Here is a 114,284-nt window from a genome sequence, read left to right on the forward strand (position 1 = left end):
GCGTCCATGGTGTCTCAGGTGTCCTTCCTGGGGCAATCGACATTACTCCCCGGACACCACACATGATCCCGCGACGGGGAAGCTCAGGTCCTCGCGTGTCAACGCTCGTCGTCGAGATGGGCGATGACTCCATCCATATGAATTGATGTGCACAGGAGATTGGGAACATGAGTCAATTGACGAAGTTCGCATCGCTCGTCGCCCTCGCGACGGCCCTCTCCGCGGCCGGATGCGTGGCCGAGGCGATGGCGTCGGAAACGACGACGAAGGACACGACGGTCCAGACCGATGAGGCGAAGCAGGCATCTCAGGCCGAGGAGATGGACTCTGCAGATCAGGAGTCGAGCGTGGCGCCGGCGACGGGCGTGAGCCCGGAGGACCCGAGCGCAGCAGACCCCGGCTTGGCGGACCTCGGCTCGACGAGCTCCGGTGAGGAGGAGAGCGTCGGCGAGAACCCGGACGCGGCTTCACGCTTCTGGGGCTTCGGCGGCTGGGGGGGCTTCCGGCCCTGGGGCTTCGGCGGCTGGGGCTTCCGGCCCTGGGGCTTCGGCGGCTGGGGGGGCTTCCGGCCCTGGGGCTTCGGCGGCTGGGGCTTCCGGCCCTGGGGCTTCGGCGGCTGGGGCGGCTGGGGCGGCTGGGGCGGCGGCGGCTGCGGCTTCTGCGGCATCTAGCGAGGAGCGCGGCCGGCCGCGGCCTCTGCTCCAGGGGCGCGGCCGGGGGCCGATGAACGCGGCGCCGTGGCTCGGTCCTCGTCACGGCGCCGCGCCCAGGCCCTCACGACCGCGCGACAAGACCCTCGCGATGTCCGGATTCACCGAGGCTTCCTCGTCCCTCCGCGAGGGAGCCTCGGGCTCCAGGGGGCGCCCAGCAGCCGCGGAGGCGCCCGCGTGCCCCTCGCGCCCCCCCGGGACACGCCTGGATCAGGCGTCGGCCTCGGCGAGGCTCGGGATGCGGTTCACGAGGAAGCGGGTCCTCATGTAGCACCACCACGTGAGCCCCATGCAGGTGAGATAGAATACGAAGAAATACATGAGCGCCGTCGAGGCCCCGCCCGTCGCCTTGATCGAGGCGCCGAAGCTCCGCGGGATGAAGAAGCCGCCGAGCGCCCCGAGCGCCGAGGTGAACCCGAGGACGGCAGCGCTCTGGCGGCGCGCGGTGATCAGCGCCTCCTCGCGCGCCGCCTCGCCCCTGCCCTGCGCCGCGCGGAGGTGGTCGCGCCGGAAGAGGACGGGGACCATCCGGAAGGTCGAGCCGTTGCCGATGCCGGTCGTTATGAACATGACCATGAACATCGTGACGACCCCGGCGTAGCTGTTCTCGTCGAGGAAGTGGATGATCCCGAGCGACGCGAGGCCCATCACCACGAAGTTGCAGAACGTGATGCGCGCTCCGCCGATCTTGTCCGCGAGGTAGCCGCCCAGCGGGCGGGCCACCGAGCCGATGAGCGCGCCCAGGAACGTGAGCTCGAGCGTCACGGTGGGGAACTGCATCTTGAGCAGGAGCGGGAGGGCCGCCGAGTAGCCGATGAACGAGCCGAACGTCCCGATGTACAGCCAGGCGATGATCCAGGTGTGCTTGTTCTTTGTGGCGGCCAGCTGATCTTTGAAATTCGACTTCGCCGACGCCAGGTTGTTCATGAAGAAATACGCGCCGGCCGCCGAGATGAGGATGAACGGGATCCACATCAATCCGGCGTTCTGCAGGTAAATCCCCGACTCGGTGTGATACCCGCCGATCGCCGTCGCGACCGCGCCGGGCCCGATGATGAGGGGCACGATGAGCTGCACGTTGCTGACGCCGACGTTGCCGCCGGCGGCGTTGAGCCCGAGCGCCAGCCCCTTCTTCTTGTCAGGATAGAAGAACGAGATGTTCGTCATGCTGGAGGCGAAGTTGCCCCCGCCGAGCCCCGCGGTCCCCGCCGCGATCGCCATCAGCCAGAACGGCGTGTCGGGCCTCGTCACGAGCACCGAGAGCGAGATCGCGGGAATCAGCAGCAAGAGCGCGCTGACGACCGTCCAGTTGCGCCCGCCGAACCTCGGGACGGCGAACGTGTAAGGGAACCGGATCAGCGCGCCGACGAGGCCCGGGATCGCGACCAGCAGGAAGAGCTGGTCCATCGTGTAGTTGAAGCCGACCTTGGGGAGCCGGGTGGCCGTCACGCTCCAGAGCAGCCAGACGGAAAAGCCGATGTTCTCGGCGATAATCGACCAGATGAGGTTCCGACGGGCGATCCGCTTCCCTGTCTTCTCCCAGAACGCATCATCATCGGGATTCCACTCGGTAATCAAAGTCGACATCTGTCCTCCTCACCGAGACCGGGGCGCGCCGCCTTGAAACAGGGCGAGTCGAAGCAGCCGCTCTCCGATCAATTCCTGCTCTGCATCGGCCCTCGCGTCATACCGCTGGAGATCAAAAATCGGAGTTTCTCGTGTGTTTCTGAACCGTTTCGACGCATTTTTTCCGCGCGGCGTCGACTTCGTGGACGGCCGGCGGCGCAGCGAGGACAGGGCACGACGCCGCGCGGCGCCCCGGCTCTATCGAGCTGAGGCGGTGTGCGTCGAGCCGCCCCGCGTCGGGGCGACGCGCTCGGGCGGCGCCTCGATCTGGCCGAGCTTCTCCGCTCGATCGGCCACCCAGAAGCGCTCTGCGTCTGCCGCGCTCCAGGCGGACTCGTCCAGCAGCGGGAGGAGCGCGTCGAACAGCGCGCGCGCGCTCTGGAAGCGGTGGCGCGGGTCCTTGGCGAGGCACCGCAGGACGAGGCGATCGATCGCGCGGGGGACGGCCGGGCCGCGGCGCACCGACGGCGCGAGGGGCGCCTTCGTCATGTGCGCGACGAAGAGCTGCCCGGACGACGAGCCCTCGAACGGCAGCTCGCCGGTGAGGAGGAAATAGAGCGTGCCGCCGAGCGAGTAGACGTCGCTGCGCACGTCCGCGCGCTCGCCGCGGCACACCTCGGGCGCCATGTAGGCGGGCGTCCCGCAGAGCATGCCGCTGTTGGTCAGCTCGGCGTCCCGGTCGCCCTCCACCATCCGCGCGACGCCGAAGTCGAGCAGCTTGACGAAGTCGTGATCGTCGCCGACGCGGGTGACGAAGAGGTTCTGCGGCTTGATGTCCCGGTGGATGATCCCGGCCTCGTGCGCCTCGATGAGCGAGCGGCAGGCCTGCAGGGCGAAGCGCACTGCGCGCGCCACGGGCATGGGGCCATAGCTGCGCACGATCGCGGCGAGATCCGCCCCGCGCAGGTGCTCCATCGCGATGTAGTAGATGCCGTCGTCGCTCGCGCCGAAGTCGAAGATCCGGATGGTGTGCGGATCGCTGAGCTTGCTGGCCGCGTGCGCCTCCTGCTCGAAGCGCTTCAGCAACCCCGGGTCCGGCGCGTCACGGGTCCTCAGGAGCTTGAGCGCGACGCCGCGCTGGAGCGTCTCGTCCCAGGCGAGCCAGACCTCGCTCATCCCCCCCTTGCCGATCGGCGCCTCGAGCCGATACCTGCCCAGCTTGCGCGCCTGATACACCTGCTGCCGCGCGGCCCAGACGACGTGGCTCGACAGGGCCCCGATCACCCCCGAGGAGGGGACGAAGATGTAATGGCTCGCGGCCGTGAGCAGCGTCGTCGGGTCGAGCCACGCCGCCAGGATCGACGGGGAGAAGATCGCGGCGATGCCCATGACGGCCGGGAAGGCGAGGAACATCGGCGCGGAGGCGACGAGCGCCTTGCCGAACGGCGCCGGCACGAGCGCCGTGCGCAGCAGCACGACGATGGAGAGCCCGTGCATGTACGTGCTGGTCAAGCCGCCGAAATCGAGCGCCATGAGCGAGATGAAGAGCGCGGCGACGAGGAACGCCGCGTCGTACCCGAGCAGCACGACGCGCCCCGAGAGCGTCGGTCGACCCGTGAGCCGGTACACGGCGATGGCGATCGCCTGCTCGATCATGCGCATGACGATGCAGCGCCACACCGGCGCCGCGGGGTACAGCACGGTCGCCATGAACACGTCGACGAGCGTGAACGCGGGCCAGATCCAGAGCGCGACCCGGAAAGCGCGGCGGACCGCGCGACGGACGCTCTCGGTGTCGTGGGCGGACAGAGCGCTCCGCGGCGCGCCGATCGGGCGGGTCTCGCGCTCCCTGAGCATGCGTGACGAGGCCGAGCGCTCAGCGCGGAGAGCCTCTCTGGTCAGCGCACGCTTCATGGCGACACTCGAGGGTCGCCAGAGCCGCGCCGAACGTCAAGCCAGCGTTGCTGGCTTCGGCGCGGCTGGTTTCCTCGGTCACTATGGCGGGCTGCCCCGCTCGCCGTCTCCCACCCAGGATGTCATACCAACAAGGTCGCTCGCCGTCCGACCTGCCGTGTTCGTGCGCTGATCGCATACACGCCCCGAGGTCCGAGGTGATGAATGCCGGCCGCGCCTCCGCGTCGCGGCGCGGGACCGAGCTCGGCGGGCCCGGCGCCCGGCGCGCCGGAGGTCGCGGCGTCGCCCTGGTCAACCGGCCGGATCCATGCTTGAAAGCTCGCCACCGTGCCGCTCTCGCCTGAAAGCTTTCGCCGGCTGTTCGAAAGCCGCCCCGTCGTCCTCGCGCCCATGGAGGACGTGACGGACGCCGTCTTCCGCCGCATCTGCCGGGAGCTCGGCGCCGAGCTGTGCGTGACGGAGTTCGTCAACGTCGAGGGGCTGCTGCGCGGGTGCAAGACCGCGCGGCGCAAGCTCGCCCTGTCCGCCGACGATCAGCCGACGGCGATCCAGATCTACGGCGCCAACCCGGAGCGCCTCGCCGAGGCCGCGCAGGTCGCCGAGCAGGCAGGGCCGGCGTTCCTCGACGTCAACTGCGGCTGCTGGGTGCCGAAGATCGCCGGCCGCGGCGCGGGCGCGGGCTGGCTGCGCGATCCGGAGGCGATGGTGGCGATGGCCCGGCTCGTGACGCGCACGGTCGCGCTCCCGGTCACCGTGAAGACGCGCATCGGCTGGGGACCCGAGTCCCACATGCCGATCGTCGACCTGGCGCGCCGCCTCGAGGACGCCGGCGTCGCCGCGCTCACGATCCACTGCCGCACGGCCCAGATGGGGCACAGCGGCGCGGCCGACTGGAGCTGGGCCGCCCGCGCGCGCGAGGCCGTGTCCATCCCCGTGGTGGTGAACGGCGACATCAAGACCGCCGACGACGCGGCCCGCGCGTTCCGGGAGACGGGCTGCGCCGGCGTGATGGTCGGCCGCGCCGCGATCGACCACCCCTGGGTCTTCCGCGAGGCCCGGGCCCTGCTCGACCACGGCGCGCGGCTGCCGGCGCCGACGGCCGAGGAGCGCCTCGCCCTGTGCCGGGCGCACCTCCTCGCGAACACCGAGGCGCGCGGCGAGCCGCACGGCGTGCGCGTGACGCGGCGCCACCTGACCGGCTACCTCCGCGGCCTCCCCGGCGCGTCCGCCCTCCGGCGCGAGCTGCTCTTCTGCGACAGCCTGGCGGGGTGCCTGGACATCCTCGACAGCGCCGCGCAGCGGCTCGCGGCCTGAGGCGGCCGCCTACATCCCCACCGGGCTCGGGTCGTCGACCGGGGCGGGCTCGCCGTTCTGCGGCTCGGCGCCCGGCGGCGCGCCCATGGGGTCGTGCGGCAGGCTCCCGCGGTGCGAGCGGAGCAGCACGTGGGGTGTCGCCAGGAGAAAGTTGGAGACGCGGGACGTGTAGATGTCCGCCGAGCGCTCGATCTGCCGGGCCAGGTGGCTCTTGTCGTTCCCCGCGCGGAGGAGCAGCCCCCACCGCGGGTTCAGCGTCTCGGCCGACGCCTTCGCGAGCGGAGCGATCCGCGCGTCGAGCGCCGCGAGGCTCACCTTGAGCTCGTTCATCTTCGCCTGGACCTCGGCCTCCGTCGCCCCGACGACCGGCCCGTAGCCGGCGCGCATCCGCTGGAGCTCCAGGCGCAGCCTGGCGTAGATGCGCTCCGCGTCCTCCTTCTCCCGCATCCAGAGATCGAGGCGCGCCTCGGCCCCCCGCGCCTCCTCGATGGCGAGGATCTCGTCCTCGAGCTCCCGGATGATGAGCGCCGTGCGCCACCGCAGGGCGCTCTTCGACACGTGCACATCTCCATAGATGTGATCGCCGATATAGAGGATCTCGTCGCCGGACAGCCTGAGGTGATGCTCGACGAGCCCGGCGTTGCCGCCGAGGTAGTGCCCGCCCTCGCGCAGCCGGCCGGCCGGGCGCAGGAGGCCGTCCTCCGTGACCACCTCGAAGAGCGGGCTGCGGCTCGAGAAGAACTCCGGCTTTCGCGCGGACACGATGACCACGTCGAACAGGTCGCGCCACGTCATGCCGTCCGGCAGGAAGCGATCGAAGGCGTAGCTCATCATCGCGTGCGTGTAGACCCACTCGGAGTTCGTGATCAGGACGAGCTTCTTGCCCGCCTCCTTCTGGTCGAGCACGGTGAGCGGGGTCTCCGGATCGAGCAGCACGAACCGCTCCGGATCCGCGATGATCTCGGCCTTCAGCTGCCCCTCCATGTGCGTCGCGTCGAGGCGATCCTTCACGCGGCGGTAGATGTCGCTGTAGCCGAGCACCTCGGGAAGCCGGCGCTGATCGAGCAGGTCGACGAGCTTCGCGTACATGCACCCTTCCGAGAGCGAGAAGAGCGTGTTCAGGAAGACGTAGCGCCCGTCCGCGAGGTCGACGATCGTCCGCGCGTAGGTGGCGCGCTGGGTCTCGAAGTCGATCGGTTGGGTGCCGTGATAGGCCCGCTTCACGTACCCGAACCGGTTTACCTTGAGCAGGTTGCCGAGCTCGGTGTCCAGGATGAGCCCCCGGATCACGAGGTCCGGCTCGAAGGTCAGGTCCCCGACCGGCCAGCCCTCGCTCTCCAGCAGGTGGCGGAGGTGCTCATACGCCCGACGCTCCCACGCCTCCACCCGGTAGTGGATCAGCGTGTAATCCATGTCGTACCCGATCGCCTTGATCGAGCGGAGGTTCAGCGTCCGGTTGCAGAAGATCCCCCGCTGCTTGGGCGGCGGAGCGGAGAGGCAATCCAAATTGTCCATGGTGATCGCCCGGAGAGCGGTCGTGAGGCATACCAGGGACCCACGGCGTTGCCCACCCGGACCATCGCCGTCACGCGGCCGTCAGATCAGCGGCGCCTGAGCCGGCTCTTGCCGTTTTCCCGCCGATCGGTGCTCGCGCTGGACCGCGGCGTCCGCCCGGCCGCCGGCGCGCGCCTCGAGTCGCTGCGGTCGTCCGCCTCCCATCCGTCGTCGTCGTCCTCGTCGTCGTCCTCGTCGTCGAAGAGATCGTCGTCGTCGTCGTCGTCGTCCTCGTCGCGCGCCTCGGCCCGGCGCACCTCGAGCCCGAGCATGGTGAGCGCCTGCTCGAGCGTCAGCGCCGTCTTCACGGCCTCGAGCTCGACCCCCATGGCCTGCAACGTCATCGCGATCTCCGGGCTCAGCCCGGACAGGATCGTGGGCGTGCCCATGAGCCGCGCGGCGGAGGCCAGGTTCGAGAGCACCGCGCACAGGTGGCTATCCATGATCCATACGGCCGTGAGATCGATGACCAGCCCCTTCGCCCCGCTCTCGTGGATGGCCCGCAGCACCTCGGTGTTCAGCTGCTCCGCGAGGTCGTCGGTCACGTCCCCCTGGATGGGCACCAGGATCCGGTCCCAGAGGTTGATGATCGGAAGGCGCTTGAGCTCCATGGTCATCCTAAGGTTCGATGTCGGCGATCAAGACCGTTGAGTCGTCGTGCGAGCGCCGGTGTCGGCTCATGAGGACGCGGCACGCCTCCGCGGCCTTCATCCCACGCAACAGCGAGAGGTCGAAGCGGGGGGAGACCCCGTCGGAGAAGACGGCGAGTCGGTCGCCCGGCGCGAGCTGCGCGTCGAAGATCCGGACCTTTCCGAGCGACGCGCCGAGGATGCCCGGGCTCTGGAGCCACTGCACGCGCGTGCCGTGAGACATCAGCTCGACGTTGCCGACGCTGCAGCCCTGGAGCCGCCCCTCCTGGAAGCGGCAGATCATCCCGGCGGCGCCGCGGGTCCCGCGGAGCCGCGCGTGGAGGCGGTCGACGAGGGCACGGACGTCCTCGCCGCTCGGCGCGTCGCCGAGCGCCTTGAGCGCGACGTCCGCCGCGGCCGCCGCGTGCTCGCCGTGGCCCAGCGCGTCGATGACCGCGAAGACGACGCCATCCTTGCCGGCCCGCACGAAGACAGCGTCGCCGCTGACGCGCTCTCCGTCCTTGGGGAGGATGGTGTGCTCGACGGCGAGCTTCACAGGTGGACCTCGATCTCCACCCGCGTGCCTTTCGGTCCCGAGTCGATCTGAAAGCGATCGGCCAGCCGCTTGACGCCGATGAGGCCGCGACCCATGCCGGTCTTGCTCCTGTAGCGGCCGGCGAGGATCTCCTGCAGGTTCTGGATACCGCTGCCCTCGTCCGCCGCGACGATGAGGAAGCGGACCGGGCTGTCGCGCTGCACGGCGATCTCGATCGTCCCGCCCGGGGTATAATGAACGATGTTCCGGGCGAGCTCGCTGACGATGGTCGCGACCTTGTGCGAGGTGAAGCTCTTTGCGCCGGCCGCGTCGCAAATGGCCTTCGCGCTCAGGCGCGCCTCGCTGATGTCGGCCTCCACGTTGATGGGCATGACCCTGGAGCGCCGCGAAGGTCGATCGCCGCCGATTGCAGAAATTTCCGACTTGAGCCGCCCGAGCCGCGCCGGATCGACATAAAGGCGAGCCCGGCGCTCGATGCTGGGAATGATGTCCGGGAGGTCGTCGAGCGAGAACCTCTCCGGCTGGATCTCCGCCTCCCGCATGGCCCGGAGCAGGACTCCCTCTGCATTCATCGCCGAGAGATAGCCGAGCAGGACGTTGAGAATCTGTTCGTGCGCGGGAGTCATCCGGGAAGAGCCTGGAAGGGCAGGTTACCGGGGCCCCGTGTCCGCGTCGAGTGCGCGGCGACGGCCTCGCAGTGTACGTCAGCCAACGCACACACATGTGTGGCCGAACGAGTCCGCAGGGCTCGCTCGGCGAGTCGCCTGCGGCCCGCGGCCCGGTGGCTTGTCCGGTAACGCCGCACCGGCGCCGGCCCGTGTCGGCCGCTCGTCAATCTGTCCGGCTCCCGGCAACGCTCATGCCCGGATGGCAGGCGCATCGACGTCGCTCAGGTCGGGTAGTACGACGTCTGCCCCTGGCTCAGCTCCTCGGTGATCTTGTTTTCCTCGAGAAGCCTCTTGATCGGCTCCTGGAGCTCGGCTGCGGGGGTGCCCATCGCCAGCGCAAGGTCGTCGATGCCCTGGCCCGGCTCAATTTCCACATGGGCGAGCAGCGCCTCGGCGATCTCGTCCCCGGGGATCCCGGACGGCGGGTTCTCCGGGCTCACCGGACGGGCTTGCTCGGCCCCTCTCCCGGCGGCCGCCGCCAGGGCGCCGGCGCTCGCGGCGCGCGCCCTGGCCGGTGCGGCGGCCGGACGCGCGGCGCCCCCGGTGGTCCGCGGTGCGGCGGCCGGACGCGCGGCGCCCCCGGTGGTCCGCAGTGCGGCGGCCGGACGCGCGGCGCCCCCGGTGGTCCGCGGCGCCGCCGCTTTCTTGTGCGGCGCAGCGCGCTTGGGGGTGGGGGCCTTGCGCGACGGCGCGCTGCGGGCCGGCGCGGCCGGGCGGCTCGGCACCGGGCGGCTCGGCGCCGGGCGGCTCGGCGCCGGAGCGCGCTCGGCCTTGCGGGCCGGCGTCATGGGAGTCGCGGCGGGCCCGGTCGATATCCCTGCGGCCTTGATGTCGACTTCCAGGTACCGCGCCGCGTTCTGGACAACGTCCTTACGGGCCAGCGCTCTCATGCCCTCCAGGAACTTGGCCACCAAAGAACGAATCTCATTCTCGATCTCGACATCGGATATCACGCAGCCGCCGTCTCACGAATCCCCCGGAATGTCAACGTCTTCCGCGCGGAGTGGCCCGCAGAGACCGGAGAAACCCGGACGATCACGCGCCGGCCGGCGCCCGCGACCCGGCGCCCGATCGCTGGCCGCGGCGCGTGTCCGGTGTGAATTTGCCGCTCTATCAAATGAAATGCGGGCAAGATCTGAAACCCATCGACAATCCATGTCGGGCCCCTCCGTCCGCGGCGTGGGTCGCGGGGCGGGCCACGTCGATGAGCAGAGGTCGACTCGCCGCTCGTCGCTCGCCGCTCGCCGCTCGCGGCCGCGCCGGCGGGGGCGGTCCTTCGGGAGCGGCTGCGAGGGGGCGGGTGATCAAGCCGCCTTGACGGCGTGGAGCGACGGGCGGCGCAGCGGGCGGAGCGGCGCCGCCGCGAACGCCGCGCCGAGCGCGAGCCCGCGGAACGTCAACCGCATCCGGAGGGCATCGAGGTACCCCTCGCGGTGCAGGGCGTTGATCACCCGGCGGACGTCGGTCCGGCGCACCGCGAGGGCCGTGGTCAATGTTTCGAGGGTCACCGTCTTGCCCTCGCTCTGGAGGGCAACCAGCGTCCGGAGAAGATGAGGAACGAGGTCGTTGTCCGTCATGGCGCCGAAGCTAGTTCAGTAGCTGAACGGTCGTACAGTTTGTGACGACGATTTCTTCGTGCCGCCGGCTCGAGCGCCCGAGGCGCGCCGGAGGCGGCCGTCGTCTATGGTACGTCCCGCTGGTGCGCCCCGACGCCTCCTCCCCTCAAGCCGTGATCCTCGCCGGCGGGCTCGGTACCCGGATGCGCCCGTGGACGGAGCGCACGCCGAAATTCCTTCTGCCGGTGCTCGGCAGACCGTTCGGGGCGTGGCTCCTCGATCGGCTCGCCGCCGCGGGCTTCGGCGAGGTGGTCCTCTGCGTGGGTCACCTCGGCGACGCCATCCGAGCGGCGATGGGCGACCGGTTCGCGGGGCTGCCGCTCCGTTATGCCGACGACGGCCCCGAGCTCCTGGGAACGGCCGGCGCGCTGCGTCGCGCGCTGCCCCACCTGGCCCCTGTCTTCCTCATGACCTACGGCGACTCCTATCTCCCCTTCGACTACCTCGCGCCGCTCCGGGACCTCTCCGCGCACCCGGGCGCCCTCGGTACGATGGCCGTGTTCCGGAACGAGGGTCGGTTCGACGCGTCGAACGCGGCGCTCTCGGGCGACCTCGTGGTGCGCTACGAGAAGCTCCGCGCCGGCACCCCACCCGACCCTGCCCTCGATCATATCGACTACGGCGCGACCGCGCTCCGCCGCGGGGTCGTCGAGGCGCTGCCGGCGGACACGCCGCTCGGCTTCGATGCGGTGCAGCGCGATCTCGCGTCGCGAGGCCGCCTGCGGGCCCTCGCGGTCGCGGCGCGCTTCCACGAGATCGGCTCCGAGCGGGGCCTCCGCGATCTCGAGGCCGCGCTGGCGGCATCGACAACGGCGGAGGAGCGGGGATGATCGTCTCCCGCGCCCCGGTCCGCTTCTCCCTCGGCGGCGGCGGGACCGATCTGCCCGCCTACTCCGATCGCTTCGGCGGCTACCTCGTTTCGGCCTCCATCGACAAGTACATCTACGTCACGGCCAACAAGCGCTTCCACCGCGACATCCGCCTCGCCTACTCCAAGACCGAGATCGTGCCCTCGGTCGACAGGATCGAGCACCCGATCTTCCGGGAGGCGCTCCGGATGATGGGAATCGAGCACTCGATCGAGCTCACGAGCGTCGCGGATCTCCCCGCGAACTCGGGCCTCGGCTCGTCGAGCTCGTTCACGGTCGCGCTCCTCAACGCGCTGCACGCGTACAAGCGCGACTTCGTGTCGTCCGAGCAGCTCGCGCGCGAGGCGTGCGCCATCGAGATCGATCGCCTCGGGGAGCCGATCGGCAAGCAGGATCAGTACATCGCCGCTTACGGCAACGTCACCGCGTTCACGTTCTCGCCGGACGGCTCGGTGCACGTCGAGCCCGTGCCGGTCCGCGACGAGGTGCTGGACGAGCTCGAGAGCAACCTGCTCATCGTGTGGAGCGGCATCGAGCGACCGGCCAGGATCGTGCTCTCGGAGCAGGGGCGACGGCTGCACGACCTCGAGCCCGCGGTGGTCGAGCGGATGCATCGCATCAAGGAGATCGGCCGCGACGTGCACCGCATCCTCGTCTCGGGCAGGCTCGACGACTACGGCGAGCTCCTGCACGCCCACTGGACCCAGAAGCGTAAGCTCGCCTCCAAGATGACCGACGAGGTCCTCGACGAGATCTACGAGGTGGCCCGGGGCGCCGGGGCGCTCGGCGGCAAGCTGATGGGGGCCGGCGGGGGCGGGTTCTTCATGTTCTACGTCCGCCCGGCGGAGAAGCGCCGGGTGCTGGAGGCGCTCGCCGCGAAGGGCCTGCGCGTGCTGCGCTTCCGCTTCGATCTCGACGGCGCCCGCATCGTCGCGAACCTGCACCGATCGTGAGCGGGCGCGCCGGCGCATCGGCGCGCCTCCCGCTGGGCATTTCCGCGGGACTCTGGCTATAAATCGCTCATGCCTCAGCGCACGCACGACTTCGTTGAAAAATACCTTCGCGAGACGTCCGAGATCGCCCTCGCGACGAGCCCGGACGACATGACGCGGGTCATCGAGCTCCTCTTCGAGGCGTACCGGAACGACCGCACCATCTACACGTGCGGCAACGGCGGCTCGGCGGCCAACGCGAGCCACCTCGCGTGCGACATCGCCAAGTTCACGTGGGTCGAAGGCAAGCCGCGCTTCAAGTGCACATCGCTCTGCGACAACGCGGCCCTCCTCAGCGCCCTGACCAACGACGTCGGCTTCAACCGGATCTTCCTCGAGCAGCTCGACGGCCGCGTCGTCGCGGGCGACGTGCTCGTGTGCCTCAGCGTGCACGGCGGATCGGGCGCCGATCGGGCCGGCCCGTGGTCGCAGAACCTGGTGGCCGCCGCAGATTTCGCGAAGAAGTCGGGGGCCAAGGTGGTCGCGCTCGTCGGCTACGACGGCGGCGCCCTGCGCCAGATGGCCGACGCCAGCGTGATCGTGCCGAGGACGCGGGCCGGCTACACGTCGACGCCGCACGTCGAGGGCTTCCACGAGGTCTACCACCACCTGATCTGCGAGCGGCTCCTGCAGCTCGTGGCCGAGAGCTGAGCGCCGCGTGGCGAGGCGCGGGGTCGTGCTCGACCGCGACGGCACCCTCATCGACGTGGTGCGCGATCCCGAGCTCGGGGTCGTCGTGACGGCGTTCCACCCGGACCAGATCCGCCTCCTCCCCGGCGCGCTCGAGGGCCTGCGGCGCCTCGCGGACGCGGGGTTCTTGCTGGCGATCGCGACCAACCAGCCGGGGGCGGCGAAGGGCCAGGTCCCGTGGGGGGCGATCGAGCGCACGAACCGCGCGCTCGTCGACGGCCTGCGCGCGGCGGGCGTCGCGATCGCGGCGCTCGCGGTGTGCCCGCACCACCCCGAGGGCGGGCCGGGCGGCGATCCGGCGCTGATCGGCCCCTGCGACTGCAGGAAGCCGAAGCCGGGCATGCTCACGGGGCTCGCGCGCGATCTCGATCTCGACGTCGCCGCGAGCTGGATGGTCGGCGACGCGCCGAGCGACGTGGCGGCCGCGCGCGCCGCGGGCATGCGGGCGGGCCTGATCCTGGATCGACGCCGCTGCGAGCTGTGCCCGCTCCGGGGCGAGGCCGACCTCCCCTGCCCCGATCACGCGGCGCCGCGGCTCGATCTCCTGGCCGCGGAGATCCTCGCCGAGCCGCGCGGCTAGCTCGGTGCGGCCGTCGGCGGCTACCTGGGCGCGAGCGGGCCCACGAGCGCGGCGACGCGCGGCGCGTCCTCCCCCACGTGGCGCATCACGACGGCGTGCTACCGTCCCGCCGTGACGCCCCCCCCGGATCACGACGGCGGCGCGCCCGGCGATCGGAGCGCTCGCGACGACACCACGGCCACCGCGGACGAGCTCGACGCGCGCCTCTCGGCGGCCCGCTACATCTCCGATCCGGCGACCTCGCTCGCGCTCTGGCTCGCCCTCCGGATGGAGCGGCCGCTGCTGCTCGAAGGACCGGCGGGCGTCGGCAAGACCGATCTCGCCCGCGCCGCGGCCGAGGCGCTCGGCCGCGGGCTCATCCGGCTCCAGTGCTACGAGGGCCTCGACGAGGCGAAGGCGCTGTACGAGTGGGACTACGCGAAGCAGATGCTCTACACGCAGCTCCTGCGCGACGCGGTCGCGAAGGAGATCGCCGGCGCGACGAGCCTCGCCGCCGCCGCGCGCGCGATCGCGGGGAGCGAGGCGTCGTTCTTCAGCGAGCACTTCCTGATCGCGCGCCCGCTCCTCGCGGCGCTGCGGAGCGCCGCCCCCGTCGTCCTCCTCATCGACGAGGTCGACCGCGCGGACCCGGAGTTCGAGGCGTTCATGCTGGAGGTGCTCTCCGACATGCAGATCACGATCCCCGAGCTCGGCACGATCCGCGCCGCGCGCCCGCCGCTCGTCCTGCTCACGACGAACGCGACGCGCGAGATGACCGAGGCCCTGCGCCGCCGCTGCCTGCACGCGTTCCTGGACTACCCGCCGCCGTCGCGCGAGGTCGCCATCCTGAAGGTCGCCATCCCGGGGATCGAATCCCGCCTCGCCGCGCAGATCGTCGCGTTCGTCGGCGCCTTGCGGGCCATGGATCTGCGGAAGTCCCCCGCCATCAGCGAGACGATCGACTGGACCCGCGCGCTGCTCCTGCTCGGCAAGCGCGCGATCACCCAGGAGGTCGCCCGCGACACGCTCGGCGTCCTGCTCAAGCACCAGGGCGACCGCGGCGACGCCGAGGCGAAGCTCGGCGCCCTCGTGAGGGCGGCCGAGCACGCGGGCGCGGGCGAGCCGCCTACCTGAGCTCGGCCACCTTCTCGCCGAACAGCTTCTCGAGCCGCCCGAGCATGGCGTCGTTCGGCTCGACGCGGAGATCGCGCCCCAGCGACAGCACCGCCTCCGCCCCGTCGTCGAGCTGGATCACGAGCTGCACCGGGCACACGCCCGGGCTCGCCCGCAGGAGCGCGCCGAGCCGATCGATGTGCTCGCGCCTCGCGCTGCGCGACTTCAGCGTGATCGCCACGCTCCGCGTCTGCGCGAGGATCGCGTCGGAGAGCGGCTGCACCTCGTCGAGCAGGAGGGTCGGCTCGCGCGGCGCGGACTCGGTCTCCTCGGCGCCCTCCTCCACCATGGGGAAGCTGACCTTCCCCGAGATCAAGACCGGCTCTCCCCGGTTCAGGAGCTCGCCGAAGGCCTCGATCTGCTTCTCGCGCACCTTGACCTCGACCCGGCCCGCCGTGTCCTCGAGCACGAAGAACGCGATCTTGCCGCCGCCCCCCTTGAAGATGCGCTCGCGGTAGCCCTCGACCATCCCGCCGACGCGCACCCTGGACCAGGGATCCATGCCGGCCAGCGCGCTCACCGCGGTCACGTCGAAGCGGTTCAGATCCACGCCGTATCGATCGAGCGGGTGCCCCGAGACGTAGAAGCCGAGCGACTGCTTCTCGCGCGAGAGCGTCTCGCGCAGATCCCAGTCCTCGGCCATCGGGTAGTCGTCCAGCCTCACGTCGTTCTTGGACGCGACCGCCGCGAACAGGCCGATCTGCGCGCTGTTCCGCTCCTTGCTCGCGGAGCGCGAGCGCTCCAGCGCCCTGTCGATGCCGGCGAACGCCCGCGCCCGTGAGATGCCCCGCGCCTGGAGGCTCGCGTCGAACGCGCCGCACTGCACGAGCGCCTCGAACACCCCCTTGTTGACCCGCCGCGGATCGACGCGCTCGGCAAAGTCGAACAGATCCGAGAACGCGCCGCCCGCCTCTCGCGCCTCGAGGATCGCCTCGAGCGCCGACTCGCCGACGCCGCGGATCGCCCCCATTCCGAAGCGGATCTTCGGGTCGTACGGATCCTTCACCCGCGAGCCTCCGCGCCGGGTGCCGGTCACGCGCTTGCCGTTCGTCCCCGGCGTTGCGCTGTAGACGACGGTGAAGTCCATCTTCGACTCGTTGATCTCGGGCGGCAGGATATCGACCCCCCACGCGCGCCCCTCCGCGATGATCCGCACGACCTTCTCGATCTTGTCGCGGTCGGCGGTCATCAGCGCGCAGAGGAACTCGACCGGGTAGTGCGCCTTCAGGTAGGCCGTCTGGTAGGTGAGCAGCGCGTACGCGGCCGAGTGGCTCTTGTTGAAGCCGTAGCCCGCGAAGTACTCGAGGAGCCCGAAGATGCGCTCGGCGTCCTCCGCCTTCACCCCGTTGTTGAGCGCGCCGTCGACGAACGTCGCCTTCTGCTTCGCCATCTCCTCGGGCTTCTTCTTGCCCATGGCGCGCCGGAGCAGATCGGCGCCGCCGAGCGTGTAGCCCGCGAGCTGCTGCGCGATCTGCATGACCTGCTCCTGATAGACGATGACGCCGTACGTCGGCTTGAGGAGCTCGTCGACGAGCGCGTGCATCTTCTCGATCGGCTTGCGGCCGTGCTTGCAGTCGACGAAGTCCTTCACCATGCCGGTGCCGAGCGGCCCGGGCCGGTAGAGCGCCACGGCGGCGACGATGTCCTCGAAGGCGTCCGGCTTCAGGTCCTTGAAGAGCTGCTGCATGCCGCTCGACTCGAGCTGGAACACCCCGGTGGTCTCGCCCGACTGGAGGAGCGCGTAGGTGGCGGTGTCGTCGAGCGGCACCGCGCTCACGTCGAACCGCGCGCCCTCCCTCGCGGCGACGTCCGGCCGCGCGTTCACGAGCCGCACGGCGATGTCGATGACGGTGAGCGTCTTCAGCCCGAGGAAGTCGAACTTGACGAGCCCGGCCAGCTCGGCGTCGTCCTTGTAGTACTGGGTGACGAGCTGCTCGCCGTTCTTGAAGCACGGGACGTGGTCCCAGAGCGGCCCCTCGCTGATCACGACGCCGGCGGCGTGCATGCCCGCGTGCCGCGTCAGGCCCTCGAGCTTCTGCGCCTGCTTCAGGAGCTCCGCGACCGTGGGGTCGCTCTCCCTGAGCGCCTTGAGCTTCGGCTCGATCTCGAGCGCCTCGGGGATCGTGTACATGATCCCCGGCGACTTCTGCGGGATGAGGCTCGCGATCTTCTGCGCCTCGATCGCCGGGAACGCCATCGCCCGGGCGACGTCCTTGATCACGCTCCGCGCCTTGAGCTCGTGGAACGTCGCGATCTGCCCGACGGACGGCTTGTCGGCCTCCTTGCTGTACTTCTTCGTGACGTACGAGATGACCTCGTCGCGCCGGTCCATGCAGAAGTCGACGTCGAAGTCGGGCATGCTGACGCGCTCCGGGTTCAGGAAGCGCTCGAACAGCAGGTTGTACGGGAGCGGATCGAGATCGGTGATCTCCATGGCATAGGCCACGAGCGAGCCCGCGCCCGACCCGCGGCCCGGCCCGACCGGGATGCCGTGGTCCTTGGCGTACTTGATGAAGTCCCAGACGATGAGGAAGTAGCCCGGGAAATCCATCTGCACGATGACGCCGAGCTCGATGTCGAGCCGCGTCCGGTAGACGGCCTCGTCCACCTTCCGGCCCGAGCGCGCGATCTGGGCGAGCCGCTTCGTGAGCCCCTCGTGCGCCACGTGCCGGAAGTACGATCCCGTGTCGGCGAACCCGCTCGGCAGCGGGAACGTCGGCAGCATCGGCTTGCCGAGCTTGAGCTTGAGCGCCGAGCACCGCTCGGCGATCTCGAGCGTCGAGCGGATCGCCTCCGGGTAGTCGCGGAAGAGGTGCGACATCTCGCCGGCGGGCTTCAGGAACATCTCGAAGCTGCCGTGGTGCGCGTCGCTCGCCTCGGCGAACGTGCGGTTCGCCGCGATGCACGACAGGTAGAGCTGCCCCTCGCCGTCCTCGCGCGCGCCGAAGTGGGCGTCGTTCGTCGCGACGATCGGCAGTCCCAGGTTGCCCGCCGCGCGCGCCAGGATGCCGTTGAGCACCGACTGCTCGACGAGCCCGTGGTCCTGCAGCTCGACGTACAGGCTCCCCGGCTCGAAGCAGTCCCGGAGCCGGCTGAGCGCCTCGCGCCCCTCCTCCTCGCCCTGCTCCAGGATCCGCTGGGCGACCACGCCGCCCATGCAGCCGGTCAGGCCGATGAGCCCCGCGCTGTGCTGCGCCACCATGTCGAGCCGCACGCTCGGCGCGAGCCCGCTCGCGGGATCGACGTGCCCCTTGGACACGATGCGGACGAGGTTCTTGTAGCCCTCCTCGGACGCCGCGAGCAGCACGAGGTGATCGACGGGCGTCTCGTCCACGCCCGAGCGCGACACCTGCCCTGCGGCCGCGCCCCAGCTGCGCGCCACGTTCACCTCGCAGCCGATGATCGCGCCGATGCCCTGCTCCTTGCAGGCCTTGTAGTGCTGAATCGCCCCGAACATGTTCCCGTGGTCCGTCAGGGCGACGGCGCGCATTCCCAGCGACTTGGCGCGCGTGGCCAGGTCCTTGACGCGCAGCGCGCCGTCGAGGAGCGAATACTGCGAATGCACGTGGAGGTGGATGAACTCAGCGGTCACAGCGGGCTTCCAGGTGGCTTCTCATCGTCGTGTGAATCGGGAAAGACAAGGAATCAGGGAGAACGGAATCCGTAGGCAATTGGACGACCGACCGTCGCTTGCCGGCGAGCTCACATATAGCGCATTGCGCAGCGGGGATCGTCCTTGATGAGGCGCGCGAGCCGGCGCTAGCATATGCGCCCGTTTGAGAGCACTTGCCTGATTTGGGGTGGGGTTTCCAGAAAGTGAGGTCGATGATGCGTCATTCCCGTATCGCCGTCGCGGTCTATTTGACGACGGCGCTCCTGTCCGTGGCCGGTTGTGGCTCCGATCCTGCGGCGCCGCCTGCCGAACAAGACCAGGACGTCGACCGCGGCCAGCCCCCGGCGCCGGGCCCGGCGCAGGCCGGCGACGGCGCGGGGGTCGCGTACGCGATCGACCGCCTCTTCCTCGGCGACACCGATCGCGACGGGAAGAAGACGGCTGGCAGCTGGAAGCAGTACGGCTTCAACATCGACGGCAAGGTGTCCAACACCATCTCGGAGGACCTGTGCAGGCCGGTCGACGACGCCCCCCCCTCCGATGTCTATCCGGACGGGCTCGACGGGATCGACAACGCCTTCGGAAGCAAGCTCGTCGGCCTCATTGGGACTCTCCTGAGCGACCCCTCGACGAGGGTCACCGACGCGATCGCCAACGGCGATTTCACGGTGATCCTGAAGGTCGACGGGCTCGGCGCGCAGTCGTCCTACAACCCGCTCACCGCGAAGCTCTACGGCGGCGCCACGCTGGGCGCGGCGCCCGCCTGGGATGGCAGCGATGCGTGGCCCATCGTTCCGGAGCTGCTCGATGACGCTCAGGACGTCGAGAGCGCCAAGATCGCGTTCCCGAAGAGCTACGTCGTCGACGACACGTGGGTTTCGGGCCCGGAGTCGCAGGTCGCCTTCAAGCTCAACCTGACGATCTCGGGGACCACCATCGGCCTCACGATCCGCAACCTGAGGATCGCGATGGACCTCGCGCCAGATCACAATTCGGTGCTCAAAGGCACCCTCGCGGGCGTGCTCGAGACGGCTGTCCTCGTCGAGGAGCTGCGCAGCGTCATCGGCGCTGTCCAGCCGGGCGTCTGCGAGGGCACCGCGCTGGAGTCGATCCTCGACTCGGTCCGTCGCGCCTCGGACATCATGAAGGATGGTAGCCAGGACCCGAGCCAGGACTGCGATGCCATCTCCATCGGCATCGGGTTCACGGCGAAGGAGGTCCAGCTGGGCGAGATCGCCCCCCCGGCCGAGACGACCGGCGTGCCGTGCGGGACCGCTCCCCCGGACGAAGGCTGAGCGCCGCGCGACTCCCGTCCGTCTGCGGCCATCGCGGCGAGCCCTCGTTCAGGGCTCCGCGGGCGCCTCCCGGGTGCCCTCTGGCCAGAGCACCACACAGCCTGCGACGTGCAGCCAGCTCAGCCTGACCGCGCCCTGCGCGAAGATCGTGCGCGCCGTTGAGCCGTCGCGCGCCCCGCGAGCGTCTCTAGAAGCGACCCCGCCCGTCCAGGGTACGCGCTCAGGCGAGGGAGACCTCGGCGGCGTGCTCTCTCGGTCCGCCCGCTTGTGGGGGTCCGAGAGGCGCCCTCTTCCTGGTTTCGTTTGTCCCGACTTTTCGCTAGAAGTCGGCATCGTTTCGAGCGTCCACCACGCAAATACCCGATGGCAGTGAAGATTCATGGCGAGCTGCCGTCCCAGGGCGTCAGCCCGGCGGGTTGCCGACGCGAGCTCTGGCTCGTGCCCCTCAGAGGAGAACAACGTCCCATGCGTAGATACGTCGCTTCCGTTCTGTGCGCCGTGATGATGGTTGGCACTGCCGCCGCGACGGCGGGTTGCACGGCCAGCGCCTCGTTCAACACCGGCAAGGAGCCGGTGGCCGAGCCCCCGCCCCCGCCCCCGCCGGAGCCGGCGCCCGAGCCGAAGGAGGAGAAGAAGCCCCGCCCGCGCTTCAAGATGACCTTCAAGCTCAAGGGCAACCAGGTCGAGCTGCCCGGCCCGGTGGTCTTCGAGACGAACAGCGACAAGCTCCTGCCCGAGAGCGACGAGGTCCTCAACATCGTCGACGACTTCCTGAAGCAGCGGAAGGACGTCACCCTGCTCCGCGTCGAGGGCCACACCGACTCCGACGGCGAGGACGCCGCGAACCAGACGCTGTCCGAGAAGCGCTCGATGTCGGTCGCCCGCTGGCTCGTCGCGAAGGGCCACGACTGCAAGCGCTTCATCGCCGTCGGCTTCGGCGAGAGCAAGCCGGTCGCCGACAACAGCACGCCCGACGGCAAGGCCCAGAACCGCCGCACCGGGTTCTTCATCGCGGCCATCGAGGGCAAGGCGGTCGACAAGCAGCCCGTGGACGGCGGCGGCAAGGTCGCCGGCGACGCCTGCAAGTGACGGCGCTCCGCCCGGGCGCGCTCCGGATGGCGCGCCGCGCTCGTCGCGGCGCGCGTCCGAGGCGCGCTCGGCGGGCTGACAGCTGACGGCGGAGCCCCGCTCGCCGCCGCGCCGCGTCCCTCCGGGCGCGCCGGCGGCGGACGTCGTCTTGTTGTCCTTCTTTGCTTGCCTCCCCCACCATCTTCACTATCCGTACTCCTCCACGACATGCGGAGACGCCACGACAAGCCCCTGGGCCGCCTCCTCTTCACGGCCGTCCTTTCGCTCGGCCTCTTCGGCTGCGACCCCGGGACGGGCGACGTCCGCGAGTGGACGCCGGCCGATCACGATCCGCCGAGCCCCAACGCGGGGCAGGGCGGCAAGGTGGCCGCGCGGCCGATCGCCTCGAACGAGACCGACCCGGGGCTGATCGAGCTCGCCTGGCAGCGGAACTGCTCCAGCTGTCACGGCAGGGCCGGCCGCGGCGATGGCCCGCAAGGTCCGATGGTCCGCGCCCCGGACCTCACCGACCCGGCGTGGCAGGAGCGGGTGACCGACGCCCAGGTGGCCGAGGCGATCCGGAAGGGCAAGAACAAGATGCCCGCCTTCGACCTGCCGCAGCAGGTGATCGACGGCCTGGTGAAGCGGATCCGCACCGGCAAAGCGCGCTGAACCCCGATGAGCTCGACCTCGCAGGAGGATCTCGATCAGGCGCCGGAAGAACGGCCGGCCGCACCCGAAGAACGGCCGGCCGCGCCGGTGGGGCGCCCGCGCTGGGTCCGGCGGCTCGCTCCGGCGATCCTTGTCCTGGGCGCGCTGTTCGCGGGGAGCGTCCTTTTCAAGAACCTACCCGAGGAACGCGAGGTCGAGCTGCGGCTGGACGACGCGGCGACGGTCGTGCGGCTCGACGTGACCTGGACGGATCCATCTTCGGGTCAGCCTGCGACCGACGCCGCGCCGGTCATCGACAGCTCGTGGCAGTTCACCGAGGGGACGGCGCCGAGGACGGTCCTCACCAAGGTGTCGCTTCCGGACGGCCTCTACCATGTCGAGATCGCCGTCGGCCGGAAGCGCGGGTACGACGTCGTGAGCCGGACCGTCACGTTGGCGGACACCTCCCGGATCACGCTCTTCGTGCACTGAACAGCGCCCTCCTGAAGCGCGCGACAGCCTCCGGAGGACCGGCGATCCACCCCCTCGCCGGCCGCTGTCGACGGGGGCACGAGACCGTTGACTCCCGGAAACTGACAAGCAAGGCACTGCCGTGAGTTGGAAGCGTGTCCCTGAGGCATCACTTCGCGTCCAGCGGACCGCGCGCAGCCTTGATGCAAAAGCTTCAACTTCTGCGACAAGCATTTGTTTTTGTTCTGTTTTTAGCGCAAGCCGTGGCGGCGGTTCGGATGGGAATGGAATATGAGAACGAATTCCCTTGATGCGTTCACCCCGGAACCGCTACTTCTTGGCCCGCAGCAGCAGGGCGTGGCACCTTATCCTACAACAACTTACACGCTCTGACCGGGACAACCGTGAAGCATCGTGGTGCCCCCCCGGAGGGAGCGACCATGCGGCCTTTACAGTGCCGCTGGAGGCGGAGAAGGAGAACCGATGAGGATCACCCCGTGGTATCTGGCTGCGCTCGCCCCGTTCGCTGCCATTGGTTGCAGTGGCGCGTACCTCGGCCACGCGGCCGTCGTGGCATTGACGATCGGCATCTTCCTCGGGACCCTTTCGCTCGGCCGTGCTCCGAGCTCTCGCCCTGCCCCGCCGAACGCCCCTGTCTCCTGATTTTCTCGCCCAACTGCCACCTGCCGCACGTCGACGCGACGCTTTCCCGAGCGCTCGACCGCGCCGGCGCTTACGCTCGGGGGGCGTGAGGTCATGACGCACGACGCCTCCGTCGGCCGGCTCAAGCGGCTTGAAGAGTTCACGCTCATGGACCTGGAGTCCGTGCACCTCATCCTGCGCGGCGAATCGGTCATCGACTGGCGGAGGCTCAACCTTCAGAGCGAGCAGGACGCGCGCGAGCTCCTGCTCGCGCAGGAGTTCCGCCCCGACGAGCCGGGGGATCGCGCCCACCTCGAGAGCGTCAAGAACGAGGCGATCGCGTACCTGCGCCGCCACTTCGAGTTCCCGATCCCGAGCCCTGTCGCGCGCGCGTCGGTGGAGGAGATCCTGATGCTCGCCTCGGGCAAGGGCCACCGCCAGCTCTGCGCCTGCACGATCCTCAAGGCGATGCACATCATCCATCACCTGGCCGGGCGCGAGCTCCTGTTCTCGATCCCGATGTCGGACCAGGACGTCTTCCACCTCGTCGAGGAGAAGGTGTACCGGGTGATCGGCGGCATGCTCGCGGCGGGCTTCCCCATCACCGAGTTCATCGGCGGGCGGAAGAACAAGGACTCGCTCTACACGAAGCTGCTGTCAAAGACGGACACGACCGCGGCGGCCATCTACGACAAGCTCCGCTTCCGCATCGTCTGCCGCACCGTGGACGATCTGCTGCCCGTCCTCCTCTATCTCTCCGAGCGCCTGTTCCCGTTCAACTACGTCGTGCCCGGCGAGAGCACGAACACGATCCTGCGGTTCCGGAGCTACTGCGAGGCGCGGCCGTTCCTCGAGCCGATGCTCGAGGCGCTGCAGACGGACGTCGACGACGGGCTGACGGCGGGCGACAACAGCTTCAGCGATCGGAGCTACCGCGTGATCCACTTCGTCGTCGATCTGCCGGTGCGCCTCCCCGCCGAGATCCTCGACATGGCGCCGCCCGCGGCCTGGGCGCTCGGCCCGATCATCTTCGTCCTCTGCGAGTTCCAGCTGATCGACCGCGAGACCGAGGCGGCGAACGAGATCGGCGAGGCGAGCCACGCCAGGTACAAAGAGCGGCAGAAGTACGCGGTCATGCGCAGGCTCAAGCTCGGCGTGCGCTCCACCCGCGACCCGGTGAGCGGCGGACCCAAGCGCGACCGCTAGGCGCGCCGCAGCGCGGGCGCGGCGCACGCTCCCGATCGACAGGGCCATCGGCGCGCGCGGGGCGCAACCGCGCGCCGATCGCGCGAGGCGCGAGGCGCGAGGCGCGAGGCGCGAGGCGCGAGGCGCGAGGCGCGAGGCGCGAGGCGCGAGGCGCGAGCATACGCGGAGCCGATCGCGCGAGGCACTACCCGCAGGCGTGGCCGCGACGTCGTCACGGCACGCGGCGCGGGATGGAGCTGCGAGAGCCCAGCGGGCAGCTGGAGAGGCCCGCAGGATCCCTGGATGGGGGGTCCCTGGAGGAAGCAACGCTTGGAGCAGGGAGGCGGACGCCGCTGCGAGGCCGGGAGCAGTCGGGCTATCGACGCAGGGGCCGCCGAGCGAGCAGCCAGGGCAGTGACGGGCGTGCGTGGAGGAGGAGACGCGCGGTCCCTCAGCGACGCCGCCGTGCGAGCGAGCTCAGATGCGACTCTTCAGCGCATCGCGATCGAGGACGACGATCCGGCGGCGATCGATCTCGATCACCCCCTTGCGGCGGAGATCGCCGAGGGTGAGCGTGACGGTCTCGCGCGTGGAGCCGATCATGCTCGCCATCTCCTGATGGGTGAACGGCGCGGAGATGAGCACCCCGCGCGGATCGGGGATGCCCCAGCGCGTCGCGGCCTTGAGCAGGAATTCACAGAGGCGGGCCTCCACGTTGCGGAAGAGCATCGAGGCCAGGCGCTCCTCGGTGTCCGTGTGGCGCTCGACCAGCGTGGTCACGATCGCCGCGGCGAAGTTGGCGTCGCTCGCCATCAGGTTGCGCACCGTCGTCAGGGGGACGATGAGCGCCTCGACGTCCTCGGTGGCGATCGCGCTCTCCCGGTGGGCGGTGACGCCCCCGAGCGCGGCCTCGCCGAGCACGTCGCCGGCCCCTCTGTAACCGAGGGACAGGCTGCGCCCGTCGCTCATCCCTCGTACCAGCCGGACCCGGCCGAGGCTGAGCATCGCGAGGGCGGTCGCCGCGTCGCCCTGCGTCACGAGGTGACGCCCTTTCGCGACGCGTTGAATCGTCCCCCCGTCGGCCAGCGCCGCCTGCGTGGCCGGGGATGCCGCATTGCCGATCGCCCCACGCCGGACAACCCGTCGCTTGCGCGAGTCCAGGTCGAGTCCACCGTCGTTCCCGAGTGCGCCAGGCTGGACCCTGACGCTCCGTGCCATCGCATCCTTACCCATCATCATCGCGGCTGCTCCTGCGGTTTGCGGTGTCGCGGTCCTGCTGTTCCCTGAGGGCCCCGCCGGCCGGGGGGCACCGACTTGTGTGCCGGAACCTCCCACTTGCGTTGACATCTCGGAGACGCGGCCCGTACCTTTCGGTTTGAGCCGGGCATGCCCCGTGAATGAACCCCTGCACGGGGGAGCCAGTTCGACCGCTCCTCCAGCTACGGACGTTGGATGCGCCTCTTTAGCGGCAAAATTACTCCTCTCACAGAAGAAATCGTCCGCGCGCTCGTGGACAACCGTGACATCGAAGTCGAGTCGAAAAAAGAGGTCGCGCTCGACGTCGAGTCGGTGTTCACGAGCTACCTGCACGCCGAGCGGGAAGCGACCGAGCGGGCGAAAGAGATCCTCCAGGCACGCGGGCTGCCCCAGGGCGAGTTCAACCGGGTCAAGCGCCTGGCCGCGGAGCAGAAGGGGATCAAGACCGGCGAGGAAACGATGGATTATCTCCTCGACCAGCTGCTCGAGATGCTGATGCACTCGAACAACGTCGGGGAGGTGTTCGTCGAGGACCACGACCTGCGGCGCCGGATGAGGCCCATCCTGCGGAAGTACCTCGAGATGGACGAGGCGCTCGACACCGAGGTGCGCGGCAAGCTCCGCCACGTGCAGGAAGGCTCCCGCACCTGGGAGGTCGAGTACCAGCGGGTCATGGGCGAGATCCAGCGCCGCAAGGGGCTGCTGTAGTCGCCGGCGTCAGGCGGACGAGCTCGCCGCAGGGCGAGCAGGCCGCCCCTGACGTCCGTCGATCCAGCGAGACCTCGCCCGAACCGCGCCGCGGCGCCCGTTCCACAGGAATGCTTCTGTAGGATAGGAGCGCACCGTCTGCGACCATTCCCCGTGTGGAACGTTCGGCCTGCCAGATCGGGCGCCGCCGTGGTACCGGAGGACATCATGAGCTGGATTCCCAAGGTCGAGGCGAAGCGGCACTTCTGTCATAAATGCAAGAACGAGCTCATCTTCGAGGTGAAGCTCCAGCGCGCGGACACCTGCCCCCATTGCGGTGTCGACCTCCACTGCTGCAAGAACTGCGAGAACTGGGACCCGGCTGCGCATAACCAGTGCAAAGAGCACATCGCCGAGTACATCCCGGATCGGGAAAGCGCGAACTATTGTACTTTCTTCACGTTCAAGAACGGCGTACCGGAAGATAACTCGAAGCGCATCGCGGATTCGCGCTCCAAGCTCGACAACCTTTTCAAGAAGAAGTAGGCGCCCGCTGGGGAGCACGCACATGTCCACGCCTCGCTACTTGGTCACCGGCGGTGCCGGGTTCATCGGAAGCAACCTCGCCGCGGCGCTGACCGCCGCCGGGGAGCGGGTCCGCGTCCTCGATAACCTCGCGACGGGCCGCTGGGAGAACCTAGACGGGCTCCCGCACCAGTCGCTGATCGAGCGCATCACCGGGGACATCCGGGATGCGGCGGCGGTCGCGGCGGCGGCGAAGGGGGTCGAGGTCATCCTCCACCAGGCCGCGCTCGGGTCGGTCCCGCGCAGCGTGGAGACGCCGGTCGAGTCGAACGCCGTCAACGTCGGCGGCACGGTCACGGTGCTCGACGTCGCGCGCCGGCAGGGCGTGCGCCGCGTGATCTTCGCCGCGTCCTCCAGCGCGTACGGCGAGACGCCCGTCCTCCCGAAGCACGAGGGCATGGAGCCGATGCCGCTGTCGCCGTACGCGGTCACGAAGCTCGCCTGCGAGCACTACATGAAGGTCTTCGCGGGCATCTACGGCCTGGAGACCCTGAGCCTGCGCTACTTCAACGTCTTCGGGCCGAACCAGACGCCGGACGGCGCCTACGCCGCGGCGATCCCGCGGTTCATCGACGCCGCGTTGCAGAACCGGCCGATCCCGATCTTCGGCGACGGGGAGCAGACGCGCGACTTCTGCTTCATCGAGAACACCGTCTCCGCGAACCTGCTCGGCGCGACGTCGCCGAAGAAGTTCAGGGGCGAGATCATCAACATCGCCGGCGGCCGCAGGATCGGGCTGAACGAGCTCTGCAAGGAGATCTCGCGGGTCCTCGGGCGAGACGTCGCGATCGAGCACCTTCCGGCCCGCGCGGGGGACATCCGCCACTCGCTCGCCGACATCTCGCGCGCGTCCGAGCTCATCGGGTACGAGCCCCGCGTGCGCTGGGAGGACGGCATCGCCCCCACCGTCACGTACCTGCAGACGCTCCGTGAGAAGGGCCCCGCGGCCGCGTCGACCACGGTCACCTGTGGCAAGGTTCCGCTGCCGAAGGCCCAGGCGGCCTCGGACACCGGGCCCCAGGCGAGCTAGGTAGAGAGGGGCGGCGCGTGCGGAGCATGACCGGCTTCGGGCTCGGTGACGCTTCGCTCACCGAGGGGCGCGTCGTCGCCGAGATCCGCTCGGTGAACCAGCGCTTCCTGGATGTGCGCGCGCGGCTCCCGCGCGAGCTCGTCGATCTGACGATGTTCGCCGAGCAGGTGGCGCGCGAGCGCCTGCGCCGGGGCCGCATCGAGATCATCGTGCGCACCGAGGGGGCGGTGCTGGCCCCGAGCACGCTCGATAAGTCGAAGGCGCGCGCGGCGTTCCACGCGCTCGCCGAGCTCCGCGACGAGCTCGCGCCGGGCGCCGACGTGCCGCTCTCGCTGCTCTGCGCCGTGCCGGACCTCTTCGCGCCCGCCGGCGGCCACGAGATCGCCGCCGTCCGCGCCGCCCTCAAGGTCGCGATCGAGCGCGCGATCGACGCGATGGAGGGCATGTGTCACCGCGAGGGCGAGGCGCTCGCCTGCGACATGCGCGGGCGCGTGGCGACGCTCCGCGCGCTCGCCTCGGAGGTCGTAGCGCGCGCCGACGACGCGCGCGAGGCGCTCCGGCGGCGCCTGCGCGAGCGCGTCGAGCGCCTGCTCCACGGGGTGGAGGCTGGCTTCGAGGCGACGCGGATCGAGGCGGAGGTGATGTTGCTCGCCGAGCGCAGCGACATCACCGAGGAGGTCACCCGCCTCCGGAGCCACCTCGACCAGTTCGGCGGCGCGCTCGCGGCGCCGGGCGGCGAGCCCTGCGGAAGGAGGCTCGACTTCCTGCTTCAGGAGATGGTACGCGAGGCGAATACGCTGGGCTCCAAGGCGCAGGACGCCGCCATCTCCCATCACGTCGTGGCGATGAAGGTGGAGCTCGAACGCCTGCGGGAGCAGGTCCAGAACATCGAGTGACAGGAGAGCATGTCGACCGAAGCACTGAGTGACGACTTCCTCCTCCTCATCGTGTCGTCCCCGTCCGGCGCCGGGAAGACGACGCTCTGCGGGAGGTTGCGCAGCGAGTTCCCCGACCTGCGCTTCTCGGTCTCTCACACGACGCGGCGCCCGCGCCCGAACGAGGTCGACGGCCGCGAGTACCATTTCGTCGACCCGAACACGTTCGAGCAGATGATCCGCATCGGCGCGTTCGCCGAGTGGGCCCGCGTGCACGATCACCTCTACGGGACGAGCCTGAAGGAGATCGAGATCGCCCGCGCCACGGCGCGCGGCGTCCTCTTCGACATCGATCACCAGGGCGCGAGGCAGATCAAGGCGAGCCTGCCCGAGGCGGTCGCGGTGTTCATCCTGCCCCCGTCGCTCGCCGAGCTCGAGCGGCGCCTGCGCGGCCGCGGCACCGAGGACGAGCCGACGACGCTCCGGCGCCTCCGCAACGCGAAGGGGGAGATCGAGCACTACGGCTTCTTCGACTACGTGATCGTGAACGACGAGATCAACCGCGCGTACGAGCAGCTGAGGTCGCTCGTCTTCGCCGAGCGGTGCCGCCGCCAGCGGCGCGCGGCGCTCTGCGAGCGGCTGCTCGCAGAGCGGAGGTTCGAGCGATGAGCACCAGCGCGACGCACGACGTGCTCGCCGTCATCGGCGGCAGCGGACTCTACGAGATGGGATGGCTGGAGGACGTCGAGGAGGTCTCGGTGTCCACGCCCTTCGGTCTGCCGAGCGACGTCGTGCTCCGCGGCCAGGTCACGGGCGGCGACGCGACCGTCCTGTTCCTGCCGCGCCACGGGCGCGGACACCGCTTCTCCCCTTCGACGATCAACTACCGCGCGAACATCTGCGCGCTGAAGATGCTCGGCGCAACGCACGTGCTCAGCGTGAGCGCCGTCGGCTCGCTGCGCGAGGAGATCGAGCCCGGCGACCTCGTCGTCGTCGACCAGTTCATCGACTTCACGAAGCGCCGGGCCTCGACGTTCTTCGACGACGGCGTGGTCGCCCACGTGCCGTTCGCCGATCCGGTGTGCCCGTTCTTGGCGAGCGCCGTCCACGACGCCGCGCGCTCCACCGCCGCGCGCGTCCACCGCGGCGGCACCTACGTCTGCATCGAGGGCCCGCAGTTCTCGACGCGGGCCGAGAGCCACATGTTCCGGTCCTTCGGCGCGCACGTCATCGGGATGACCAACCTGCCCGAGGCGAAGCTCGCTCGCGAGGCCGAGCTCCCCTACGCCACGCTCGCGCTCACGACCGACTTCGACTGCTGGCACGTGACCGAGGAGGCGGTGAGCGTCGAGGCGGTCATCGCCGTGTTGAACCGCAACATCGTGCATGCGCGGAACGTCGCGAAGACCCTCGCCCACAGCCTCCCCGACGTGTCGCAGAGCCCGGCCCGCCACGTGCTGCAGAAATCCATCATGACCTCGGCCGGCGCGACCTCGCCCGACGCGCAGGCACGGCTCGAGTGGCTCATCGGCCCTCGGCAGAAGGCGGAGTGAGCGTGCTCCGCGGCGAAGGCTGTCGCCGCGCCCGCTCCGCGGCAGCGAGCAGCGGGCCGGCATCGTCTCGCCCGGCCACACGGGCGCGGCGACGGTGTCGCTGAAACGAACCGCGCAGCCAGCCGCTGCGCGCCAACCTGACTGAGAGGCTTCTGTGACGACCTCCTCCGCGATCCTCATCATTGGCTCGATGGCCTTCGACGATCTCGAGCTGCCCTCCGGCAGCGCCAGGAACGTCGTGGGTGGCTCGGCGACCTACTCGTCGTTCGCCGCGTCGTGCTTCGCTCCGGTGCGCACGGTCGCCGTGGTCGGCGACGACTTCCCCGAGGGGCCCCTCGCGGCGATGCGCGCCCGGGGCATCGCCGTCGAGGGCGTCGAGCGCGCTGCGGGGAAGACGTTCCGCTGGGCCGGGCGCTACGACGCCGATCTCATCCATCGCACGACGCTCGACACGCAGCTCAACGTGTTCGCGTCGTTCGCGCCGAAGCTGCCGGAGGCGTACCGCGACACGCCCTTCGTCCTGCTCGGCAACATCCACCCCGCGCTCCAGCTCGACGTGCTCGAGCAGGTCCGCTCGCCGCGCTTCGTCCTCGCTGACACCATGAACTTCTGGATCGAGGGGGAGCCGAAGGCGGTCGCGGCGATGCTGCGCCGCATCGACACGCTCGTGGTCAACGACGAGGAAGCGCGCCAGCTCTCGGGCAAGTACAATATCCGGCGCGCCGCGAAGGAGATCCTGTCCCGCGGTCCGCGCCGGCTGATCATCAAGCGCGGCGAGCATGGCGCGCTGCTCTTCGACGAGGACGGCGTGTTCGCGGCGCCCGGCTTCCCGCTGGAAGACGTTGTCGATCCGACGGGGGCCGGCGACGCCTTCGCAGGCGGGCTCATCGGTTACCTCGCTTGCCAGCCGGAGCTCACGCCGCTCGCGCTCCGACGCGGCATGCTCCACGCGACGGCGACCGCCTCGTTCTGTGTCGAGGCGGTGGGCACGCAGCGGATCGCGACGGTGACGCGCGCCGACATCATGGCGCGCCTGATCGAGATCCGGGCGCTCTACGAGTTCGGCGCGAGCACCATGTGAACCCGCCCGGGGGTGGACCCGCGCGAGGGCCTTCCGTGTGCGGTCGCTGTTCACCTTCCGGCGCATAGCCGTGCTAGATGACCGTCAAAGTGAACATGAACCTCACCACCCGTACATTCGCAGGCATCGTCTTGCTCGCCCCCCTCGTCTTCGGCTGCGCGGCCCGCTCGGCGCCGTTCGACGATATGGACAAGGCGCAGATCACGGTGCTCCGCCTCCAGGGGCAGGAGCTGGCCCCCGCGCCCATGACGACCCAGGCCCCCACCCTCATTCCGGGGATCCCGCCCGAGCTCCAGCAGATGGGCCAGGCCGCTCTCCAGGGGCTGCAGCAGGCGCTCCCCGGCCTGATCCCGCCCAACCTCATCCCTGGTCAGACGGCGAGCACGCCGGTGCTGCCCGCTCAGCCCCGCTTCAAGAACTTCGTCATCCTCCAGCAGCGTCAGCTCACGACCGGCGACAGCGATGAGGAGCTCAAGGACCAGATCCTCGACATCTTCGGCGATGAGGACAGCTTCACCGCGGACCGCGGCAACTGCTTCTACCCGGGCCTGGGCATCTCCATGATCCGGCCGAACAACCCCACGCCGGTCGACCTGCTCATCTCCTTCTCGTGCAATCAGGCCATGGGCGACGGCTTCGCTTGGCCCCACCAGGGGGTCAACGGCTTCACGGCCCAGACCCACCAGAAGCTCAGCGAGATCTACCAGCAGCTTTGGGGACAGTCGGTCCCGCCCGGCGCCTGATCTCCCGGCGCGGCGAGGACACCTCCCGAGCCGCACTCATGTAAGCAATACCACATAACGCGCCTGCGGGGCCCGGATGCTAGACTTGATCGAGCTTTCCGATGTCCCTGCATTTCGTCCAGGAGCGCGCCGCGACGTCATGATCCCCCAGCCCCAGCTGTTGCCGGGAAAGGAGCTCGGGCATTACGAGCTCCTCCTGCCCATCGCGCAGGGGGGAATGGCCACGGTGTGGGCCGCACGCCGCAAGGGCCTCCGCGGCTTCCAGAAGACGGTCGCCATCAAGACGATGCTGCCGTCGCTCTCGGACGATGCCCAGTTCGAGTCGATGTTCCTCGAAGAAGCGAGGCTCGCCTCGGGGATCCATCACCCGAACGTCGCCGAGATCCTCGACCTCGGGGAGCAGGGCGACGTCCTCTATATCGCGATGGAGTGGGTCGACGGCGAGGCGCTGTCGGTCATCGCGCGGGCGGCGAACAAGAGCGGCGTGGCGATCCCGTTGCGCATCGCGCTCCGCATCCTCAGCCGCGCGTGCCTCGGTCTGCACGCCGCGCACGAGCTCCGCGACCCGCAGAGCGACGATCAGCTGCTCGGGCTCGTGCACCGCGACGTGTCACCCCAGAACATCCTCGTGACGTACGACGGCCACGTGAAGCTCGTGGACTTCGGCGTCGCCAAGGCGACAAACCGGTCCCACAACGATACGACCGCGGGACAGATCAAGGGCAAGGTGCCGTACATGTCCCCGGAGCAGGCGCGGGGCGAGCGGATCGATCGGCGCACCGACATCTTCGCGATGGGGAGTGTGCTCTACAAGCTCACGACGGGAGATCACCCCTTCACCGCAGAGAACGATCTCCTCACGCTGAAGCACATCACCTCGCGGCCAGCGCTGTCGCCTCTCCTGAAGAACCCGGATTTCCCCCCCGACCTGGATCACGTCCTGATGACGTGCCTCCAGAAGGACCCCGACAGGCGGTATCAGACGATGCTCGAGCTCGAGGGCGCGCTGGAGGCCGTGCTGGCGAAGGAGCCGACGGTGACGGACCACGACGTCGGGGCGTTCGTGCGGGGGCTGCTGGGAGAGCGCAACCAGCGCCGGCGCACCGCGCTGCGCGACACGATCCGCATGCTCGACGAGCGCGTGTCGAACCCGCCCGAGGTGATGCTCGTTCGCGACAGCATCAGCGAGCTCTTCTTCACGCAGCTCCCCCCTGGCCACCCGGACGCCCAGCTCCCCACGGTTCGCTCGAGCGTTCCCTCGCTCCCGCAGCCGGTGCTGCTGCCCGAGGCGCTCCAGCAGAGCTCGCCCGGCCAGGAGACGCCGCTCGGCCCGATCGAGGCCCCCGCGACGCGGCGTCGCTCGGGGACGCTGGCGGCAGCCGTGGCGCTCGCGCTCCTGACGATGCTCGGCGCAGGCATCTTGTGGCTCCGGCGGCAGCCCGCGCCGCAGCCAGCCTCGTCCGAGCAGGCCATGAGGCTCGGCCGCAGCGCGGGCAGCGTGGCGGCAGCCGCGGCGCCGAGCGCGACGGCCGCTGGATCGGCCGCCGCGAGCGCGCGCAAACCAACCCCGGGCAAGCCTCCCTCGACGCAGTGGGTGCCGACCGTGACCACGCCCGGGTTTTGAGCGGCCGCAGGGCGCGGCAGCTCCGCGACGCGCTCCTCCTGGCAGCGAGCCTGGGCGTCATGGGCAGCGTCCTGCTGTTGCGCCGGAGCCGGGAGCCCAGCGCCTCGCCTGTCCCGGCGCCGTCGAGCGCGTCCGCGGAGCCGTCGCCGCTGCCCAGGGGTGGAGAGCCCGAGCGCATCGCGCTCGACGAGCACGAAGCGCAGGCTGGGTGCGACTTCGCCGACCACGGCTTCGGCGGCTACGAGCGCTGGCGCCCCCTCCCGGTGGGCAGGCTCCTCGTCCCGCCGGCGCGCGCGATCTCGACGGACGGCGGCTACGATCTGCTCGTCCATTTTCACGGCGCCGAGGCGATCCGAAAGGTGCTGGCTCCCAGAGACATGGAGCTTGTCATCGCCGGGGTCGATCTGGGGACCCGCTCGAGCGCCTACGCGCGCGCCCTCGAAGGCGGCGGCTGGGACGCGCTGCTCCAGGCGATCGACCGCGAGGTCGGAGCTGCGGCCGGGATCACGGGCGCGCGCGCACGCCGCCTGGTGCTGTCGTCCTGGAGCGCCGGGTCGGGCGCGATCGGCAGGGTCGTCGAGCGCGGGAGCCGCCACGTCGACGCCTTGATCCTGCTCGACTCCCTCTATGGCTCCTACATGCCTGGGCAGACGTCGCTCGTGCAGGGCCAGCTTGCCCCTTACGTGGCCCTAGCGAACGCCGCCGCGCGCGGCGCGCCCGTCTTCTACCTGACGCACACCGAGACCCCGACGAGCGGCTACGCGTCCACGAAAGAGGTGGCCACCTTCCTGCTGCGCGAGCTCGGAGCGAGCCCCATCGCGGTGACCTCCAGCGGCGACGGCGCGCCGCCCGGGGCGCCGGGCCTCGGCGCCGAGGAAGCGGGAGACGCGCTGCGGCTCACCCGGATGTACGACGGCGGCAGCCTCTACGTGCGCGGTTACGCCGGAGCGGGCCCCGGCGGACACTGCGCGCAGCTGCGGCTGCTCCCCGCGATCCTGGCGGAGCACGTGCTCCCCGCGCTCGGCCGTTGAGGCGCCGCTGCTGCGAGGGGACGCGCGGCGTCCTCTCCGGCGAAGCGCCGGGCGCGCCGGCGACGCCGAGCGCGCCCGGTGAACCGGCGGGCGCCCGGTGAACCGGCGGGCGCCTCTGCTCAGTAAGATTTCGCGAACACCACGCGCCGCGGGCTGGGCTTGCCGGTGAAGATGCACGTCCCTTCGCCGGTCACCGCGTCGGCCCACGGCGCGCCTTCGAACCCGCCGGTCGGGATGCAGCGGATGGTCACCTTGTGCGCGTCCTTCACCGCCGTCTCGATCTCCGGATCGCCGGACCAGTGCGCAAGCGCGAACCCACCCTGCGACTCCTTGCCCTCCTTCGACGCGAAGAACGCATCGAAATCGGCGCGGCTGTTGATCACATGCGTGTTCGCGTCGCGCATCGCGAGTGCGCGCCCGTAGAGCGTCGCCTGGATGTCAGCGAGGATCTCGGTGATGCGCCCCGCGAGCTCCGCGCGCGCCATGCTCGACTTCTCCTTCGGCGAGCGGTCCCTGCGCATGACCATGGCCACGCCGCCGTCGACGTCGCGCGGCCCGACCTCGATCCGGACGGGGACGCCCTTCTTCACCCACTCCCACTGCTTGTCGCCGCCGCGGATGTCGCGCCGATCGATCTCGACCTCGACGCGCCGCTCGCCGAAGCGCTGCGCCCGGAGCTCCTTCGCGAGCCCATCGATGTACTCGTCGACCTTGGCGCGCGTGTCGTCGCCGCGGTAAACTGGCAGGATCACGACGTGCGCGGGCGCGAGGTGCGGCGGGAGCACCAGGCCGTCGTCGTCGCTGTGGGTCATGATCAGGCCGCCGACGAGGCGCGTCGACACGCCCCAGGACGTCGTCCACGCGTACTCTTCGGTCTCCGCCTTGGTCTGGAACTTGATGCCGCTCGCCCTGGCGAAGTTCTGCCCCAGGAAGTGGCTCGTCCCGGCCTGCAGGGCCTTGCGATCCTGCATCATCGCCTCGATCGCGTAGGTGTCGACCGCGCCGGGGAAGCGCTCGCTCGCCGTCTTCGGGCCCTCGAGGACGGGCATCGCCATGAAGTCGCGCGCGAACGTCGCGTAGACGCCGAGCATGCGCAGCGTCTCCTCGCGCGCCTCGGCCTCGCTCGCGTGCGCGGTGTGCCCCTCCTGCCAGAGGAACTCCGACGTCCGCAGGAACAGGCGCGTCCGCAGCTCCCACCGCACGACGTTCGCCCACTGGTTGATGAGCAGCGGCAGATCCCGGTAGCTCTGGACCCAGCTCGCGAACGCGGCGCCGATGATCGTCTCGGACGTGGGGCGCACGATGAGCGGCTCCTCCAGCCGGGCCTGGGGGTCGGGGATGAGCCCGCCGCCGGGGCCGGGCACCAGCCGGTGGTGGGTGACCACCGCGCACTCCTTCGCGAACCCCTCGACGTGCTCCGCTTCCTTCTCGAGGAACGACTTCGGGATGAACAGCGGGAAGTAGGCGTTCTTGTGCCCGGTCGCCTTGAACATGCTGTCGAGCTCGCGCTGGATGTTCTCCCAGATCGCGTAGCCCCACGGCTTGATGACCATGCAGCCGCGGACGGGGGAGCTCTCGGCGAGGTCGGCCGCGCGCACGACCTGCTGGTACCACTCCGGGTAGTCCTCGTTGCGCGTGGGCGTGATGGCGGTCTTCGGCGCTTCGTTCTTGGCCACGGTCTCTGCTCTCCTCGCTGGGCGGCTTCGCAGGCGGCCTTCGACCTGGCCGCGCTCTTCCCGCGGCGGGCGGTCAGCTGGCGCCGGCCCCGCTCCTGGCTGAGCGCGCGACGTATCAGGAGCGCGGCAGGGTGTCGAGCGCAGCGGCCCTGCCCGGGCGCCGCGCGGCCTCCCCGCTCGACGGACCCGCGCTCCCCGCTCGACGGACCCGCGCTCCCCGCGCGACGGACCCCCGTCCTGGCCGCCGCGCGCCCGGCCGGCTTCGCGGCGGCGCGTGGCCATGGTACGCGCAGGAGAACGACGTGAAATACGTCATCCTCACGCACGGCGGGGTGACCGCGCCGCAGAACGGCGCGGACAGCTGCGCCAGGGCCGCCGATGAGGCGCTCGGCGCCCTGGACGCGGGCGGAGAGGCGCTCGCGGCGGCGATCGCGGCGACCGCCCGCCTGGAAGACGACCCGCGCTTCAACGCCGGGACAGGCTCGAACCTCCGCCTCGACGGGCAGACGATCGAGATGGATGCGGCCGTGATGACCAGCGATGGACGGTTCGGCGCCGTCGCGTGCGTCGAGCGGGTGAAGAACCCCGTCCTGGTCGCGGCGAAGGTGATGGAGACGCCCCACCTGATCATCGCCGGCGCCGGCGCGACCGCGTTCGCGCGCCGGCTCGGGTTCGCCGACCACGAGCCGGTCACCGAGACGGCGCGCGAGAGGCACGGCCGCGCCCTCGCCGCGCTGCGCGGCGGCGGGGGAGACAGCGACTACACGAACGACGCGGCGCGGTTCCACGCGCTCACGGCGACGCGGTTCTGGAACTTCGACGCCGAGCCGGTCGAGTGCGACACGGTCGGGGCCGTCGTGCGCGACACGCACGGCCGCTTCGCCGCGGCGGCGTCGACGGGCGGGTCGACCTACTCGCTCCGCGGCCGCGTCGGGGACGTGCCGCTGATGGGCGCGGGGATCTACGCCGGCCCGCACGGGGCGGTGGCGGCGACCGGGGTCGGCGAGGAGATCGCGCGACGCCTCCTCGCGCGAACGGTCTATGACTGGCTCGCCGACGGCGTCGCGCCCGCCCGCGCCGCGCAGCGCGGCGTCGCGATGTTCCCGGACGTGATCGCCGTCGGCGTGCTCGTCGTGGGGCGCAACGGCCAGGCGATCGCCTCGAACCGCAACATGCCGAGCGCGCAGCTCGCGGGCTGAGGAGCCACAGACGACGATGCAGAGAGACCCCGATGCGATCGTGGTGGGCGCGGGACCGAACGGCCTCACCGCGGCGGCGTACCTCGCCCGCGCGGGCTTCTCGGTGCTCGTGCTCGAGGCCGAGCAGGAGCCGGGCGGCGCCGTGCGGACGCGCGAGGTGACGCTCCCGGGGTTCCACCACGATCTCGGCGCGGCGTTCTTCCCCTTCGGGCAGACGAGCCCCGCGCTGCTGCCGCTCGACCTGCCGGGGGCCGGCCTCGTCTGGCGGCACGCGCCGATCGACAGCGCTCACCCGGCGCCCGATGGGACCTGCGCCTCGATCGCGCGGGACGTCGACGCGACGGCGAGGTCGCTCGGCGAGGACGGCCCCGCGTGGCGCCGGATCGCCGGCTGGCACGCGGCCACACGCGAGCGGCTGCTGAACGCGCTCCTGGCCACGCCGCCCGCCCTCGGGGCGCTGCTCCGCTTCGGGCCCCTCAACCTGCTCCGCCTCGCGCAGGTGGCCCTCTCGAGCGGCCGCGGCTTCTCGACGCGCACCTTCCGGACCGAGGCGGCCCGGCGGGTGATCCCCGGCCTCGCCCTCCACACCGACGTCGGCCCGGAGGATCCCTGCGGCGCGATCGTCGGCTTCATGCTCACCCTGCTCGCCTCGAGCGGCGGCTTCGCGGTGCCCGAGGGCGGCGCCGGCGCGATCACGCGCGCCCTGCTCCGGCGCGTCGAGGAGCGCGGCGGCAGCCTCCGCTGCGGCGCCCGGGTCGAGCAGATCATCGCCAGGCAGGGACGGGCGGCCGCGGTCCGGCTCGCGGACGGCGAGGAGATCAGCGCGCGCCGCGCGATCGTCGCCGACGTCGCGGCGCCGACGCTCTACCTCCGCCTGCTCGCGGCAGAGCTCGTCCCTGCCCGGGTCCAGCGCGCCATGCGCCGGTTCCGCCAGGGGTTCGGCACCTTCAAGATGGACTGGGCGCTCGACGGCCCGGCGCCGTGGTCCCACGAGGACGCCGCGCGCGCCGCGGTCGTGCACGCGGGCGACAGCCTCGACGATCTCGCCGAGTTCACGCGGCAGGTGCGCGCCGGCGCGCTCCCCGAGCACCCGTACCTCGTGATCGGGCAGCAGTCGCTGGCCGATCCGACCCGCGCGCCGGCCGGGCGCCACACCCTGTGGGCCTACTCGCGCGTCCCCTCCTCCATCGACGGCGGCTGGGCGTCCTCGCGCGAGCGCTTCGCCGACCGCATCGAGGCGCGGATCGAGGAGCTCGCCCCCGGCTTCCGGCAGCGGATCCTCGCCCGGAAGATCTGGGCGCCGGACGACCTGGAGGCGATGGACGCAAACCTCATCGGCGGCGATCTCGGCGGCGGCTCGGCCGACATCCGGCATCAGCTCTTCTTCCGGCCGGTGTTCCCCTACTTCCGCTACCGAACGCCGGTCCGCGGCCTCTACCTGGGCTCGTCCTATGCGCACCCCGGCGCCGGGGTCCACGGCGCCTGCGGGCGCAACGCCGCCCTGGCGGTGCTGGAGGACGAAGGCTGAGCCGCCGGCGCTCCGCCCGTTCGAGGCCTACTTCGACCGCGAGGGCGGGCCGTCCCGGTAATCGGAGCGCTTCAAGCCCTGGCTGGCGATCTTCTCCTGGAGCGTGCGCAGCGGCATCCTGAGCCGCCGCGCCGCCATCGCCAGGTTGCCGTTGGTCGCGCGGAGGGCCTCGAGGATGATCTCGGCCTCCAGGCGGTCCATCTGCGCCTTGAGCCCGATCGTCGGCGCGGAGCTGGGCGGCGCGATCTCGACGAAAGGCCGGTCCGGCGGCGGCGGCGTGGAGCGCTTGCGCGTCGCGAGGGCGTTGATGCTCTCCGGCAGGTCGAGCGGGGTGATGACGTTTCCCCTCGCGATGACGACGGCGCGCTCGATGGCGCTGCGCAGCTCGCGCACGTTGCCGGGCCAGGGATACTGCTCCAGCAGCGCGAGCGTCTCCGGATCGAGCGAGCGCACGTTGCGCCGGTGCGCTTCGTTCGCCTGCCGGAGGAAGCGCTGCGCCAGCGGCCCGATGTCCTCGCGCCGCTCGCAGAGCGGAGGGATGCGCAGCGGCACCCCGTTGAGCCGGTAGAGCAGGTCCGAGCGGAACGTGCCCGCCTCGCACATCGCCTCGAGATCGCGGTACGTGGTCGCGACGATCCGCACGTCCACCTCGATCTCTCTGGTCGATCCGATGCGGCCCATGCGCCCGGTGTCGAGGAGGCGCAGCAGCGCGGCCTGGGAGGAAGGCGGGAGATCGCCGACCTCGTCGAGCACCACGGTGCCGCCCGCGCACGTCTCGAAGACGCCCTCCTGCGCCTGGGTGGCGCCCGGGAAGGCGTCGGCCTCGTGGCCGAAGAGCGTGCTCTCCAGGAGCTGCGCGGGCACGCCGCTGCACCCGACGCGGATCATGTGCTTCCTGTGGCGCGGGCCGGCCTCGTGGATCAGGCGCGCGAGCACGTCCTTGCCGGTCCCCGACTCGCCCTGGAGCAGCACGGGCGCGGACGAGCGCGCGAGGCGCATGGCGGTCTCGAGCACCGGCCGCATCGCGGGGCTGCGCATCACGAGCCCCTCGTCGTTGACCGCGCGCACGCCGCCGGCCGGCGTCGGCCCGCCCATCAGGTTGTCGACGTTCGGCAGCTCTCTCCGCTCCAAGGCGCCGCGGCGCGCGTCCAGCGCGTCGAGGTTGAGCACCGGCAGCTCGGCGCTCGCGATGACGCGCAACGACGCCGTGATCTCCCCGAGCACCACCTCGTCGCCGGGCTTCAGGGTGCCCTGCTCCACGCGCTGCCCGCTCAGGAAGGTGCCGTTCGTCGAGCCGAGATCCTCGATGAGCACGTCGCCGCGCTGGAACGTGAAGCGCGCGTGGCGCCGCGACAGGCTGCGCTCGGGGATCGCGACGTCGGCGCTCGGATCGCGACCCACGACGACCCCGACCCCGTCGGTCAGCTGCACCGTCTCGGCGCCGTGCCGATGGTAGATGATGAGCAGCACGTGCGGCTCGGTCCCGCGCTCGCGGCTCAGCTGCTTCAGCGCGTCACGGACCTGCGACATGGCGATCGGATCCGTCACGCCCAGCTGCGAATCTGGCTGGGCCTCCTGTGCGTCAGGATCCTCGGCCGGCGCGAAGGGCTGTGCGACCGCGGCCTCCGCCGGCGACGCGTCGCCGCGGTGCCCCTCCTCGGGCGCGCCCGGCTCGCGGACGTCCGGCGAAGGTAGACTCCTCGGAGCGGCCGGACGCGAGTGATTCATGCGTTCTCTCTCAGTGCGTGCCCGAGGAACCCCCGGCACCGGATGCTGGCCCGCGAACCCTGCTCGCGCTCATCCTTTATCCTGTGACCATAAGCCGCAGGTAGGCCAGCGCGCAAGGCGCGAGCAGTCGTTCGTCGGCGCGTCCGCTGCCAGCGCGGCCAGCGCGGCCAGCGGCTCACCCAGCCACACCGCTCTCCACCTCTATCTCGCCCCGCGCTCTCCCCTCTCCCACTCTCCCCACTCCCGTGTCCCGTCGCTCGCGCCTCGCGCCTCGCTCCCCTTTACCGCCGCCTTCTTTCTCGTTCGTTTCAGCAGCGTGCAGCATCGGGCAGCACCCCTGTGCAGGCCGCGTCGATGCTCTGCTCAGGCGCCGCGCGCGGCATGCTCGCCAGAGCCGGGCGGTCGCGCGGAGGGCGTGGCCGGATCTTCGGCGCGGCAGTGCGCGTCGAAGCGTGAGCACGGGATGTCCTCGACCGGCGGGAGCTCCGCGTAGCCGCGGGGGCCGGCGATCTCGTTGAAGCAGCGACCGAGCCAACCTGGGATCACGAGCGCGTAGGTTCGCGCGAGCCTCCCTCGATCGTCCAGGGTGCGCAGCATCGCGTGGTAGGTGACCTCGCCATAGGTCGCCTTGAAGGCGGCCGCCTGCTCAGGGCGCGCGAGCCAGCTCATGACGCCGGCGCGATCCGCCTCCGGATGGAACTGGACCGCCTCGAGCCCCGGCGCGACCTGCAGCCCGAGAATCGCCCGGCCCTTGGAGATCCCGTCACGGCTCTCGCGGGCGAGGAGCTGGCCACCGAGGGAGCCCAGGCGGCGCTCGTCGAGGTTCACCGCTTCCCAGTTGCGGTGCTCGAAGGCGAAGAGACGATCGCCGAACGGAGACAGCAACGGGTGCTGCTGGCCGAGCGGGGTCGTGTAGATAGGCATGACCCCGAACTTGCGATCAGCACGCGGCACGACGTCGGCCAGCCGGTAGTGATGGACGACGAGCTCGAACGAATAGCAGATCGCGAAGAGCGCTCGCCGCTCCGCGCCCCCCTGGACCGCCGACTCGACCACGCCGTCCAGCAGGCGCGCGAAGTCGAGCGTCCACGGCTCGCCCTCTCCATCGAACGGAGAGCCGGGGCCCCCCGAAGAGAGGTACAGATCACAGTCTGTAGGGATGGGTGTGTTTGTGTCCCGGGGAGACGCCTCGATAACCTCGCAAAATACGCCAGGATTGTGCTTCTGAACACGTTCAAAGAACGTTGCGGCAAGCCCGCGCAGGCAGCGCATCGCCTGGTTCACGTGGCCATTGTTCATGTCCACGATGCAGAGCCGGAGCGGTCTCAGCGGCCTCATCGACCGGCCGTTCTCGACGGCATCAATCCCGGCGGGCGTAGATGGGAGCGGATTCGAGCTCATCGGAAGTGGACAGAGTGCAAACGTCGGCCCCCGCGTCTTCTACCCATATCACCGCGCTGACCTCGCGAAAAGAAAGGTTTTCTTGGTTACGTGGGCAGTCGCGCGGGTGTGCGCGGAGGGTCACGTGGATCACGCTGCGGTTGCTCGGCGGTTACCCAGGGTACACGCGGGACATTGTCGAATCGAGGGCAGACCAAAAGTCCTTCCTCGGCCCTGCGTTCCTGGGGATCCTGTGTGTGATGAAAAAACAGAATGTACCGCCGGGTGATCCCCTGACCCGACGCCATGTGCTGACAGGGCTCGGCGCTGCGGTCGGCGCCGCGACCTTCGGATGCACCGCCACGGAGAGCGCGACGATGTTCGGGAACGTCGGTTCGAGCACCGATGGCTCGGGCGGGAGCGACGGTTCCGGCGGAGCGGGCAGCGCCGGCGGCGCAGGGGGAGCGGGCGGCTCGGGACAGGCGGGAGCGGGCGGCGCCGGCGGCGCTCCTGCGAATCGCTGCGCCGACACGGGAGGCCTGAGCCCCGCAGAGCTGCTCGCGCCCATCAGCACCATCGTCGTCCTCTGTATGGAGAACCGCTCGTTCGACCACTACCTCGGCTCGCTGCGGCTGAAGGAGGGCAGGCCGATCGACGGCCTGACAGGGAACGAGTCGAACCGAGCGCCGGACGGCGCGCGGATCTCGCCCTTCCAGCTCGACAACTTCACGCCCGCCGACCCGCCGCATAGCTGGGACGCAGCCCACGCGCAGTGGAATCAAGGGATGAACGACGGGTTCGTCGCCGCCCACGCCGGGCCGGATGAGCGCGACGTGATGGGCTATCACGTGCGGGAGCACCTGCCGATCCTCTACGCGCTCGCCGACGCATCGGCGATCTGCGAGCGCTGGTTCTGCTCGGTGCTCGGACCGACCTGGCCCAACCGCTTCTTCCTGCACGGCGCCACGTCGAGGGGCGTCTCCAGGAACGTGCCGGTCACCGGCTTCACGAGCGTGTTCGAGCTGCTGAGCGACGCGGGGATCTCGAGCAGGAACTACTACCATGACGTGCCGTGGTGCTCGGGGGCGTACTTCAAGTTCAAGGGCGTCTCCGGGATCGAGCGCTTCTTCGAGGACGCGGCCGCTGGGCTCCTCCCCGCGTTCTCCGTCATCGATCCCCAGTTCTTCGGCGCCACCGCGAACGACGATCACCCCGACCACGACGTGCAGCTCGGGCAGGTGCTCATCGCCAGCATCTACAACGCGCTCGCGAGGAGCCCGCAGTGGGGTCAGTGCCTCTTCGTGATCACCTACGACGAGCACGGAGGCTTCTTCGACCACGTCGCGCCGCCCACTGCGACGGACGACGATCCGCTGTTCTCCCAGCTCGGGTTCCGGGTGCCGTCGATCGTCGCGGGCCCGTTCGTCCGGAGAGGCTGCGCGGTGAGCACCGTGCTCGACCACGCGTCGGTGATCCGCACGCTGGAGGCGCGCTTCGACATCCCCACGCTGAACGCGCGCTCCGGCGGGGCGAACGATCTGTCGTGCTGCATCGACCCGGCGCTCCTCCACGATCCTCAGCGCCCGATCCTCCTGCCCACGGTCGAGATCTCCCTGTCGCAGCTGCGCTCGCGGACCGAGACCGGGATCTCCCAGCCGGAGCTGTGGGAGGCCGCGGAGCGCGGGCTCATCCCGCGGCACCTGGATCGCCGGAGCGAGGGGCCGGACATCGCGCGGCGGGTGCTGACGCACGCGGAGCGGATCGGCGCCGCGAGGCTCAGGGACTGAGCCGCCGGCCAGCCGGCGCCGAGGTCGCACAGGGGCGGGAGGTCTGATAGAAGCGGCGCCGTGCCGCCCGACCTCGATCCGCCCGCCGCCACGCAGGCAGGGACCGCGCCGGCGAGCGCAGCGCCGGGCGCTCCCGCGGCGACCGGCGCGCGCCGGCCGGCCGCTGGACAGGAGGCGGCGCCCAGCGCGGCGCGGTCGTCGGCGATGGTCACCGCGGGGATCATCCTCTCGCGGCTCGTGGGGCTGATCCGCCAGCGGGTGACAGCGCACTTCTTCGGCACATCCGAGCTCGCCGACGTGCTCGCCGCGGCGTTCCGCGCGGGGAACATCACCCAGAACCTCCTCGGCGAGGGGACGCTCTCGGCGACGTTCATCCCGGTCTATGCGCGCCTCCGCGCGGCCAACGACGCGCGCCGCGCGGCGCACTTCGCGCTCTCCGCGCTCGGGCTCCTGCTCGTCGCCGCCGCGGCCGCGTCGATCGTCGGCGTGATCGCCGCGCCGTGGCTGTCCTTCCTGGTCGCGGCTGGCTTCGACGAGGACAAGCTCGCGAGCACGACGCGGATCGTCCGAATCATCTTCCCGATGACAGGCCTGCTCGTGCTGTCGGCGTGGGGGCTCGGGGTGCTGAACGCGCACCGCCGGTTCTTCCTCCCCTACGCCGCGCCCGTCGCGTGGAGCGCCGCCCAGATCGCGGGGCTGCTCGTGTGCGGGGCGTGGCTCGGGATGCGCGGGGAGCCGCTCGCCGAGGCGCTCGCGTGGAGCGCGCTCGCCGGCGCCGCGCTGCAGCTCGCGCTGCTGCTCCCCGCGGCGCGCTCGCTGCTCGGCGGGCTGAAGCCGCGCCTCGACGCGCGCGACCCGAGCGTCCGGGAGGCGGGCGAGAAGCTACCCGCCGCGCTGCTCGGCCGCGGGATCATCCAGGTCTCCGGGCTCGTCGACACGCTCCTCGTGAGCTTCCTCGGCGCCGGCGCGAACGCGGCCTTCAACTACGCGCAGACGATCTACCTGTTGCCGATGAGCATCCTCGGCACAGGGGAGGCCGCGGTGGCGCTGCCCGAGATGGCGCGCGACACGGCCGAGGCGGACGTCGCGCGGCGCAACGAGGCGCTGGCGCGCCGCCTCGGAGCGTCGCTCGCGCGGATCACCGTGCTGACCGTGCCGGCGACGGCCGTGTTCATGGTGCTCGGGCGGGAGCTCATCACGCTGCTGCTGCAGACCGGGACGTTCGATCGGGCGTCGACCGCGCGGGTCGAGCCGCTCGTGTGCGCCTACGGGCTCGCGCTGCTCGGGAACGCCGCGGGGCGCGTGCTGATCACCACCTCGTTCGCGCTGGGGGACACGAGGACGCCGGCGCGCTACGCGCTCTATCGCGTGATCGTCAGCACCGGCGTCGCGCTCCTCCTGATGCAGCGGCTCGACGTGCTCGGCGTGGTGCTCGGCGCCGTCATCGCCGGGTGGGTCGAGGCGATCGCCCTCGCGCTCCGCGTGCGGCGCGAGATCGGCGGGCTCGGGCTGGACCAGGTCCGGATCGGCCGCGTCGCCGCGCTCACGGCGGTCTCGGTCGGCTGCGGCGTGGCGCTGAGGGCCGCGCTGCCGGAGGCGATCGTCGCCACGCCGTGGGGCGCCGCGCTCGTCCTCGCGGGATGCGGCGGGGCCTTCGCGCTCGCGGCGCCCGCGCTCGGGCTCTTCAGCCTGAGGTCCCTGCTGCGCAGGAGGTGATCGCGGGCGGCGACGCGCGCTCGCTGGCCTCCGCTTGCGCGCGGTGCCAGGCGACGTACCGCTCGACGAACTCGCGCTGCACCCGGCGCAGCGCGACGCGCGGGCGCTGCCGCTCGAGCAGGGCGATCGCCTCGCCGATCTCGAGGCCGCCGCGGGTGGTGAGGTAGCAGAGCGCGAGCGTGACGCTCCGCCCGACGCCGCTCGCGCAGTGGACGTGGACGCGATGGCCAGCGCCGAGATGGCGCTCGAGGAACGCCACGCCGCGCGCGGCCTCCTCGAGCGTGGGGGCGCACATGTCCCAGCAGGGGATGCGCAGGTACTCGACCCCCGCCGCGCGCAGGGCGAGCACCGGATCGTAGAGCTCGCGCGACACGTTGATCACCGCGCGGACCTCGAGGCGGCGGAGCTCGGCGACGTCGCCAGGGAGGAGAAACCCGCCGATCAGGAGGTTCGGGCTCACCCACGTGCGCCACGGGTGCCGCGGTCGGAACGACGCGGTGGCGCGGCGCAGCGCCAGGAATGCATAGAAAACCACGGCGTAGGGCGCGAGCAGGAGGACCACCAGCGCGGGGCGGAGGCGCACGCGCATCTCATGGCGTCGTCGCGCGCACGGCGCCAGCGGCCGGGCGGGACGCGCGCGGGCGATGCGCACGTCGCGCACGCACGCAGGCGGCGCCCTGGAACTTGGCCCAGGGCGCGCAAGTCGGGCATGCGTCGGCCGATGCCGCTCGCTTCCCTGCCGACGGAGCTCTCCCGGCCGGTCTCGCCTCCGGACCTCCGGGCGCCGCTGCTCCGCGCGCCACGACGCTCCGGAGGCGGCGCCCGGCCGCGTCTTCTCGACGGGCTGGCAGGCCTGATCGTCGCGCTGGCCATGTCCGGTTGCAAGGCGGCAGGCGCATCGGTGGAGCTGTCGAAGGACGAAGCGGGCGACGGCGGCGAGCTCCAGGTCGCCGCGCTGCCCGCGGACGGGCCCAAGCTGATCGCGCTGCGCGCGGGGACGCCCGTGCTCGCGCGCCCGCAGTCAGGCGCGCGCAGGCTCGGAGAGCTCTATCCCGGCGCCGCCGTCGTGCGATCCGCGGAGCCATACGGACGCGCGGGGTGCAGCGGAGAGTGGTACGCGATCCGCCCCCGCGGCTTCGTCTGCGTGGGCGACGGCGCGACGCTGCACACCGACGCGGTCGCGGTGCTGCCGGCGCCGCCCGATCTGTCGCGGCCCCTCCCCTACCGCTACGGGCGCGCGCGGACCCAGGGAACCCCGGCGTACTTCGGGGTGCCGAGCAGCGAGGAGCTGCGGCACGCCGAGCCGGATCTCGAGCGCCATCTCGAGCGCGTGCAGCGCAGCGACGCGCAGCTCGGCGCGTCGGCCAACGACGTCCCGCTGGATGAGCGCGGCATCGCCACCGGACCGCCGGTGCTGCTGCCGCAGCGAGAGGGCGTGGGCGAGGACGGGCGGAGGACCGAGGCCGGATATTTCCTCTTTCCGCTCGCCGACGCGATCGCGCCGCTCCCACCCCTCGCCGCGCTCGGCATCGAGCTCGGCGCGAAGGATGGCGCGCCCGTCGATCTGCGCTCCGCGATGAAGACGGTGGCGCTGCGCAAGGGCAGCGGGGTCGCGATCACCCGCACCTTCACGGCGGGAGAGACGGACGGCCGCAGGCTCGGCGTGACGCCGGACGGACGGCTCATCCCGGCCGATCGGCTGCGGGCCGCGCTCGGCTCGCCGTGGCACGGCCTCGACGTCGAGAAGGTCGGGCTGCCCGTGGCGTTCGTGCATCGCCACGACGTCAACACGTGGTCGATAGGCCACGGCAAGGCCACTCTCAACGAGGAGGAGCTCGAGCGGCACACGGGCGTGCCGCTCACGGGCAAGTTCAGGACGGTGGCCGGCGTCCGCTTCGAGGAGGCACGCGACGGCTTCTGGCTGCGCTCTCAGGATCTCGTCGTCATCGTGCGGCGCGCCAAGCTCCCCGAGTTCGCCAAGGGCTCGCAGCGCTGGCTCGACGTCAGCCTGGCCAACCAGACCCTGACGGCCTACGAGGGGCAGAAGCCGATCTACGCCACGCTGATCTCGTCCGGACGCGATCAGCTCCGCGATCCCGCATCGAGCGCGTCCACGGCGCGCGGCACCTTCCGCGTGCGGAGCAAGCACGTGACGCGCAACATCGACCCGCGCGAGGTGGCCGACAGCTTCGACGTCGCCGACGCCCCGTGGGTGATGGACTTCGCGCCAGGCCACGCGATCACCGGCATGTACTGGGGCGCCGGGGTCGGCGAAGCGCAAGGCTTTCACGACATCGCGCTGACGCCCGTCGATGCGCGGCGCATCTTCCTGTGGGCCGAACCGGCGCTCCCCGATGGCTGGCACGCCGTGCACAGCAGCGGCGAGGAAGGATCCCTCGTCCACGTCCGGCCTTGAGGAGCTCGCCGCAAACGCTGGCCCTGAGTTCAGGGAGGCCAGCGGCCGACTGTCACCATTGCTGGTGCCGAAGGAGGGACTCGAACCCCCGACCCGGCGCGTATGAAACGCCTGCTCTGGCCAGCTGAGCTACTTCGGCAAAAGTGAGGGCGGACTAGTACCGCCCCGTTCCCAGCCTGTCAAGCGATGTCTTGCCCTTGCGACCCCGCCGTCGACACGCGTCGATCGGGGCGTCGGGCTCATCGACCTCGTCGATTCATCGATTCATCGGTCGCCGGCGGGGTGCTTCGGCAGGACGGCGGGGTTCCTCGCCTCGAACGGCATCGACCACCGAAAGCTCTCACCGAGCTCGGGGGGCACCGGCGGGTACGGCGCGCCGCGCAGCACCGCGCGCCGGCAGTTCTCGTCGAACTCGGGGATGCCGCTCGGCCGCGTCACCGACGCGCTCTCGACCGTCCCGTCCGCGCGGATCACGAACGTCACGATCACGGTCCCCTGGAGCCCCTCGCCCGCAGCCCACTTGGGGAACGCGTCAGCCCAGAGCGGGTGCAGCTTGGCCATGACCTGCCGCATGTAGAGGTTGCGCCGGCGATCGAGGGGATCGTTGTCGAGCAGCCGGCCGCGCCCCGAGCCGAGCGCGCTGGAGCGCGCGCCGCGGCCCGCCACGCCGCCCGATCCGATCGCGCCCGGCCCCGCCTCTCCGCCCGGACCGAGCCCGCGCGCGCCACCGGCCGAGCTGGCATGAACGAGCGACTGGATCGCCGTCGCCACCTCCTGTTCGCTGTCGACCGTGTCGCTCGGGCGCCCCGCGACGTCGGCGGGGACCGAGGGCGTACCCACGGCGACCCTCGGCCGCGCCAGCGGGACCGCCGCGCTGTCGCGATGATCCGCGCCGGGCCGCCCGTCGCGCACGCCCAGCCCCGCGGACGAGCGCTCGCCGCCCTCCACGGCTCCGCCGACCGCGCGCGGACTCGCGCCGAGGGACAGCGTCGCGCCGGGTGCGCCGGACACGTCGACCTCGCGCTCGACGCCCGCGGGCCGGGCAGCTGCGCCGAGCGCGCTGCCCCGACGCTCGGGCGCCCCGCTGTCGCGCGCCCCGACCGACGGATCGCGCTCGGACGCGGCACGTCGCTCGGCCCGGCTGCCGACGCGGCCGCCCGCGAGGAACGTGAGCTCCATGGGCTCCCGGCTGGCTCGCCAGTCCTCGCGCGACGCGCGATGGGACGACGAGCGGATGCGCTGGATCTGGCTCCTGTCGAGGCGTGAGCGGACCTCGGGAGACAGAAACGTCGCGTCGTCCCTGTCGGCGAGGTTCAGCGCCGGCAGCTCGGCCGCCTCGGTGCCGCCGCGGCCGCTCGTGCCCGTGTCCGGCCGCGCCGCGGCTTCCCCTCCGCCACGCGCCCGGCTCGCGGGCAGCTCGGGCGCGATCGCGGCGGCGCTGTCGAGCGTGCCGTCCGAGACCACGGGGAGGTCGATCTCGATCGGCGCGCTCATCGCCGCCGGCGCTCCGACCGTGCGCGCGAGCGTCACCTCCCGCGCCGAGAGCGAGCTCGCGACGACCACCGCGCCTGCCCCGAGAAGCCCGGCGTGGGCAGCGACGGAGAGCGCCCACGCGGATGCGATCCGGCGGCCGTCGCGTGACCTCTGCGCCATCGTCCTGTCACTATGCCTTGAAACTCGCACGAGGCGAGCCCGGCGGCGCCGCTGGCGCGGGCTCGTCTCAGACGGTGAGCGAGGCGAGCGCGTCGGCCTTCGGGAGCCGCAGCCGCCGGCGGGTGTTCTCCGCGGTGCGCGCGGCCAGCGCCTCGAAGGGCTCGCCCCGGAGCTCCGCGACGAAGCGGGCCGTGTGCAGCACGTGCCCTGGCTCGCACCGCTTTCCGCGGAACGGCACGGGCGCGAGGTAGGGGCTGTCGGTCTCGACCAGGATCCGGTCCCCGGGAGCCCACGCGGCGACCTCCTGGATCGCACGCGCGCTCTTGAAGGTGACGATGCCGGAGAACGAGATGTCGAAGTCGAGCGCGAGCGCCCGCTCGGCGAACGCGCGATCCTCGGAGAAGCAGTGGATGATGCCGCCCACGTCGCTCGCCCCTGCCCGCTCCAGGATCGCGAGCGTGTCCTCCGGCGCCTCGCGCGTGTGGATGACGATCGGCTTCTCGACCCTCCGCGCGAGGGCGACGAGGTCGGCGAAGACGCGCTGCTGCGTGTCCCTGGGCGAGTGCATGTAGTGGTAGTCGAGGCCGATCTCGCCGACGGCCACGACCTCGGGGCGGCGCGCGAGCACCTCGATCTCCGCGAGCATCCTGTCGTCCATGGCGGAGGCGTCGTGCGGATGGACGCCGACCGCGGCGTGCACGTCGGCGCGCCGCGCCGCGAGATCCGCGGCGAAGCGCGCCGCCGAGAGATCGGCGTCGACGCCGACGACCACGAACGCGTCGACGCCGGCGGCCCGCGCGCGGTCGAGGACGGCGTCCGCGCCCTCGCGGAAATGCTGCGGATCGACGTGGCAGTGCGAGTCGATGAGCATGCTTCGGCTCAGGTGACGAGCTCCGCGAAGCGCGCGCGGAGCAGCGCGCTCGCGGCGTCGAGCGCGCAGCGGTCGCAGTAGCCCATCCCGCGCAGCCGCTCCAGCGCGCGCGTCGCGTTCCTGCGCTCCTCCTCGCGCAGCTCGCCCCAGCCCTTGTCGGACTTGCCGTCGCTCTGCGCGTCGCGGAGGAGCGCGACCAGGTCGCGGACGAGCAGCGCTACGCCCTTGCGCCGCTCCGTGAACACCGCCTCCCGCACCTTGCGGATCTGCTGCGGGAACACGACCGCGTTCACGATCCTCTGGCCCGGGTGATCGATGGCCCACGCGGCGATCGCCGAGATCAAGCCGCGCCGGTGATCGTCGTGCTTCGTGCGGACGCCGAGCAGCGCCTCCACCTCGCGCATCATGCGCTCGTCCGGGTTCTCGAAGTCGCCGGTGTGCGGGTTCCGGATCTTCTCCCCCTTCACCCAGACGCCGACGTGGGAGATGTACCGATCGAACAGCTCGGCGTAGCGGGTCTCGTCGACGAGGCCGCTGGCCGTCCGCATCTCCTCCTCGAGCGTGTCGAGCAGGCGCGTGCGCACGACCTCGCGGAAGAGCCGGTGGTCGTGGTAGCCGCCCGCGAGCTGCTTCTCCTTGAGCCAGTCGTACTCCGCCTGCCGCTTGCAGAGCGCGTCGAGCTCCGACAGCACGGCGAACGGCGAGAGGCACGTGTGGTCCGCGCTCTGCGCCGCGTCGAGCAGGAGCGACCGCACCTCGCGCGGCGAGACGCCGAGCCGCCCCTCGAAGTCCACGGACGCATCGCTCTCGTGGTAGATGGCCTCGATGCCCGCGCGCAGGACCTTCTGCGCCTCGACGTCAAACCGCTCCGGCGCCGTTCCCGTCGCGAACAGCTCCATCTTCTCGACGGCCGTGAGGCTCGAGACGAGCGGCGCGAGCGCGTCGGGGTACCGCTTCGCCTCCGGCTGACGCATGCGGGTGAGCACGGCGAACTGCGCGGCGACGCGCGTCGCGTGCGGGGCGACGTGGCGGGTCACGAACGGGACGATCTGCGCGTCGTAGATCGTCTGCTCGTCGAGGTAGCTCCGGAGATAGGGCGCGCGCAGGAACTCGAAGCGCCCGCGGAAGCTCGGGAACTCCGGGTGCTCCCGGAAGGCGTTGAGGTGCACGTCGTTGGCGCTGCCGATCATGACGACGTTCGTCTGCACCGTCTGCTGCGGAAGGCTGACCTCGCCCGTCTCCAGCGTGAGCTGGAGGTAGCGGAAGGCGTCGAGCGGGCGCTTCAGGAGATCGCTGAACTCGAGCATGCCCCCGGCGGCCTCGATGAGCTCGCCGTGCGCCTCGAAGAGCGTCGTGGCCTGAAGCGAGGTCGGGAGCGAGGCGAGCGAGCGATCCGCCGTGATCTGCCGCTCGCCGGCGTCGACCGAGAGCTCCGGGCCGATCGTGACGGCGCCGATGCGGTAGTGGCGCGAGATGAAGTACCGCTCGACCTGGACGTGCCGCAGCGTCTCGACGAGCGAGCCGCCGCTCGCCACGAGGAGCGCCTCGAAGACCTGCTGGTTCTTGTGGGACAGCTTGCCGCTCATCAGCCACTCGGGCGGCGGCTCGGCCGCGCCGGCGTCCTCGTAGAGCTTCAGGATGAGCGCCCGCCGCTCGCGCACCGGGAGCAGGAAGAGCGGGTGGTCCCTGAGCTCGATCACGAGCCGGGCGTCGATCTGATCGTCCTCGAGGTGGGCGTAGCTCGTGCCGTCCGCGGCGCTCGCCTTCACGTCGCCGCCGAAGCCGATCGAGCCGCGCATCGTCTTGCGGCTCGGGAACACCCAGTGGAAGCGGTACACGGCGCCCTCGTCGAGCGTCGAGTAGTGCTCCAGGGCGCGCAGCATGCAGGCGGCGAGCGTGCTCTTCGCCGATCCGTTCGGCCCGTGCATCAGGACGAGCCGGTTGGCCCTGCCCTCGCGCACGAAGTTGCAGAGCACCCGGTAGACCTCGGCCTGGAGCTCCTCGTGGCCGATCAGCGCGAAATCCCGCCCGTGGTAGGCGGCCGACGCCGTCGCGCCCTGCTGCTCCGGCCCGGTCGGAGGGAGCTCCCACGGGAGATCGAACAGCTGGAAGCGCGTCAGCTCACCCCAGGGCTTCTTGATCGTCCGCGTGCCGAAGTGATCGAACATGTCGCGGACGTAGCGAGCCGCGTCGCGCCCGAAGCGGACCGGGTTGGATGCGAACAGCTCGAGGTACTGCTGGAAAGAGAGGACCCGCTGCTCCTCGCTGAAGCGCCGGGCCATCGACGAGGCGATGGTGTCGAGCTCGGAGAGGGCCTTTCGGGCCCGCTCAGCTGCGCTGCCTTGAACTGTCTGGCTGGGGCCGACCTCGCTGGGCTGGCCCCCCCGGCTACCTGAGGTGTCGTTATTCACGTGGGGCCGAGTTTACCGTTGTGCCTACTGCACGTCGATGACCGCCTCGAGCTCCTGCTTCTGCATCAGACAGTTCGCGGCGCTGCAGATGCTGAAGGAGAGCACGCCCGCCACCTTGGTCTTACCCTTCTTGGCCGCGACGAACGGGACCTTGAGCGTGCCCTTGTTCTCCTCGAACGCGCCGTCTTCTCGCTTGAGCAGGGGCTTCGGGTACGTGACGCCCTCGGCGGCCGCCTCAGCGACCTTGAACTTGATGGGGTACTTGTCGTTGATGTGGTAGTCGCCCTTCGACAGGAGCGAGACCTCGACGACCCCCTCCTGGCCGGCCTTGTACGTCCCCGCCGGCTTCATCTCGAGGGTGTAGACCGCATCCTCGACCTTCGACTTTCCGCCCTGGGGTGATGCCGCAGGCACATCGGCGGCGCCGCGGGAGGTCGCCGCTTCGCTCTGGCTACAGCCCGAGCCGAGGACGGCGAGCCCGGAGAGTGCGATCACGCACATCGCGGCGGAACGGGGCTTGCGGGTCCGAGTTGAAGGATGGGTGCTCATGGTCAACACAAATAACACAGCGGCGGCGTCCGCGCGAACCGGGGGCTCCCGGCGCCCGTGAGGACGGGCGCACCGCGCCGCGGCGCTGGCGGGGCTCACGCGCTGCGGCGATGGACGTCTTCACGCGCTGCGGCGCCGGGCGGGCGCGTCCCCAGCGCGACAGTTCAGCGCGCGATCAGCAGGGCAACGAGCGCGCAGAGCAGCACGGCCGCGCTGGCCACCGCGGGGACGACCCACCGCGGCAAGCGCTGGGGCACCCCCATCACGATATCCTCGGCGAACGCGTCGGCGGCTCCCGGCGACGGTGCGGCGACCGCGGCGACGGGCGGTCGCCCTGCGCGGGCGACGGCCGCGCCCGCGGAGCCTGGGTCGTGGCGGGCCAGGATGGCGGGCATCGCGGCGCGGATCTGCGCCGCGAGCTCCTTCTGCGGCATGCACGCCCAGTCACGGTGAGACCCCGCGAGGCCGTACGCCTGACCGACGCGATCGGCCAGCAGACCGACGGACGGGAGGCGCGCCTCCGGGCTCTTCATGAACGCCGCCTCCATCACCGGATCGAGCGAGGCCGGCACCCCGTACGCCTTGCCCGCCTCGCTCGGGGGCATCGGGTTGCTGCCCATGATGCTGACGAGGATCATCGGGCCGGTCGACGCCTGGAACGGGACACGCCCCGTGACGCACTCGAACACGATCGCCGCGACCGACCAGACGTCGGCGCGATGATCGAGCGCGAGCAGCCCCTGCGCCTGCTCCGGCGACATGTAGAAGGGCGAGCCGATCGTCGTGCCGACGACGGTCAGCTTCTTCGCGCCCTCGCTGTTGTCGCGCACGCTGCCGAAGTCGAGGATCTTCACCCGGTCGCCGTCGTGCGTGCCGACGAGGAAGATGTTGTCCGGCTTGAGATCGCGGTGCACGACCTTGCGCTCGTGGGCCTCGACGAGGCCGAGCGCGACCTGCGACAGCATCCGCACCAGGCGCTCGGGGGGGAGCACCTTGTCGCGCTTCAGGACCGTCCGCAGCTCCTCCCCCTCGAGGTACTCCATGACCAGCGCGAAGCTGTGGTCCTCGGTCCGCTCGAAGGCGAGCACCTCGACGATGTGCTCGTGGGGCAGCGACGCGCTGACCTGGAACTCGCGGTGGAAGCGCTCGACGCTCACCTCGTCGAGCGCGACCTCGGGGTGGAGGATCTTCAGGGCGACGCTGCGGCCGACCTGGAGATCGAGCGCCTGGTAGACGCGCCCCATGCCCCCGTCCGCGACGATGCGCCAGACCTGGTAGCGCCCGCCGCAGAGGGTCGCGCCGACGCGCCGGTCCTCCCGGTGCCTCGGCGGCGAGGCCTGGGCGACGGGGATGAGGCGCTGCCCATCGACCGGGCAGAAGCCGCTGTCATGCGAAAAGAGCCGGAAGCAGGCGGAGCAGGTCTTCAATCCGCACCCGGGATCAGGCGCGGGAAGGGTCCGCGGGCGGCGAGCTGCCCGGCGCGGATTCTGGCGGCATGTAGTAGAGGATCCGGTTGCAGTTAGGGCACCGCTCGAACTCGTCCTGGCGACGCATCTTCTGGAATATCATCGGCGGCACGGACAGGTGGCAGCCGAGGCACGTGCCGTCGTAGGTGCGGGCGATCGCGACGGGCCTGCGTGTGCGGATCGACTCGTAGCGACGGTACAGGACGACCGGCAGCTGGCTGACCACCTGCTGGCGCGCCTCGGCGCGCTGCGCGCGCTCTGCCTCGAGCGCGGCCAGAGACGCCTGCGTCCCCGGCGCGCTGCCGTCGATCGCCCCCGAGAGCTCGACGCGCTTCGCCTCCGCCTGCTCGATCGCCACGCGCGCGCCCTCGGAGGCCGAGTTCAGGCGCTCGATCTCCTCCTCGCGATCGCGGTGCAGCTTGCGCAGCTCCTCGATCTCGCGCTGCGCGGCGTTCGACTCGCGCTCGTTGCGGGAGCGTTGCAGCTTCTCCCGCGAGCGCTCGATCTGGTTCGACATCTGGCGGAACTCGATGACGAGCTCGGAGCGCGTCTTCTCCATGGTCGCCAGGGCTTCCCGATCGGCCTTCAACCGCTCCTCTAGCCGCTTCAGCTCGGACCGCATCCCTTCCAGGCTGCCGCGCTGTTTGTCGAGCTGCTCATCGATGCGGCGGATCTCGCTGTCGATGGCCGACAGCTCTTCGAGGAATGCGATCTGCTCGCGGATGCTCACGTGCTTCCTTGTCTCCTTGTGTTTCGTGGCTTTCGTGGGCCCACCTGGACTCGAACCAGGAACAGCCCGGTTATGAGCCGGGGGCTCTGACCGATTGAGCTATAGGCCCTGGTGCACGAGCGAAGCCCCGATCGGGTCCGCGCACTTTCGCACCGGCCGACAACGTAGTCCAACCCGCGCGCAGTTGGAAGGGGAGCGGTTCGGGCGCCACCGGTTCTCAGCTTCTCAGCGGCGCCATGGCGCTCCGGGGTGGATCGCCCTCCCGACAGCGCCGGCCGCGGGCGGCGCGCGCAGCCGCCCGCGCCAGGCCCGCCCGGGCGGCGATCCCCTCACGGCCCCTGCCGCCCGCCCGGATCGACCATCGGGCTGCGGTGCGGGATGCGGGCCGTCTTGGCGGCGGGGGCCACGGCCTTGCCCCCGTCGAGCGCGTCGGCGCAGCACCGGAACCCGACCTGATAGAAGCGGAACCACCGGTTGTGCGTCGAGGTGACCGGGCGGCACCGCGAGCGGATCGGCCCCCAGTAGCCACCTTTCAGCGTCGATCGAAATGGCTTCTCGTCCAGCTTGCCCAGCTCGTTGTTGATCCACTCGTCGACGTTACCGGTCATGTCGCGCACGCCGAACGGGCTCACGCACCGGTGCATCTCGCCGGACGCGACCCGGCGGTCGAGCCGCTCGACCTCCGCCGAGATCTTCCAGGGGTCGGAGAACGTCTCGAGCACGGGCATCGCGATCTTCCTGTCGATGTTGCAGGCCTCGGGATCGCGAGCGATTCCATAGGGATAGGGCCACATTTGCGGGCCCTCGCACGCGAACTCCCACTCCTCGCCCGAGCAGAGCCGCTTGCCCTCGGTCTCGCAGGCGCGCTTCGCGTCGAGCCAGTTGACCATCACCGCCGGGTGGACGCCCTCGATGTTCGGGTACTCGAACACGTCGATGCAGAAGCGCCGGTGCTGGAGGCGCCCCTCGCAGAGGACCTCGGGCTCGAACCGCGCGCAGATATCCTTCGCCTCGTCCATGTACGCCGCGCAGCGGTGCCCGACGTAGGGGCAGTAGATGCCGTCGACGAGCACCATCCCCTCGAGGCACGCCGCGGCGCTCGCGGGGTTGACGCGCACGTACGCAGGGAGCGGCGGGGGCGGAGGAGGCGCGAGCGCGGGCGGCGCCGGCTCCGGCGCGGGGACGCTCGCCGGCGGCGCCGCGCTCGCGAGGTCGAGCGGCTCCGGCCGCCGCTGCAAGCGCGGGGCGAAGAGGAGCGCGCTCACCAGGGCGGCGACGACGAGAGCGGCGACGAAAGCGAGGCGCTCGCGCATGTCAGTCGTACACGCCGTCCTTCTCGCGGTCGCGCTCGATGAACGGCCGCGGCGGCGGCGTGACGACGCCGTCCACCGTGTCCGCGCAGCAACGGAAGCCGGCCTGGTAGAAGCTGAAGGTCGGCCCGTGCCCCCCCGTCGTGAGGCGGCACGTGTTCCGCACCGGGCCCCAGTAGCCGCCGTTGAGCGTGGCCGGGCGCGGCGTGCCCGGATCATCGGCGAGGTTGTCGGTCCACTCGTCGACGTTGCCGGACAGGTCGTACGCCCCGTAGGCGCTGATGCAGCTCGGGTGCGACCCGATCGGATCGGCCTGCCACAGCCGGGTGATCTCGCCCTCGCGGGTCGCCTCGTCCAGCATCGCGTCGATGTCGAACGCGATCGCCGCGCGATCGATGTTGCAGGGGCTGGGCGTGCGCACGAATCCCCAAGGATAAGGCAGCCGCTTCGGTCCTTCGCAAGCGAGGATCCACTCGGAGCGCCGGCAGAGCCGCTTGCCGATCGAGGCGCAGAGCGACTTCGCCTCGTACCAGTCGACATAGACGCGCGGGAGCTCGCCGACCCGGTTCGGCCACTCGTGGCGGTCGATGCAGAAGCGCCGGTGGTCCACGGCAGCCCGGCAGCGCGCGCCGCGCGCGTACTCGGCGCAGCCGTGGCCGATCCCGTCGCCAGCGCGAGCGCAGACATACGGGAGAGACGGGCAAAAATCGCCGTCTACGAGCGTCATGTCGGCCGGACACGCGGCGCGCGCCACCGGATCGTCCGCGAAGGGATCGACGAGCGGGGCCGCGGAGGCCGGCGGGCTCGCGCCCCGCGGGAGCGGGGCCGGCCCGGGGGGCGAGCCCGGAGCGGACGAGGCCGGCTCCTCCGGGCGAGCGGGCGCGCCGGGCGAGGGGAAAGCCAGCGCCGCAGGCCCCGTGGAACGCGGCGCGGCAGGAAGGGCTGCGGAGCGCCCGGGCGGAGCGGGCGGCATGAGCAGCAGCGCGTCCAGCTCGGGGGCGTACCGCGCCAGGAGCGCGACCGCGCCGAGCGCAGCACCGGCGCCGACCGCCATCAAGAGACTCCTTGGTTGCGCTTCCACGTCACCCCGCGCGCCCCCTCATAATCCAGCTCGCGGCACAGCGACGTGAGAAGAATTGCAAGACATCCGGAAGACCATGTCCGGCGCGGTGCGTCTCGACGCGCTGCACGCCGGAAGAGCGGGAAGATGGGCCGCGCGCGTCGGGCGAGCGGGAAACGTGACGCGCCCTCCGGGAAAGCGGGGAGACGCGCCAGGGGAGCGGGGCGCGACGAGCAGGAGCGCGCCACGCCCGCTTCCGTGTGTGATAGCTCTCCGGTTCCCCCTATGGATCGACTGGTCGTTCGAGGCGCTCGGCAGCACAACCTCAAGAACGTCAGCGTGTCGCTTCCGCGCGACCGCCTGGTGGTGATCACCGGTCCGAGCGGCTCGGGCAAGTCGTCCCTGGCGTTCGACACCATCTACGCGGAGGGGCAGCGACGCTACGTCGAGTCGCTCTCCGCCTACGCGCGGCAGTTCCTCGAGCAGCTGTCCAAGCCCGACGTGGAGTCGATCGAGGGCCTCTCGCCCGCGATCGCGATCGAGCAGCGCGCGCTGGCCAAGAGCCCGCGCTCGACCGTCGGCACGGTGACCGAGATCTCGGACTACCTCCGCCTGCTCTTCGCGCGGGTCGGCACCCCGCACTGTCCCGCGTGCGGCAAGCGCATCGAGGCCCAGACCGTGCAGCAGATCGTCGACCGCATCCTCGATTTCGGGGACAAGACGCGGGTCACGATCATGGCGCCGATCGCGCGGGGCCGGCGCGGCGAGCTGAAGCTCGACATCGAGCGGCTGCGCCGCGAGGGGTTCGTGCGCGCGCGCATCGACGGCGAGATCGTCGACCTCGGCGACGAGATCGTCCTCGACCGAACGCGCGCCCACGACCTCGACGTGGTCGTGGACCGGATCGTGGTCAAGGAGGGCATCAAGGGTCGGCTCACCGACTCGGTCGAGCTCGCCCTCAAGCTGGGCGAAGGCAGGCTGCTCGTCGACATCTCCAGCGACGGCATGAAGATCGAGCCGCTCTGGATGAGCGAGCGCTTCGCGTGCATCGACTGCGGCATCTCCCTGCCGCCGATCGAGCCGCGGATGTTCTCGTTCAACGGCCCGCACGGCGCCTGCCCCGCCTGCGACGGCATCGGGGCGCGGACCCGCATCGATCCCGAGCGCGTGGTCCCCGATCCGCGGCGAACGCTCCGCGAGGGCGCCGTTGTGGCGTGGGGGCGCCGCGGCTCGCTCTCGCTCGCCACGGAGACCGAGCGCGCCGTCAGCACGCTCGGCTGCGATCCGGACGTCCCCTGGGCGAAGCTGCCGGCGGGCGTGCGGCAAGCGATCCTCGACGGGAGCGACGCCCAGGGCGCCGGCGGCCGGGGGAAGAAGAAGGCGGCCTACGAGGGGATCATCCCGCGGCTCGAGCGCCTGCTGAGCAACGGCGAGCCCACCATCGCCGACGAGGAGGAGGCCGAGCTCGACGAGGACAGCGCCGCGCTCTCCGACGAGATCGGCCGCTTCGTCATCACGCGGGTGTGCGATGCCTGCGACGGCAGGCGCCTGCGCCCGGAGGCGCTCGCCGTGCGCCTCGGCGAGCGCAACATCGCGGACGTCGGCACCCTGCCGCTGCGCACGCTGCGGGTCTTCCTCGAGGGGCTCATGCCGCCCAAGGAGGGGGCGCCGCGGCCCTCCGGCGACCGAGCCGCCGCGGGCGAGGCCCCGGCCGACAGCGGGCTCGCTCCGCGCGAGCGCGCGATCGCCGAGCCGCTGCTGCGGGCGGTGATCGCGCGCCTCGGGTTCCTCATCGACGTCGGGCTCGACTACCTCACGCTGGACCGCTCCGCGCAGACGCTCTCCGGCGGTGAGGGGCAGCGCATCCGCCTGGCGACGCAGATCGGGGCCGCGCTCGTCGGCGTGCTCTACGTGCTCGACGAGCCCTCGGTGGGCCTGCACGCGCGCGACAACACGCGCCTGCTCGAGGCGCTCCGGCGGCTCGTGGACCTCGGCAACACCGTGATCGTCGTCGAGCACGATCGCGACGCCATCCTCGCGGCCGACCACGTCGTGGACATGGGCCCGGGCGCGGGGGTGCACGGCGGCAACGTGGTAGCGCAGGGCACGCCGGAGGAGCTGAGCGCCGATCCCGCGTCGATCACGGGCCCGTACCTCAGCGGCAAGAAGCAGCTGGCGATCCCCACGAAGCGCCTGCGCCCCGACGGGCGCTTCATCCGCGTGGCCGGCGCGCGGGCGCACAACCTCCGCAACGTGACGGCCGAGATCCCGGTCGGCCTCTTCTGCACGGTCACCGGCGTGTCGGGCTCGGGCAAGTCGAGCCTCATCGTCGACACGCTCCTGCCGGCCGCGAAGAACGAGCTGTACCGGAGCTCCGCCCCGATCGGCGCGTGCGACGGCATCGAGGGCCTCTCGCACATCGACAAGGTGATCTCGATCGACCAGGCCCCCATCGGCCGCACGCCGCGGTCCAACCCGGCGACGTACACGGGCGTCTTCGGGCTCCTCCGCGAGCTCTACGCGGGCCTCCCGGAGGCGAGGACGCGCGGGTACAAGGCGGGCCGCTTCTCGTTCAACGTGAAGGGCGGCCGCTGCGAGGCGTGCCAGGGCGACGGCGTGCTCCGGATCGAGATGCACTTCCTGCCCGACATCTTCGTCACGTGCGAGACGTGCGGGGGGCGCAGGTACAACCGCGAGACGCTCGAGGTGCTCTATCGCGGGATGTCGATCGCGGACGCGCTCGACCTCACGGTCGAGCAGGCGATCGAGCAGTTCGAGGCGCTCCCCCGCGTCCGGGAGCGGCTCGCGGCGCTCGCGCGGGTCGGCCTCGGCTACATCACGCTGGGTCAGCCCGCGACGACGCTCTCGGGCGGCGAGGCGCAGCGCGTGAAGCTCGCGCGCGAGCTCGCGCGCAAGGCCACCGGCCGCACGCTCTACGTGCTCGACGAGCCGACGACGGGCCTGCACTTCTCGGACATCGAGGTGCTCACCGCGAGCCTCACGAGCCTGCGCGACGCCGGGAACACCGTCCTCGTGATCGAGCACAACCTCGACGTGATCGCCTGCAGCGACTGGGTGATCGACCTCGGCCCCGAGGGCGGCGAGCGCGGCGGGACGGTCGTCGCGGCGGGCACCCCGGAGGAGATCGCCCAGGAGGAGGCGTCGTACACCGGCGCGTACCTGCGCGAGGTGCTCACGGCGGCCAAGCGCCGCGGCCCGCAGCCCCCGCGCAGCCGCGCCGCGGCCCGCAAATAACAGAACGGGCGTGGCCCCGCCCGGTCCGCACGACGTGGACCGGGGGCGGAGCGCACGCCCGACGGCGCGGAGGCACAACCGCGCGTGAAGACCGCCGACCCGGGGGCCTTCACGCGCAGCGCGGCGTCAGCCGTAGTCCTTCTCGACCCTCTCCTGGTCCTCTTTGCAGCGGATGCAGAGGGTCGTCTCGGGGCGCGCCTCGAGGCGCTTCGCCGAGATCTCCTCCTCGCACTCCTCGCACTTGCCGAACGAGCCGTCCTCGATCTTCAAGAGCGCCTTCTGGATCTTGTCGAGGAACGACTTCTCGCGACCGCGGAGCCGGAAGGTGAACGACTGCAGGTACTCGCTCGACGCGAGATCCATCTCGTCAGGGAGATCGTTCGCGTCGAGCATCATGTCCTCGGTCAGCGTTTGCTTGGCCTTCTTGACGATCTCGTCGCGCTTCGTCTCAAGCAGGGTCTTGAACTTTTTCAGCTGGGCCTTGTTCATAGGTCCTCTCGCGTCGAATGCGCCGTGCGGCGCTGCCGTCTGAGCTCCCTGGCGCATGCAAGCCGCGGGGCGTTCGACCCCCAGCTGCCGGAACGGGGCTTACGGCTCCGCGACATGTCCGGAGAGGCCAGATAGCCCCCCGAAATAGCAAGGCGCGGGATTCTAGGCTTGAGCGCCGTGCCCGTCAACGACGCCTCCGTCGGTGGCAGAGTTCGCCTGATCCACGCGGCAAATAACGCAGTTTCTCCGACCAGGGCCGCGACCGATCGCTCGCTGCGGCATCGATGTCGGGAGAGCGTGGAAAGCACTTGCGGGAAGTCCCCGAGTCGCCGGAAAAGGCGGCTGTTTTGGCCCCAAACCCGCATGCTCACCGCAGAGTACGCCGGAAATGAGACGCAGCGGACGGTTTGACGAAAGACAGCTCACGTGGAACAAATTTATCCCATATTGCTGGATTTCGATCAGAACCGAACCGCGGTCCGACCTCGCGATGCCGCCACGGTGATCGTCCTGCGCGACGATCGCGCGGGGATCGAGGTGTTCTGCGTCCGCCGCCACGCGAGCTCGAGCTTCATGGGCGGCGCCGTTGTGTTCCCCGGTGGGAAGGTGGACGCGCAGGACGGCGCGGAAGTCTGGAGGGATCGGGCGACCGCGCCGCCGGCGCGCGCCGCCGCGTTCGCGACAGACACGGCGCCGGCGCAATCCCTGTGCGTGGCGGCGTGCCGCGAGACGCTGGAGGAAGGGGCGATCCTGCCGACGGATCCGCCGCTGTCCGGCGACGAGATCGACGCGGTCGGGCGGGAGCTTGCCGCCGGGACGCCGCTCGACGCGATCCTCGCCCGGCGTGGCCTGAAGCTCGCCCTCGCGGCGCTCGTGCCGTGGGCCCGGTGGATCACGCCCATCGCCGAGACGCGCCGCTTCGACGCGCGCTTCTTCCTGCTGCCGCTGCCGCGCGGCCAGATCGGGCGCCACGACGGGCACGAGACGACGATGAGCTTCTGGGCCGCGCCTTCGGAGGTGCTGGAGCGCGCCGAGCGTGGCGAGATCTTTCTCGCTCCGCCGACTTCGCGCGCGCTCGAGCTGCTCTCCGCGGTCGCGGACGTGCGCAGCGCCGTGGCGCTCGCCGAACGCCAGCCGCTCCTGCCGATCTGTCCGCGCTTCGTCCCGGGCGATGGGGCCGAGCCGCCGTACCTGGCGCTGCCGGGCGACCCGTCGCACGAGATCCGCGAGCGACACACCGAGGGGTCGACCCGTTATGTCCTGCGCAACGGGCGCTTCGTCACCGAAGAATGCTGCGCACATGGATCCCCGATCCACATCAAACAGGAACGAGAGCCCAGATCCACGACCCGCTTCGACCCCCCCCTGACGAATGCCCCCTCCGTGCCGGCGACGCCTGATCTCGAGGAGTGAGCCATGGAAACGAACCCGAAAGAGAACACGACGCAGCCCGAGCTGTTCACCGCGAGCGACGTCGCGCGCTTCTGTCAGGTGGACCTCAAGACCATCCACAACTGGGCGGACAAGGGGGAAATCCGCCACTTCCGCACGCCGGGACGGCACCTCCGCTTCCGACGGCTGGACGTGCTCGATTTCCTCCGGAAGTACGGCTACCCGATCCCCGAGATCCTGCGGATGGGCAAGCCGAAGGTCGTCGTGGTCGACGACGACCCCGCCGTCCTCGCCGCGCTCCGCAAGACCCTCTCGCGGAGGTTCGATCTGACCACGTTCCAGGATCCGTTCGACGCCCTCGTCGCGGTGGGCAACCTCCAGCCCGACGCGCTCATCCTGGACGTCATGATGCCGGGCCTCGACGGGGTGCGCTGCCTGGAGCGCCTCCGGTCCATCGACGCGACCTCGCACATCCGCTGTATCGTGTACTCGAACCACGACGAGATGAAGAAGAACGCGACCGAGGCCGGCGCCTACGACTTCATCAAGAAGGGCGAGGCCAGCGAGCTGCGCGACTCGCTCGAGCGGCTCATGGGCCTCGAGCGGGGGTGATCCCGGCGCGGGCGACGCCTGCGCGGGCCGGCCTCGCCCTTCACTTGCCCTCGCGGTAGGCGCGGATCGCGTTCACGATGGCGTCCGCCATCTTCTGCCGGAAATCGGCGGTGGCGAGGCGGGCCTCGTCCTCGGGGTTCGAGATGAACGCGGTCTCGAACAGCGCGGCCGGCATGTCGGCGCCCGCGAGGACGAAGAACCCCGCGCCCTTGACGCCCTGATCCTTCGTGTCGGGGTAGCGGGGCGACAGCGAGGCGAGCGACGACCGCTGGAGGAGCTCGGCGAAGTGGCGCGAGCGGGCCGCCATGTCGCCGACGTTGAGGTTCGACAGGATCGCCGCCACCTCGCGGCGGGCGTCGGGATCGCCAGGGTCCACGCCCTGCCCTCCCCTGGCGGCGCGGGCGGCGTTCTCGCGCGCCGCGAGCGCGGCCGACGTCCCCTCGGCGTCGTTGGGCGCCGCGAGCGAGAAGGTCTGGACCCCGCGAGCGCGGCCGTTGTCGCTCGCGTTGCAGTGGATCGAGACGAACAGGTCGGCGTGGAACGCGTTCGCGCGCGCGGTGCGGAGATCGAGCGGGACGTAGACGTCGCTGTCCCGGGTGAGGAGCGTCTCGATCTTGAGCTCGCGCGCGAGGAGCGGGGCGACGCGGTGGGCGACGTCGAGCGTCACGTCCTTCTCCTTCAACCCGGTGGGGCCGACCGCGCCGGTGTCGTTGCCGCCGTGCCCCGGGTCGATCGCGACGCGCCGGACATCCCGCGCGCCGCCGGGCTTGCCCTCGTCGTCGCGCACCGGAGGGCGAGTGCTCACGTCGACGACGATCCGGAACGGCTCGGGCAGGTAGAAGACCCGGCGATGCAGGTTGGCGGCGAGATCCAGGACGACACGCGTGCCCTTCGGCTGCACGCCGACGCGCACGCGCCGCAGGACGCCGCCGACCTCGATCTCGCGCGCGACGCCGCGCGACGTCGCCCCCGCGATGTCGACGAAGACGCGCGCGTCCCTGCCGGCGGTCTCGTCCGCCGGGAGCGTGCCGACGTCGAACGTCGTCGGCGCGGACAGCTCGATGACCACGCGCGCCCCCTTGTCCGAGCCGTGCCGCTCGATCGCAGTGACCTTCACCGGGCCCGTGGGCGCGGCGGACGCCGGGGGGGCGACGACGAGATCGCCGGAGGCGTCGGCGGTCGTCACCTGCACCGCGCTCGCGGCGCTCGCCGGCGCGGCGGAGGTGCCCGGCGCAGGCCCCGGCGCGAGCGCGAGCGCGACGCCCTCGACGCGGTGACCTTCCTGCTCCAGCGCGCGCAGCGCTTCCCCGCTGGGCCGGTAGGCGGCGGCCTGCGCCAGCGCGACCGCGATGGCGCCGAGGCACGGCGAGAGCGCGGGCGGCGCGCCGCCGGACGGCGCGGCCGGGGCGAGGGCCGCGTAGCGCCGCGAGACCAGGTAGAGCTCGCGGTACGCGACGGCGGCGTCGTGGGCGAGCTCACCGGCGAGCAGCGCTCGGCGGCGCTCGGCCTGGCACGCGCGCTCGACGAGGGCCGGATCGGCCAGGGCGCGGAAGGCCGTCGCCGCGGCGCCGTACAGCTCCATCGCCTCGCGCGCGTCGGTGGCCGCCTGATCGAGGCGGAAGAGCCGCACGCGAAGGTCGCCGGCGAGCTCCGCGAGCGAGGCAGCCTGGGCCCCGGCCCCGGCCCGCGACGACGCGATGGCGACGGCGTCCGCGAGAGCGACCGTCTCGGCGCGGGGCGGGAGCAGCGCGCCCGGATCGAGCAGCGCGACGGCGCGCTGCTCGTCGGAGAGGGCGGCGGGCGCAGCGGGCGCGCCGCCCTCGGCGCTGCACCCGAGGGAGTGCGCGGCCGCGGTGAAAAGCGTGATCGCCGCGAAGGCCGGGGCGCTACGATGCAGCTGCGCTGGGGTGGTGCGCCTTCGGCTCGCCAGAGCAGCCCCGCGCGCCGAGTGAATGGCGATACGTCCCGGAGGTTTCACGTGCCCGACCTCACGCCCACTTCATCCACAGAGCCCCTCTACGCGGATCGTGCGTCTGGGGAGAGGTTTGCTGACGCGACGAGCATGGTCAACGCGTATCTCGCCCGGTACGCCGCGAGCTCTCTGGGCGGGGCCGGATCGCTGGGCGGAGCGGGCACGAACACGCTCGACGAGACCGGATACGCGCAGCTCCAGCACGGGAGCGCGACGATCGGGGTCAACGTGCTCGAGGCCCAGGGGGTCCTGATGGTCTTCGCTCCCATCATGGCCGTCCCCCTGAGCGGGCGGGAGGCCTTCTACCGGCGCCTCCTGGAGCTCAGCTTCATCGCCACCTCGGACGCGGCGTTCGCGATCGACAGGTCGCGCGACGAGGTGGTGCTGCGCTGCCTGCGGCGACTCAGCGCGCTCGAATACGAAGAGTTCGAGGATATCGTCACGACGGTGAGCCAGGTCGCCGATACCTGGGACGACGCGCTTCTGCGCGAGCTGCGCGGCGGATGAGCGGGTCGCGATGCCTTCCGGGGGCGGTCGGGAGGCGCACGCCCTGGGCCCTCGCGCGGCAGGTCGGTAACGCGTGGATCCGTCGCGAGATTGCGGTTCGGCGGATGCGGGTGGTAAGTTCCTCACCGCGATGACTGCGGGGGAGCGACCGACGACCGCGGAACCTGGCGAACGCTCCCTCTCTGCGGAGGAAGCGGATCGGATCGCGGCGTCGATCCGGCCTTCCTGGGAGGCGTTCGACGAGCAGTCGACAGCGCGGGGTGGCGAGCGCGGCGGCGCCCCCGAGCCGGAGACCGGCGCCCCCGCCGCGAGACCGCCGGAAGCCCCGGCGGCGCCCCTGGGCGAAGCGCCGGCTGCGTGGCGAGAGCCCGCGACGGCATCGTTCCCCGCTGCGTCGACCGCGCCCGCGGCCCGCGTGCTCGAAGCGCCGCCGGCCGGCGCGTCCGGCGTGTCCGACACCGTGATCGAGGGGGTCCCGACCATCGCCATCGGCGACGACGTGCAGGGGGCGCCCGCAGCGGAGGCCACGCCCCACGGCGCGGGGAGCACACCGGGTGCCGGTGTGCACGCCAGCCCCTCGCCTCAGCCGCTCGCGGACACGCAGACGACCGGCAGCGCTTCCAGCGCAGGCGCCACGGGCACGACGGACAGCGGCGCGGCGAGGCCGGGCGAGCCCCCCGCGCCCGCCGGAAAAACGCGCGTGGGAATGGGCGAGCCGGATGCGGTGGCCGGCGCGTCGACGGCCGAGCGCGGCGCCGGGGCCGACGCACGGCCCGCGGAGCCGCAGGCGCGTCCGGAGGCGGCGCCCTCCCCGCCCCGCGAGGGTGAGCCGCCGTCTGCGCGGCCTGCGCGCACGCGATCTCGTGCGGCGCATCCGGCGGTGGGGAGCGCCGACGCGGTGGCTGCATCCGCCGCCCGCACGGAGGACCACGATCCGATCGAGATCCCCGTGTCCAGGCCGAACAAGATGGCGCTGCGGCTCGTCATCGCCCTCGTGGGCGCGGTCTTCGTGTTCTTCGTCGTCCGGGCCATGCGTCACGACGACGATGGCGTGGATCCCGGGCCCCCGACGGCCTCGCCGACGACGGAGGCGCCGCCCGCAGCGGCCGCGGCAACCCCCGCCGCCACCGCGCAAGCGACGGCCGGCGACCCGCCTGCCGCCGCAGCCACGGAAGGCAGCGCTGGACCGACGCCGAGCGCCTCAGCGCCGGTGAGCCCTCCGGCTCCCACGGCGACGATGTCTGCCACCACGGCGATGCCCACGGCGCCGGCGGCCGGGCCCAAGACAGCCCCCGCACCGAAGAAGCCTGCGCCGACGCAGCGTGGGACGAGCTCCACCGGAGGCAACAAGAGCGGCGGCATCATCCGCGATGCGCCTTTCTGAAGCGCACCCGTTTCCCGCCTCGTCAGCGAGGCTTGCTGCAGTCGTTATCTTCCGCTGACGCCGACGAGGCGAAGCCCGACCTGAGGAGCCATGAAAACACGCGCCTGCGCCCCCGTCCTCCTGCTCTCGCTCATCGCGCCAGCTGTGCTCACCGAGGCCGGGCTCACCTCCTCTTTTCTCAGCGAGCCGCTGAGCTTCGCGCAGTCGTCCGATCCCGTCACGGAGGTCGCGCGCCAGCGTTACGAGGAAGGGGTCAAGGCGTATGACGCCGGTCGGTTCGAGGATGCGCGGACGGCGTTTCTCCAGGTCTACGCGCTCAAGCGACACCCGGCCGTGCTGCTCAACCTCGGACAGAGCGAGCTTCGCTCCAATCACCTGGAGGATGCCGGCAAGCACCTCCAGCAGTTCCTGCACGAGCACACCACCGCGACCCCGGAGCAGCGCGCCGCCGCGGAGAAGGCGATCGCCGACGTCAAGCGACGGACCGGCTTCCTCATCGTGACCGCCGACGCGAACGGCGCGGACATCAGCGTGGACGGCGTCCTCGTCGGCAAGGCGCCGCTGCCCGATCCTGTGTTCGTGACCCCCGGCAAGCACACCCTGTTCGCGACCTATCAGGACCGATCCGCGACCCTCCAGGTGGACGCGAAGATCGGCACAGCCACGCCCGCGACGCTGACCCTGGGAACGACCGGTGCGCCCATTGCCGGCGCGCCGACGCCCGCGCCGGGTGTGCCGCCGACCGCGCCCACCTCGGCCTCGCCGGCAGCGGTCCCGCCAACGCCAGCGCAGCCTCCCGCGGTGGACACCGCGCAGCCGGCCCCCGGCGTGCCGACACCGGGCGCGGCGGCACCGGGCGTGCCGGCCCCCGGCGCGGCGGCACCGGGCGCGACGATACCCGGAGCGACAGCGCCGAGCACCTCGCCCGCAGCGCCGACGAGCCCCGGTGGGCTGAGCTTCTCGACGAGCAACACGATGGGCTCGATGAGCTCGGACCAGAGCTCCGGCGGTCGCGAGCCGTTCTTCCACTGGTACGCACGCAAGCCGCTCGCCTGGGCGGGGACCGGCATCGCGGGGGTCGGTCTGGTCATGGGGATCGTCGGGTCGACCCTCGCCGTCAACGCGAGCAGCAACGCCGACGACGTCGGAACGCAGATCAAAGCGTACGTCGCGAGCCACGAGAGCATGATCCCCGCAAACCGCAGGTCCCAACCCTGCGGCGCGCGCGTGGATCCGTCGGGCGACCTCCCCGGCTTCGAGACCGCGTGCGGGCGCCTCCGGGGGGAGCTCGACAGCTACGACGGCGCGCTCCCCTGGGCGATCACAGGCTGGGTCCTCCTCGGCGTCGGGGTCGTCGGCACCGCGACGTACGCCATGGTCGACTGGTATCCCCGGAAACAGCAGGCCGCGTCCGACGGCCCGCGCGTCACCGTGATCGCGCCGTTCGTGGCGCCCGGTCAGGCCGCCCTCGGCGTCGCGGGCACCTTCTAGCTCCTCCCACGGACGCCAGCTCACCGCTCCCTCGCGACGCGCAGCAGATCCCGCATCGTCGAGCGCGGGATGTCCGCGAGGCGCGCGGCGGCGCTGATGTTGCCGCCCACCTCCTCGAAGGCGCGGAGCGCGTCCGCCGGCGTGACCTTCCGGCGGACCGGGGGCTCGCGATCGGCGAGTACGGCCGTGACGTGCTCCGGCAGCACGCGGCCGTGGGCGCGCAACGCGGCTTGAATGAGCACGTTCCGTAGCTCCCGCACATTGCCTTGCCAGCGGTGCGCCCTCAGCGCGACGAGCGCCCCGGGGGAGAGCTGCCGCGGGCCGATCTCGGAGGTCGCCAGCAGGTGCTCGGCCAGGAGCGGGATGTCGTCCGGCCGATCGCGCAGCGCTGGAAGATGGATGCGGCACACCGCGAGGCGCTCGTAGAGGTCCGCGCGGAAGCGACGCTCGGCGACGAGCGTCTCCAGGGGCTCGCAGGTCGCGACGATGAGCCGCACGTTGACCTGCGTCGTCCCCTCCGCGCCCAGCGGGCGGACCACCCCCTCCTCCACCGCGCGCAGCAGCTTCGCCTGGACCTCCAGCGAGAGCGCCGCGATCTCATCGAGAAAGAGCGTACCCAGGTGGGCCTCGGCGAACGCGCCCCGCCGATCCCGATGCGCGCCGGTGAACGCGCCGCGCCGGTGACCGAACAGCTCGGACTCGGCGATGTCGCGCAGGATCGTGGCGGCGTTCAGGACCACGAACGGCCGGTCGGCTCGGTTGCTCTCCGCATGGATCGCCCGGGCGACCAGATCCTTGCCCGTGCCCGATTCGCCGCGCAGGAGCACGGGGAGCTGGAGCGGCGCGACCCGCCGCACCGCTGCGGCGAGCTGCCGCATGGGCCGCGAGCGGCCGACGAGCGACGGCAGCGGCGGCCCCTCCTCGATCGGGGGGACCCTCCGGGCCGCCTCGACGCACACGGTCGTGCGGCCGACCTCGAAGCAGCCGCCGGGGACGAGCATCGCCTGCCGTACCCGCACGCCGCCGACGCGAACGCCGTTGCGCGAGTCGAGATCCGTCACCTCGATCGATGCGCCGCGGTGCGCGACACGGCAGTGGCGAGCGCTCACCGCGGCGTCGTCGATGCCCACGTCCGCGGCCGGGGCGCTGCCCAGGATGAGCTCAGCGCCCGGCGGGACGGCGATGCGCACGGGGGTGCTCCAGCCGCTCTGATCGCAGCGGAGCCACACCGTGGTGAGCGCTTCGCGATCCTCCGCGAGCTCCACCGTGGTGTCCCGTGTCGCTCGGGCTCCACCGCCGTGAGCTCCAGAGCCCGGCCGCTCGCGGGGCGCTCCCGCCGGCTCCCCTCGCAGCGCCGCGGCCGGCGAGAAGGGCTCGGCGGCGGCGTGAAAAGACGTGACGGGCCTGAAGTAGTTGCCTTGATCGCTGCGGGTCGGTGCGTTGTCCATGGTCCAGGAGGTCTGTCGTCGGCACGCGGCGCGCAGTTGCGTCGTTCCTCCGCCCGGTCGACATTCCTCGCGCCGGCCCGTCACCCCCTTTGCGCTCGGGACCGCGCTGTTCTAGAGGCCGTTCGTGAGATCGCGCTCAACAAGGTGGACGGCGCTCGGCGTGGCGGCGGCGGGCTGGGTGCTCTCGGCCAACCAGGCCCTCGCCCAGCCAGCAGCTCGAGAGACCGCGGCCGAGGAAGCAGAAGACGAGGCCGGGCCGGAAGCCGGCGCCAAGCGCCCCGCCGGGCCGGACGAACGGAGCGGGCACATCCTGCTCCAGGGACGGGCCGGCTACAGCCAACCCTTCGGCAGCATGGCCGCCGGCCAGCCGGCCAGCGAGAAGGTCTCGGGCGGCTTCGCGTTCGGCGGCAACGTTGGACTCGGCCTGAGCCGCGTGACCGTCCTGGAAGCAAGCGGCTCCTACGCCCTGCTCTCCGCCGCCGACGGCTGCAACGGCTGCTCCGGTCGAAGCCTCGATCTCGGCCTCGGGTTCGTCTACCACCTCGCCCAGGGCATCGCCTTCGACCCCTGGATCAGCTACGGCGTTGGATATCGGCGAGCAGTCCTCACAGGGTCGGAGGACTCGTCCGCGGGGCCGACAGTCTCCGACCACGTGTTCCATGGGCTCGATGTCGCCCGCATTGCGCTGGGCGGCGATTTCTACCCGGTGTCGAGCTTTGGCATCGGGGTGTTCGCCGAGCTCGACGCCGGCACGTACCTCTCGCGCCCGGGCGAGGGCTCCGATGCCGCCGTCTACGGATTCTTCCAGTTCGGCGTGCGCCTCGCGCTGGATCCCGTACCCCGGGGTACGCGTACGCCCGCCGTCTCGTCCGGTACGTCTCGGCGGGTCGCCGTCCAGGCGGCGGGCTCCCGGGGAGCCGCCCACCGGTAAAGCAGCCGGAATGTGGGCGGTCCGGAGGGCTGCGCAGGTATAATCAGCCGCGAATGGGCGAGTTCAGGACGAGCAGCCGCACCCGACCCGTCGCGGCTGCCGTGACCGACGTTGGACGCCAGCGAAAGCACAACGAGGACAACATCCTCGTGAAGTCCGAGCTCGGCCTCTTCGTCGTGGCGGACGGCATGGGTGGGCACAATGCGGGCAACGTCGCCAGCGCGCTCGCGACCAAGTCGCTCGACAACTTCTTCGAGGCGACCCGCGCCGGCAGCCTGCCCGGCCCCATCCCGGTCGACGAACAGGAGCTCGATCCGGAAGCACGGCGCGTCGTCGCCGCGATCCGCAAGGCGAACCACGATGTGTTCGTCATCTCGAACACGTACACCCAGCACCAGGGCATGGGCTCGACGGTGGTCGCCGCCTACGTGTCGCGCGAGACGGAGCAGATCCACGTCGGGCACGTCGGCGACAGCCGCTGCTACCGGATCCGGCTGGGCGAGATCGAGCAGCTCACGAAGGACCACTCGCTCATCAACGACGCCCTCGCGCTGAAGCCCGACCTGAGCCCGGACGAGCTGGCGAGGCTCCCGAAGAACATCATCACGCGCGCTCTCGGCATGAAGGACGCGGTGAAGGTCGACATCCGCTCGGAGCGCATCCAGCTCGGCGATGCTTTCCTGCTCTGCTCGGACGGGCTGAGCGGGATGGTCTCGGAGCAGCAGATGCTCGATGTGCTCGACATCACCCAGGACCCGCAGGAGGCCTGCGAGCTCCTCATCGAGATGGCGAACGACGCGGGCGGGACCGACAACATCTCGGCGCTGCTCATCCGCATCCTGCCGGAGGCGCAGGACGAGCGGCAGCCCGACAGCGCGGAGCTCGAAGACACCCGGCCCCACCGCATCGACGAGTTCGGCGCGATGCTCCCGCCGCCGCAGGTCCAGGCGGCGCAGGCGGCGGTCGAGGAGGTCGAGCTCGACGCGGCCGCCTCGAGCGACGAGCGCATCGCGGGGCAACAGGTCCACTCGATCGGGAGCAACGGTCTGCGGAGCCAGGCTCAGGGCGCGATGTCGCGCGTGGCCGCCGTGCCGTTCACCGACCGGCGCTCCCGGGCGGCCGCTGGCTCCGGCCGCTACGCCGCGGTCGCGACGGGGCCGAGGCCTCCGGTGAAGGAGGCTCCGCCGTCGAAGCCCGCGAAGCGCCCGACCGAGGTGCGCGTCGCGCGGTGCGCGCACTGCAAGCACGAGCTCTTCATCGGCAACCGCTTCTGCGTCGAGTGCGGCGCTCCCATCAAGCCGTGAGCGGCGCCGCGGGCGCGCGAGGCACGGCGCCTCGCCGCGAGCGCGCGCGCCGCCCCGCGCGCCGACCGCGAGCCGCGGCCAGCGCTGCGGGGGCGACGCCGCGCATCACTTGAGCGAGAGCAGCTCGACCTCGAAGATGAGGGTCGAGTTGGGCGGGATCACGGGCGGGAAGCCGCGAGCGCCGTAGCCGAGCTCCGGCGGGATCGTCAGCTTGCGGAGGCCGCCGATCTTCATGCCGGCGACCCCCTGGTCCCATCCCTTGATCACCTGCCCGGCCCCCAGCTTGAACGAGAAGCCCTGGCCGCGATCGCGCGAGCTGTCGAACTTGTTGCCGTTGGTCAGCGTGCCGACATAGTGAACGGTCACGAGCTGGCCGTGCTTTGCCTCGGCGCCCGTCCCGTCCTTCAGGTCCTCGATCCCAAGCTCTGCTTGCATGACTGACTCCTTTCGACGCGATGGGAGGAGCGCTGCGCGGTCGCGTCAAGCTGAAGCAGCGCGCGGGCGCTCCGGACGAGCGCTCGCGAGCACACAGGAGCCCGGGAAGTCGCGGGTCAGCCGCCGAAGCCGGGGAACGAGAACACAGGCGCGCCTCCGGTCAGACGCCAGGTGTTCGCGGTCTGCTGCACGATGGGCTGGCGCAGCGTCGGGTGCGGGTGCGTCTGCTCGAAGGCGAACAGGATCGCGGCCGGCGTGAGCTGATCGAGCGACGCGAAGAAGCCGAGCGTGAGCATCGCCCCCCCCTCGGTCCACCGGTACCCCTGCCGCCGGGCGCCGGCGGTGAGCAGGTTGTTCACGCCCGCCACGTCCGCCGCGATCTCGTTCGGCTGGTTGAAGACGGGGAGCGTGCGCGACAGCATCCGCCCGAGATCCGCGGGCGTTACGCCGCGGCTCCCGCCCTGCCCGTTCGCGCAGCCCGTGTGCCCGAGGTGATGGTGGCCGAGCTCGTGGCCGAGCACGAACGCGAGCTGCTCGTGGTAGAGCTGGCGCTGCCGCTCGACCTTGCGCGCGTCCGTGTGCTGCGCCGGATCGATGAAGCCCATCGGCGGCCGGATGATCGGCTGCCCGGGCCGCTGCCGCTGCGCGAGCAGCCGCAGGAACTCGTCGAGCTTCCTCGTCCCGAAGATCTCGTCGGTCGCCTTGAACTGCGCGATCTGCGCCTGCACCTCGAGCAGCCCGTCGGTGATCGCCATGAACGGCATCCGCTGGTCGTCGCAGCCGGCGAACGCGTTCACCTCGCCGACCGTCGGATCGGCGATGAACGGGATGCCGTTCACCTTCTGCTGTGCGGCCGAGGACAGCGCGCCGATCAGCGCGCCCATGACGACGCCGGCCTCGGACTGGAGCCAGCCGACGTGGATGTCGTTGATGGGATCGCCGACCACCGGCAGCCCGGGCACCGTGGGCACGGTGAAGGTGGGCGCCGGCGCGGGCCCGGTCTGCGCCGGCGGGTAGCCAGGCTGCTGCTGCGGGTAGCCGGGCTGCTGCGGGTAGCCGGGCTGCTGCTGCGGGTAGCCCTGCGGGGGCGCGCCGTACGGCGGGTAACCCTGGCCGTACGACGGCTGGGACGGCGGTTGGCGCGAGCTGCTCCGCTGACAGCCTGCGACGAGTCCGAGAGCCAGAGCGAGCGCGCCGATCGATCGAAGCAGATTCATCGCCGCGAGCATAGCGCACGGAGCGGGCGTCAACCCGCGCCCTGGCGCGAGCAGGATCCCATCACGCAGGATGCGTGGGCCGCGCGGCGCCGCGATGAGCCGAAAGCCGCGCGCCGGGCGTCAGGCGCAGGAGGACCGATGAACAGATACCGAGCCTGGTCTGCCGCAGCCGCCCCCCTCTGGATCAGCGCCGTCGCGCTCTCGGGCTGCGGCGGCGCCTCCGTCGCGCAGGCGCCCGCGATGCCGGAGCCCGCCGGTGCCGCCGTCATGTCGCCGCGCGACGAGGGCTCCATCGAGACGGCCGAGGATGCGCTCGCAGAGCTGGAGCGCGCGGAGGGCGAGCTCGATCAGGTCCTGGGCGCACCGGGAGGCCGCGAGGAGGACCGTGCCGTGACGCAGGCAGCTCCGCCGGAGGCGCCACCGCCGCCGGCAGCGGCGCCATCGCCGCCGCGCGCGGCGTCACCGTCGCGTCCGGAGGCATCCGACAGCACCCCCACACCGGCCCCGCGGGCGACGACCGCCGGCGCTGAGTCCCCGGCGAAGAAGGCCGAGGCTGAGCGGATGACCGCGACGCCATGCGAGACCGCGTGCCGCGCGCTCGCGTCGATGAGCCGCGCAGCGCAGCACCTATGCGGGCTCGCCAGCGACGCGGACCCGCGGTGCGACGCCGCGCGCAACCGGGTCAAGAGCGCGACAGACCGCGTCGCGTCGCGGTGCCCGCGCTGCGTCGAGCTCTAGCTCGCACGGGGCTCCGCCCCGCCGGCGCGCAGGCCTTCGCCTTCGAGGCCGCCGGACGCGCCCCCTCCGCCGAGCGATGTCAGGGGCCCGGCGCGAGGAGCTGGAGCAACCGTATATTCTTGTACATCTCCCCGAGCGAGCCAGCCGCCGCCTGGCCGGCCTTCGCCAGCCGCTCGATCTCTCCGGGGCGCACGTCCACCTGCACCGTGAGCCGACCTGCGCCCTGATCCACGGTGAGCGTCGCGCGCTTCGCGATCTCGGCGAGCGCCGCGCCGGGCTCCGGACCGGCGAGCGCCTGCAGCGCATCCACGTTCGCGCGCTTCGCCTCCAGGAGCTTCCGGAGCTCCTCGGCCGCGTCGGCCGACGCGGCATCGATCACGACGGTCGCCGCGAGGCCCTCCTTCGTCGAGACGCCGACGGTGACGGCGCGCGGGCCGGTGGAGCCGGTGAGGATCGCGCGGAGGCTCGGCTTGCTCTCGGCGAGCAGGGCGACGCCCAGGAGGGGACGATCCCACCCGATGTGCGCGAGGCGCGAGGTGACCTCGTCCCGGCTCGCCAGCGACGTCTCGGACTCCTCGGCGTCGATGCCCGCGCGGATCTCGGGCTCGGTGCCGTACAGCAGGATCGATCCATCGCGCACGGCGATCGCGTCCTCGCCGGCGCGGAGCAGGTACCTCACGCCCTTGTACTCCGCCTGGACGTAGCTGTGCTCCGCGAGGCGCGCCGCGAGCTTCTGCTCGTCGAAACGCCCGCGCGCGACAACGAGCGCCGGGGAGAGGATCAGCTTGTCGACATCGAACCCGAGATCGATGCCCGTCGCCTTCTTGATGTCGTCGCGGGTGCGCTCGATGTGCTGCCGCACCGAGCCGCCGTCGGCGCCGAGCGCGTTCAGGTCGAGCTGGTGAGGGTCGACGATCACGACACCGGCAACGCTGCCATGGACATATTCGAGCAGGGACTCGTCCTTCGGGAACGTGGCCGCGCGGAGGTGCGACAGGCCGAAGCCGAGGAGCCCGGTCTGCTGGGCGAGGACGATGGCGAACACGAGGCCGAGGAGGACGATGTACCTGGCCTTGCCTCGCTTCCTGGGTGCTCCGGCGGCCCGTGCCGGCTTTGACGCGCTCTCGGTGCTCATCTGTGCTCGCTGCGCCCTCGCTGGATACCACGTGCCGCCGGACCCTGCGGGAACCGCCGCCGCAGCGCCTCGAGCGCCGCCCCTCGACCCGGCGCGCGCTGCGGCAGAGCATAACCGGAAGCGGGACGCCGGCCAGGCCTTCCGCCGGGGCCGCTGGACGGATAGAAACGACGCGACGTGCCTGGATCATCGTCCCCCGATGGCGGCCGCGGCGCGCTCGCAAAGCCGAGCGACCGCGCTGTGCTGCCCGCCTCCCTCGGCCGCTACCACGTGCAGCGCCTCCTCGGCGAGGGGGCGATGGGGCGCGTGCTGCTCGCGCACGATCCGCTGCTCGATCGCGACGTCGCGCTGAAGCACCTGCGGGACGATCTCCGCATCCCGCGCGACGTCCGCGAGCAGCTCGTCGTGAGGATGCGCCACGAGGCGCGCGCCGCCGCCCGCGTGACGCACCCGAACCTCGTCACGCTCCACGACGTCGGCGAGGACCCGGACTTCGGGCTCTACCTCGTCTTCGAGTACGTCGAGGGGCCGACGCTGAAGCAGCAACTCCTCGAGCGCCCGCTCTCGGCGGCGCAGGCAGCGCGCCTGGCGCGCGAGCTCGGTGAGGCGCTCACGATCGCGCACCGGGCGGGCATCGTCCACCGCGACATCAAGCCAGAGAACATCATCCTCTCCACGAAGGGCGGCAAGATCGCCGACTTCGGCATCGCCCGGATCCCGGACTCGACGCTGACGCACCAGGGAGGGCTCATGGGGACGCCGGCGTACAGCGCGCCGGAGACGTTCCGCGCCGGGAAGTTCTCGCCCGAGAGCGATCAGTTCTCGCTCGCGGCCGTGATGTTCGAGGCGATCTCCGGCAAGCGCGCGTTCCCGGGCGACGACGCGGTCTCGGTCGCGTCGAAGATCGCGAGCGACGAGCCGCCGTCCCTCGCGAGGGAGCTCGGCGTGCCGCCGTCGCTCGATCAGGTGCTCGCGCGCGGCCTGTCGAAGCGACCCGAGGACAGGTACCCGAGCTGCGACGCGTTCGGCGCCGCGTTCGCCGACAGCCTCGAGTGGGCCGCCTCCAGCCAGATGCCGAGGCGCATGCTGGAGGCCCCCGTCGCCGCGGCGGCGGCGCTGTCCACGGAGCCCGGCGCGACGCGCGCGGATCCGATCGACGACCACTTCCCTCCCCGCGAGCGGAAGATGGGGCAGATCGTCCTCGGCGCGGCCGTGGTCGTTGCGACGGCCATGCTGCTCGTGCGCACGGCGATGCGATCGACGGACGCGCCGGTCGAGGCGCCCCCCGCAGGCGCGGCGCCGAGCGCGTCGTCCGCGCCCACGCCGCCGCGGCCGCGCGTCGTCCCGGCGACGCGGCCCGCGCGCCCGAAGCACGAGCCCGCCGACACGGCGTCGCCGGCCTCGCCCGCGCCGCGCACGACGGGCAGCGCGGAGCCGAGCGCGAGCCCGTCGGGCAGCGCCAGCGCCCCGAACCCGCCCGCGACGGACGCCATCCCCGAGGACGATGACGATGAGGCCGCGGACGCCGGGACGCCTGAAACCGACGACTTCGGCGGTCCGCAGACCACCGAAGGTGACGCACCGGACGCTGGGGCGGTCGATGCCGCCGCGCGTTGAACGGCTGAGAGCGCGGATGCGTTGTCACGCGGAAAAAACTCCCGTAAAGGAGCCAGGGTAAGCGGCGTCGCTGTCCGGAACGGCCGACGTCAAGCGCCTCGTCGGGCCCCTCGCGGGCTCGGCATGTCGCCCACGATCACGCCGACCGCCGCGCTGGCGACTGTCTGGAACGCTGTCCTGCCCCCTGAGATCTCCGCGATGACTACCCTGACCAACGGCGACGATCTCCATCTGTCGCTCTACCGAAAGATGTTTCAGATACGCCGCTTCGAGGAAGAAGCGGCCCGCGCCTACGCGCAGAGCAAGATCGGTGGGTTCCTGCACCTCTACATCGGTCAGGAGCCCATCGCCGTCGGCGCGTGCGCGGCGCTCCGCCCTGATGATTACGTGATGACGACCTACCGCGATCACGGCCTCGCGCTCGCCCGCGGGATGACCCCGCGCGCCGCGATGGCGGAGCTCTACGGCAAGGTCACCGGGTGCTCGAAGGGGCTCGGCGGCTCGATGCACTTCTTCGACAAAGAGCACAACATGCTCGGCGGCTACGGCATCGTCGGCGGCCACATCCCCATCGCCGTCGGGACCGCGTTCGCGTCGAAGTACCGCGGCGAGGACCGGGTCTCGATGGTGTTCTTCGGCGAGGGGGCGGTGAGCATCGGCGACTTCCACGAAGGCATGTCGCTCGCGGCGCTCTGGAAGCTGCCGATCGTGTTCGTCTGCGAGAACAACGAGTACGCGATGGGGACGCCGCTCTCCCGGACGCTCTCGGTCGAGGACGTCTCGCTGAAGGCGCTCGCCTACGGGATGGAGCGCGATCGCTTCAACTCCGAGCACGTCCTCCAGGTGCGCGATCGCCTCGCCGAGGCCATCACGCGGGCGCGAACCCTCTCGGAGCCGACGCTGGTCGAGATCAGGACGTACCGCTTCCGGGGCCACTCGATGAGCGATCCGGGCAAGTACCGGACGAAGGAGGAGCTCGAGGAGCGCAAGAAGAAGGACGTGCTCCTGCGCTCGCGCATCGAGCTCGAGGAGAAGGGGCACAAGGCCGCCCTCGAGGCGATCGATAAAGAGGTGGAGGACGAGATCGCCGATGCGGTCCGCTTCGCCGAGGAGAGCCCCGAACCCGGGCCCGAGATTCTCGAGCCCACAACCTACGCAGGACCTTTTGCGCGATGACCGTCCTAAGATACCGGGAGGCGGTTCGCGCCGCCATGATCGAGGAAATGGAGCGCGACGAGCGGGTGTATCTCGTCGGCGAGGAGGTCGGGCACTACCAGGGCGCCTATAAGGTGACCGAGGGGATGCTCGAGAAGTTCGGCTCCAGGCGCGTGATCGACGCGCCGATCACCGAGAGCGGATTCACCGGCATCTCGATCGGCGCCGCGATGGTCGGGCTCCGGCCGATCGTCGAGTACATGACGTGGAACTTCTCCGCCGTCGCGTTCGATCAGATCCTCAACAACGCGGCGAAGCTCCGGCAGATGTCCGGCGGGCAGCTCAGCATCCCGCTCGTGCTGCGGGCGCCGAACGGCTCGGCGCGGCAGGTCGGCTCGCAGCACTCGCACTCGATGGAGCACTTCTACGCGCATATCCCCGGCCTCAAGGTGCTCGCGCCCGCGATGCCCGCGGACGCCAAGGGGCTCCTGAAGTCGGCGATCCGGGACGACAACCCGGTGCTCTTCATGGAGAGCGAGACGCTCTACGGTGTGAAGGGCGAGGTGCCCGACGATCCCGACTTCACCGTGCCGCTCGGGGTCGCCTCGATCGTGCGCGAGGGGACGGACGTCTCGATCATCGCCTGGAGCCGGATGGTGCACGTGGCGCTCGAGGCGGCCGCGGAGCTCGAGAAGGAGGGCATCAGCGCGGAGATCGTGGATCTGCGATCGCTGCGCCCGCTCGACGAGGAGACGGTCGTGCGGAGCGTGACGAAGACCCACCGCGCGGTCGTGGCGCACGAGGGCTGGCCCTACGGCGGCGTCGGCGCCGAGGTCGCCGATCGCATCCAGCGGCTCGCGTTCGACGAGCTGGACGCGCCCGTCCTGCGCGCGACGACGCTCGACGTTCCGATGCCCTACAACGCACGGCTGGAGCAGCACGTGATCCCGCAGGCGGCGCGGATCATCGAAAATGTTCACCGCGTTCTCTACAAAAGCTGACTGAGCGGACGCACATCCCCGATCAAGGTTGATAGACCCATGGCGAAGGTTCTGGAACTGCCGAAGCTGTCCCCAACCATGGAGGAGGGGCAGATCAGTGCGTGGCACAAGAAGGAAGGCGACACGATCGACATCGACGATCTGCTCGCAGACGTCGAGACCGACAAGGCGACCATGGAGTACAAGTCCTTCGATCGAGGGACGTTGCTCAAGATCCTCGTGCCCGCGGGCAGCGTGGTTCAGCTCGGCCAGCCTGTCGCGATCATCGGCAACCCGGGCGAGGACATAAGCGCCCTCGCCGGGGGGAGCGGCGGCGGCGCTCCGGCGCCGAAGCCGAGCGCGGCGGAAGCTCAACCCAAGGGGGATCGCGCGGCGCAGCCGGCCGGCAGCGCCGCGCCGAGCGGCGAGGCGCCCGCGACGACCGCGCCGCCCGCGGCGCGCGGCGACGCGGTCTCGCCGCCCACGCAGCCGGCGGCGCCGCAGCCGTCGTCCGACGGGCGCGTGAGGGCGTCGCCCTACGTGCGCAAGCTCGGCCGCGAGCGCGGGCTCGACCTGACCAGCGTCGCCGGTACGGGTCCGCGCGGGCGCATCGTGGCGCGCGATCTCGAGGGGCTGAAGCCGGCGCCGACCGCCGCGGCGGCCGCGCCCGCCGCCCCCGGCGAGCTCGCTGCGCCGGAGGTGCGGCCGCTCAGCATGATGCGCAAGGCGATCGCCCGGCGCCTCACCGAGTCGAAGCAGACGGTCCCGCACTTCTATCTCTCCATCGACGTCGACGCCGATCCGCTGAACGCGCTGCGCGAGCAGATCAACGCGGATCTCGCGGCGACCGCCGCCGAGGGCGAGAAGCCGCCCAAGATCAGCTTCAACGATCTCCTCGTCAAGGCGTGCGCCATCGCGCTCGTGCGCGTGCCGGAGTGCAACGCGCAGTTCACCTCGGATGCGATCCTCATCCACCGGCGCGTCGACATCTCGGTGGCGGTCGCCGTCCCCGAGGGCCTCGTCACCCCGGTGGTGCGCGACGTCGACCGCAAGCAGGTGCTCGATATCGCCGCCGAGGTGCGCGAGCTCGCGGGGCGGGCCAAGGCGAAGAAGCTGCGGCCCGAGGAGATGGCGAACGGGACGTTCTCGATCTCGAACCTGGGCATGTACGGGATCGACAACTTCGGGGCCGTCATCAACCCCCCCGAGGGCGCGATCCTCGCCGTGGGTCAGGTCCGCCGCGAGCCCGTCGTGCGCGGCGAGCAGGTCGTGCCGGGCCGCCGCTTGAGCATGACGCTCTCCTGCGATCACCGCGTCGTCGACGGCGCGGTCGGGGCGACCTTCCTCAAGGTCCTGCGCCAGCTGCTGGAGCACCCGACGCAGATCTTGCTCGGCTAGCCCTCCACACCTCCACGGCCAGAGAACAGCCAGGATGCAGAGGACGCCGGGGGTCTCCCGGCGTCCCCATGCGCGGCGCGCGCTGGCCTCACCGGCGCGGGCGCGCGCCGAGCGCACCGCCGCGTCGCACGAGCGCCGCGCTTCTGCTCAGGTAGCCTCGGCGCTGCTCCCGAGCGCGTCGCCGAGGCGCGCCAGGTTCCGCGAGAAGATCTGCACCGACGGGTGCGACGGCCCGAGCGCCTTCGTGGCGATCGCCACCGCGCGCTCGATCTGCTGCCACGCGCCCGATAGATCGCCGAGCGCCTGCAGCACGCGCCCGAGGTTGTTCACGATGCTCGCCACGACCGGGTGATCCGGGCCGTAGGTGGCCTGCGCGATGCCGAGCGCCCGCTCCAGCTGCTCGCGCGCCCCGGGCAGCTCGCCGAGCGCTTGCAGCACGCTGCCGAGGTTGTTGCAGCCGATCGCCACCGCCGGATGATCCGGCCCGTACGTCGCCTCGGCGATCCTCAGCACGCGCGCGAAGTTCGCCCGCGCCCCCTCGAGATCACCGAGATCGCGCAGCACGCTGCCGAGATTGTTGATGTCCCGCGCGACGTCCGGGTGATCCGGCCCGTAGGTGTCCTCGACGATCGCGAGCGCGCGCTCGAAGTCGGCGCGCGCCCCGGCGAGGTCGCCGAGGTCGCGCAGCACGCGCCCGCGGTTGTTCAGCGCCAGCGCGAAGCGCGGGTGGTAGCAGCCGTAGCTGTGCTCGTCGATCTTGAGCGCCTCCTCGAACTGCTCGCGCGCGCCCTTCAGGTCGCCGAGATCGTGGAGCAGCCGGCCGAGGTTCGTGCGCCCGATCGCGACCGTCGGGTGCTCCTGCCCGTAGGCCCGGATGTCGATCACGAGCGCCCGCTCGAGGTGCACGCGCGCGCCGGCGAAGTCGCCGAGGTCGCGGAAGAGCGCGCCCAGGTTGTTGAGCCGTATCGCGACGCTCGGGTCGTCGGGGCCGTACGTCGCCTCGTCGATGGCGAGGGCGCGCTCCAGGTGCTTGCGCGCGCCCGGCAGATCGCCCTGATCCATGAGCACGCTGCCGAGGTCGTTCACGTCGCGCGCGACGTCCGGGTGGTCGGGGCCGAAGCTCGCGATGTCGATCGCCAGCGCGCGCTCCAGGTGGGCCCGCGCGCCGCCGAGGTCGCCGAGGTCGTGCAGGACGCTGCCGAGGCTGCGCAGCACGGCCGCGACCTTCGGGTCATCGTGGCCGAACGCCGCCTCGTGGAGCGCGAGCGCCCGCTCGAGGTATCCCTTCGCCTCCGCGAACGCCGCGCGCCCCTGCAGGTAGACGGCGAACCGGGCGAGGAGGCGCCCGCGCACCTCCTTCGCGACGTCGTAGGCCTCGGACTGGCTCGCCGCGGCGAGCGCGTGCGGCAGCCAGCGAGCGCAAAAGGGCCACGTCTCCACGTCGTCGCTGCTCTCGGGGAACGCGTGATCGACGAGGCGGACCGCCGCCTCGGCCCACACCCGCCGGTCCTGAGGCGAGAGGCGATCACGGACCACCGCCTGGACGAGCCGGTGCACCGAGAGCGCGCCCTCGTGCACGTCGATGAACGAGTAGCGGCGGAGCGCGGCGACCGCCTCGTCGAGCATCAGCGGATCGCTCAGCGCCTCCGCGAGCGCCGGCGGCAGGTGCGGCGCGGCGTCGGCGAGGCCCTCGCGCGGGATGTCGTCGGGCGCGAGGAACGCGCACAGGCTCAGCAGATCGACGGCGACGGGCGAGAAGCGCTGCGCCTCCTGGAACGCGAGGCCCCAGGTCGTGGCGACCGGCGTCGGGTAATCCATCGGCACCCCGCGGAGCAACAGCTCGCGCTGATGGTCGCCGAAGACCGCGTGGTAGGTCGCGATCGAGGACCTCGTCTCCTTGATGGTCGCCGCCGCCTGCACCAGCGCGAGCGGCAGACCGCCGAGCGTCTCGGCGAGCCTCTCCGCGGCGCGCTCGTCGCTCTGCCCGGTCCGCTCGAGCAGGAACTTCACCGAGTCGGCGCGAGCGAGCGCCGGCACGGTGAGCGGCGTGGCGATGCCGCGAAAGCTCGGGTTGCGCGAGGTGATCAGGATGTGCCCGGTGCGCGGGTGCGGGAGGTACGGGGCGACGTCCCGCGGGTCGTTGACGTTGTCGAAGACGAGGAGCCATTTGTCGTTGCGCGACAGCCACGACCGGACCGCCTCGATCGCGATCCGCTGGTCGGCCTCGTTCTGCTCCGGCAGGTCGAGCGCCGCGGCGAGGCGCGCGAAGTCCTCGGCCATCGTCGCCGGCTCCTCGGCGCGGACCCACCAGACGACGTTGTACTGGCTCGCGTACCGGTGCGCGTACTCCGCGGCGAGCTGCGTCTTGCCGATCCCGCCGAGGCCGCTGATCGCCTGCGTGAGCGCCGCGGGCCCGCCCGTCGTGAGCGCGCTCCGCAGCTCGTCGAGGAGCTGGTCGCGCCCGGTGAAGCTCGGGTTGCGCGGCGGGAGCTTCTTGATGTGCGGCTCGGCGTCGGGCGAGCTCGACTGTCGCCGGGGGGCCGGCCGCTGCGTCGGCGGCTCCGTCTCGCGGACGGCGCTCCGTATCCCCTTCGCGATCTCGGTGAAGGCCTCGCTCTGGTTGGGGTAGCTCGTCACGGGCCGCGCGCGGTTGGGCAGCGGCTGCAGCGTGCCGAGCACCGTCTTCTCCCAGGCGCAGGGCCGCAGGATGACGGGGATGACACGACATTCCCCCGCCTCGTGCCGGGCGATCGCCTCCCGGATCTCCGGCGAGAGCCACGCGTCGGCGTTGAGGAAGTCCGCGCTCACGAGCAGCAGCACGACCCGGGCCTCGCGCAGCCTCGCCGCGAACGCCTCTCGCCGCTCCCTCCCCCCGCCGAGCGCGAAGCCCTGGTACGTCCGGATGACCCCCTGCCGCTTGAGCGCGTCGAGGTGCGTCTCGAGCTTGGGCCGCAGATCCTCGTCCCTCGGGGCGTAGGAGAAGAACACATCGGCGGGGCTCGTCGCCAAGGCAACCATAGTTCCTCTCGCGGGCCTTAAGGTCTCACGACGGACCTGAAGCGCAACGAGAATACGCGGTCGGGAAAGACCCAGGAAGAGACGGTATATGACGCTCTCGGCGGATACATGCGGGTCGAACCTCCATGGCTGCTTCGGGGGGGTTGCCTTACCCCGAATCCGGCTCCGTCCTACCTTCGCGTTCCTCTTCCGTGCTGGGGAAGAACCTGCCGGAAGCCTGGACGATGCGGCGCGCCGCTTCCATCCATTGCCGCCGATCGTCCCGTCGCAGCTGGTTGCGGACGACGATTTTCACGAGACGATGAACGCTGAGCGCGTGCGGCCGCACCTCGATCAGCGAGTGCAGCCGCAGCATCGCGATCGCGTCGTCGAGCGCGAGCGGGTCGTACTCGTTCAGCGCCCGCCGCGGGATCGCGTCCATCGGCAGGAATGAGCAGAGGCTGAGGAGCTCCGCCGCGGCCTGGTGGCTGAACACCGCGGCGAGCGCGCTCTCCCACGTGGTCGCGACCGTCACCGGGAAGCTGACCGGGCGCTCCAGGAGCGCGGCCGGTCGCTGGCGGAACAGCGCGAGGTACTCCGCGAGCGGGCGCCCGGTCTCCTCGATGTACGCGCCGGCCTGCGCCAGGGCGAGCGGCAGGTCACCGAGCTCCTCGGCGAGCGCGTCGGCCGACTCCGCGTCGGTCTCGCCCGTGCGCCGCAGCAGGAAGCTCACCGACTCGGCGCGCTCGATGCCGCGGACGGTCACCGTCGTGAGCCCGCGCCAGATCGGATTCTGCGACGTCGTGATGATGTGGCCGCCGTGCGAGACGCTCGGTACGTAGGGCTCGACCTCGCTCGGGTCGCGCACGCTGTCGAAGAAGAGGAGCCAGCGCCCGCGGCGCCCGAGCCTGTTGCGCACCGCCGCGACCCCGCGCGCCGGATCCAGCTGCTCGTGATCGGGCAGCCGCATCTCGGCGGCGAGCGCCATGAAGGCGGCGTCCATCGTCGCCGGGCTCTGGCCGTCGATCAGGAAGACCGTGTCGTAGGCGCTAGCGTTGCGGTACGCGTACTCGATGGCGAGCTTTGTCTTGCCGGTGCCGCCGAGCCCGCAGAGCGGCGCCATGCCGCGCCTCGCGAGCGCGGCGCCGATCTCGGCGAGCAGATCCTCGCGCGCGGCCAGGTTCCGGCTGCTCCACGCGGGGACGCTCCAGATCCCGGGCGGCGGTGGCACCTCTGATTGGCTCACCGGCTGGGCGCCGGTGCTCGGTGAGCCTACGGGGGGTTTTGGGTGAGCTGCTCGACCTGCTTTCGGATGCCCTTGGCGATGTCTGTGAAGGCCTCGCTCTGGTTGACCCAGCTCGTCACCGGGCGCCCGCCCCGCGGCAGGCTGGCCAGCTTGCCGAAGGGCGCGCCCTCCCAGTCACAGGCGTCGAGGATGACCGGGATGACGCGCGCCTCACCCCGCTCGTGACGATCGATCGCCTTCTGCATCTCGACGTCGTAACAGAAGTCCGACGCGAGAAAATCGGCGCTGATGAGCAGGAGGACGACCCTCGCGGTCTCGAGGTGCTCGGCGAGCGCCCTGTCGCGCTCCTCGCCGGCGCCGATCTCGCCGTCGTGCCAGCCGCGGATGACGCCCTTGCGCTTGAGGATGGCGAGGTGCGTCTCGAGCTTGTCGCGCAGCTCGCGGTTGCTCTCCGAGTACGAGAAGAACACCTCGATGGGGCTCGCCGGAGGCTCGGACACCCGGTCGCGCCGCGGAGGGTCGAGCGCCCCCGGCACCGTGACCGCGTCGTCGTACGCGGCCGGGCCGGGCGGGAGATCGTACGCCGGGAAGCCGAGCGGCGACGACGACGGCGGGAGCTCCAGGTCGGGGATCGGCGGCGGGACGATCGAGCGGGAGCGGAGCGGCGTCGCGCGCGGGCGGGGCGCGCACATGCGCTCGAGGATCGCGAGCGCCTTGTCGTGGCTGCCGTCGGCGGTGTCGTAGGGCAGGAGCAGGAACCCCATGTCCACGAGCGTCGCGCGGCGGTACGGCGTCAGGCTCGCGCTCGGGACGATGACGAAGCGGGGCGGCGGCGAGCTGCCCGAGAGCGCGTGGATGTCCGACAGCATCTCGTCGAAGCTGTCGTCGGCGCGCCCGAATCCGATGAAGAGCACGGGGCACTTCGAGAGCACGGCCGTGAGCGACCTGCGCACGGCGGGGGCCGCGATCGACGCGAGGAAACGCTCGCGCGCGAGCACCCAGCTGCCCGGCTCCTTCAGCGTACCGTGCAGCTTGAGGATGAACCGCCGCCGCCACGCGGCCTCGTCGGTGACGCGCGACATGGTGTCCCACTCGATGCCAAAGGCGCGCTCGAGCAGGTGGTTGAGGTTCGTGGTGAGCACCGCGCGCAGCTTGTCCCGCAGCGCGGCGATCGCGAGCGCGATGCGCGGCGGCTCGAGCCCCTCGTCGTCGAGCGCGTCCTCGACGAACGCGTTGAACTCCGCCGCGCCGAGGGCGTGCTCCGCCGCGGCGAGCGCCTCGCTGTAGCGCTGCGATCGCGCGAGCGACGCGACCTCGGCGGTCACGACGTCGTCGCCGACCTGCTCTCGCACCCGCTCGACGAGCAGGTCGACGAGCTGGCGCCACGTCGGCAGCCCGGCCGCGGCCGAGATGCCTCCCCCCACGAAGAGCACGAGCTCTCCGCTCTCGAACGCCTCATGCAGCTCTTCGATCACCGCGGCGTCGAGCTCCGCGCTCATCGTGTTCGCGTTGTCCATAAGGGTTGACATCGAGCCCCTCGAGTCTATCGCTCCTCGGCGCCCGGCGCACTTTTGCGACGCGTCGCGCTCACCTTCGCTCATGACGCGCGACGCCGCGTCGAGCGCGCGACGCCGCGTCGCGCGCCGCGCCCACGACGTCCCAGACGACAGACCGCGTCGCCTCGGGCGCGGTGCCGCCTCGGGCGCAGTGAAGCGCGGTCAGAGCAGGCGGAAACAGTCCGCAAGCCTGGAGCATGCTACGCCTCCGACATGCGTCCGGCGGCTCTCTTTACGCTGGCCACGCTGGCCTCGATTTTCGCAGTCTCCATGATCGGTCTGGCTGCCCCTCCCTCCCGCACGCGCCGCGCCCCGCGCCTCCCGGCGAGCGCGGAGGCCGCGCTCCCGGCGGGCGCCGGCGGCCCGCGCTCGCCCGCGAGCGTCGTCGCGCTGCGCGCGCCCGGCCCACCTGCGGTCCTTGTGCGCGCGGGGAGCTTCACGATGGGCTCGAGCGAGATCGAGATCGCGCACGCGGTGACGCTCTGCAAGCTCGAGCCGCGCGGCGATCTGTGCGTCGACGAGACCGAGGCGAGCTTCGCGAACGAGCTCGTACCGCACGAGGTGTACCTGTCGGACTTCTGGATCGACCGCACCGAAGTGACCGTCGCGAGCTACCGCCGATGCGTCTCGGCCGGACTCTGCACCGAGCCTCCCTATGCGTCCGGCGGGCAGCGGTTCGATCGGCTGGATTATCCGGTCGTGCTCGTCTCGTGGAGCGATGCGCAGCGCTACTGCGCCTGGGCCGGCGGTCGCTTGCCGACCGAGGCCGAGTGGGAGCGCGCCGCGCGCGGCGCGGCCGGGCGCCGCTACCCCTGGGGCCATGTCTACAACCCCTTCCACGCGAACCACGGGAGGCTTTCGTTCGACGAGCTCGACGACGGCGACGGCTTCCTCGAGCTCGCTCCCGTGGGCTCGCTCGTCTCCGGGCGGACCCCCGACGGCATCGACGATCTCGCCGGCAACGTCGAGGAGTGGGTCGCCGATTACTACCATCCCGAGTATCCAAGCAGCAGCGCGAAGGACCCGCGGGGGCCCGACATGGGCGAGGAGCGCGTGCTGCGGGGCGGCAGCTATATCCTGGGTCGGCCCTGGCTGCGCGGCGCCGCGCGAGGGCACGACCTTCCGACGAGCCGCCGGGCATGGCGCGGCTTCCGCTGCGCGCGCGACGCATGAGCCGGAACGCAGGCGACGAGCCCGCGCTGCGGTTGGCCGCCGCGCGGGAAGGGCCCATACTGCGCCCGTGAGGATCGCGCACCTCTCTGATCTGCACCTCCTGTCCCTCGAGGGGGCCATCCCGTTCCGGCTGCTGAACAAGCGGCTGACGGGCTACATCAACCTTCGCTTCCGGCGCCGCGCCATCCACAAGCCGCACCCGGTGCACGCGGCGGCGAAGGAGATCCGGCGGCTCGACGTGGACCACGTCGTCATCACCGGCGACGTGTCGAACCTCGCGCTCGAGCGAGAGTTCGGCCTCGTCCGCGACTTCCTGCAGCGCGATCTCGGGTTCCCTCCCGACCGGGTGAGCATCGTCCCGGGGAACCACGACGCGTACACGAAGGGCGCGCACCGCTCGCAGCGGTTCTCGCAGTACTTCGCGCCGTACCTGCGCTCCGACCTCCCGCTCGACGCGCCGGGGGGACGCGATGACATCGAGCCCGGCAGCGACGGTGGGGGCTCGGCGTTCCCCTTCGTGCACCTGCGCGGGCCGGTGGCGATCATCGGCCTGTCGACCGCCTGGCCCCGTCCCCCGCTGGTGGCCTCGGGGCGGATCGGCCCGGTCCAGCTGCGCGCGCTGGAGCGTGTGCTGTCGCACCCGGAGGTGCGACGGCGAACGCCGATCGTGCTCCAGCATCACCCCTTCCACAACCCTGCGAGCCGGGCGAAGACCTTGCTCGAGGGCCTGGGAGACGCCGCGGCCGAGGGGCGGCTGCTCCGGCAGGTCAGCCGCGGCCTGCTGCTGCACGGGCACCTGCACCGGCGCATTCACCGGAAGCTGCACACCGAGCGGGGTCACATTGACGCCGTGGGCGCCGCCAGCGCCTCGCTGCTTCACGAGAGCGATGAGCGGATGGCCGGGTTCAACGTCTACGAGGTCGACGACGCGGGGGCGATCACGGGCATCACCTCGCACCGCTTCGTGCCGGGTCAAGAGGCGTTCCGCGAGGTCCCGGTACCCGAGCGCTGAGCGCGATCGGCGACGCGCCCCACCGGAGGCGGCGCTCGCCGAGCGCCCCACCGGAGCTGCGCGCAGATCCTCCGCTGCGCGCGGGACCCGCCTTGCGGGCGCGCGATGATCAGGCTCGGAGGTGGGATGGATCGAGCGCAGCGGAGGCGCTGCGCGGGCAGTCCGGTGGGGCGCTGGTCAGGAGGAGAGTCAGGCGGTGGCGCGGATCACGTTGACCGCCTGGAGACCTTTGGGACCTTCTTTGATCTCAAATTCAACGGTCTCGTCCTCGAACAGACGGCGGCGCCCCTCCCCGTTGATCTGCGAATAATGAACGAAGACGTCGGGGCCAGTCTCTTGCTTAATGAAGCCCCAGCCCTTCTCATCGTTGAACCACTTTACCTTGCCAACTGCCATATTTCCTCCACTTCAGAGCTCGTCGATACCCGAGGCGCGCAGGCTGGCAGTCGGGAGGAGACCGCGGCTGCGGTCCCTGATTCCGATGCGGGCTTGGCTGATTGCAGCAAACCCCCCTCGTAGACAGATCCAGCTTGCGCAGGGCGATTGCCCAGCCGCTGGTTGATGTGCATGCGCGGCGACTTCGACGATTCTCCCCGGTCCGAGCGGGCGCCAACGTAAACGGCTCGAACCGCCAAGGTCAAGCAGCGATGATGGTTCGGCACGCGCTGACGCGGGGGCAGTGCCGCGTCACCGGCAGTCCCTCCTTGCAGCAGCTCCCGACGAGAATGTTCCGCCGTACAGCAGATCCTGACGGCGAGTGGAAAGCGCGTTCGAATCACGGGCGCGCCGCGCGGTGCGAAGCAGAATTCGCGCGGCCGTCAAGATTTGCGCTCCTATCGAAGAGCCTTGTGCGTCGGCCCGTGCATGGCGTCGCGCCCTCCACGCGCGTCTCGAGGTGTCGCGTGGCGGGTGACCTCCCGCGGGCGTCGTGCAGCTGGCGCTGGCCGACGATGGCTCCGCCTGTTCGCCGACGAGCCGCCGGCGTCTCCCCGGCGCGAGCGCGCGGCGGCTCGATTTCCTGGACCCGCGCCTCCGCGCTCCGCCTGCACCGCGCCGCCTGAGCGCGGCGGGCGCGCGCCTGGGCTCGCGCCCGCTCGCCGCCCGGGAGCAGGATCCGAAGGCATCTCGTTGACATGTCTGTTCGAGCTTGCTCGTATGGCGTGGCGAGGGCATCGGGTCTCACCTCCGCCCTGGCCCCGCGAGGCGACGACGAGATGTTCTCGGTGATCATCAGCGAGAAAGGGGGCGCGGAGCGCCGCGAAACCTTCGACCGGACAGAGATCAACGTCGGTCGCGTGCAGGGCAACGACCTGATGCTGCCGAAGGGCAACGTGTCGAAGCGGCACGCTCGGCTGCTCTTCCGCGACGGGCGCTTCATCGTCACCGACCTCAAGAGCACGAACGGCACGTACGTCAACGGCCGGAAGATCGCTCAGGCGACGATCGTTCGCGAGGGCGACAAGATCTACATCGGCGACTTCGTGCTGCGGATCGAGACGGCCGCGGCCGGAACGGCGCCCCCGGACAGCACCGCGCCGCCGGCGCGCGTGCCGGAGGAGACGGGCACGGGCGATCCGGCGCATCTGGCCGACCGCGCGCCGCCGTCCGCCGAGAAGGGGCTGCACCGGTCGGCGCCCCTGCCGCTGATCAACGAGAAGGGCGAGCCATCGCGCACCAGCCAGGGCGTGATCAGCCACTTCCCGCTCGAGAACGATCCGGACGAGTCGGCCGAGGCCGCCGCGCCCGTCCCCGGTCCGCCGCGTATCCCCTCACCTCGCCCGCCCATCGTGCCCGGCGCGCCGGGCGGCGCATACGCCCCGCCGCTGCCGGTCCCTCCCGCGGCGCCCAACGCCGCCCCGGCGCGCGACGGTCGCGCGGCGGTCCACACCGTCCACCCGACCATGCAGATGGCGCGCCCGTACCCGACCGTGACCCCGCTGCCGGGACAGGGCGGAGCGAGCGCCGCCGCGCCGCCGCAGGGCGCTGCGACCGTCGCCGTCCACCCCAGCGTGGTCCCCATCCCCAGCCGGCGCGCCATCCCGCCCGTATCGGACCGGGTCGATCGCGGGCAGGGCGATTCGGCGCAGGCCGTGGCGCACCGCAGGGCGCTCGGGCGCCTCGTGGAGCGGCTCGGCGACAGGGTCGACCTCGCGCCGCTCGACGGCGGCGCGCCGCCGGACGGCGCGCTCGCCCAGCGGATCGAGCAGGCCATCGCCGCCTGCGCGGAGGCGATGCGCGCGGCGGGCGAGCTGCCCTCCGAGATCGACGCCGAGGCGCTCATGGCCGACGCGCAGCGGGAGCTCCTCACGCTCGGCCCGCTCGATCGCCTGCTCGACGACGCCGAGGTCGGTGAGATCCAGGTGTTCCGTCACGACCACGTGATCGCGATGCACGGGCGCCGGCGCGCGATCACGGAGGTCGGGTTCAGCAGCGAGCGCGCGGTCGACCGGGCCATCCGCCGGCTCTGCGTGATGGCCGGGCAGCCGCTCGAGGGCGGCGCGCGCTTCGTCGAGCGGACCCTGCCGAGAGGGCAGCGGCTCTTCGCCGTGCTCCCGCCGGCGGCGACCTCCACGCTGGTGATCCGGAAGCCGCAGCGCCCCGATGTCACGCTCGAAGACCTGGTGCGCAACGGGACGATCTCGCGCGCGATGGCCGGGCTGCTCTCCCAGTGCGTGCTCGGGCGCGGCAACCTCCTCGTCACGGGGACGCGGGACGCAGGGACGGGCTGGTTGCTCGGCGCGCTCGCGGCCGCAGCGCAGCCCGACGATCGGTTCGTCGTGCTCCAGGACGAGGACGAGCTCGCCCTCGATCAGCCCAACACCCTGTCGATCGCGCTCGGCAGCACGACGGCGGAGCGGACGCGGGCGGTGCAGGCGGCCGTGCGCATCCGGCCCGAACGGGTCGTGGTGAGCTCGTTCTCGGGCCACGTCGCGGCCGAGATCGTGGATGCGATCGGCGGCGGCATGGACGGCGTGCTCGCGGCCGCCCGGGCGCCCACGCTGCGGCAGGCGGTGACGCGGCTCCCCGCGGACATCGCCGCGACCCGCCCGGGGATCACGCCGGAGACGGCGCGCGAGTGGCTGGCGTCGTCGTTCGATCTGGCGATCGAGATCGCGCTGCTCCGCGACGGTCGTCACCGCGTGCTCCGCATGGCCGAGCTCGCGGTCGAGAACGGGCAGATCGCCATTCGCGACGTCTTCACGTTCGTGGTCGAGCGGACGGCCGCCGGCGGTGCGCTCGAGGGGACGTTCCACCCTTCCGGGCTGGTGCCGGACATCGTGGAAGACCTCCAGTCCCGCGGGCTCACCGTCGATACGTCGACCTCGTTCCGCAGGAACCGCTAGCTCCGCCCGCCGGAGCTCCGGCCAGCAAACGGCCACCAGCAACGGCCAGCAACGGCCAGGAACGACAAAGACGGGAAGAACTCTGGCGCGCGCGACGGGAACGTCTTGACGAGCGCCGGCGAGAAACGGAGGTTATGCTGTTGAGCAGCCATGGCCATCCGCACCATCCTCCACTATCCCGATCCGCGGCTGCGACAGAAGGCGCAGCCGGTCGGGGACATCACCCCCGAAATCACGAGGCTTATCGACGACATGGCCGAGACCATGTACGCCGCGCCCGGCGTCGGTCTCGCGGCCACGCAGATCGGGGAGCCACACCGCATCTTCCTCGTTGACATCGCCTCCGACAACGAGCCGAGCAACCTCCTCGTGTTCATCAACCCGGAGATCGTCCGGCAGGAGGGGCAGCAGGTCGGCCCCGAAGGGTGCCTGTCGTTCCCCGGCATCAGCGAGGACATCAAGCGCGCCGAGAGCGTCCGCGTCCGCGCCCGCGGGCGCGATGGCGCGACGTTCGAGATCGCGGCCGACGGCCTGCTCGCCGTGGCCGTCCAGCACGAGCTCGATCACCTGGACGGCGTGCTGATGATCGACCGGATGGGCACGCTCAAGAAGCGCATCGTCCAGCGGAAGATGCAGAAGCGCGGCGCCGAGGCGGCGGGCTGAGCCGCGCGAGCGCCCTGATCAGCTGCGCGCCGGGAAGGCCAGAGGGCCGCTGACGTACGCGTCGCGGCCGCAGAGCTCCCAGCGCGGATCGACGATCCGGGGCGCGTCCCCCGGCGTGTCCGGGCCGGCCCAGTCGACCGCGCCCGGCCGTCCGCGGGGGCCGAGCAGGATGGGCGCGACGAAGGCGTGCAGCTCGTCCGGCAAGCGCGACGCGAGCAGGCTGCCGGCGAGCTCGGCGCCGCCCTCCACGAGGATGGAGACGATCCCCTGCGAGGCGCAGAGGCGCATCGCGGCGGTCACGTCGACGCGGCCCTCCGCCGAGGTCGGCGCGCGCAGGACGACGCAGCCCGCGTCCACGAGGACCTGCTCCGCCGCCTCGGGCGCGTCGGCGCCCGTGAGCACCCACGTCGGCACCTCCCGCGCCGTCTGCGCGAGGCGCGTGTGGAGCGGCAGCCGGAGCCGCGTGTCGAAGACGAGCCGGATGGGGCTCCGCCCGCCGGGCGCGAGCCCTGCCTCGCGCAGCGTGAGCCGCGGATCGTCGGCCAGCGCGGTGCCGATCCCGATCGCCACCGCGTCGTGGCGCGAGCGGAGCTCCTGCACCTTGGCGCGTGCCTCCGGGCCGGTGACCCACTTCGAGGCCCCCGTGCGGGTCGCGATGCGACCGTCCAGCGACAGGGCGAGCTTGAGCGCGATGTGGGGGATGCCGGTCGTGATGAACTTGGTCCACGGCGCGATCACCGCGCGGGCCTCGGCGCCGGCGACGCCGATCTCGACGGCGAGGCCGGCGTCGCTGAGCCGCTGCGCCCCGCCGCCGACCACCCCGGGGTTCGGATCGGGCGCGCCGATGACGACGCGCTTGATGCCGGCGCTCAGCACCGCGTCCACGCAGGGCGGCGTGCGCCCCTCATGGTTGCAGGGCTCCAGCGTCACGTAGAGCGTCCCGCCGCGCGCGACGTCCCCGGCCATCGCGAGCGCGAGCACCTCCGCGTGCTCCTCGCCGGCCCGCGCGTGGTGCGCGACGGCGACGACCTCCCCCGCGGCGTTCACCACCACCGCGCCGACCGGGGGGTTCGGCGACGGCATCGCCTTGTGCGCCTCCTCGATGGCGAGGCGCATCATCGCGGCGTCGAACTCGGGATCGGGGGTGGGGAGCTTCGCAGACATCGAAGTGCCGGATCTACTAGGGCGCCTTGGCCTTCACAAGCTTGCCAAGCTCGACCATGAACTGGTCGATGTCCCGAAAGGAACGATAGACGCTGGCGAACCGGACATAGGCGACCTCATCGAGTGTCCGCAGGTGGTTCATCACCCGTTCGCCGAGCTCGGTCGACAGGATCTCCCGCCGCTCGGACTCCTGCGCCTCGCGCTCGATCGCGTCGGCAATGGCCTCGATCTGGTCGGTGGACACGGGCCGCTTGTTGCACGCGATCCGCAGCCCCCGCACGAGCTTCTGCCGGTCGAACGGCTCGCGCCGGCCGTCCTTCTTGACGACCGTCGGCAAGATGTCCTCGACGCGCTCGTAGGTCGTGAACCTGCGCTCGCACGAGGCGCACTCACGTCGCCGGCGGATCACCTCACCCGCGCCGCCGGCGCGGGAGTCGATGACCCGGTCTTCGAGATGGCCGCAAAATGGGCACTTCATCGAGCCATCCAGCGCGGCGCGCGATCAGCCGTCGAACTGGGAGAACACGAGCGACACGTTCGTCCCGCCGAAGCCGAAGGAGTTCGACATCACGTGCGTCAGGCGGCGCTCGCGGGAGGTGAACGGCACGTAGTCCAGGATTGTGCACTCGGGATCGGGGTCGTCCAGGTTGAGCGTCGGCGGCACCGCGCCGTGGCGCAGCGCGAGGGCGCAGAGCGCCGCCTCGACCCCGCCTGCACCCCCGAGCAGGTGGCCCATCGCCGACTTCGTCGAGCTCACCCAGAGGCGCTTCGACGCCGCGTGGTCGCCGAAGACCTTCAGGATCGCCCGGGTCTCCTCGATGTCGCCCTGGGGCGTCGAGGTGCCATGGGCGTTGATGTAGTCGATCGCGTCGGGCGCGAGCCTGGCGTCTTCGAGCGCCATCCTCATCGCGCGCTGCGCCCCGGCGCCCTCGGGCGCCGGCTTCGTGATGTGGTACGCGTCGCACGAGGCGCCGTACCCCACGACCTCCGCGTAGATCTTCGCGCCGCGTCGCTTCGCGTGGGAGAGCGACTCGAGCAGCAGCGACCCGGCGCCCTCGGAGCAGACGAAGCCGTCGCGCCCCTTGTCCCAGGGGCGGCTCGCCCGCTGCGGCTCCTCGTTGCGCCGCGAGAGCGCGAACATCGCGCAGAAGCCGCCGATGCCGAGGCCGGTGATCGTCGCCTCCGCGCCGCCCGTGAGCATGATCTGCGAGCGCCCCCGGCGGATCCACTCGAACGCCTCGCCGAGGGAGTGCGCGCTCGACGAGCACGCGCTCGTGTTGCAGTAGCTCGCGCCCCGCAGGTCGAGCGCCAGCGCCACCTGTCCGGCGGCGAGGTTCGCGATGACCGTCGGGATGAAATAGGGGCTGACCTTGTGGGGGCCCTTCTCGTGCAGCGTGATCGAGTGCTGGAACAGGTACTCGAGGCCACCGAGGCCGACGCCGATGAAGGTGCCGCACTGATCGCGGTCCTCCTCGGTGAACTCGATCCCCGCGTCCTTCACGCACATCTGCGAGGCGGCGATGGAGAGCTGGGCGAAGCGGCCCATCTCCTTCACCTTCTTCTTGGGGATGTACTCCTCCGGGGCGAAGCCCTTCACCTCGCCGGCGAAGCGCGTCGGAAAGACGCCCGCGTCGAAGAGGGTGATGGGTCCGATACCGGACTGACCAGCCAGCAAAGATTGCCAGGTGGCCTGCGTCCCGATGCCGTTGGGCGTCATGAGCCCGATGCCGGTGATGACAACGCGTTCCATGGCTCTTATTGCCCTAGCGCCACCACAGAGGTGAGGACACGTGCTTCGGCGAAGAGCGGACCCTTCGCTGGCTCACGCGCCATCACACCTCCATGGTGACGCCGCGTCCGGTAGGGCGGTAGGGACGCTACTTCTTGGCATTCCTTTCGATGTAGTCGACCGCATCCTGGACAGTCCGGATCTTCTCCGTGTCCTCGTCCGGAATGTCGATCTCGAACGCCTCCTCGAACGCGAGGACAAGCTCCACCAGGCCCAGCGAATCGGCGCCCAGATCGTCGATGAAACTCGCTTCAGGCTTGATGTCCTTCTCGTCGACGTCGAGCTGTTCCTTGATGATTCGCTTTACTTCGGCCGTGATGTCGCGACCTTCAGCCATGGTATTCCTCCCGGGAAAACGGACCCCCTAGTAGCCCATCGCCATGGGCGTTGCACCATCGAATTACCTGCGACCGGCTTTTTCGTGTGCGCCTGGTTCGCCGCTGAGCGGACGCCTGGCTGCCCACGTCTCCATCCGGCGCGCTCAGACGTACATGCCGCCGTTGACGCGCAGCGTCTCGCCCGTCACGTAGCTCGCCTCGTCGGAGCACAGGAATGCGATCGCCGCGGCGACCTCCTCCGGTCGACCTGTACGCCCGAGTGGGACCATCTTGGTCAGGCCCTCTTTCATCTCAGCGCTGATCGTCGTCGTCATGTCGGTGTCGATGAACCCGGGCGCCACCGCGTTGACGGTGATGCCGCGCCCCGCGTACTCGCGCGCGAGCGACTTCGTCACGCCGAGCAGGGCCGCCTTCGTCGCGGCATACGCCGTCTGCCCCACGTTGCCCATCTCCGCCACGACGCTGGAGAGGAAGACGATACGCCCCGTGCGCGCGCGCATCATCACCTTCGTCGCGGCGCGGGCGCACGCGATCGAGCCCTTGACGTTGACGGCGAAGAGGCGATCGAGGTCCTCCTCCTTGATCCGCAGGAGCAGGCCGTCGATCGCGATCCCCGCGTTCGCGACGAGGATGTCGAGCCGGCCGAGGCGCTTCGCCGCCTCGGCGATGGTGGCCTCGGTCGCCTGCAGGTTCGCGACGTCGAAGCCGAGCGCCTCGGCCTTGCCGCCGCGCGCGGTGATCGCCTCGACGAGCGCGCGCGCCTCGGCCTCCCCGCGCACGTAGTTGACGATCACATGCGCCCCCTGCGCCGCAAGCGCCTCCGACGCAGCCCGCCCGATCCCTCGCGAGCCACCCGTGACGATCGCGACTTTGCCCGTAAGGTCGAACATCGATGCCTATGCCTCCGAAAGGAACGCGCTCACGCGCTCAATCCCCGCCATGTCGCTCACGCTGAGCACCTTGATCTGCTTCGTGATCCGCTTCACCAGCCCGGCAAGCACCTTGCCAGGGCCGATCTCCAGGGCGTGCGTGACGCCGTCCTCCGCCATGCGCTCGATCGTCCGCATCCACTGCACGGTGCCGTCGACCTGGCGCAGGAGGAGCGACCGCACCCGCTCCGGATCGGCGTTCGGCGTGGCGTCGATGTTCGCGATCACCGGGAAGGCGAGCGGCCTGAACCGGGCGCGCTCGAGCTCGGGGCGCAGGCGCTCGGCCGCAGGTCGCATCAGCGCGCAGTGGAAGGGAGCGCTCACCTTGAGCGGGATCGCCTTGCCGCCGCGGGCGACGGCGAGCTCGCCCGCCCGCGCCACCGCGCGGCTCTGGCCGGCGATCACGATCTGCCCCGGCCCGTTGTAGTTCGCCGGCGCGATCACCTCGCCCTGCGCGGCCTCCGCGCAGATCGCGAGCACCACGTCCTGATCGAGCCCGATGAGCGCGGCCATGGCCCCCTCACCCGCCGGTACGGCCTCCTGCATCGCCGCGCCGCGGATCCGGCAGAGCCGCACCGCCTCCTCGATCTCCAGCGCGCCGGCGGCGACCAGCGCGCTGTACTCGCCGAGCGAATGGCCGGCCGAGTACAGCGGCGGCTCGAGGTCGGGCAGGTGCTCGATGAGCGCGGCGGCCACGGCGCAGCTCGTGGCGACGATGGCGGGCTGGGTGTTGCTCGTCTGCGTCAGCTCCTCCATCGGCCCCTCGAAGCAGAGCCGCGAGAGCGGCTCGCCGAGCGCGGCGTCCGCCCGCGCGAACGCGCCGCGCGCCGCCGCCGAGGCCTCCGCGATGGCCTTGCCCATCCCGACCTCTTGCGCCCCTTGCCCTGGAAACAGCCAAGCGATTTTCACGTTTGCCCTCACTTCCAAGCGGGGGAAACGGACGTCGTCCGTCCCCGAACCACGTCACGAGGCCAGCGCGCGCCAGGCCCCGCTCACGCTGGGACGCCCGGTGAGCTCGGCCGCCTGGACGCGCAGATCTCGACCTCGACACCGGCGCGCGCGCATGGCTCGCTCACATCCGGACGACCGATGCGCCCCAGGAAATGCCGGCGCCGAGCGCGCAGAACAGGACGTTGTGGCCCGGCTTGATGCGCCCATCGCGGACCGCTTCATCGAGGGCGATGGGGATCGACGCGCTCGAGGTGTTGCCGTATTCCTCGATGTTCAGCACGAACCGCTCCAGCGGGAGGCTGAGCCGCGCGGCGACCTGGCTGATGATCCGCAGGTTCGCCTGATGCGCGACGACCCAGTCGAGGTCCGCGGCCGCCATGCCCGCCGTGTCGAGCGCGATCAGCGAGGCGCTGGAGAGGTTCTTCACGGCGACCTTGAAGATGTCCTGCCCCACCATGTGGACCTTGTTGCGGTTCTGCTCGATGCCCTCGGCGGTGAGCGGCTCGGCCGTGCCGCCGCCCGGGATGACCAGGGAGCTCGCGAGCGCGCCGTCGCTGAAGATCCGCGTCGAGACGATGCCCCTGCCGTCGCCGGACGCAGGCCCGAGCACGACCGCGCCGGCGCCGTCGCCGAACAGGACGCACGTCGTGCGATCCTTCCAGTTCAGGATGCGCGAGAGCAGCTCGACGCCGATCACGAGGACGTGCCGGGCCACGCCGTTGGAGATGAACTGATCGGCGATCGTGAGCCCGTAGACGAAGCCCGCGCAGGCCGCCGAGATGTCGAACGCGGGGATCTCCTCGGCGCCGAGCTTCTGCTGCACGTGCACGGCGCAGGCGGGCACCGGCGAGTCGCCGCTGATCGTCCCGACGATGATCATGTCGAGATCGGCCGCAGAGAGCCCGGCGGACGCCAGCGCAGAGCGGCCGGCAGCGGCTGCCATGTCGCTCGTGAGCTCGCCCTCGGCCGCGACGTGACGCCGGCGGATCCCCGTTCTCTCGCTGATCCAGCTGTCGGAGGTGTCGACGATCTTTTCGAGATCGGTGTTGTGCAGGACCCGGGCGGGCGCGTAACTGCCCGTCCCGAGGATACGGCTCCTCGGCCGCGCGGCGCTCATGCGCCGACCTCTCGCGCGCCCGCGTGGGCCTTTGCCGCGCCCGGGTGCGCGGGCGCAGCGTTCACGCCCGCCAGCGTCCGCGCGCCCGCCCCTGTCATGTGGCCGCGGTCGCCTTGGTCGCCTTCGCCTTGCGCCCGTTGTAGTGCCCGCAGGCGCCACAAGCGCGGTGCGGGAGCCGGGCTTCCCCGCAGTTCTCGCAAGAAACGAGCTGGACGGGGGTCACCTTGTCGTGGTTGGCGCGCCGCATGTCGCGCTTGCTGGGGGTGGTTTTCCTCTTGGGGACGGCCACGGAGCTACTCCTTCTTGGTCTTCTTCTTCGGTGTCCCGGCCTTGGCCGGGGAAGTTGAGGCAGGTTGCGCGCGCCGGTCAGAGCCGCCGGGCTTCTGTCCAAGCTTCTCTCGGAGCGCGCTCAGCGGCGCGAGCCGCGGGTCGAGGCCTGGAGCGGCCTCGTCCTCCTCCACCGCCCCGCGGGCGAGGGTCGAGGAACCGCCCTCGCGGTCCTCTCGGGACGCGGCAGGACCGATACCCGGGCAAGCCTCCGAGCACAAGGGGAAGTTCGGCATCTCGAGGAGAATGGCCTCCCGGATGAACGGATCGAGCACCACCGTCTCGCCGTCGTACGTGTCGACGTCGGCCTCGTCGGCCGAGAACTCGTACTCGGGCTCCTTGACCTTGGCCACCGCCTTCGTCGCCCCGTTGCGCCCCGCGTCGTCCCGCCGGTGGCTGGGCCCCGCGTCGTCCCGCCGGTGGCTGGGCCCCGCGTCGTCCCGCCGGTGGCTGGGCCCCGCGTCGTCCCGCCGGTGGCTGGGCCCTCGGCCCTCGGCCTTCGGCGCCGGACGCAAGAGGAGCGAGAGCTCGGCGTCGATGTCCAGCGCGGCCGGAGAGAGACACCGCGCGCACGGCGTGGCGACAGACGCCTTGACACGACCGCGCACGACGATCTCGTTCCCCGTGCGAGAGAGGCGGGCAGAGAGTTGGCCTGGCGCGCGGCTGGTGACATTGACGTCAGCGAGCTCTGCGTTCAGCCAGTCGGTCGGCAGCGGCACGTCCAGCGAGGTGCCGGAGAGGTCGATGTCATTGGCGGAGACGGCGATCTTGGACATGGGGTTCGGGGCCAGTGAAGGCGGAGCGTTTAGCGCGGGGTGCGTTGGCTCGCAAGACCGAGTACGAGCGCCGTCAGAACGGGGCTGCATGGTAGCGTCGCCCCTGCATGGACCCTAGCGCAATGCCCGAGGTCCCCGCCGCGGGCGCCGCCGACAAGCGACCGGAATCGTCAGGAGAGGCGCGGCGAGCGGGCCGGCGCGGAACGGTCGCGCTTGCCCTCTACGCGCTCGTGACGCTCGTGTACGCGGTCACCTGTTCGCGCGAGCTCTTCACCGTCCACACGCCCTACAACCACTACGCCCTGCTCGCCGAGGCGTGGCTCCACGGACGCCTCGACCTCGGCGGGCCGCCGCCGGCGTACGCGGGCGGCAACGACTTCGCCGTGCTCGGCGATCGCTACTACGTCAGCTTCCCCCCCTTCCCCGCGGTCCTCATCGCGCCGCTCGTCCAGCTCGTCGGCAGCGCCGAGCGCGTACGCGATGGGCAGTTCTTCCTGGCGTTCGCCGGCGTCGGTCCGGCCGTCCTCTTCCTCGCGCTCGAGAAGCTCTCGGCCTCGCGGCGCAGCCGCCGCACGCAGGCCGAGAACGTCGCGCTCTCGCTGCTCTTCGCGCTCGGGAGCGTCTACTGGTTCAGCGCCGTGCAAGGGACCGTGTGGTTCGCGGCGCACGTCGTCGGCGCCGCGCTCGCGTGCGTCTATCTCTACTGCGCGCTCGACGCCGCCCACCCCCTCGCTGCAGGCCTCGCCCTGGGCCTCGGCTTCGCCACCCGCACGCCGCTCGGCTTCGCGCTGCCGCTGTTCCTCTGGGAGGCGCTCCGCGCGGGCCGCTCGGACCCGCGCGCCCTCGCGCGACGGCTCGCCCTGTTCGCCGCGCCCGCGGCGCTCGTGCTGGCCGCGCTGCTCTGGCACAACCACGCGCGGTTCGGCGACGCGACCGAGTTCGGGCACCGGTACCTCCACATCGCCTGGCGCGCGCGGATCGAGAAGTGGGGGCTCTTCTCGTACCACTACCTGCCGCGCAACCTCGCGGTGGTGCTCACGAGCTTGCCGTACGCCCACGTGCAGGGCACGCCCTTCCAGATCAACGTGCACGGGCTCGCGCTCTGGGTGACGACGCCGATCTACGCGTGGGCGCTCTGGCCCCGGCGCACGCCGCCCATGTTCTGGGCGCTCGCCGCCACGGCATCCGCGGTCGCGCTGCCGAGCCTCTTCTACCAGAACACCGGCTGGATCCAGTTCGGCTACCGCTTCTCCAACGACTTCGCCCCGTTCCTCTTCGCCATGATCGCCGTCTCCGGCCGCCGCTTCGGCGTCCCGTTCTACGCCCTCGGCGCGGCCGCGATCGCCGTGAACGGGTTCGGCGCGGTCACGTTCCAGCGGGCGGGCTTCGAGCGGTTCTATTTCCTCGAGCGCACCCAGCGCGTCCTGCACCAGCCCGACTGAGCGCGCCGGCGCCGTCGCTCAGCCGCCGCGACGCTCATTCCCTCCTCCGCACGCGGGCCCGGGAGCGGGCCGCTTCCTCCGGCCAGCGGGGAATCCCGCGGACGACGCACGCGGCCCTTGGGTGCAGGGCGCTCGCTGTGCTAGCCCTCGCCGCGCCATGGAAGCTCTGCTCGACCCGGCCGCCATCGGGCGCGGCCTGCGGCGTATCGCGCTCCAGATCGCCGAGCGAGGCCGCGGCGTGGACGATCTGGCGCTCATCGGGATCCGACGGGGCGGCGAGCCGCTGGCCAGGCGGCTCGCCGCGCTGCTCCTCGAGATCGAGGGGCAATCGCCGCCGGTCGGCGCCGTCGACATCACGCTCTACCGCGACGACGCCGCGACCGCCCTGCCGAACCCGCGCATCGGCCCCAGCCACATCACCTTCCCCGTCGACGGCCGGCGCATCGTGCTGGTCGACGACGTGATCTACACCGGCCGCACCATCCGCGCGGCGCTCGACGCGGTGCTCGACTACGGGCGACCGCAGCGGATCGAGCTCGTCGCGCTCGTCGATCGCGGCGGCAGAGAGCTGCCGATTCACCCTGACTACATCGTCCGCGCGGTCGAGCTCGCCCCCGGGCAGCGCGTCGACGTCGTGGAGCGCGCTGGCGAGCTCTGGGCTCTCGTCACCGCCGTTGGAGCCAAGATCTCGGAGCCCCCAGCTCCCCCGGAAGGGACGTAAGCCAGCGCATGAGGAGGATCTACCCGCACCGACACCTGCTCGGCATCGAGGGGCTCACGCGGCCCGAGATCGTGGCCCTCCTGGACGCCGCCGAGTCGCTCTTCGACGTCTCCCGGCGGAGCGTGCGCAAGGTGCCCACGCTCCGCGGCAAGACGGTCGTGAACCTGTTCTACGAGCCGTCGACGCGCACGCGGACGTCGTTCGAGCTCGCGGGCAAGCGCCTCAGCGCCGACGTCATCAACATCAGCGTCTCCACATCGAGCGCCGTCAAGGGGGAGTCGCTGCTCGATACGGTGCAGAACCTCCAGGCGATGCAGCCCGACGTCCTCGTCATCCGGCACAGCGCGTCCGGCGCGCCGCACCACATCGTCGCGCGCACGCGCGCGGCGGTCATCAACGCGGGGGACGGCACGCACGAGCACCCGACGCAGGCGCTGCTCGACGCGTTCACCATCCGGCGCGCCAAGGGGCGGCTGGAGGGGCTGGAGGTCGCCATCTGCGGCGACATCGTCCATAGCCGCGTGGCCCGCTCGAACGCGCACCTGCTCACGACGATGGGCGCGCGGGTCCGCTTCGCCGGGCCGCGCACGCTCCTGCCGGTCGCAGGCGAGTCGCTCGGCGCGACCCTCTACGACCGGATCGAGCCCGCCCTCGAGGGCGCCGACGTGGTGATGATGCTGCGGGTGCAGCGCGAGCGGCTGAGCGGCAGCTTCCTGCCCAGCACGCGCGAGTACAGCCGCACCTTCGGGCTGAGCCCGGCCCGGCTCGCGCTCGCGAAGCCGGACGCGATCGTGATGCACCCGGGGCCGATGAACCGCGGCGTGGAGATCGATCCGCGCATCGCGGACGGCCAGCAGAGCGTGATCCTCGACCAGGTCGAGGCCGGCGTCGCGGTCAGGATGGCGGTGCTCTGGATCCTGGCCGCGGAGACCAACGAGTTCTCCGCGACCGGCGAGCCGCGGCCCGCGCCCTGACGGGGCCGCGCCGCCCCGCCGCGGTCCGCGCAGGGGGGGCGGATGGCTGCTCTCGCCCCGCGCGACGCGAGGCGCCGGCGCCGGCTCCTCGCTTGGCCGCCCGGGCTTGCGGCGGCGCGGCAGCGAACGGGGTTCCCTGCCGCGCCGCGTTTTAATAGGCTGGTCCATCTTTTTGAAAGGGTGGATGCCAACCATGTTTTCGCGAGACGTCCTCAGGATCGATGCCCCGGCAGTAGCGCAGGAGATCGAGCAGGCCATCCGGGCTCAGGTATTCGGCACGCTGCGGCGGCGCGGGGCCGTGGTCGGGATCTCGGGCGGGATCGACAGCTCCGTCGTCTCGACGCTGTGCGTCCGCGCGCTCGGCAAGGACAAGGTGCTCGGCCTCTTCATGCCCGAGCGCGACACCTCGGACGACGCGCTCCGGCTCGGCAAGCTGCTCGCCGAGCAGCTCGGCATCGAGGCGGTCATCGAGAACATCAAGCCCGCGCTGACCGGCCTCCGTTGCTACGAGCGGCAGGACGAGGCGATCCGGATGGTCTACCCGGACTACAACGAGAGCTGGAAGTTCAAGATCACCCTGCCCTCCATCCTCGAGAGCGACCGGCTGAACGTCTCGCAGCTGACGGCACAGCCGCCCGGCGAGGAGCCGCGCGTGAAGCGGATGCCGCTGAACGCGTACCTGCAGCTCGTCGCCGCGACGAACTTCAAGCAGCGCATCCGCAAGATGATGGAGTACTACCACGCAGACAGGCTCAATTACGCCGCCGCCGGCACGCCGAACCTGCTCGAGTACGATCAGGGCTTCTTCGTGAAGCAGGGAGACGGCGCCGCGGACTTCAAGCCGATCGCGCACCTGTACAAGAGCCAGGTCTACGCGCTCGCCGAGTACATCGGCGTCCCCGCCGACATCTGCAGGCGCGCGCCGACCACCGACACGTTCTCGCTGCCTCAGGGGCAGGACGAGTTCTACTTCGCGCTCCCCTACGACAAGATGGACCTCTGCCTCTACGCCTACAACAACAAGGTCCCGGCCGCGGAGGCGGCGTCCGCCGTCGGCATCAAGCCGGAGCAGGTCGAGCGCGTGTTCAAGGACATCGAGGCGAAGCGCCGGGTAGCGCAGTACCTCCACGCGCAGCCGCTGCTCGTCCGCGATCAGAGCCACGCCTGACGATCCGCGCCCCTCGCGCCACCCGGGCCAGCGTCGACGCCCGGCGGCGCTGCCCCGGGCGTGAAACCGGCCGGAAACAGCGCAGCCCGCGTCGACGATGAGACGTGAGAGGCGGGACGCGCTCGCGCGAGACCGCTCCATGACCACGACGGACTCGCGACGATGCCGCGAGACCGCGAGTCGCGACTCTCACCTCGGCAGCGTCCCCCCGAGGGCGGACAGCGCCCTGCGGCGGTCTGCACACCGCAACCCCGCTCCGCCGAGTGTTCTCGACAGGAAAGCCTGGAGGGTGATAGACGTAGGAATTAACTCCATGAGCACTTCCAGCATCGAATCGACGATTCGCAACTTCCTGGTCGCCTCGTTCGGATACAGGGGCGCTACCGCCGATCTTGGGGCCGAGGTCCCTTTGCTCGATCAAGGGATCCTGGACTCGACGGCCGTCCTCGAGATCGTCCAGTTCCTCGAGCAGGACCTCGGCATCCAGGTCGCTGACGAGGAGATGGTGCCGGAGAATTTCGGCTCGATCGCCCGGCTCGTGACCTACGTCAACGGGAAGAAGAGCAGCAACTAGCCCGAACACCCCGGGGGGCGCATGAGCACGCAGCACACCGCTCGTCGCGATCCGCGCTCGGATCGCTTTCTCATCGACTCAGCGCTGCGATCGTTCGCGGCTTCACGCCCCGACCACGTCGCGCTGGTCTCCGAGGGGCGGCGGCTCACGTACCGCGAGCTCGACGCGCTCGCCGACCGCTGCGCCGCCCTCTTCCGCGAGTCGGGCGTGCAGCGCGGCGATCGCGTCATGATCGCGCTCGACAACGGCGTGGACGCGGTCGTCGCCTATTACGGCACGCTCCGGGCCGACGGGGTGCCGTCGCTGCTCGGCACCGCGATGCGACCCCGGCGCCTCGCCCAGGTGATGGAGCTCGCCGAGCCGCGCGTGCTCGTGGCGGCGCGCGGCATGCGCGACGGCCTCGCCGCCATGGCGGCGCTCCCGCCCGCCGCGAGGCCGGCGGCGACGTTCCTGAGCGGCACGGCGCCCCCGGCCGCGGCGGCCGGCCCCTCGCCCGAGGGGCGCGACCTGGAGGAGGCGCTGGCCGGCGCGCCGAGCGACGCCCCCGAGCGCCGCGCCATCGAGCTCGACCTCGCGACGCTCTGCTGGACGAGCGGCAGCACGGGCGAGTCGAAGGGGGTCATGCTGACGCACCAGAACCTCCGCAACAGCACCGCGGCGATCGGCGCGTACCTCGAGCACACGGCGGACGACGTGATCCTCTGCGTGCTGCCGCTGTCGCACACCTACGGGCTCTTCCAGCTGCTCGTGACGCACGCGTTCGGCGGGGCCGTCGTGCTGGAGAAGGGCTTCTCCATGCCGTGGCCCATCGTCCAGAAGATGGCCGAGGAGCGCGCCACCGGCTTCGCGGGCGTGCCGACGATCTTCGCCTCGATGCTGTCGCTCAAGAACTTCGCGAAGGCCGACCTGTCGGCGCTCCGCTACATGACGAACGCCGCGTACGGGCTCCCGGCGCCGCAGCTCCTGCGCCTCCGCGAGCTTTTGCCCAACGTCTCGTTCGTCGCGATGTACGGCCAGACCGAGTGCACGCGCGTCTGCTACCTGCCGCCATCGCTGGCGCTGGAGCGACCGTCCTCCGTGGGCATCGCGATGCCGAACGAGGAGCTCTGGATCGAGCGGGAGGACGGCACGCGGGCGGAGCCGGGCGAGGTAGGCGAGCTCGTCGTGCGCGGGCCGAACGTGATGCGCGGTTACTGGAAGAACCCCGACGCGACCGCGCGCGCGCTCCGGCCAGGGCCCCTCCCGGGCGAGGTCGTGCTCCACACCGGCGATCTCTTCAAGATGGATGAGGAGCGATACCTCTACTTCGTCGCGCGCAAGGACGACATCATCAAGACCCGCGGCGAGAAGGTGAGCCCCCTCGAGGTCGAGTCGGTGATCTGCAAGGTCCCTGGCGTGATCGAGGCGGCGGTCGTCGGTGTGCCGGATCAGGTGCTCGGCGTCGCGGTGAAGGCCGCCGTCGTGAAGGCCCCCGATGCCGCGGTGACGGCCGACGACGTCCGCAAGAAGGTGCGGTCCGAGCTCGACGAGTTCGCCGTGCCCAAGTTCGTCGAGTTCATGGATACGCTCCCTAAGACGGCGAGCGGCAAAGTCAAGAAGAGCGAGCTCATCTGATATGTGCGGTATCGCCGGCCTGATCAACCTCCGCTCCGACGCGCCGAACCCCGACCGCGACCTGGCCCTCAAGATGGCTCGAGCGCTGCGCCACCGCGGCCCCGACGGCTTCGGCATCTACCGCGATCGCCACGTCGCGCTGGCCCACGCCCGCCTGTCGATCATCGACCTCGACGGCGGGTGGCAGCCCATGGCCAACGCCGAGGAGACGCTCTGGGTCTGCTTCAACGGCGAGATCTTCAACTACATCGAGCTCCGCGAGGAGCTCACGGCGAAGGGCCACCACTTCCGGACCAAGAGCGACACCGAGGCGCTGATCCACGCCTACGCCGAGTACGGCGAGGCCATGGTCGATCGGCTGAACGGCCAGTGGGCGTTCGTCCTCTGGGACGTCAAGCGGAGGCGCGCGTTCTTCTCGCGCGACCGCGTCGGCATCAACCCGCTCTTCTGGACGGTCCACCGCGGCGTCCTCCGGTTCGCCAGCGAGGTGAAGTCGCTCTTCCAGGACCCCACCATCCCCCGCGCGATCTCCCGCGAGGGCCTCGACGAGGCCCTGACGTTCTGGGCGCCTGTCGCCCCGCTCACCTCGTACGAAGGCATCCAACAGATCCCGCCGGGCGCTGTGGCGACGCTCGATCTCGATCGCGACGTGGCGCCGCGCGTCTCGATCCGCTTCCGGCCCGAGTTCCCCCACGGGCGCGCGCCTGGCGGCGACGAGGTCTCGCTCGTCTCGAGCGTGCGCGAGGCGGTCCGCGGCGGCTCGACGATCCGCCTGCGCGCCGACGTCCCCGTCGGCAGCTACCTGAGCGGCGGGCTCGACTCCACGATCGTCGCGGCGCTGATCGCGTCGAACCGCGAGGTTCCGCTGCGCACCTTCTCGGTCGAGTTCGCCGAGCGCGAGTTCGACGAGGCCGAGTACCAGCGCGCCGCCGTCGCGCACCTCGGCACGTCCCACGCCTCGATCCAGTGCAGTGACGCCGACATCGCCGGCGTCTTTCCGGATGTCGTCTACCACGCCGAGGCCCCGCTCCTGCGCACCGCCCCGGCGCCGTTGTTCATCCTGGCGCGCCTCGTCCGGCAGAGCGGGTACCGCGTGGTGTTGACGGGCGAAGGCGCCGACGAGTTCTTCGCCGGCTACGACATCTTCCGCGAGGACCGGGTCCGCCGCTTCTGGGCGCGCCACCCGGACAGCAAGCTCCGGCCCCAGCTCCTCCTCCGGCTCTACCCTTACCTGCAGCGGTCGCCGGTCGCGCAGGTCGAGATGGCCAAGGCCTTCTTCGGGCGGAACCTCGCGCAGACGGGCGACCCGTTCTACTCCCATCGCCCGCGCTGGGACGCCACGAGCCGCATCAAGCTGATGCTCGACCCCGCGATGCGCGAGGGCGTCAGCGACACCGCCGCCGCCGATCGCCTGAGGGAGCAGCTGCCCGCCGACTTCATGCGCTGGACGCCGCTCGCGCGCGCGCAGTACCTGGAGATCACGACCCTGCTCTCCGGCTACCTGCTCTCCTCCCAGGGCGAGCGCATGATGATGGCGAACTCGGTCGAGGGGCGCTTCCCGTTCCTCGATCCCAACGTGATGGACGTGGCGGACGCGCTGCCGGACGCGCTCAAGCTCCGCACCCTCGACGAGAAGCACGTGCTGAAGCGCGCGATGGGCGATCTGTTGCCGCCCGGCGTCCTCGCGCGGAAGAAGCAGCCGTACCGCGCGCCCGTCGTGCAGCCGTTCTTCGGGAGCGGGACGCCGGACTACGTGGAGATGTGCCTGTCGCCGGACGCCATCAAGGACGCGGGCATCTGGCAGGCGCAGCCCGTCGCGTCGCTCATCGCGAAGTGCCGCAAGACCGGCGGCAAGTCGATGAGCAACACCGACGACATGGCGTTCTGCGCGATCCTCTCCACGCAGCTCATGGCGCGGGACATCATCCAGGGTGCGCGGGTCGTCGCGGCCGCCGACGACATGTCGGGCCGGCTGGGCGTCGACGTCGACCGGCTGCGCGACGCCGCGGGCTGATCCAGCGCGCTCGACGTCGAGGCGAGGCTGCGCCGGGCGCGCTCCTTCTCAGCGGGGCAGCTTGCGCACCCCGCCGGCGCCCTTCTCCTCCACCCAGAAGACGAGCCCGCCGTGGAGCGCGATCCCGCGCGGCGCGCCGCCTCTGTACAGCACCTGCGGCCTCCCGCGGCCGTCCTTGCGCTTCCGCAGGACGCGGGGCGTCCCTTGATCGGTCCAGTAGACGTAGTCGTCGTTCCCATCCACGGCGATGCAGTCGGGGGACGGGTGCTCCACGTTGTCGTCCTCGGAAGGCTTCCAGATCGCCATCGCCTCCCGCGAGCCGTCCTTCGGCGCCCTCATCACGGCGGCTTGCAGGTCGGTGTCGTTGCTGCGCGGGCTGTTGGTCCAGTAGACGAACGCGTCGTCGACGGCGATGGCGTACGGGAACGGCTGCTCGTCCGCCAGCTCGACCGTGTCGCCGGTGTCTCGTCGCGTCCGGTTCACCGTGCCGCGCGCGCTCCGATCGACCCAGTACACGTGCTCCGCGTCGAGCGCGACGAGGTGCGGCGACGCCTCATCGTCCTCGTGGAACTCGTCGTTCGCCCCCTCGTCGTTCGGCCACGCGTCGAGCATCGCGATCTGGCCGATGAGGCTGCCTTTCCCGGGCACGCCGATGCCGCCCGCGCGCTGCGCCCAGAACACGTCGCTCTCGTCCGCCGCGACGCCGAGGGTCGCGTGGTTCGAGTCGTAGATCACCTTCGGCGTCTCCTGTCCCTCGCGGTCCACCCACATGATGTTCGTGTCGTTGAGGTTGGACCAGAAGACGCCTTGCTGGTTGACGGCGATCCCGTACGGAGCGTTCTGCCCGGCGGCGAGCAGCGTGACCGGCCCGCCGAGGGCCGGCACCTTCTGCACGCTGCCGTTCGCGCCCACGCCGGCCGTCCAGTAGACCTCGTCCTGGTAGATGACGAGGAGCCTCGCGTTCGCGCCCGCCGGGGTCGGGAACCCGCGCGCGATCTCGGTGACCCCGCTGCAGCCGCTCTCGCTGCACATCCCCTCGTCCAGGCACACCGCGCCGCAAGCGCCGCAATTCTGGGGGTCGTCATGCAGGTTCACCTCGCAGAACGTGTCGCCGTTGCAGTCCGCCATGCCCGTCGGGCACCCGGAGGACCCACCGGACGAGCTCGCGCCGGGCTCTCCCATCGTGAAGTCGCCGAGCACGCTTGTGCATGCAGAGGCGATCGCGACGGCAACGCTGAGCATCAAGCCGACCTGGAGCGCCTGGCGCATCAAAAACTCCCCTTCGCTCCCGCGGAGCCGAGCCCGATCACGGGTGTGATCGATATCCCGGCGCGCTGCGGCGACCTCGGCGCTGTCAGGAGAAGGAACGCCCCCGCGCCGACGCCCACGGCGCCGATCGCGAACCCGATCGTCGAGAGCGTGCCCATCGCGTGGTAGCTGTCGACCTCGCCCTGGAGCGACGGGTCGCACCGGCCGGCGGGGCAGCGCTCCGAGAGGTCGCCGTGCTTGCCGATCGCGAGCACGCCGCCCACCGCGCCGGCCGCGAGGCCGACGCCGCCGAGCCCCAGCGCGGTGATCCCGAGGACGGTGCGGCTGCTGCCGCCCGAAGGCGCGCCAGGGCCCGTGTCGGGCGACGGCGCGACCGGCGGAGGCGACGCGACCGACGGCGGCAACGCGACCGGCTTGAGCTCGAGCGCGACGGTCTCGCTGGCGCCCTCCGCCAGGGTCACCTTCACCTCGGCCGGAGCGAACCCCGCCGCCTCCGCGCGGACGGTGTGGTCGCCCGGATCGACCGGCCGCCGGACCCCGAGGGCGGCGCGCGGCACGGGCTCGCCATCGATCGTGACGGCGGCGGTGTCCGGCCCGCGCACCGAGATGAGCACCTGCGGGATCCGGGGCGCGAGCGCGTCGAGCTCCCGTTGAGCGTCCGCGATCGCCTCGAAGAACTGCTCGGGCGACTTCTCCGGCGCCCCCTCGCGGACGATGCGGCTGTACGACTCCTGGGCCGCGATCCACTGGCCCACGCCCACCTGGGCTCGAGCGACGCCGAGCAGCAGCGTCGGGGCGTGGATGATGGCGTCGGCGCGGCCGAACCGATCGAGCGCGGCGGAGAAGTCCTTCCGTTCGAGGGCCTCCTGACCCTCCACGGCGAGCGAGCGCGCCGTCGCGCGATCGGCGTCCGAGACCTGTGCCAGCGCGGCGGGCGCGCAGGTCAGCGCGAGCAGCAAGGAAGCGATCCCTAGTCGACGAGCCATACGAACAAGGTCTATGCGAGATGCTGCGGGTGAACTTCAGATGCCGAAATCCGTCGGCTTCGGCTTGCGGCGCACGCTACCGGCCGGCGCCGGAGCACGCGGCTTCGCCTGAGCGGGGTGCCCCGCGGGAGCGCGCAGGCCGCTCCGGGGCGCCGCCGACGAGGCCGCGGGCGCCGACGAGGCCGCGGGCGCCGGCGCGGCGGCGCTGGCCGCCGAGGCGGGCGGCTCGGGCGCCGGCACCGGCGCGGAGGATGACGCCGCGACGTCGGGGCCCCGCGGCACACCGGACGCCGACGCCGTGGGAGCCGGCTGCGCGAGCGGCTGCGCCGGGGCGCCGGGGCTCGCTCCGCGCAGGACGAAGAACCCGATGGCGACGAGGACGACCGCGGAGGCCCCTGCAGCGGCGAGCACGCGCCCGACGACGGGCCGCCGGATCGGGGGAGACACCACCGAGACCAGCGCGCTGGCGGTCTGCGACCGCATCTGGCGGCCCGACATCGCGGACGCCGTCTGCGCCTCTCCCGGCGAGGCCACCGTCACGCCGGAGCTCGTCGAGATCCGCTCGGCCTCGGCCTCCGACGAGGCGACCAGCGTGGCCGCGTCGCCGAGCGACGGCGCGGCGCTGTCGGGCCCGGCGTCGAGGGGCGTCGCGCTCCCCCTCGAGCGCGGGGCGAACCCGAGCTCCACCGAGGCGCGCTCGCCGGGCGCGCGGAACGGGACGAGGCTCATCCTCGACTCGAAGCTGTCGCTCGCGATGTCGAGGGCGATCGCGAGCGCGTCGCAGAACTCCTTCGCGCTCTGGAAGCGGCCCTCCGGCTCGCGCGACGCCGCGCGGGCCCACCAGGCGTCGAAGCCGGGCGGCACGGGGGCGAGCTGCGACGGCACGGGCAGCGGCTTGACCATGATCTTGAGGAGCAGATCGCCGAACGCCTCGCTGTTGAACGGGAGATTGCCGGTCAGGCACTCGAACACCACGACGGCGAGCGACCAGAGGTCCGAGCGGTGATCGATGCGCTTGGTCCCTTGCGCCTGCTCCGGGCTCATGTACGCGGGGGTCCCGAGCAGCGAGCCGGTCTTCGTCGTGGAGGTGACGCGCGGCGTGCTGTCCTTTGCGATGCCGAAGTCGAGCACCTTGGCGATCTCCCGGTCGTCGTCCCGGACGAGGAAGATGTTGGCCGGCTTGAGATCGCGATGGACCAGGCCGGCCGCGTGGGCCCGCGTGAGGGCGCGCGCCACCTGCGCCGTGATCGCCATCGTGTCGTACGGGTCGAGCCGCCCCACCCGCTGGATGCGGGTGTCGAGGTCCTCCCCATCGAGGTACTCCATCGCGATGTACGGCGTCCCTTGCCACACACCGTGGTCCAGGATCTGCACGACGTGGGGGCTGCGGATCTGCGCTGCGACCTTCGCCTCCCGTTCGAAGCGGAGCCGCACCTCCTTCGAGACGCCCTGCGCGTGCATGAACTTGATCGCACACGGGATGTCGAGGCCCATGTGCTGAGCGAGCCACACCGAGCCCATCCCGCCTTGCCTGAGCGGACGCACGAGGCGAAAGCGATCGGCAACGGTGGTCCCCGCGGCGGGTGTCACGCAGCCTCCCAGACCTTCTGGAATATCACAGGTGGACGTCCAGGGTCACCTTTGCGCCGTGCAAAAAGGAACTGCTGGCCAGCGCAATTCGGTCGAGGCGCGCGTCGTTTGCTGCTGGTTGCCGTCGGTTCCGTCGATTGCCGTCGGTTCCGTCAGCTCGCCCGCATCGGAGGGCGCTATGCGATCGCGGCTTGTGCCACGCGTCACGAACCTCGCAGGACCTCGGGCGCGCGGCGCTAGCGAGAGCCCGAGCTCGCCGCGGGCTCCTGCGGGGACCGCCGCGCGCCGGACCGGGATGGAAGCGCGCTGCCGCCCCCCGCGGCGCCGAGCGGCGTGCCCGTCGTCTGCGCGAGCTGGCTGCCGCGCGGATCGTCCGGGAACGTGTCGAGGAACTTGCGCGCGTGGTGGCGCGACTCCTCGACGATGCCCGCGCGGTACGTCAGGAGCGCGACGTTGTAGCGCGCCTCGGCGTTCCTCGGATCGGCCTTCAGGGCGGCGAGGTAGCCCTGGCGGGCGCCGTTGTAGTCGCCGCGTTTGTCGGCGATGAGCGCGAGGTTGTACAGCACCTCGGCGTCGGAGGGATCCTGCTCGGCGAGCGGCGCGAGGTGCGCCTTCGCCCCGTCGAGATCGCCGGCGAGGATGGCCAGCGCGCCCGCGAGCAGCCGCGCCTTCCGGCCGGCGCCGGCCTCGATCGCGCGCTCCGCCTCGGCCCTGGCGTCCGGTAGGCGGCCTGCGCGCTCGTGCGCGAGGGCGAGCGCGTAGCGGAGCCGCGCCGGGTCGCCGCCCTCTTCGAGCGCGGCCCGCGCCTCGGCCTCTGCGCGCTCGGGGCGGCCGGCGACGGCGAGCGCCTCCGCCAGGACGGCGCGCGTGCTCTGCTGATCCGGGCATCGCTCGCGCGCTGCCTCCGCGTCGCGGAGGGCGGCGACGGCGTTCCTGGCGTGCAGCCTCGCCTCGGCGCGGAGCGCCAGGCAGGCGCACGTGGCCGGCGCTGCGGGCGCGGCGGCGACGGGGTGCATCTTCAGGCAGCGCGCCGCGACCCCGTCGAGCTCGTCGAGCTTGCGCCGCTCGAGGAGCGGTCTCGCGACCTCGTCGACCGCGCGCAGGTGCGCACCGTCGCGGCGCAGCGCCGCCCACCACATCCGCTCGCGCGACCCGAGCAGGGGCGCGGCCCCGAGCAGCTGGACGGCGCCGAGGCCGATCACGACGATCGCGGCCCCCATCCGCCGGTGCTTGAAGCTCGATCCGAGCCAGTGCTCCGCCGCGGCCGCGGCGAGCGTCGCGAGCGCCGCCCACAGCGGCACGCCGACGAGCGCGACCCCCTGCGCGAGCGGCGCGCGAGGCCCGCGGTAGTAGAGCGCGGCCGCGAGCGCCGCGGCGATCGCGAGCCACAGCAGCGCCGCTCCGTTCCT

97 protein-coding genes and 2 tRNA genes (1 of these 99 running past the window's edge) are annotated in these 114,284 nt (G+C 71.4%); 52 read left to right on the plus strand and 47 right to left on the minus strand.

The annotated features are described in order from the left end of the window. Positions 1-167 precede the first annotated feature (167 nt). Positions 168-671 carry a hypothetical protein gene (locus WMF28_RS18315; protein WP_437603532.1) on the plus strand — a complete coding sequence of 168 codons (504 nt, stop codon included), beginning with the start codon at positions 168-170 and terminating at the stop codon, positions 669-671. Between the two features lie 249 nt (positions 672-920). Here WMF28_RS18315 and WMF28_RS18320 read toward each other — a convergent pair whose 3' ends face one another. After that, complete coding sequence (locus WMF28_RS18320; RefSeq protein WP_437603533.1) at positions 921-2,297, minus strand: MFS transporter; 1,377 nt, start codon at positions 2,295-2,297, stop codon at positions 921-923. A gap of 237 nt (positions 2,298-2,534) precedes the next feature. Continuing rightward, on the minus strand, positions 2,535-4,133 hold the full coding sequence (locus WMF28_RS18325) for a serine/threonine-protein kinase (RefSeq protein ID WP_437603534.1): 1,599 nt from the start codon (positions 4,131-4,133) through the stop codon (positions 2,535-2,537). Positions 4,134-4,517: 384 nt separating this feature from the next. Between WMF28_RS18325 and dusB the strand changes: the two genes are divergently transcribed. Continuing rightward, positions 4,518-5,504 carry a tRNA dihydrouridine synthase DusB gene (gene dusB, locus WMF28_RS18330; protein ID WP_437603535.1) on the plus strand — a complete coding sequence of 329 codons (987 nt, stop codon included), beginning with the start codon at positions 4,518-4,520 and terminating at the stop codon, positions 5,502-5,504. A gap of 9 nt (positions 5,505-5,513) precedes the next feature. Here the strand turns inward: dusB and WMF28_RS18335 are convergent, their stop codons facing one another. From WMF28_RS18335 to WMF28_RS18360, 6 genes are all read right to left on the minus strand, one after another. After that, positions 5,514-7,019, minus strand: coding sequence for an HAD-IG family 5'-nucleotidase (locus WMF28_RS18335; protein ID WP_437603536.1), 1,506 nt, complete (start codon positions 7,017-7,019; stop codon positions 5,514-5,516). 86 nt (positions 7,020-7,105) lie between these two features. After that, entirely contained in the window at positions 7,106-7,669 is a 564-nt protein-coding gene (locus tag WMF28_RS18340; RefSeq protein WP_437603537.1) for an STAS domain-containing protein, read from the minus strand. Between the two features lie 7 nt (positions 7,670-7,676). After that, positions 7,677-8,243: a SpoIIE family protein phosphatase gene (locus tag WMF28_RS18345; RefSeq protein WP_437603538.1), complete on the minus strand. Its 567-nt coding sequence runs from the start codon at positions 8,241-8,243 to the stop codon at positions 7,677-7,679. Beyond that, complete coding sequence (locus tag WMF28_RS18350; protein ID WP_437603539.1) at positions 8,240-8,815, minus strand: ATP-binding protein; 576 nt, start codon at positions 8,813-8,815, stop codon at positions 8,240-8,242. Before WMF28_RS18350 ends, WMF28_RS18345 begins: the two co-directional genes overlap by 4 nt. A 317-nt stretch (positions 8,816-9,132) precedes the next feature. After that, entirely contained in the window at positions 9,133-9,822 is a 690-nt protein-coding gene (locus WMF28_RS18355; protein ID WP_437603540.1) for a hypothetical protein, read from the minus strand. 393 nt (positions 9,823-10,215) lie between these two features. Continuing rightward, positions 10,216-10,488 (minus strand): hypothetical protein, encoded by a 273-nt coding sequence (locus tag WMF28_RS18360; RefSeq protein WP_437603541.1) that lies wholly within the window; start codon positions 10,486-10,488, stop codon positions 10,216-10,218. A gap of 41 nt (positions 10,489-10,529) precedes the next feature. Here WMF28_RS18360 and WMF28_RS18365 point away from each other — a divergent pair, with 41 nt between their 5' ends. The 5 genes from WMF28_RS18365 (at position 10,530) to WMF28_RS18385 (ending at position 14,771) form a co-directional block, all read left to right on the plus strand. Beyond that, positions 10,530-11,357 (plus strand): nucleotidyltransferase family protein, encoded by an 828-nt coding sequence (locus tag WMF28_RS18365; protein WP_437603542.1) that lies wholly within the window; start codon positions 10,530-10,532, stop codon positions 11,355-11,357. Continuing rightward, positions 11,354-12,349 (plus strand): GHMP family kinase ATP-binding protein, encoded by a 996-nt coding sequence (locus WMF28_RS18370; RefSeq protein WP_437603543.1) that lies wholly within the window; start codon positions 11,354-11,356, stop codon positions 12,347-12,349. Before WMF28_RS18365 ends, WMF28_RS18370 begins: the two co-directional genes overlap by 4 nt. 69 nt (positions 12,350-12,418) lie before the next feature. After that, positions 12,419-13,039 carry a D-sedoheptulose-7-phosphate isomerase gene (locus tag WMF28_RS18375; RefSeq protein ID WP_437493008.1) on the plus strand — a complete coding sequence of 207 codons (621 nt, stop codon included), beginning with the start codon at positions 12,419-12,421 and terminating at the stop codon, positions 13,037-13,039. 7 nt (positions 13,040-13,046) lie between these two features. Then, positions 13,047-13,658, plus strand: a complete 612-nt coding sequence (locus tag WMF28_RS18380; RefSeq protein ID WP_437603544.1) for an HAD-IIIA family hydrolase — start codon at positions 13,047-13,049, stop codon at positions 13,656-13,658. 111 nt (positions 13,659-13,769) lie between these two features. Further along, positions 13,770-14,771, plus strand: coding sequence for an AAA family ATPase (locus tag WMF28_RS18385; protein WP_437603545.1), 1,002 nt, complete (start codon positions 13,770-13,772; stop codon positions 14,769-14,771). Here the strand turns inward: WMF28_RS18385 and dnaE are convergent. Beyond that, entirely contained in the window at positions 14,764-18,402 is a 3,639-nt protein-coding gene (gene dnaE / locus WMF28_RS18390; RefSeq protein ID WP_437603546.1) for a DNA polymerase III subunit alpha, read from the minus strand. The two genes, WMF28_RS18385 and dnaE, sit on opposite strands and share 8 nt — an antisense overlap. Before the next feature lie 233 nt (positions 18,403-18,635). Here dnaE and WMF28_RS18395 point away from each other — a divergent pair, with 233 nt between their 5' ends. The 6 genes from WMF28_RS18395 (at position 18,636) to WMF28_RS18420 (ending at position 23,756) form a co-directional block, all read left to right on the plus strand. Beyond that, positions 18,636-19,718, plus strand: coding sequence for a hypothetical protein (locus tag WMF28_RS18395; RefSeq protein ID WP_437603547.1), 1,083 nt, complete (start codon positions 18,636-18,638; stop codon positions 19,716-19,718). A 501-nt stretch (positions 19,719-20,219) separates the two neighbouring features. Further along, positions 20,220-20,807 (plus strand): OmpA family protein, encoded by a 588-nt coding sequence (locus WMF28_RS18400; RefSeq protein WP_437603548.1) that lies wholly within the window; start codon positions 20,220-20,222, stop codon positions 20,805-20,807. Positions 20,808-21,014: 207 nt separating this feature from the next. Beyond that, the gene (locus WMF28_RS18405; protein WP_437603549.1) at positions 21,015-21,458 is read left to right on the plus strand and encodes a c-type cytochrome; all 444 of its coding nucleotides are present in this window, start codon (positions 21,015-21,017) and stop codon (positions 21,456-21,458) included. A gap of 6 nt (positions 21,459-21,464) precedes the next feature. After that, positions 21,465-21,929: a hypothetical protein gene (locus WMF28_RS18410; RefSeq protein WP_437603550.1), complete on the plus strand. Its 465-nt coding sequence runs from the start codon at positions 21,465-21,467 to the stop codon at positions 21,927-21,929. Between the two features lie 462 nt (positions 21,930-22,391). Continuing rightward, positions 22,392-22,571 (plus strand): hypothetical protein, encoded by a 180-nt coding sequence (locus tag WMF28_RS18415; RefSeq protein ID WP_437603551.1) that lies wholly within the window; start codon positions 22,392-22,394, stop codon positions 22,569-22,571. A gap of 93 nt (positions 22,572-22,664) precedes the next feature. After that, entirely contained in the window at positions 22,665-23,756 is a 1,092-nt protein-coding gene (locus WMF28_RS18420; protein WP_437603552.1) for a TIGR04552 family protein, read from the plus strand. A 456-nt stretch (positions 23,757-24,212) separates the two neighbouring features. Here the strand turns inward: WMF28_RS18420 and WMF28_RS18425 are convergent, their stop codons facing one another. Next, entirely contained in the window at positions 24,213-25,082 is an 870-nt protein-coding gene (locus tag WMF28_RS18425; RefSeq protein ID WP_437603553.1) for a Crp/Fnr family transcriptional regulator, read from the minus strand. 105 nt (positions 25,083-25,187) lie between these two features. Here WMF28_RS18425 and WMF28_RS18430 point away from each other — a divergent pair, with 105 nt between their 5' ends. From WMF28_RS18430 to WMF28_RS18475, 10 genes are all read left to right on the plus strand, one after another. Continuing rightward, a complete protein-coding gene (locus WMF28_RS18430; protein WP_437603554.1) occupies positions 25,188-25,700 on the plus strand; it encodes a DUF507 family protein in 513 nt (170 codons plus the stop codon). A 207-nt stretch (positions 25,701-25,907) separates the two neighbouring features. Beyond that, a complete protein-coding gene (locus tag WMF28_RS18435; RefSeq protein WP_436618698.1) occupies positions 25,908-26,225 on the plus strand; it encodes a hypothetical protein in 318 nt (105 codons plus the stop codon). Positions 26,226-26,247: 22 nt separating this feature from the next. Then, the gene (locus WMF28_RS18440) at positions 26,248-27,294 is read left to right on the plus strand and encodes an SDR family oxidoreductase (protein WP_437603555.1); all 1,047 of its coding nucleotides are present in this window, start codon (positions 26,248-26,250) and stop codon (positions 27,292-27,294) included. A gap of 26 nt (positions 27,295-27,320) precedes the next feature. Beyond that, positions 27,321-28,190 (plus strand): YicC/YloC family endoribonuclease, encoded by an 870-nt coding sequence (locus WMF28_RS18445; protein WP_437604278.1) that lies wholly within the window; start codon positions 27,321-27,323, stop codon positions 28,188-28,190. Between the two features lie 9 nt (positions 28,191-28,199). Continuing rightward, positions 28,200-28,838 (plus strand): guanylate kinase, encoded by a 639-nt coding sequence (gene gmk, locus WMF28_RS18450; RefSeq protein ID WP_437603556.1) that lies wholly within the window; start codon positions 28,200-28,202, stop codon positions 28,836-28,838. Beyond that, the gene (mtnP, locus tag WMF28_RS18455; RefSeq protein ID WP_437603557.1) at positions 28,835-29,722 is read left to right on the plus strand and encodes an S-methyl-5'-thioadenosine phosphorylase; all 888 of its coding nucleotides are present in this window, start codon (positions 28,835-28,837) and stop codon (positions 29,720-29,722) included. Before gmk ends, mtnP begins: the two co-directional genes overlap by 4 nt. Before the next feature lie 154 nt (positions 29,723-29,876). Further along, the gene (locus WMF28_RS18460; protein ID WP_437603558.1) at positions 29,877-30,803 is read left to right on the plus strand and encodes a PfkB family carbohydrate kinase; all 927 of its coding nucleotides are present in this window, start codon (positions 29,877-29,879) and stop codon (positions 30,801-30,803) included. 77 nt (positions 30,804-30,880) lie between these two features. After that, positions 30,881-31,546: a hypothetical protein gene (locus WMF28_RS18465; RefSeq protein WP_437603559.1), complete on the plus strand. Its 666-nt coding sequence runs from the start codon at positions 30,881-30,883 to the stop codon at positions 31,544-31,546. A gap of 139 nt (positions 31,547-31,685) precedes the next feature. After that, on the plus strand, positions 31,686-33,170 hold the full coding sequence (locus WMF28_RS18470) for a serine/threonine protein kinase (protein ID WP_437603560.1): 1,485 nt from the start codon (positions 31,686-31,688) through the stop codon (positions 33,168-33,170). Continuing rightward, a complete protein-coding gene (locus WMF28_RS18475; protein WP_437603561.1) occupies positions 33,167-34,201 on the plus strand; it encodes a hypothetical protein in 1,035 nt (344 codons plus the stop codon). The genes WMF28_RS18470 and WMF28_RS18475 overlap by 4 nt, the downstream gene beginning before the upstream one ends. Positions 34,202-34,320: 119 nt before the next feature. Here WMF28_RS18475 and proS read toward each other — a convergent pair whose 3' ends face one another. Next, on the minus strand, positions 34,321-35,877 hold the full coding sequence (gene proS / locus WMF28_RS18480) for a proline--tRNA ligase (RefSeq protein WP_437603562.1): 1,557 nt from the start codon (positions 35,875-35,877) through the stop codon (positions 34,321-34,323). A gap of 302 nt (positions 35,878-36,179) precedes the next feature. Between proS and WMF28_RS18485 the strand changes: the two genes are divergently transcribed. After that, positions 36,180-37,076 (plus strand): isoaspartyl peptidase/L-asparaginase, encoded by an 897-nt coding sequence (locus WMF28_RS18485; RefSeq protein ID WP_437603563.1) that lies wholly within the window; start codon positions 36,180-36,182, stop codon positions 37,074-37,076. A gap of 16 nt (positions 37,077-37,092) precedes the next feature. Beyond that, positions 37,093-38,604: a phytoene desaturase family protein gene (locus WMF28_RS18490; RefSeq protein WP_437603564.1), complete on the plus strand. Its 1,512-nt coding sequence runs from the start codon at positions 37,093-37,095 to the stop codon at positions 38,602-38,604. Positions 38,605-38,631: 27 nt separating this feature from the next. Here WMF28_RS18490 and WMF28_RS18495 read toward each other — a convergent pair whose 3' ends face one another. Further along, a complete protein-coding gene (locus tag WMF28_RS18495) occupies positions 38,632-40,332 on the minus strand; it encodes a sigma 54-interacting transcriptional regulator (protein ID WP_437603565.1) in 1,701 nt (566 codons plus the stop codon). Positions 40,333-40,695: 363 nt separating this feature from the next. After that, on the minus strand, positions 40,696-41,670 hold the full coding sequence (locus tag WMF28_RS18500; RefSeq protein ID WP_437603566.1) for a hypothetical protein: 975 nt from the start codon (positions 41,668-41,670) through the stop codon (positions 40,696-40,698). A 302-nt stretch (positions 41,671-41,972) separates the two neighbouring features. Here WMF28_RS18500 and WMF28_RS18505 point away from each other — a divergent pair, with 302 nt between their 5' ends. Then, positions 41,973-43,499, plus strand: a complete 1,527-nt coding sequence (locus WMF28_RS18505; RefSeq protein WP_437603567.1) for an alkaline phosphatase family protein — start codon at positions 41,973-41,975, stop codon at positions 43,497-43,499. A 60-nt stretch (positions 43,500-43,559) separates the two neighbouring features. Further along, positions 43,560-45,215 carry a murein biosynthesis integral membrane protein MurJ gene (murJ, locus tag WMF28_RS18510; protein WP_437603568.1) on the plus strand — a complete coding sequence of 552 codons (1,656 nt, stop codon included), beginning with the start codon at positions 43,560-43,562 and terminating at the stop codon, positions 45,213-45,215. On the opposite strand, the gene WMF28_RS18515 is transcribed toward murJ, so the two are convergent. Then, positions 45,184-45,804, minus strand: coding sequence for a protein-tyrosine phosphatase family protein (locus WMF28_RS18515; RefSeq protein WP_437603569.1), 621 nt, complete (start codon positions 45,802-45,804; stop codon positions 45,184-45,186). The genes murJ and WMF28_RS18515 overlap by 32 nt on opposite strands. Before the next feature lie 132 nt (positions 45,805-45,936). On the opposite strand from WMF28_RS18515, the gene WMF28_RS18520 reads away from it, so the two are divergent. Beyond that, positions 45,937-47,631: a L,D-transpeptidase gene (locus tag WMF28_RS18520; protein ID WP_437603570.1), complete on the plus strand. Its 1,695-nt coding sequence runs from the start codon at positions 45,937-45,939 to the stop codon at positions 47,629-47,631. A gap of 62 nt (positions 47,632-47,693) precedes the next feature. Here the strand turns inward: WMF28_RS18520 and WMF28_RS18525 are convergent. From WMF28_RS18525 to WMF28_RS18570, 10 genes are all read right to left on the minus strand, one after another. Then, positions 47,694-47,770, minus strand: a tRNA-Met gene (locus WMF28_RS18525). A 125-nt stretch (positions 47,771-47,895) separates the two neighbouring features. Next, positions 47,896-49,284 (minus strand): energy transducer TonB family protein, encoded by a 1,389-nt coding sequence (locus WMF28_RS18530; RefSeq protein WP_437603571.1) that lies wholly within the window; start codon positions 49,282-49,284, stop codon positions 47,896-47,898. Positions 49,285-49,351: 67 nt separating this feature from the next. After that, on the minus strand, positions 49,352-50,155 hold the full coding sequence (locus tag WMF28_RS18535) for a TatD family hydrolase (protein ID WP_437603572.1): 804 nt from the start codon (positions 50,153-50,155) through the stop codon (positions 49,352-49,354). Between the two features lie 8 nt (positions 50,156-50,163). Next, on the minus strand, positions 50,164-52,437 hold the full coding sequence (locus WMF28_RS18540) for a PrkA family serine protein kinase (RefSeq protein WP_437603573.1): 2,274 nt from the start codon (positions 52,435-52,437) through the stop codon (positions 50,164-50,166). A 153-nt stretch (positions 52,438-52,590) separates the two neighbouring features. Next, positions 52,591-53,067: a hypothetical protein gene (locus WMF28_RS18545; RefSeq protein ID WP_437603574.1), complete on the minus strand. Its 477-nt coding sequence runs from the start codon at positions 53,065-53,067 to the stop codon at positions 52,591-52,593. 212 nt (positions 53,068-53,279) lie between these two features. Next, complete coding sequence (locus WMF28_RS18550; RefSeq protein WP_437603575.1) at positions 53,280-54,542, minus strand: serine/threonine-protein kinase; 1,263 nt, start codon at positions 54,540-54,542, stop codon at positions 53,280-53,282. Between the two features lie 13 nt (positions 54,543-54,555). Then, complete coding sequence (locus tag WMF28_RS18555; RefSeq protein ID WP_437603576.1) at positions 54,556-55,311, minus strand: zinc ribbon domain-containing protein; 756 nt, start codon at positions 55,309-55,311, stop codon at positions 54,556-54,558. A gap of 35 nt (positions 55,312-55,346) precedes the next feature. Next, positions 55,347-55,420, minus strand: a tRNA-Ile gene (locus WMF28_RS18560). A gap of 220 nt (positions 55,421-55,640) precedes the next feature. After that, positions 55,641-56,624: a formylglycine-generating enzyme family protein gene (locus WMF28_RS18565; protein ID WP_437603577.1), complete on the minus strand. Its 984-nt coding sequence runs from the start codon at positions 56,622-56,624 to the stop codon at positions 55,641-55,643. Between the two features lies 1 nt (position 56,625). Continuing rightward, complete coding sequence (locus tag WMF28_RS18570; RefSeq protein ID WP_437603578.1) at positions 56,626-57,675, minus strand: SUMF1/EgtB/PvdO family nonheme iron enzyme; 1,050 nt, start codon at positions 57,673-57,675, stop codon at positions 56,626-56,628. A gap of 291 nt (positions 57,676-57,966) precedes the next feature. Here WMF28_RS18570 and uvrA point away from each other — a divergent pair, with 291 nt between their 5' ends. Continuing rightward, positions 57,967-60,936, plus strand: a complete 2,970-nt coding sequence (gene uvrA / locus WMF28_RS18575; protein WP_437603579.1) for an excinuclease ABC subunit UvrA — start codon at positions 57,967-57,969, stop codon at positions 60,934-60,936. Between the two features lie 126 nt (positions 60,937-61,062). On the opposite strand, the gene WMF28_RS18580 is transcribed toward uvrA, so the two are convergent. Then, complete coding sequence (locus tag WMF28_RS18580; RefSeq protein WP_437603580.1) at positions 61,063-61,425, minus strand: TraR/DksA family transcriptional regulator; 363 nt, start codon at positions 61,423-61,425, stop codon at positions 61,063-61,065. Positions 61,426-61,926: 501 nt separating this feature from the next. On the opposite strand from WMF28_RS18580, the gene WMF28_RS18585 reads away from it, so the two are divergent. Together WMF28_RS18585 and WMF28_RS18590 are read left to right on the plus strand one after the other, a co-directional pair. Next, positions 61,927-62,838 carry an NUDIX hydrolase gene (locus WMF28_RS18585; protein ID WP_437603581.1) on the plus strand — a complete coding sequence of 304 codons (912 nt, stop codon included), beginning with the start codon at positions 61,927-61,929 and terminating at the stop codon, positions 62,836-62,838. Positions 62,839-62,841: 3 nt separating this feature from the next. Next, positions 62,842-63,429 carry a response regulator gene (locus WMF28_RS18590; protein ID WP_437603582.1) on the plus strand — a complete coding sequence of 196 codons (588 nt, stop codon included), beginning with the start codon at positions 62,842-62,844 and terminating at the stop codon, positions 63,427-63,429. A 40-nt stretch (positions 63,430-63,469) separates the two neighbouring features. Here the strand turns inward: WMF28_RS18590 and WMF28_RS18595 are convergent, their stop codons facing one another. After that, positions 63,470-65,407, minus strand: coding sequence for an N-acetylmuramoyl-L-alanine amidase (locus WMF28_RS18595; RefSeq protein WP_437603583.1), 1,938 nt, complete (start codon positions 65,405-65,407; stop codon positions 63,470-63,472). Between the two features lie 84 nt (positions 65,408-65,491). Between WMF28_RS18595 and WMF28_RS18600 the strand changes: the two genes are divergently transcribed. The 3 genes from WMF28_RS18600 to WMF28_RS18610 all read left to right on the plus strand — a co-directional run bounded on the left by WMF28_RS18600 (position 65,492) and on the right by WMF28_RS18610 (position 68,783). Beyond that, positions 65,492-65,908, plus strand: a complete 417-nt coding sequence (locus WMF28_RS18600) for a YbjN domain-containing protein (RefSeq protein ID WP_437603584.1) — start codon at positions 65,492-65,494, stop codon at positions 65,906-65,908. A gap of 130 nt (positions 65,909-66,038) precedes the next feature. Next, entirely contained in the window at positions 66,039-67,292 is a 1,254-nt protein-coding gene (locus WMF28_RS18605) for a hypothetical protein (protein ID WP_437603585.1), read from the plus strand. A 90-nt stretch (positions 67,293-67,382) separates the two neighbouring features. Next, the gene (locus tag WMF28_RS18610) at positions 67,383-68,783 is read left to right on the plus strand and encodes a hypothetical protein (protein ID WP_437603586.1); all 1,401 of its coding nucleotides are present in this window, start codon (positions 67,383-67,385) and stop codon (positions 68,781-68,783) included. 20 nt (positions 68,784-68,803) lie between these two features. On the opposite strand, the gene WMF28_RS18615 is transcribed toward WMF28_RS18610, so the two are convergent. Beyond that, positions 68,804-70,231 (minus strand): sigma 54-interacting transcriptional regulator, encoded by a 1,428-nt coding sequence (locus WMF28_RS18615; RefSeq protein WP_437603587.1) that lies wholly within the window; start codon positions 70,229-70,231, stop codon positions 68,804-68,806. Between the two features lie 124 nt (positions 70,232-70,355). Here WMF28_RS18615 and WMF28_RS18620 point away from each other — a divergent pair, with 124 nt between their 5' ends. After that, positions 70,356-71,162, plus strand: a complete 807-nt coding sequence (locus WMF28_RS18620) for a hypothetical protein (protein ID WP_437603588.1) — start codon at positions 70,356-70,358, stop codon at positions 71,160-71,162. A 53-nt stretch (positions 71,163-71,215) separates the two neighbouring features. Further along, positions 71,216-72,466: a protein phosphatase 2C domain-containing protein gene (locus tag WMF28_RS18625; RefSeq protein ID WP_437603589.1), complete on the plus strand. Its 1,251-nt coding sequence runs from the start codon at positions 71,216-71,218 to the stop codon at positions 72,464-72,466. 105 nt (positions 72,467-72,571) lie between these two features. Here the strand turns inward: WMF28_RS18625 and WMF28_RS18630 are convergent, their stop codons facing one another. Both WMF28_RS18630 and WMF28_RS18635 read right to left on the minus strand, forming a co-directional pair. After that, positions 72,572-72,901, minus strand: coding sequence for an FKBP-type peptidyl-prolyl cis-trans isomerase (locus tag WMF28_RS18630; RefSeq protein WP_437603590.1), 330 nt, complete (start codon positions 72,899-72,901; stop codon positions 72,572-72,574). Between the two features lie 116 nt (positions 72,902-73,017). Continuing rightward, positions 73,018-74,118 (minus strand): M48 family metalloprotease, encoded by a 1,101-nt coding sequence (locus tag WMF28_RS18635; protein ID WP_437603591.1) that lies wholly within the window; start codon positions 74,116-74,118, stop codon positions 73,018-73,020. A gap of 138 nt (positions 74,119-74,256) precedes the next feature. Here WMF28_RS18635 and WMF28_RS18640 point away from each other — a divergent pair, with 138 nt between their 5' ends. Further along, positions 74,257-74,856 carry a hypothetical protein gene (locus WMF28_RS18640; protein WP_437603592.1) on the plus strand — a complete coding sequence of 200 codons (600 nt, stop codon included), beginning with the start codon at positions 74,257-74,259 and terminating at the stop codon, positions 74,854-74,856. Positions 74,857-74,935: 79 nt separating this feature from the next. Here WMF28_RS18640 and WMF28_RS18645 read toward each other — a convergent pair whose 3' ends face one another. Beyond that, positions 74,936-75,991: a hypothetical protein gene (locus WMF28_RS18645; protein ID WP_437603593.1), complete on the minus strand. Its 1,056-nt coding sequence runs from the start codon at positions 75,989-75,991 to the stop codon at positions 74,936-74,938. 177 nt (positions 75,992-76,168) lie between these two features. Between WMF28_RS18645 and WMF28_RS18650 the strand changes: the two genes are divergently transcribed. The 4 genes from WMF28_RS18650 (at position 76,169) to WMF28_RS18665 (ending at position 81,141) form a co-directional block, all read left to right on the plus strand. Beyond that, complete coding sequence (locus tag WMF28_RS18650; protein ID WP_437603594.1) at positions 76,169-77,608, plus strand: serine/threonine-protein kinase; 1,440 nt, start codon at positions 76,169-76,171, stop codon at positions 77,606-77,608. A gap of 198 nt (positions 77,609-77,806) precedes the next feature. Continuing rightward, positions 77,807-78,784 (plus strand): pyruvate dehydrogenase (acetyl-transferring) E1 component subunit alpha, encoded by a 978-nt coding sequence (pdhA, locus tag WMF28_RS18655; protein ID WP_437603595.1) that lies wholly within the window; start codon positions 77,807-77,809, stop codon positions 78,782-78,784. Continuing rightward, positions 78,781-79,764: a pyruvate dehydrogenase complex E1 component subunit beta gene (locus tag WMF28_RS18660; RefSeq protein WP_437603596.1), complete on the plus strand. Its 984-nt coding sequence runs from the start codon at positions 78,781-78,783 to the stop codon at positions 79,762-79,764. The genes pdhA and WMF28_RS18660 overlap by 4 nt, the downstream gene beginning before the upstream one ends. Before the next feature lie 39 nt (positions 79,765-79,803). Beyond that, positions 79,804-81,141, plus strand: a complete 1,338-nt coding sequence (locus WMF28_RS18665) for a dihydrolipoamide acetyltransferase family protein (protein WP_437603597.1) — start codon at positions 79,804-79,806, stop codon at positions 81,139-81,141. 147 nt (positions 81,142-81,288) lie between these two features. Here WMF28_RS18665 and fxsT read toward each other — a convergent pair whose 3' ends face one another. The 3 genes from fxsT to WMF28_RS18680 all read right to left on the minus strand — a co-directional run bounded on the left by fxsT (position 81,289) and on the right by WMF28_RS18680 (position 86,913). Beyond that, positions 81,289-84,159 carry an FxSxx-COOH system tetratricopeptide repeat protein gene (fxsT, locus tag WMF28_RS18670; RefSeq protein WP_437603598.1) on the minus strand — a complete coding sequence of 957 codons (2,871 nt, stop codon included), beginning with the start codon at positions 84,157-84,159 and terminating at the stop codon, positions 81,289-81,291. A 148-nt stretch (positions 84,160-84,307) separates the two neighbouring features. Beyond that, positions 84,308-85,384 (minus strand): ATP/GTP-binding protein, encoded by a 1,077-nt coding sequence (locus tag WMF28_RS18675; RefSeq protein WP_437603599.1) that lies wholly within the window; start codon positions 85,382-85,384, stop codon positions 84,308-84,310. 26 nt (positions 85,385-85,410) lie between these two features. Then, positions 85,411-86,913, minus strand: a complete 1,503-nt coding sequence (locus WMF28_RS18680; protein WP_437603600.1) for an SIR2 family protein — start codon at positions 86,911-86,913, stop codon at positions 85,411-85,413. Between the two features lie 297 nt (positions 86,914-87,210). Between WMF28_RS18680 and WMF28_RS18685 the strand changes: the two genes are divergently transcribed. After that, positions 87,211-88,113 (plus strand): formylglycine-generating enzyme family protein, encoded by a 903-nt coding sequence (locus WMF28_RS18685; RefSeq protein ID WP_437603601.1) that lies wholly within the window; start codon positions 87,211-87,213, stop codon positions 88,111-88,113. Between the two features lie 67 nt (positions 88,114-88,180). Then, entirely contained in the window at positions 88,181-89,125 is a 945-nt protein-coding gene (locus WMF28_RS18690) for a metallophosphoesterase family protein (protein ID WP_437603602.1), read from the plus strand. Positions 89,126-89,314: 189 nt separating this feature from the next. Here the strand turns inward: WMF28_RS18690 and WMF28_RS18695 are convergent, their stop codons facing one another. After that, positions 89,315-89,521 carry a cold-shock protein gene (locus WMF28_RS18695; protein WP_012236438.1) on the minus strand — a complete coding sequence of 69 codons (207 nt, stop codon included), beginning with the start codon at positions 89,519-89,521 and terminating at the stop codon, positions 89,315-89,317. Positions 89,522-90,258: 737 nt separating this feature from the next. Between WMF28_RS18695 and WMF28_RS18700 the strand changes: the two genes are divergently transcribed. Together WMF28_RS18700 and def are read left to right on the plus strand one after the other, a co-directional pair. Next, positions 90,259-92,469, plus strand: a complete 2,211-nt coding sequence (locus WMF28_RS18700) for an ATPase, T2SS/T4P/T4SS family (RefSeq protein ID WP_437603603.1) — start codon at positions 90,259-90,261, stop codon at positions 92,467-92,469. 150 nt (positions 92,470-92,619) lie between these two features. Further along, positions 92,620-93,132: a peptide deformylase gene (gene def / locus WMF28_RS18705; protein WP_437603604.1), complete on the plus strand. Its 513-nt coding sequence runs from the start codon at positions 92,620-92,622 to the stop codon at positions 93,130-93,132. Positions 93,133-93,150: 18 nt separating this feature from the next. Here the strand turns inward: def and ribD are convergent, their stop codons facing one another. The 9 genes from ribD to WMF28_RS18750 form a co-directional block, all read right to left on the minus strand. Further along, complete coding sequence (gene ribD, locus WMF28_RS18710) at positions 93,151-94,296, minus strand: bifunctional diaminohydroxyphosphoribosylaminopyrimidine deaminase/5-amino-6-(5-phosphoribosylamino)uracil reductase RibD (RefSeq protein WP_437603605.1); 1,146 nt, start codon at positions 94,294-94,296, stop codon at positions 93,151-93,153. Positions 94,297-94,312: 16 nt separating this feature from the next. Next, positions 94,313-94,774, minus strand: coding sequence for a transcriptional regulator NrdR (gene nrdR, locus WMF28_RS18715; protein ID WP_437581248.1), 462 nt, complete (start codon positions 94,772-94,774; stop codon positions 94,313-94,315). Between the two features lie 24 nt (positions 94,775-94,798). Beyond that, positions 94,799-96,046: a beta-ketoacyl-ACP synthase II gene (gene fabF, locus WMF28_RS18720; protein WP_437603606.1), complete on the minus strand. Its 1,248-nt coding sequence runs from the start codon at positions 96,044-96,046 to the stop codon at positions 94,799-94,801. A 127-nt stretch (positions 96,047-96,173) separates the two neighbouring features. Continuing rightward, the gene (gene acpP, locus WMF28_RS18725) at positions 96,174-96,422 is read right to left on the minus strand and encodes an acyl carrier protein (protein ID WP_020736512.1); all 249 of its coding nucleotides are present in this window, start codon (positions 96,420-96,422) and stop codon (positions 96,174-96,176) included. A gap of 144 nt (positions 96,423-96,566) precedes the next feature. Beyond that, the gene (gene fabG, locus WMF28_RS18730) at positions 96,567-97,313 is read right to left on the minus strand and encodes a 3-oxoacyl-ACP reductase FabG (RefSeq protein ID WP_437603607.1); all 747 of its coding nucleotides are present in this window, start codon (positions 97,311-97,313) and stop codon (positions 96,567-96,569) included. 6 nt (positions 97,314-97,319) lie between these two features. Beyond that, positions 97,320-98,261, minus strand: coding sequence for an ACP S-malonyltransferase (gene fabD, locus WMF28_RS18735; protein WP_437603608.1), 942 nt, complete (start codon positions 98,259-98,261; stop codon positions 97,320-97,322). Between the two features lie 163 nt (positions 98,262-98,424). Next, the gene (locus WMF28_RS18740; protein WP_437603609.1) at positions 98,425-99,420 is read right to left on the minus strand and encodes a beta-ketoacyl-ACP synthase III; all 996 of its coding nucleotides are present in this window, start codon (positions 99,418-99,420) and stop codon (positions 98,425-98,427) included. A gap of 94 nt (positions 99,421-99,514) precedes the next feature. Further along, positions 99,515-99,709, minus strand: a complete 195-nt coding sequence (gene rpmF / locus WMF28_RS18745) for a 50S ribosomal protein L32 (RefSeq protein ID WP_020736516.1) — start codon at positions 99,707-99,709, stop codon at positions 99,515-99,517. Positions 99,710-99,713: 4 nt separating this feature from the next. Then, positions 99,714-100,523, minus strand: a complete 810-nt coding sequence (locus tag WMF28_RS18750; protein ID WP_437603610.1) for a YceD family protein — start codon at positions 100,521-100,523, stop codon at positions 99,714-99,716. Positions 100,524-100,630: 107 nt separating this feature from the next. Here WMF28_RS18750 and WMF28_RS18755 point away from each other — a divergent pair, with 107 nt between their 5' ends. From WMF28_RS18755 to asnB, 7 genes are all read left to right on the plus strand, one after another. After that, the gene (locus WMF28_RS18755; protein ID WP_437603611.1) at positions 100,631-101,965 is read left to right on the plus strand and encodes a hypothetical protein; all 1,335 of its coding nucleotides are present in this window, start codon (positions 100,631-100,633) and stop codon (positions 101,963-101,965) included. 157 nt (positions 101,966-102,122) lie between these two features. After that, complete coding sequence (gene pyrR, locus WMF28_RS18760) at positions 102,123-102,686, plus strand: bifunctional pyr operon transcriptional regulator/uracil phosphoribosyltransferase PyrR (protein ID WP_437603612.1); 564 nt, start codon at positions 102,123-102,125, stop codon at positions 102,684-102,686. Positions 102,687-102,694: 8 nt separating this feature from the next. After that, positions 102,695-103,660: an aspartate carbamoyltransferase catalytic subunit gene (locus WMF28_RS18765; protein WP_437603613.1), complete on the plus strand. Its 966-nt coding sequence runs from the start codon at positions 102,695-102,697 to the stop codon at positions 103,658-103,660. A gap of 193 nt (positions 103,661-103,853) precedes the next feature. Next, positions 103,854-104,828, plus strand: coding sequence for an NAD(+) synthase (gene nadE / locus WMF28_RS18770; protein ID WP_437603614.1), 975 nt, complete (start codon positions 103,854-103,856; stop codon positions 104,826-104,828). A 313-nt stretch (positions 104,829-105,141) separates the two neighbouring features. Then, positions 105,142-105,402, plus strand: a complete 261-nt coding sequence (locus tag WMF28_RS18775; RefSeq protein ID WP_061625355.1) for an acyl carrier protein — start codon at positions 105,142-105,144, stop codon at positions 105,400-105,402. Between the two features lie 21 nt (positions 105,403-105,423). Beyond that, entirely contained in the window at positions 105,424-107,016 is a 1,593-nt protein-coding gene (locus WMF28_RS18780) for a class I adenylate-forming enzyme family protein (RefSeq protein ID WP_437603615.1), read from the plus strand. 1 nt (position 107,017) lies between these two features. Next, positions 107,018-109,030 carry an asparagine synthase (glutamine-hydrolyzing) gene (asnB, locus tag WMF28_RS18785; protein WP_437603616.1) on the plus strand — a complete coding sequence of 671 codons (2,013 nt, stop codon included), beginning with the start codon at positions 107,018-107,020 and terminating at the stop codon, positions 109,028-109,030. A gap of 48 nt (positions 109,031-109,078) precedes the next feature. Here asnB and WMF28_RS18790 read toward each other — a convergent pair whose 3' ends face one another. The 4 genes from WMF28_RS18790 to WMF28_RS18805 all read right to left on the minus strand — a co-directional run. Continuing rightward, positions 109,079-110,299 carry a lipoprotein receptor gene (locus tag WMF28_RS18790; RefSeq protein WP_437603617.1) on the minus strand — a complete coding sequence of 407 codons (1,221 nt, stop codon included), beginning with the start codon at positions 110,297-110,299 and terminating at the stop codon, positions 109,079-109,081. Continuing rightward, complete coding sequence (locus tag WMF28_RS18795; protein WP_437603618.1) at positions 110,299-111,285, minus strand: PEGA domain-containing protein; 987 nt, start codon at positions 111,283-111,285, stop codon at positions 110,299-110,301. The genes WMF28_RS18790 and WMF28_RS18795 overlap by 1 nt, the downstream gene beginning before the upstream one ends. A 36-nt stretch (positions 111,286-111,321) precedes the next feature. Then, the gene (locus tag WMF28_RS18800) at positions 111,322-112,875 is read right to left on the minus strand and encodes a protein kinase domain-containing protein (RefSeq protein WP_437603619.1); all 1,554 of its coding nucleotides are present in this window, start codon (positions 112,873-112,875) and stop codon (positions 111,322-111,324) included. 236 nt (positions 112,876-113,111) lie between these two features. Further along, a protein-coding gene (locus tag WMF28_RS18805) for a tetratricopeptide repeat protein (RefSeq protein ID WP_437603620.1) crosses the window boundary here: on the minus strand, positions 113,112-114,284 show its 3' portion. 201 nt of this gene lie beyond the right edge of the window; 1,173 of the gene's 1,374 nt are visible here — the last part of the coding sequence; its start codon lies off the right edge, out of view — the gene reads right to left on this strand; its stop codon occupies positions 113,112-113,114.

Origin of the sequence: Sorangium sp. So ce590 (genome assembly GCF_051521365.1) — a bacterium.
GTDB lineage: Bacteria > Myxococcota_A > Polyangia > Polyangiales > Polyangiaceae > Sorangium.

Bases quoted from the DNA above. Each gene is read 5' to 3' on its own strand.
- WMF28_RS18315 (WP_437603532.1), top strand. From the start codon at position 168: ATGAGTCAATTGACGAAGTTCGCATCGCTCGTCGCCCTCGCGACGGCC.
- WMF28_RS18320 (WP_437603533.1), bottom strand. From the start codon at position 2,297: ATGTCGACTTTGATTACCGAGTGGAATCCCGATGATGATGCGTTCTGG.
- WMF28_RS18325 (WP_437603534.1), bottom strand. From the start codon at position 4,133: ATGCTCAGGGAGCGCGAGACCCGCCCGATCGGCGCGCCGCGGAGCGCT.
- WMF28_RS18335 (WP_437603536.1), bottom strand. From the start codon at position 7,019: ATGGACAATTTGGATTGCCTCTCCGCTCCGCCGCCCAAGCAGCGGGGG.
- WMF28_RS18340 (WP_437603537.1), bottom strand. From the start codon at position 7,669: ATGGAGCTCAAGCGCCTTCCGATCATCAACCTCTGGGACCGGATCCTG.
- WMF28_RS18350 (WP_437603539.1), bottom strand. From the start codon at position 8,815: ATGAATGCAGAGGGAGTCCTGCTCCGGGCCATGCGGGAGGCGGAGATC.
- WMF28_RS18360 (WP_437603541.1), bottom strand. From the start codon at position 10,488: ATGACGGACAACGACCTCGTTCCTCATCTTCTCCGGACGCTGGTTGCC.
- WMF28_RS18370 (WP_437603543.1), top strand. From the start codon at position 11,354: ATGATCGTCTCCCGCGCCCCGGTCCGCTTCTCCCTCGGCGGCGGCGGG.
- WMF28_RS18375 (WP_437493008.1), top strand. From the start codon at position 12,419: ATGCCTCAGCGCACGCACGACTTCGTTGAAAAATACCTTCGCGAGACG.
- WMF28_RS18395 (WP_437603547.1), top strand. From the start codon at position 18,636: ATGATGCGTCATTCCCGTATCGCCGTCGCGGTCTATTTGACGACGGCG.
- WMF28_RS18400 (WP_437603548.1), top strand. From the start codon at position 20,220: ATGATGGTTGGCACTGCCGCCGCGACGGCGGGTTGCACGGCCAGCGCC.
- WMF28_RS18405 (WP_437603549.1), top strand. From the start codon at position 21,015: ATGCGGAGACGCCACGACAAGCCCCTGGGCCGCCTCCTCTTCACGGCC.
- WMF28_RS18410 (WP_437603550.1), top strand. From the start codon at position 21,465: ATGAGCTCGACCTCGCAGGAGGATCTCGATCAGGCGCCGGAAGAACGG.
- WMF28_RS18415 (WP_437603551.1), top strand. From the start codon at position 22,392: ATGAGGATCACCCCGTGGTATCTGGCTGCGCTCGCCCCGTTCGCTGCC.
- WMF28_RS18420 (WP_437603552.1), top strand. From the start codon at position 22,665: ATGACGCACGACGCCTCCGTCGGCCGGCTCAAGCGGCTTGAAGAGTTC.
- WMF28_RS18425 (WP_437603553.1), bottom strand. From the start codon at position 25,082: ATGTCAACGCAAGTGGGAGGTTCCGGCACACAAGTCGGTGCCCCCCGG.
- WMF28_RS18430 (WP_437603554.1), top strand. From the start codon at position 25,188: ATGCGCCTCTTTAGCGGCAAAATTACTCCTCTCACAGAAGAAATCGTC.
- WMF28_RS18435 (WP_436618698.1), top strand. From the start codon at position 25,908: ATGAGCTGGATTCCCAAGGTCGAGGCGAAGCGGCACTTCTGTCATAAA.
- WMF28_RS18440 (WP_437603555.1), top strand. From the start codon at position 26,248: ATGTCCACGCCTCGCTACTTGGTCACCGGCGGTGCCGGGTTCATCGGA.
- WMF28_RS18445 (WP_437604278.1), top strand. From the start codon at position 27,321: ATGACCGGCTTCGGGCTCGGTGACGCTTCGCTCACCGAGGGGCGCGTC.
- gmk (WP_437603556.1), top strand. From the start codon at position 28,200: ATGTCGACCGAAGCACTGAGTGACGACTTCCTCCTCCTCATCGTGTCG.
- mtnP (WP_437603557.1), top strand. From the start codon at position 28,835: ATGAGCACCAGCGCGACGCACGACGTGCTCGCCGTCATCGGCGGCAGC.
- WMF28_RS18465 (WP_437603559.1), top strand. From the start codon at position 30,881: ATGACCGTCAAAGTGAACATGAACCTCACCACCCGTACATTCGCAGGC.
- WMF28_RS18470 (WP_437603560.1), top strand. From the start codon at position 31,686: ATGATCCCCCAGCCCCAGCTGTTGCCGGGAAAGGAGCTCGGGCATTAC.
- WMF28_RS18490 (WP_437603564.1), top strand. From the start codon at position 37,093: ATGCAGAGAGACCCCGATGCGATCGTGGTGGGCGCGGGACCGAACGGC.
- WMF28_RS18495 (WP_437603565.1), bottom strand. From the start codon at position 40,332: ATGAATCACTCGCGTCCGGCCGCTCCGAGGAGTCTACCTTCGCCGGAC.
- WMF28_RS18500 (WP_437603566.1), bottom strand. From the start codon at position 41,670: ATGAGGCCGCTGAGACCGCTCCGGCTCTGCATCGTGGACATGAACAAT.
- WMF28_RS18505 (WP_437603567.1), top strand. From the start codon at position 41,973: ATGAAAAAACAGAATGTACCGCCGGGTGATCCCCTGACCCGACGCCAT.
- WMF28_RS18515 (WP_437603569.1), bottom strand. From the start codon at position 45,804: ATGCGCGTGCGCCTCCGCCCCGCGCTGGTGGTCCTCCTGCTCGCGCCC.
- WMF28_RS18520 (WP_437603570.1), top strand. From the start codon at position 45,937: ATGCCGCTCGCTTCCCTGCCGACGGAGCTCTCCCGGCCGGTCTCGCCT.
- WMF28_RS18530 (WP_437603571.1), bottom strand. From the start codon at position 49,284: ATGGCGCAGAGGTCACGCGACGGCCGCCGGATCGCATCCGCGTGGGCG.
- WMF28_RS18535 (WP_437603572.1), bottom strand. From the start codon at position 50,155: ATGCTCATCGACTCGCACTGCCACGTCGATCCGCAGCATTTCCGCGAG.
- WMF28_RS18540 (WP_437603573.1), bottom strand. From the start codon at position 52,437: ATGGCCCGGCGCTTCAGCGAGGAGCAGCGGGTCCTCTCTTTCCAGCAG.
- WMF28_RS18545 (WP_437603574.1), bottom strand. From the start codon at position 53,067: ATGTGCGTGATCGCACTCTCCGGGCTCGCCGTCCTCGGCTCGGGCTGT.
- WMF28_RS18565 (WP_437603577.1), bottom strand. From the start codon at position 56,624: ATGCGCGAGCGCCTCGCTTTCGTCGCCGCTCTCGTCGTCGCCGCCCTG.
- WMF28_RS18570 (WP_437603578.1), bottom strand. From the start codon at position 57,675: ATGGCGGTCGGCGCCGGTGCTGCGCTCGGCGCGGTCGCGCTCCTGGCG.
- uvrA (WP_437603579.1), top strand. From the start codon at position 57,967: ATGGATCGACTGGTCGTTCGAGGCGCTCGGCAGCACAACCTCAAGAAC.
- WMF28_RS18580 (WP_437603580.1), bottom strand. From the start codon at position 61,425: ATGAACAAGGCCCAGCTGAAAAAGTTCAAGACCCTGCTTGAGACGAAG.
- WMF28_RS18590 (WP_437603582.1), top strand. From the start codon at position 62,842: ATGGAAACGAACCCGAAAGAGAACACGACGCAGCCCGAGCTGTTCACC.
- WMF28_RS18600 (WP_437603584.1), top strand. From the start codon at position 65,492: ATGGTCAACGCGTATCTCGCCCGGTACGCCGCGAGCTCTCTGGGCGGG.
- WMF28_RS18605 (WP_437603585.1), top strand. From the start codon at position 66,039: ATGACTGCGGGGGAGCGACCGACGACCGCGGAACCTGGCGAACGCTCC.
- WMF28_RS18610 (WP_437603586.1), top strand. From the start codon at position 67,383: ATGAAAACACGCGCCTGCGCCCCCGTCCTCCTGCTCTCGCTCATCGCG.
- WMF28_RS18615 (WP_437603587.1), bottom strand. From the start codon at position 70,231: ATGGACAACGCACCGACCCGCAGCGATCAAGGCAACTACTTCAGGCCC.
- WMF28_RS18625 (WP_437603589.1), top strand. From the start codon at position 71,216: ATGGGCGAGTTCAGGACGAGCAGCCGCACCCGACCCGTCGCGGCTGCC.
- WMF28_RS18630 (WP_437603590.1), bottom strand. From the start codon at position 72,901: ATGCAAGCAGAGCTTGGGATCGAGGACCTGAAGGACGGGACGGGCGCC.
- WMF28_RS18635 (WP_437603591.1), bottom strand. From the start codon at position 74,118: ATGAATCTGCTTCGATCGATCGGCGCGCTCGCTCTGGCTCTCGGACTC.
- WMF28_RS18640 (WP_437603592.1), top strand. From the start codon at position 74,257: ATGAACAGATACCGAGCCTGGTCTGCCGCAGCCGCCCCCCTCTGGATC.
- WMF28_RS18645 (WP_437603593.1), bottom strand. From the start codon at position 75,991: ATGAGCACCGAGAGCGCGTCAAAGCCGGCACGGGCCGCCGGAGCACCC.
- pdhA (WP_437603595.1), top strand. From the start codon at position 77,807: ATGACTACCCTGACCAACGGCGACGATCTCCATCTGTCGCTCTACCGA.
- WMF28_RS18660 (WP_437603596.1), top strand. From the start codon at position 78,781: ATGACCGTCCTAAGATACCGGGAGGCGGTTCGCGCCGCCATGATCGAG.
- WMF28_RS18665 (WP_437603597.1), top strand. From the start codon at position 79,804: ATGGCGAAGGTTCTGGAACTGCCGAAGCTGTCCCCAACCATGGAGGAG.
- fxsT (WP_437603598.1), bottom strand. From the start codon at position 84,159: ATGGTTGCCTTGGCGACGAGCCCCGCCGATGTGTTCTTCTCCTACGCC.
- WMF28_RS18680 (WP_437603600.1), bottom strand. From the start codon at position 86,913: ATGTCAACCCTTATGGACAACGCGAACACGATGAGCGCGGAGCTCGAC.
- WMF28_RS18685 (WP_437603601.1), top strand. From the start codon at position 87,211: ATGATCGGTCTGGCTGCCCCTCCCTCCCGCACGCGCCGCGCCCCGCGC.
- WMF28_RS18695 (WP_012236438.1), bottom strand. From the start codon at position 89,521: ATGGCAGTTGGCAAGGTAAAGTGGTTCAACGATGAGAAGGGCTGGGGC.
- WMF28_RS18700 (WP_437603603.1), top strand. From the start codon at position 90,259: ATGTCTGTTCGAGCTTGCTCGTATGGCGTGGCGAGGGCATCGGGTCTC.
- def (WP_437603604.1), top strand. From the start codon at position 92,620: ATGGCCATCCGCACCATCCTCCACTATCCCGATCCGCGGCTGCGACAG.
- ribD (WP_437603605.1), bottom strand. From the start codon at position 94,296: ATGTCTGCGAAGCTCCCCACCCCCGATCCCGAGTTCGACGCCGCGATG.
- nrdR (WP_437581248.1), bottom strand. From the start codon at position 94,774: ATGAAGTGCCCATTTTGCGGCCATCTCGAAGACCGGGTCATCGACTCC.
- fabF (WP_437603606.1), bottom strand. From the start codon at position 96,046: ATGGAACGCGTTGTCATCACCGGCATCGGGCTCATGACGCCCAACGGC.
- acpP (WP_020736512.1), bottom strand. From the start codon at position 96,422: ATGGCTGAAGGTCGCGACATCACGGCCGAAGTAAAGCGAATCATCAAG.
- fabG (WP_437603607.1), bottom strand. From the start codon at position 97,313: ATGTTCGACCTTACGGGCAAAGTCGCGATCGTCACGGGTGGCTCGCGA.
- WMF28_RS18740 (WP_437603609.1), bottom strand. From the start codon at position 99,420: ATGAGCGCCGCGCGGCCGAGGAGCCGTATCCTCGGGACGGGCAGTTAC.
- WMF28_RS18750 (WP_437603610.1), bottom strand. From the start codon at position 100,523: ATGTCCAAGATCGCCGTCTCCGCCAATGACATCGACCTCTCCGGCACC.
- WMF28_RS18755 (WP_437603611.1), top strand. From the start codon at position 100,631: ATGGACCCTAGCGCAATGCCCGAGGTCCCCGCCGCGGGCGCCGCCGAC.
- pyrR (WP_437603612.1), top strand. From the start codon at position 102,123: ATGGAAGCTCTGCTCGACCCGGCCGCCATCGGGCGCGGCCTGCGGCGT.
- WMF28_RS18765 (WP_437603613.1), top strand. From the start codon at position 102,695: ATGAGGAGGATCTACCCGCACCGACACCTGCTCGGCATCGAGGGGCTC.
- nadE (WP_437603614.1), top strand. From the start codon at position 103,854: ATGTTTTCGCGAGACGTCCTCAGGATCGATGCCCCGGCAGTAGCGCAG.
- WMF28_RS18775 (WP_061625355.1), top strand. From the start codon at position 105,142: ATGAGCACTTCCAGCATCGAATCGACGATTCGCAACTTCCTGGTCGCC.
- WMF28_RS18780 (WP_437603615.1), top strand. From the start codon at position 105,424: ATGAGCACGCAGCACACCGCTCGTCGCGATCCGCGCTCGGATCGCTTT.
- asnB (WP_437603616.1), top strand. From the start codon at position 107,018: ATGTGCGGTATCGCCGGCCTGATCAACCTCCGCTCCGACGCGCCGAAC.
- WMF28_RS18790 (WP_437603617.1), bottom strand. From the start codon at position 110,299: ATGCGCCAGGCGCTCCAGGTCGGCTTGATGCTCAGCGTTGCCGTCGCG.
- WMF28_RS18795 (WP_437603618.1), bottom strand. From the start codon at position 111,285: ATGGCTCGTCGACTAGGGATCGCTTCCTTGCTGCTCGCGCTGACCTGC.